Below are 114,019 nucleotides of genomic sequence, written 5' to 3' on the forward strand. Positions count from 1 at the left end.
AACGGCTCGGCTACCTCAGCCCGATCGAGTACGAGGAGAAGCACTACGCCAGCCGGGCAGCGGCCGAACAAGTGAACCTGAAACCACGTCAATCCGCCCTGACCTGCTAGTCAGCCACTCCCGCGCAGCGGGGGAACCTCAAACACCAGCCAGCCGCGTCACCAACCTGCCCGGACAGCACATCTAGACCCTCGGCTGGACCGCCCCGAAGATCCGCCACGCGGACACCGCCGACCTGTGGACCTGGCTCGTCATCGCCGCCCACACCCAGCTCCGCCTTGCCCGGCCCCTGACGGAGGACCTGCGCCGGCCCTGGGAACGCCGCACCGAACCCCGCCGCCTCACACCCCCGCCCGGGTGAGGCGAGGGTTTCGCAACGTCCGCGCGGCGGCTTCCCGTCCGGCAGCCGCACCAAAACCGTCCCGACCCGACCCAGGGCGCCCACCCGGCTCCCGCAACAAGCAGCGAGCCAGACACCACGACGTCGGCAAGATGACCGTCAAACGCGCCGAATCGATCAAAGAACACCGAGGTCATCAGCGTTGAACGCCAAGCTGAGGTTCCCATCGTCGAGGAGATCCGCCCCCTCGTCGCCCAGCGCGTCTTGTCCGCCGGCCCCTGTCCCGACACCCGCCTGTTCACCGGCCCGCGCGGCGGACGCATCTCCACCGCCGTCCTGCGCGACGCCACGCACTGGGACGACGTGGTCACCGAGCTCGGCTACGAACACCTGCGCCGCCACGACCTCACACCGGACTCACCTGGTTCGCCGGCGCCGGAGTCCAGGTGCACGTCCTCCGCAGGATCGCCGGCCACGGCTCCCTGACCACCACCCAGCGCTACCTGCACCCGGACGTCCACAAGATCACGGCCGCCGGGGCGGCGCTCTCCGCACACCTCAGCGTGTTGCGCGCACCGCGCTCGCTGCCGAGCCCGATTGTCGTGACCCGCTGACCCGGGTCAAGGACGCCGGTCCCCGACTGGTCCCCAAGAATGATCAAGGGCCGGTTCCGGATACCTCCGAAACCGGCCCTGATGTGCGACTCTGACGAGTCGGGACGACAGGATTTGAACCTGCGACCCCTTGACCCCCAGTCAAGTGCGCTACCAAGCTGCGCCACGTCCCGTCGCGCCCGGCACCGGGTGAACCGTGCGAACGCGCAGGTAAACACTACCGTAAGCGCACGGGACCGCGTACCGCGCGGTGCCTCGGGCCTGCGGCACGGCAGCCGCCGCGCACACGGGGCGAGCGGGGCGAGCGGGGCGGGAGGGACGGTCCGGGGGGAGGCCGGCGTCCGCCGCACCGGACCTCCGTCACCCGCCGGCCTCCCCCGCTCCCCCGTTCCAGGGTCGCCGCCCTGGAGACCGTTTCCCCCTATGCGGCGGTCTCCGGCAGGGCGACGCCCAGCTTCCCGGCGCGCTCCGTCAGGTCGCGCCACACCTTCGGTGCCACCGGGATGCCCTTCTCCCCGCGACCGGCGGCCACCGCGGCACTGCGCTCGCCGGGGTAGAACACGCCCTCCGCGCCGTCCGCCGCCGGCAGGCCCTTCAGGGTGCCCAGGGTGGAGTCGACGGCCTCGGTGAAGGCGTCCGCTCCGCCGAAGGCGGCCGGGTCGACGGCGATGAGCAGGGCGTTCTGGCGGTGCTTGCGTCCGGCCGGGTCGTCCGAGTGGAACGACGCGAAGATCGGCGCGCCGACCAGCACACTGGTCAGCAGCTCGAACGCCAGCGACATGCCGGAGCCCTTCGCCCCGCCCAGCGGCAGCGGCATGACCGCCTGCTCCGGGTCGGTGGTCGGGGTGCCGTCCTCGGTGGCGGCCGCGCCCTCGGGCAGCGGGGTGCCGCTCGCCTTCGCCTGCCGGATCTTGCCCAGGGCGATGGTGGCGGTGGCCATGTCGAGCAGGAGCGGCGCGTGCTGCTCGGCCGGCACGGCGACGGCGAGCGGGCTGGTGGCGACCGCCGCGCCCTTGACGCCGGTGTAGCCCATGTTGGGCATGCCGGCGACGAAGCCGATCCCGACGAGTCCCTGCTCGGCGATCTTGGACACGTAGTAGCCGATGGCGCCGGTGTGCACGGTGCGGCGTACGCCCACCGCGGCGACACCGTTCGTCCTGGCCCGGCTGACCGCCTCCGCGGCGGCGGCGGACAGGGCGACCGGTCCGGGGGCGCGGTCGGCGTCCAGGACGGCCGCGGCCGGGGTGGAGGACTCGACCGTGATGTCGGCGTCGGCGTTGGCGACGCCCTTCTCCAGCAGGTCCAGGTAGGCGGGGACCCGGGCGATGCCGTGCGAGTCGACCCCGCGCAGCGCCGCCCAGACGAACACGTCGGCGGTGGTGCGGGCGTGCTCGGCGCTCAGGCCGCCCTTCTCGAGGAGGGCGGCGGAGAAGGTGCGCAGTTCCTCGGCGGGGACCAGGACCTTCTTGGGTGTGTCGGACATGGTGGCGGGTGCCTCCTGGTTCAGCGGGTGACGAGGACGTCGACGACGGCGGTGGTGCCCTCCGCCACGGCCTTGAGGGCGCGCTCCAGAGCGGGCGCCAGTGCCTCGGTCGTGTCGACGGTCTCGGTGTGCATCCCGAACGGCTCGGCGAACTGGGCCAGTCGGGGCAGTCGGTGCAGGTCGGTGCCGAGCCACTCGCCGGTCTCGGCGGCCGCGCCCTCGGGGTAGAACCTGCGGTGGTTGAGGTTCATCGACTTGTAGACGCGGTTGTTGAACACCACGATCAGCACCGGCAGGTCGTACGCCTTGCTGGCGTCGTACGACTGGATGACCGGGTTGTAGGCGAAGGCTCCGTCGCCGACGGTGAAGACCACCGGGCGGTCGGGGGCGGCGAGCTTGACGCCGAGCGCGACCGCGATGCCCTGGCCGAGGCCGCCCTGCACGTAGAAGTACGAGTCGGGGGCGTCGGTGCGCAGATGGCGCTTGACGATCCGGCTGTGGGTGATCGTCTCGTCGACGACGATGCCGTCCTTGCCGTCGAGCAGCCTGCGCAGCGTGGCGGCGACCAGCACCGGGTCGACGCCCTCGGCGTCCCCGGCCCGCTCCCCGGCCTTCGTCTCGGCCTGCGCGACGGCGGCCTGCTCGGCCGCGAACCGGGTCTCCTGCGCGGCGAGGCGCTCGGCGACGGCCGTCTCGTCCAGCTCCTTGGCGCGCTTGGTGAGCTGGCGCAGGGTGTTGGCGACGTTGCCCTCCAGGTACGTGTCCGCGAACAGGACCTGGTAGACGACGTGCGGGCGCTGCGGGACCTCGTCGATGACGACGATCTTCGCCTGGGAGGGCTTGCGGCTCGGCGGGTAGAACGGGACGCGGCAGTTGACCAGGAGGATCAGGTCCGCCGTGTCCATCCACGGGCCGATGTCGGTGCCGGCGTGCAGCCGGTGGGTGCGCGGGAAGTTGCCGCACACCGCCGAGTCGGGCTCGACGACCGGGATGTTCCAGGCCTCGGCGAAGGCCGTCAGGGCTTCGAAGCCGCCCGCCTCCCGGCCGGCCGTCTCCGTCACGATCACCGGGTTGCGGGCCTCCCGGATCAGCTGCGCGACCGGGTCGACCTCCTCCGGCGAGCTGTGCGTGGAGCCCGGGGTGACGATCGGCTTGGCCTCGCGGCCGTCCCACTCCTGAAGGAGGATCTCCAGCGGGATGTTCAGGTACGCCGGTCCGGCCGGGGCGCGCCAGGACAGTTCCGCCGCCCGCGTGATCATGGTGGGCAGCGTGTGCACGCTGGCCGCCTCGTTCGACCACTTGGTGAACGGCTGGGCGATGCCGTGCGGGCCGCCCACGATCGACAGGTTGCGGTACCACTGGCCGCCCGGGTCGTGGCCGGGGGCGTCGCCGTACGTGGTGGACTCCGAGGAGGTGACCACCATGGGCACGCCCGCGAGGAGCGCGCCGTGCACCGCCATCGACCCCTGGAGCAGGCCGGGGGCCGCGTGCAGCAGCACCCCCTGGGGGCGGCGCTTGACGAGCCCGTAGCCGGTGGCCATGCCGACGGCGACGGTCTCGTGGGTCAGGTCCAGGTACTGCGGGGCCGGCTCGCCGTCGCGGTGGCGGCGGGCCAGCGACTCCCACACCGGGGCCCACTCGGACCCCGATGAGCAGAAGAGGTAGTCGGCGCCGACGGCGTTGAAGGCGGAGACGACGGCGTCACCGCCGTCGGCGCCTGGCGTGTTGTTGCTGTCCGTCATCTCTGGTGGTTCCTCAGCCCTCGATCGGCCAGTTCAGGACCTCGGAGATACCGCGGCCCATGATCCACTCCAGCTCCTCGGGCGTGAAGTCCCAGTGCTTGGTGAACTGCTCGATCGTGTCGGTGTACGTGATCCCGTGGCCCAGGAGCCGCGTGATGTCGGTGCCGTAGAAGCAGCGCTGCGGGCCCAGCTTGTCGACCATCTCGCGCACGTACTTCTGGATGTTGTTGTTCGGGAACGGCTGCGTCGAGTAGCCCGGCAGCGCCGAGACCTTGACGTAGATGTTCGGGTGGGCGGCCAGGTCGGCGGTCTCCGACACCCAGTATCCGATCGCGTCGTCGACGCAGCGGGCCATGATGCCCATGTGGTCGATGATGATCTTCAGTTCGGGGTGCTTGGCGGCGATCTCGCCGAGCTCCTTCTTCCAGATCGGGGCGTGCACCATCGTCGGGATGCGCAGCTCCTCGGCGATCGGCCAGTACCAGTCGTTGGTGCCGTCGATCATCCAGTTGCGGTCGATCGGCCGGTGGAAGGTCAGGCGCGTGCCCTTGACGTGCGGGTTCTGCGCGAAGTCCTTCAGCATGGCCTTGCCCTCTTCGGGCTTGTTCTGCGGGATGCGGGCCATGATGCCGAACCGGTCGGGGTGCGCCTCGCAGGCCTCGAGGGCGTAGTCGATGCGGTCGCCCTCCCAGGACGGCGGGAGGATCAGCGCGCGGTTGACGCCGGCCTCGTCCATCAGCTCCAGGGCCTCCTCGTAGGAGAAGGGGTCCTCTCGGTGGCCGTTGAGCCGGATGCGCTCCCTGGCGCCCGGGACCCAGGGGCGGTCCGGGGTCTCTTCCTTCCAGATGTGGATCTGGGTGTCGACGACGAACATGTCCCGTACTTCTTTCTCTTGGTGGAGCTGGATACGTGGAGCTGGATTCGTGCGGCCGGTCGGTGGAGCCGATCGGCGGAGCCCGGTGGTGCTCGGTGGTGCTCGGTGGTGGAGCGTTGCGGAGGGAACGCTAGGCGGGTGGTGAGGCCTTGCGGAGCCCCTGGGAGCGCAAGCTGTTGTTGCGTGAAAGTGCGCTGCACGCAGGGCACTTTCAGGTTGCGGAAGCGTCCTTGAACACCGCGTCGACGATGTGCTCGGCGATCGCCATGGAGGCCGTCGCGGCCGGCGAGGGCGCGTTGCGCACGGCGGTGATACGGCCCACCTGATGGATGCGGAAGTCGTCCACGAGGGTGCCGTCCCGGTCCAGGGCCTGGGCGCGCACGCCCGCACCGCCGCGTACCACGTCCTGCACGCCGACGCCGGGGACGTACAGCCTGGCGTCCTTCATGAAGGCCGCCATGGAGAAGGAGCCGCGGTACTCCTTGATGCCGGTGCGCCAGTGCTGGGCGGCCATCTTCCAGGCGCCGGGGTAGCGGGCGAGTCCGAGCAGGTCCCGCGGGGAGACCCGGGTCCGGGTGTAGCCCTCCCTGGCCAGGGCCAGGACGGCGTTGGGGCCGACCTCCACCGAGCCGTCCACGCGGGGCGTGAAGTGGACGCCCAGGAACGGGTAGCGCGGGTCGGGCACCGGGTAGATCAGGCCCCGCACCAGGCCCGTCCGGTCCGGCTTGAGCAGCATGTACTCGCCCCGGAACGGGATGATCTTCGGTTCCTGCTTGTCCTGCGCGAGGTGCGCGACGGTGTCGGAGTGCAGGCCGGCGCAGAGGATCAGCCGGTCCACGCGCACGCGCTGCTGCCCGGAGGCCACCTCGATGCCGCCCGGCACGTTGGTGATGCCGGTGACCGGGAAGCCGAGCCGCACCTCGCCGCCGGAGGCGGTGATGTCCTGGGCGAAGGCGCGGGCGATCGCCGGGTAGTCGGTGATCGCGGTGCGCGGCGAGTGCAGGGCGGCGACACCGCCGGCGTTCGGTTCGAGATCCCGGATCTCCTCCTTGGAGATCCTCCTCAGGTCGGGCACGTGGTTGTTGCGGGCCCGCTCGTAGAGCGCGTCCATCCGGCCCAGCTCGTCCTCGCGGACCGCGACGACCAGCTTGCCGATCTCCTGGTACGGCAGCTGCCGGTCCTGGCAGTACTCGCGCAGCAGGGACACTCCGCGCACGCACAGGTCGGCCTTGAGGCTGCCGGGCGTGTAGTAGATGCCGGCGTGCACCACGCCCGAGTTGTGGCCGGTCTGGTGGAGCGAGACCTCCCGCTCCTTCTCGAAGACCACGACCCGGGTGCCGGGCCGGCTCAGGGCGATCTCGCGGGCCGTGGCCAGACCCACGATGCCGGCGCCGACGACGCCGATCGTCTCGTCAGCCATCGGCATCCTCCTCTCTCTTCTCGCTGCTCCCGATCGTCAGGCGCCGAAGTGGACGGCGACCGTCTTGACGCGCGTGGAGAAGCGCAGGACTTCCTCGCCCTGCTCCTTGTAGGCCGTGCCGGAGTCGCGGAACCCGCCGAAGGGCAGGTGGACGTCCCAGCCGGTGGTGGTGGTGTTGACGGCGACCTGGCCGCACTCGGCCTCGTCGGCGAAGCGGTGGGCGGAGGTGAGGTCGCGGGTGAAGACGGCGGCGGCGAGCCCGAAGTCGGAGTCGTTGACGGCCTCGACGGCGGCGTCGAAGCCGTCCACCTCGCGCAGGGCGAGGACCGGCCCGAAGACCTCCTCGCGCCAGATCGCCGTCTCGGGGGTGACGCCGGCCAGCACGGTCGGCTGCACGTAGCAGCCGTGCGCCCGGTCGCCCTCGGTGTCCGCCCGGCCGCCGGTGAGCACGGTCGCGCCCTGCTCGACGGCCCTGGCCAGGTCGGCGAGGACGCTGTCGCGCTGCTTGGGGCTCGACAGCGGGCACAGGGTGGTCCGCGGGTCGCTGCCCGGGCCGACCTTCAGCGCCTCGACCTCGGCGACGAGGAGCCGGGTGAACTCCTCGTACACCGGCTGCTCGACGATGACGCGGCTGGTGGCGGTGCAGCGCTGCCCGGCCTGGCCGAAGGAGGCCGCGACGACGGCCTTGGCGGCAGCCGGCAGATCGGCGTCCCGCAGCACGACCGTGGCGTTCTTGCCGCCGAGCTCGCCCTGGAAGCGGACGTTGCGGTCGGCGAGGCGGCGGCGGATGCGGTTGCCGATCGCGTTGGAGCCGGTGAAGGTGATGCCGACGATCCGCGGGTCGTCCAGGAGCGCCTCCTCGATCTCGGCGGTGCGGCCGGTGACCACGTTGAGGACTCCGGCGGGCAGGCCGGCGTCGTGCAGGGCACGCGCGAAGTGCAGTCCGGACAACGGTGTCTCGGTGGCCGGCTTGAACACGGCCGCGTTGCCGGCCGCGAGCAGCGGGGCGAGCTTGCGGGCCGGGGTGATCAGCGGGTCGTTCCACGGGCTGATCACCAGGATCACGCCGATCGGCTCACGCTGGGTGTGGGTGCGGTGGTTCGGCCGTACGTCGTGCAGGAGGGTGCCGTAGCCCTGGCGGGCGAGGCCCGCGTAGTAGTCGAGGAAGTCGGCGGCCTTGAGGGTCTCGCCGGTGGCCTCGGCCAGGGTCTTGCCGTTCTCCGCGGTGACGTCGGCGGCGATCTCCCCGACCCGGTCGCGGATCAGCCGGGCCGCGTCGGTGAAGACGCGGGCCCGCTCGAAGGGGCTGGTGCGCTTCCAGACGGCGAAGCCGCGCTCGGCGTGGTCGAAGGCCCGGGTCACGTCCTTGGCGCTGAGGGCCGGGATGCGGGCGATCGGGGTGCGGACGTCGGCGGGGTCGAGGACGTCGATCCATTCGGCGGTCGCCACCCACTCCCCGCCGGAGAGGGTTTCCACGGTACGCATGTCGGGTCACTTCCTTCGTCGGCCGCGGTGCGGGGCCGTGCGGTCTGAGCTGGGGCCGGAAGTGACAACACACCATGTCGGGGCGGTGCCGCCAGCCCCGCGGCGGCAGTCATTGATTGCGCCGCGCGCGGGTGGGCGGACGCGTGTTCCGTGCTGGAATCGGCAGGCCGGAGGCCTGCGAAGGGTCTCCGGGGAAGCACTTGGTGAGGAGATACGGACATGTCCTACGCAGTCGTCGCCCACTACCGCTGCGCACCCGAGAACGAGGCGAGCGTGCGCGCCGCGCTGCTGAAGGTGCGCGAGCAGACCCGGGCGGAGCCGGCGAACGAGACGTACGAGGTGCACGCCGTCGAGGGGCAGCCGGGTGGCTTCCTGCTGTACGAGCGGTACGCCGACCGGGCCGGCTTCGAGGCGCACAAGGCGGCCGGCCACTTCGAGGAGCTGATCGTGGAGACGGTGTGGCCGCTGCTGACGGACCGGACGGTGACGTTCGCCGAGGTGCTGTGAGGCACGCCGCGGCCACGGCGGAAGGGCCGGGCGACTCCCCCGAAAGTCGCCCGGCCCTTCCCCGCTGCTCAGAACTCGTTGCCCCAGCAGTAGCGGGCGATGGTCTCCACCAGCACGATCTTCCTGCGCTGGCCCTCGGCGTCCAGCAGCGGCCGGCTCGCCACGTCGGCGAAGCCGCGGGAGGGGGAGACGGCGGCGTCCTCCAGGTCCTTGAACTCGCCGACCGCGTCGATACGGCTCATCACCGTGTCGATGTCCTCCAGCTCCGGCACGGTGGCGTCGACCACGCCCAGGCAGACGTCCCGGTCCTCCGGCAGGGCCCGGACCAGCTCGAGCTCGGCCGGGGTGCCCTGGTCGAACGGCAGGATCCAGCGGTCGGCGGCGACCTCGCCGTACAGCTTCTCGGCGCGGGCCCGGTCCACCTCGGCGGGGGCCGCCCAGCCGGGGGCGACACCGATGCGGACGCCCTCGGGCCGCTCGTCCAGCCGGACCGCCAGCGCCTCGACGGCGAGGGCGTCCTCGAAGGACAGCGCGCCCGGGGCGGCCGGGTCGGTGGCCAACTGGCCGAGCAGCAGCGGGTTGTTGAGCTGGATGAGCCGTACCCCCCGGGAGACCAGCAGGGCGATCTCCGCCTGCACGATCTCCGCGAGGGCCTCGCCGAGTTCGCGGGCGGAGGCCACGCCGAGGCCGGGCCGGAAGGTGGTGGCCGCGAGGTAGGCGGGGGACGGCAGGGACGCCTTGGGGGCGATCACCGTCTGCTCGGCGAGCCGGGCGGCCCAGTCGGCGAGCAGCGGGCCGTTGGCCTTGGGCAGGGACTCGGCGACCCAGCGGACCATACCGTCGGCGTCCACCTCGTCCGTGCGGCGGAAGCCGGAGACGGAGTCGAGGACGGCGCTGCGGAAGTCCTCGCGCGGGTAGTCGCCGTCGGTGACGACGGTGGAGCGCAGCTTGCGCTGGAGGACGACCGCCTCCTCGACCGCCTTGAGTTCGGCCGCCCTGAGCGCCTCGGGGTCGCCGGCCGCGCGGGCGGCGGTGAGCTCGGCCGGGCGGACCAGGCTGCCGTGGTGGTCGATGCGGTAGTTGAACGTGTCCGCCATGGTGGTCAGTCCTTTCCGGCCGGCTTGCCCGCGACGCCCCAGGCGGCGAACTCCAGCTCGTAGCCCAGGGAGGCGAGGACCTCCTCGGCGATCTGCTGGTCCTCGTCCGCGGTGCCGCCGGCGATGCCGAGGCCGCCGATGATCTCGCCGTCCTTCTTGATGGTGACGCTGCCCTCGGCGGCCATGATCGGCAGGGCCGCGCCCGGGAGCTGGGAGAGCTGGGAGAAGAAGACCGGCTGGCTCTCCTGCCACTTCTTCAGCATCGTGCCCGGACGCTGCATGATCGCGGCGGTGTAGGCCTTGGCGCGGGCGATGTCCGGGGTGAGGGGGCGGGCCCCGTCCGGGCGGCGGATGGCGACGGGGAAACCGCCGGCGTCCACGACGGCCACGCTCACCGCCTTCCCGACGGCTCGGGCCCGCTGGTGGGCGGCTTCGATGATCTCCTCGGCGGCGGCCAGGGTCAGGCTGGTCATGCGACTTCCTTGGGTGCGGTGAGGGTGCGGCGCAGACGGGCGACGGCCTCGTTGTAGGGGCCGGGCGTCTCCCAGTACATGGAGTGCGGGGCGCCGGGGACGATCTCCAGGTGCGAGCCGGTCAGGAGCTCGTGGGCGCGGGTGACCGTCTTGACGCCGAGGACCGCGTCCTTCTCGCCCGCGAGGAAGGCGACCTTGACGCCGGAGGCCTCGATCTCCTCCAGGGAGGGGCCGTTGGTGTCGAGGTTGCGCAGGTCCTGCATCCGGGCGACGTTGAACGTGCCCATCTGCTGGAACAGGAAGGTGAGGTCGGCGCGGTCCTGCTGGAACGGCTTGGTCAGCAGGCGGTCGATGACGGGGAGCTTGACGGCCTCGGCGCGGTCGGCGGCGGCCAGCTCCTTCAGCTCGGCGTGGCTGATGCCGCCGAGGGAGTGGCCGAGGACGACGGAGGAGACGCGTTCGGGGCGCAGCAGGGCGGCCCGGAGCGCGGCGACGGAGCCGATGGACTGGCCGACGAGCATGACGTCGGTGAGGTCCTCGTGGTCGAGGACGGCGACGACGTCACCGGGGAAGTCCTGGCCGTCGAACTCTGCCATGGACGAGTCCGACTTGCCGAAGCCGCGCAGGTCGAAGGTGATGACCGTGAACTCGTCGCGCAGCGCGGCGACCTGCTGCCACCAGGCGGCGTGGTGGCCGCCGCTGCCGTGCACGAACATGATCGCCGGACCGCTGCCGTGGCGCTCGTAGTAGATGGAGGTGCCGTCGGAGTCGACGTAGGGCATGGAAGGGAGCTCCTCAGCGGGCCGGTCAGTTGGGGCGCTTGGCGTGGTAGACCAGCTCGATCATGGTGTGGTCGGGGTCGTGGATGTAGCAGAACTTCGACTGGTTCTCGGGGCGCTGGATCGGGCGGGTGTGCCGGATGCCCAGCTCCTTGAGGTGGGCGAGGAACTCGTCCCAGTCGTCGACCTCGACGGCGAAGTGGTAGGGCGCCATGCGCTCCATCTCCTCGACCGGCGTGAAGTGCAGGTCGAAGTTGCCCCGGGTCATCAGCACCACGCGGGTGTTGGACTTGGGCTGGATCCGCTTCATGCCGAAGACCTTGGAGTACCACTCGGCGGTGCGGTCGGGGTCGGTGGTGGGGAAGTTGACGTGGTGGATGTAGCGGGGTTCTGCAGTCATGGCCGTTTCCCTTGTTCCTCTTCCAGTTGAACGGGGTTGGACAGCACGCCGATGCCGCTGATCTCGACCGACACCGTGTCCCCCGGTTCGATCCGGCAGGTCGACTCGGCGCCCATCCACAGCACGTCACCGGGGTGCATGGTGATGTACCGGGTGATCTCGACGATGTGGTCGTAGGGGTCGAAGACCATGTCGCCGGTGGGGAACGAGGCCTTCTCCTCACCGTTGACGCGCAGCGTGGTCGTCTGGGCCAGGGCGTCGACGTCGGTCTCGATCCAGGGGCCCATGGGCTTGAAGGTGTCGCTGTTCTTGCTGCGCCAGAAGCTGCGGTCCTGGTGCTGCCAGGTGCGGGCGCTGATGTCGTTGCCGATGGTCCAGCCGAAGACGGCCGTGCGGGCCTCCTCGTGGGTGGCGTGCCGCAGGGTGCGGCCGATGACGGCGACGAGTTCGGGCTCGGCCTCGAACCGCCCCTCCACCTCCGCCGGCTTGACGATCGGCGCGAGGTGGCCGGTGAGCGCGTTGTTGGCCCGGTAGCCCGCCTCGGGGCGCTCCGGCATGACGGCGGCGGCGTTGCCGAGCTTCGCCGCGTGCTCGATGTGCCGGGGGTAGTTCATGCCGACGGCGTAGAAGACGGGCGGGACGACGGGGGGCAGCCAGACGGCCGTGTCCCGCCGCACCGTGCCGGTGACGTGGGTCTCGCCCTCCAGCGGGGAGCCGGACAGCAGCTCGACGTCGTCCTCCCCCACCCGGCCCCACACGGCGCGGCCGCCGACCGAGAGTCGCGCGTACCTCATGGCGCCAGCAGGTGGGAGACGCGCTTGGTGACCAGGTAGGCGTCGAGCGCCTCGGGGCCGCCCTCGCGGCCGTAGCCGCTGTCCTTGACGCCGCCGGAGGGCGCCTCGTGGACGGAGCCGCCGCAGTGGTTGATCGACAGGATGCCGGCCTCCAGCTCGCCGGACAGCTTCTCGACGGTCGCGGCGGAGTCGGTGAAGCCGTAGGCGGCCAGCCCGTACGGCAGCGAATTCGCGATCGCAAGCGCGTCGTCGAGGTCGGTGAACGGCAGGATCGGCGCGATCGGCCCGAACGGCTCCTCGCGCAGCAGCTCGGCGTCCTCGGGTACGTCGGTCAGGACGGTCGGCGCGAAGAAGTAGCCGGCGCGGTCCGGGCGGTCGCCTCCGGTGAGGACCTTGGCTCCGCGGGCGACGGCGTCGGCGGTGAGCCGCTCCAGCGCCTTCAGCCGGCGCTCGTTGGCGAGCGGGCCCATGGTGGTGCCCTCGGCCAGCCCGTCCCCGACGACGACGGCCTCGGCCGCCTTCACGAACTCGGCGGTGAACTCCTCGACGATGCTCTCGTGGACGAGGAAGCGGCTGGGCGAGGTGCAGACCTGGCCGGCGTTGGCGAACTTCGCCTGGGCGGCCTTGCGGGCGGCCTTCACCGGGTCGGCGTCCGCGCAGACGATCACGGGGGCGTGGCCGCCGAGCTCCATCAACGACGGCTTCATCACCTCGCCGGCCCGGGCGGCGAGGAGCTTGCCGACGGGGACGGAGCCGGTGAAGGCGATCAGGCGGATCACCGGGGAGGCGATCAGGTGGGCGGAGACCTCGGCGGGCTCCCCGAAGACCAGGTTCAGCACACCGGCCGGCAGCCCGGCGTCGGCGAAGCAGCGCACCAGCTCCATGGCGGTGGCCGGGGTCTCCTCCGAGGCCTTGATGACAATGGAGCAGCCGGCCGCCAGCGCGGAGGAGATCTTGCGCATGGGGCCGCCGGCGGGGAAGTTCCACGGCACGAAGGCGGCGACGGGGCCGATCGGCTCGCGGCGCACGGTGAGCACGGTGCCGGGGGCGGAGGGGACGATGCGGCCGTAGGCGCGGCGGGCGTCGTCGGCGTGCCAGCGCAGGGTGCCGGCGACCCGGCGGGCCTCGCCGGTGGCCTCCGCGAGGGGCTTGCCCTGCTCCAAGGTCATGATCCGCCCGACCTCGGCGGCGCGCTCGGTGAGCAGGTCGGCGGCGGCGTGCAGGATCGCGGTGCGCTCGGCCACGGGCGTGGCGCGCCAGATCTCGAAGCCCTCCGCGGCGGCGTCGAGCGCGCGGTCCAGGTCGGCGGGGGTGGCCAGGGGTACTTCTCCGATCACCTCCTCGGTGGCCGGGTTCACGATCGGGGCGGTACCTCCGGTACCGCCCTGGCACCACTCGCCGGCGATGTACAGGCGGACGGCGGGGTAGCCGTGGTCGGTGGTCATGGGTGGGTGCCCTCTCAGGCTGGGGGTGAGTCGGGGTGCCGTGGGGACTCAGGCGCCGGTGGCGGCGTCCTGGTCGCGGTTGGTGCGCAGGGCCCAGATGTGGTGGGGCGGGGTCGTCTCGTGGACGCGGGTCTCGTAGGTGTCGTCGACGCGGTCCATGTCGGCGGCGTACTCCACGCGGCCTCCGCACGGGGCGTGCAGGAAGCGGAAGACGTTGGAGCCGATGGTGTGCCGGCCGAGCTTGCGCGCCTCCCGCCAGCCCCGTTCGATCATGTGGTTGCCGCCCTCGATCACGTCGTCGAAGCCGGGCACCTCGTAGGCGATGTGGTTGACGCCCACGCGGTCGGGGCGGTGGCACAGCAGCATGGTGTGCTGGTCGTCGTCGCCGGGGGCCTGCATGAAGACGCCCATGGGCTCGACGACGTCGGTGGGGCGGAAGCCGAGGAGGCCGGTGTAGAAGGCGACCGCTTCCTCCCTGCCCTCCTTCGCGATGTTCAGCGCCACGTGGCACATCCGCAGCGGGTACGCGCGGGTGAGCGGCTCCAGGGCGGTGTTCCAGCGGTTGACGCCGCCCAGGGTGTTGGCGGGCCGGGCCTCGACGGCCGTCTTCTTCGGCCGGGCGAGGGTGAGGCCGACGCCGAAGCCGCTGCGGTCGACGGTGTGGAAGACCCCGTCGGCGCTCTCGCGCACCACGTGGTCGCGGCCGACGGCGTCCACCAGCCGGCGCAGTTCCTCGCGGGTGTCGACGCCCCACACGACCTCGCGCAGGGTGGGCCCGTCCTCCACCGGCGGGGGCAGCAGCGGATGGGGGTCGGTGTCGAGGTGGAGCGTCTGCCCGGTGAGCGTCTCGAACACCGCGTGTTCCTCGGTCCGCTCCACCAGGAACAGACCGAAGTCGTCGAAGAACCGGACGCACTCGTCGAGGTCGGCGATGCTGTAGGTGACCGATTCGATTCTCTGGATTCCCATGATTCCTCGTTTCCGGGTCGCCAGGTGAGCGTAGGTTTGGGGTCGCCGGGGCCTCAATGGCCCGAGCTCTACGGAACGCGCAATCGTTAGTTGCGCCCGCGTCCCGTCACCGACGCCGGTTACCGGATCGCCGGAATGGGGTTCTGCGAGAACCACTCGGAGAGGAAGTCCAGGAACACGCTGATCTTGCGCGGGGTGTCCTGGCCGGGGCCGTAGATGGCGTAGAGCGGGCGGTCGGGGACCGCGAGGTCCGGCAGCAGCACCTGAAGGGCGCCGGAGCCGAGGTCGTCGTAGGCCGGCCGCTGGGGCAGCAGGGCGATGCCGCGGCCGTGCACGGCGGCCTTCTGGAGGGCGAGGTAGGAGTTGGACGAGAAGGCGATGTTGCGGATCTTGTGCAGGGTGCTGGCGTGACCGTGGCCGATGCGCCAGACCGGGTCGTTGACGTGCACCAGACAGTCATGGTGGGCGACGTCGTTGGGGTGGGCGAGGGTGCCGCGCCGCTTGATGTAGTCCGCGGAGGCGCACAGCACGAACGGCAGGGAGGCGATCTTCTTCAGACGGACGCTGGAGTCGCGCAGGTCCCGCGTGTGGAAGGCGATGTCGAATCCGCTGTCCAGGAAGTCGTAGGTGCGGTCGGACATTCCGCCGAGTTCGAAACGGACCTGGATTTTCGGGTGGGCCGAGGAAAACGCGGCTATCGCGTCGCCGAGGTCCAGGCTGCCTATCCACTTCGGGCAGATGATGCTGAGCGTGCCCTCCGCACGGTCGTGGGAGTCGGCGATCGCCGCGTCCTGCGCCTCGATCTCGTCCAGGATGCGGGCGGCGAATTCGGCGTACCGCTGTCCCGGTTCGGTGAGGCTCACCGAGCGGGCGGTGCGGTTGACCAGGCGGACCCCCACCTGTCGTTCCAGTTCGGCGACGTGCCGTGACACCAGGGAGCCCGATGAGCCGAGTTTCTTGGCGGCCCCGTTGAAACTCCCGGCCTGGGCGACGGTGACGAAACTGTGCATGAGGAGCAAGCGATCCATGTTTTTCCTCCGACGGCACTCCCCGCCCGACCGGCGACGGATGGCGGGAAGCGAGGGGTCCGCCACAAGGCCACGCTGTCTCGGCATCGGCTACGGGACAGGTGGCCTTGTGACGGAAATGATGCGGCTCGGACGCGGTGCGGGGGCGCCGGTTCCCGGTGGGGGCCCTACTTCGGGCAGTACTGGGGAGCCTCGCTCACGTTGTCCTTCGTGACCAACACAAGAGGAATGTCGGATATTTTGTCAACACCCTCCTTCTTGTCGAGCAGGCCGACCGTGCTCTTCACGGCGGTCTGTCCGATGGTCATCGCAGAGTTCGCGACGGTCGCGGACAGCCGGCCGTCCTTGACCGCCGCGACGCCGTCCTCGGTTCCGTTCACGGACACGATCTTGACATCCTTCGCGCCGGCCGCGTCAAAGGCCTTTCGGACCGCAAACGCCATCTCCTCGTTGGCCACGAAGGCGTAGTCGAGGTCGGGGTTGGCCTGGATCATGTTCTCGGCGACGTCCTGCGCCTTGGCCGGGTTGAACATGCCGGGCTGGTTGGCGACCACCTTGGCGGTGGCCGGCAGCGCGTCCTTGAACCCGCCCACCAGCAGGTCGGAGGCGGCACCCGGGGCGCCGGCGACGATGCCGACCTTCACGTCCTTGCCCGCGGCGTCCTTCTCGATCCAGTCCGCGTCCATGCCACCGACCTTCTTCAGGTCGACCACGGCCGCGCCGAGCACGTCGTCCATGTCCGAGGTGGCCACCGAGGTGAGGTAGATCGGCACGCCCGCCGCCTTGGCCTTGGCGATGTCGCCCTCCAGGGCGTCCACGTTCACGGTCTGGACGATCAGGGCGTCCACGTTCCGGGCGATCATGTCCTCGATGTTGGACAGCTCGGTGCCGGCGTCCTGCTTGGAGTTGGCCGAGTAGACCTTGGCGTCCTGGGCCTCGGCCTCCTGCTCGACCGCCTTCAGCAGACAGCTGTGGAAGTGCGTGGTGGAGCCGTTGACGAACCCGAGGGACACGGATCCGCCCGAGGCGCCGCTGCCGCCCTCGTCCTGGGAGCCGCATCCCGAGAGCACCAGGGCGGCGACGCCGACGAGCGAGGCCGCGGTGACACGGCGGGATCTGGCGATGGGCTTCATGGGGTAGGCCTTTCCTGCATCGTTGAAGAGAAGGTGCGGTGCTGGTGGGGGGCGGCGCGCACGGGTGGGGCGGGCGCGAAGCGGGGGTGCGGGCCGGGCCGGCGGGGTGACGGCCGCGGGCCGGCGGGCCGCGGGTCACCGGCGGGGCCGGCGGCTGCGGGCCGGCGGCTGCGGGTCAGTGGCCGCGCGCAGTGACCGCGGGTCGGCGGCCGCTTGCCAGGTGCAGCGGGTCGGCGGGTCGGCGGGTCGGCGGGTCGACGGCGGGTCAGTGGCCGCCGGGTGCGGACTTCCGCTGGAACTCGTTGATGACCGCCGCGACCAGCAGGACGCCGCCGGTGACGACGTACTGGTAGTTGCTGTTGACCTGGAGCAGGTTGAGCGCGTTGGCGACGACGCCCAGGAGGACCACCCCGAGGACCGTGCCGAGGACGGTGCCGTGGCCGCCCGCGAGCGAGGTGCCGCCGATCACCACGGCGGCGACGGCGGTCAGCTGGGTCATCAGGCCCGCCGTGTTGGGCGCCGCGGCACCGAGCCGCGACAGCAGCATCAGGCCCGCCAGGCCCGCCAGCACACCGGCGAGCGCGTACAGCGCCAGCTTGCGGGCCGGGACGTTGATGCCGCTCAGCCGGGCGACGTGCTCGTTGCCGCCCATGGCGAAGGCGTCCCGGCCGAAGGTCGTGAACTTCATCGTCACGCCGATCAGCGCCAGGACGAGCACGGCGACGACGGTGAGGTACGGGATGCCGGCGAGCTTGTCGTTGCCCAGGCCGGTCATCTTGTCGCCGATGGTGACGCTCATGCCGTCCAGGACCAGCAGGGCGACACCGTCCAGCAGCATCGCGGAGGCGAGCGTGGCGACGAACGGGGCGACCCGGGTGAAGGTCACCACCAGGCCGTTGACCAGGCCGATCGCCGTGGCGAGCGCCAGGCTGACGACGACCACCGCCGGGGTGGACCAGCCGCTGTGCAGCAGCTGCGCGGCGACCGAGAGCGTCACGGCCGCGTTGCTGCCCATGGAGAAGTCCATGCCGCCCGAGGTCATCAGCAGGGTCAGCCCGGCCGCGATGACGGCGTTGACACTGACCTGCCGCAGCACGTTGAGCAGGTTCTGCGAGGTGGTGAAGGAATCCGCCTGCACCGCGGTGAAGACCGCCACGAGCACGAGGACGAGGACCAGACCGCCGTGAGGTATGCGCAGCAGCTTGCCGGAGGTGAGGCCCGAGGGCTTGCCCGACGGTGCGTCGGCCGCGACGTCCGGGGAGGCGGAGGGGGTCTTGAGGCTCACTGCGGTTGACCTCCGAGAGCGGTCGCGACGAGTTCGTCGCGCGTGATGGCGGTGATGTCGTGTTCGGCGACCGTGCGGCCGGCGCTCACCACGACGACCCGGTCGGCCAGGCGCATGACCTCCTCGGCGGAGGAGGAGGCGAGCAGTACGGCCACGCCGCGGGCGGCGAGGTCGTCGACGAGGGTGTGGATGTCGGCCATGGCGGCCACGTCCACCCCGTTGGTGGGGTCCTCCAGGAAGCAGGCGACCGGCTCGGTCTCCAGCCACTTGCCGAGCAGCACCTTCTGCTGGTTGCCGCCGGACAGGGACCCGACCGGCGGGTTGCCGGTGAGGGCGACCACGCCGTAGTCGTCGCGCAGCGGGGCGGCCCGGCGGGCGAGTTCGCCGCGGCGGTGCAGCCGCCGCCGCGCGAACCGGTCGCCCGCCATCATCAGGTTCTCGTCCAGGGACAGCCCCGCCACCAGGCCCAGGGCCCGGCGGTCGCCCGTGACACAGCGCAGACCGCCGGCGAGGGAGGCCCGGATCCGGCCGAGGGGGATCCGGCGGCCGTCGACGTGGATCTCACCGCTCTCCGGGCGCTGCCGGCCGGACAGCAGGTCGAACAGGCGGGACTGGGCGTCGCCGGCCGGCCCGAGGACGGCGACGATCTCGCCCTTGCGCACCTCGACCGCGAAGTCCCGGATGGCCCGCCCGTGGGACAGACCGCGGACGGTGAGGCCGCTCTCTTCCTTCGGCGCGGGGCGCTCGGGGCGGGTGGAGACCACGTCCCGCCCGACCATGCTGCGCACCAGGCCCGCGGCGTCCATCTCCGTCGCGGGCGCGCTGCGCACCAGCCGGCCGTCCCGCAGGACCGTGACCCGGTCCGCGACCGCCATCACCTCGTCGATGTAGTGCGAGATGTAGACGATGGCCACGCCCTCGTCCCGCAGCCTGCGCACCAGGGCGCGGATCTGGTGGGCGTCCTTGGCGCTCAGACACGCGGTCGGCTCGTCCAGGATCAGCACCCGGCCGCCCCGGCGGACCTCGCGCGCCACCTCCACCATGGTCTGCTCGGCCACCGTCAGGGTGCCCGCGACGCGGTCGACGGCGATGTCGATGCCGAGCCCGGCCAGGGCGGCCCCCGCCTCGGCGCGGACCGTCCGCCAGCTCACCGCGCGTCCCCGGGTCGGCAGGTCGCCCAGCAGGACGTTCTCCGCGACGGTCAGTCCCATGGCGAGTTCCCGGCGCTGCGGCACGAAGGAGATGCCGAGCTTGCGGGCCTTGCGCACGCTCAGGCCGGACTGCGGCGCGCCGTCGACCTCCACGGTGCCGCCGTCGGCCTGGTGGACGCCCGCGAGGACCTGCACCAGGGTCGACTTGCCGGCCCCGTTCATGCCCATCAGCGCGTGCACCTCGCCCGGGTACAGGTCGAGGTCGACGCCCTTGAGGGCGAGGGCGCCGCCGAAGCGCTTGGTCACACCGCGCACCCGCAGCACGGCGCGCGGCTCCGCGCCGGTGCCGTCGGCCACCACGGCGGGGGCCGGGGTCGTCGGGGTCACGGCGGCTCCTTCCGGTGCGTCCGGGTCGGTCAGCGGACTCACGGCTGGGAGGAGTCCGTGGCGGGGGCGACCCGGCCGTAGCCGCGGACGTCCGGGAACGGGGGCTCCTTGTCGGCCTGGAGGTCCACCTGGAAGGTGTTCAGGCACATGCCGAGCATGGTGAAGTTGCCGAGCGCGCCGATGGTGTCCACCAGGCCCTTGGAGCCGAAGTGCTCGTGGGCGCGGGCGAAGGTCTCGTCGGTGACGAAGTGCTCCTCCAGGATCTCCCGGCAGAACTGGTAGAAGGCCTGGTCGGCCTCGTTGTCGAAGACCGCCTCCCGCTTCTCGGCGATCGCCTTGACGGCGGCCTCCGGGATGCCGGCCTCGATCGCCTGGTGGACGTGGGCGTTCCAGGAGTACTGCGCGTCCCAGTTGCGGGCGGCCATCAGCAGGGTCAGCTCCCGCAGGTGCTTGGGGAGGCTGCAGTCGAAGCGGGCGAAGGCGCCGAGGGACTCGGCCCGCTCGCACATCTCCGGGCTGTGCAGCCAGACCCGGAAGGGACCGCGGACGGCACCCCGGCGGCCGGCGATGCGGGCGGCCAGCTCCTGCTGCCGCGCGTCCATGTGATTCTCGTCGAGTACGGGGAGCCTCATCTGGCCGATACCTGCCTTTTCTTTCCAGCGCATTACGGGCACGGGTCCGAAAGCCGTGCGGTGCCAGGTGAAGGTACAGCCGTGTCCGAGCGGCACACCCATCTCGGAGCGCAAGGTAAAGCTGCACGGCGGAGGCCCCCCATTCGCGGGACGGCGACCTAACGTCGTTCGACGCAATGCCTTGCGAAGTGGAGAGGAACGAGGAACTCCGGATGACCACCATCATCAAGGTCGCGTCGGTGCCGCTGCTCGACCGCGGCGGCGCCGTGGTGACGACGCCGCTGATCACCACCCCGTCGGCGAACGGGGAGAACCGGATCACCAGCGGGATGAGCGTCTACCCGGTCGGCTCCGGGGCGCCCCTGCACTCCCACAACTGCGACGAGCACGTCACGATCCTCGACGGCGAGGCGGAGGTGTGGGTCGACGGCGAGGTGACCAAGCTGGAGCAGTACGACACGACCTACATTCCCTCCCCCATCCCCCACCTCTTCCGCAACATCGGCGACCGCCCGCTGCGCATCCTGTGGGTGTACTCCTCGGGGCACGTCACGCGCACGTTCACCGAGACGGGGAAGACGGTGGAGCACCTGTCGGCGGAGGACCAGATGGGGTCGGACGAGTAGGCGCACGGCCCGTCCGCGTCCGTCCGCGCGGCTCCCCCCTGCCGTCCCGCACCGGTCTCGCCGGCTGCCGCCGAGGGCGACCGCCGGCGCCCTGCGCCGTGCCGCCGGACGGCCCCGTCGAGCCGGCGGCGGCCCGCCGCGCACCCGGCCCGCGGGCCCACCGCGACCGCCGGCCCCGGGCCCCGCACCACCGCCGCCCGCCTCACCGCGGGCGGCTTCGGCATGCCCCGTTCCGGGCCCGCCCGGAACACGCCCGAACGACTGCGGCACGGCGGCGCGGGACGGCCTTACGAGCCCCCGAGGGCGGCAGGCGCGCGACGACGGCCCACGGCACGCTAGTGCCGCGGCAGGCAACGTTCGCCCCGTCGCGACGCCCGGCACGCTCCCCCACTGCCGCTCCTTGACGGGCAAACGTTGCCTGCCGCGGCACTAGGCCCCACCGGCACGCGGTACCGGCCGTACAGGCGCGCGGCGGCGAACGCGACGCGCACGGCTGTACGCCGGCGCGTGCCCGAGGCCGGTGGCCGGGGCCCGGTGGCGGGCGGCAGACGGAAGACGGAAGACGGCAGACCGTGGCCGGGCCCGGTGGCCGGGGCCCGGCGGCAGGCGGCAGACGGCAGACCGTGGCCGGGCCCGGTGGCCGGGGCCCGGCAGCGGGCGGCAGACGGCAGACGGCAGGCGGCAGACGGCAGACGGCAGGCGGCAGGCGGCAGGCGGCAGGCGGCAGGCGGCAGGCGGCAGGCGGCAGGCGGCAGGCGGCAGGCGGCAGGCGGCAGGCGGCAGGCGGCAGGCGGGGCAGCGTGCCCTGAGCAGGCTGCATGCGTCCCGCGGGTCCACGGGCCTACGGCGGCCGCGGTGACTCGCAGGCCCCTTGGGGCATGCGGTGTGCGCGACGCTCCCCGGGGTCCCTGGATCCTGGGACTCCTCGAGCCTCGGGGTCCTGGGATCCCCAGGTCCAGTGGGCCCTGGGGCGAGCTGTCCCCGGAGGGCCTGGAGCCGGGCACGAGGGCTGTGCCGGCCCCCAGTACGTCGCGCGGGCCCCTGACCCCGGCCCGTGGCCACCAAGTACCGGCCCCGTCCCGACCGGCCACCGACAGCCGCCCGCCTTCCGCCTCGCCCCGCCGGCCACCGGTCACGGGCCCGGGCGGCACCGGCCACCGCCCACCGGTCACGGGCCCGGGCTCACCGGTCACCGGACCGGGCTCCGCCGGACACCGGTCACCGCCCGGAGACCGCGGCCCCCGTCACCGGCCCGGAGACCGCGCCCCCCTTCACCGGCGACGGAAACGCCGAACGCCGGCCTCCGCACCTCGCTCGTGCGGTGGCCGGCGTTCGTCCGTTCCCCCGGTGGCCGGGCAGCCCCTGACCGCTGCCCGGTCGCTCAGTGCGCGGCCACCAGCTCCTCCTTGCGGTCGTCCTCGCCGGTCGGCTTGGAGCTGCGCAGGGCGGCGATGCCGATGAACACCATGGAGGAGAGACCGGCGATCGCGAACGCGGTGAAGCCCCATTCGCCCTGGCCGGAGGCGAGCAGCTGGCCGCCGAGCCACGGGCCGAAGACGGCGCCGAAGCGGCCCATGCCGGAGGTCCAGCCGACGGCGGTGGCGCGGGTGCCGGCGTTGGAGCGGATGGAGACCGTCGCGTAGATCATCGTCTGGGCGCTGTTGAGGAAGAGGCCCGCGAAGAAGACGACGATCATGGTCACGGTCATCGGCATGTGAACGCTGAGCAGGAAGACGCCGGCGGCGGTCAGCGCGAACCACAGGGCCGAGATGCGCGGGGCGCCGAAGCGGTCGGCGGCGCGGCCGGCGACCAGCATGCCCACGATGCCGCCGAGGTTGAAGACGACCACGAAGGACAGCGCGGAGCCGAGCTCGTAGCCCTCGGCGCGCATCAGGGTGGGCAGCCAGGTGGCGACGCCGTAGACGAGGAGCAGGCCGCCGAAGGAGGCCAGCCAGTACAGCAGGGTCTGGACCCACTCGCCGCCGCGGAAGAGGTTGGCCAGGTTGGTCCAGCGGTCACCCGCGCCGGCCTTGCCGGACTTGGCGGCCGGCAGCTCGACGTCGTAGCGGGTGGCCAGCTCCTGGGCCTCCTCGGTGCGGCCCTTGGCGACGAGGAAGCTCAGCGACTCGGGCAGGAACTTGGCGAGCACCGGGGCGAACAGCAGCGGCAGCACGCACACCCAGAACGCGGCACGCCAGCCGACGGGGTCGATGAGCCACTTGGCGACGTAGGCGGAGAGGATGCCACCGACGTGGTGGGCGGTCATCAGCAGGCCGATGATGATCGCGCCGCGTCCTCGCGGGGCGTAGTCGGAGACCATGCTGATCGCGGTCGGCAGCAGACCGCCGAGACCGATGCCCGCCAGGGTCCGGCCGAGGCCGAAGACGGCGACGCTGTCCGCGATGGCGCACACGGCGGAGGCCAGCGAGAAGACGATCACGCAGACGACCATCAGCTTCTTGCGGCCGATCCGGTCGGCGACGGTGCCCGCGGTCAGCGCGCCGACGAGCATGCCGAAGGTGGCGTAGCTGCCGAGGTCGCCGGCCTGGTCCGGGGTGATGCCGAAGGTCTTCGTCTCCAGCAGGTGCGGGAGCACAGAGCCGTAGATGAACATGTCCAGACCGTCGAAGAGGACGGCCAGCCAGCACAGACCGACGACCAGAAAGGCCAGTCTGCTGCCGCGGGCGGACAGAGCGGGGGAGGAGGACATCGTCGTTTTCCTCTCGTCCAGGAGGCGTTCCCTGGAGGGGGACTCATGTGGCGGGGTTCCCCCGCTCGATGCGAGGTCGAGGGGCGGGGGAGGGGCGACGCGGCTCGTGCGGCTTACCCCGTGTGCGCTAGACGCTAAGGATCCGTTCCCCTGAGTGTCAACGCTTTTGTCAACAATCTTTCCAACGATATGGAACGGAAAGGGGGTGGACCCGCACCGCAGTGCGCGCCCACCCCCCGTGGTGCCGGTCCTAGGCGACCGGCGGGGTGCCGTGGGTGTGGAAGGACTCGATGGTCTTCAGGCCCCAGGCCTGGCCCTTCTTCCGCTCCTCCTCGGTCCACGTGATCAGCGGCCAGTCGGGCGCGAGCACGAGCCGGGTGAGCGGGTTGCACAGCTCGATCCGGTTGCCGCCGGGCTCGTAGACGTACAGGAAGAACGTCTGCTGGATGGCGTGCTTGTGCGGGCCCGTCTCGATGAACACACCGCTGTCGATGGCGAGGTCGGCGGCGCGCAGGATGTCCTCGCGGGTGTCGGCCGCGAAGGCGATGTGGTGCAGCCGCCCGGCGGAACCGGTCCAGTCGGAGGTGTAGACGACGTCGTACGACTTGTTCGTGAACGTCAGCCAGCGGGCCGCGATCTTGCCGCTGTCGAGCTGGATCTGCTCCGTCGGCCGGGCACCGAGGACGTTCTGCTGGAACTCGGCGTTGGCGAGGACGTCGGCGGCGAGGAAGTTGATGTGGTCCAGGCGCCGTACGCCCACGCCCCGGTTGGGCTTGGCCTGCGGCTGGTTCTTCAGCGCGGGCCTGAGCCCGTCGGGGGCCTGGTAGTGCTCGCTCTCCCAGTACAGGGCGTGCTCGTGGCCGTCCGGGTCGGTGGTGACGTAGAGCTTGCCGAGGCCGGGTTCGTCCTCGACCCAGTGGCCGGTGCCGCCGGCCTCCTCGACGGCCTTGACCCGGCGCTGGAGCGCCTCCTCGCTGGAGGTGCGCAGCGCGAGCCGGCCGAGGCCGGGCTGCTCGCGGGCGGTGAGGACCAGGCTGTGGTGCTCGTAGTCGTCGAAGGTGCGCAGGTAGACCGTGTCGCCGTCCTGCCCGCAGACGGTGAGCCCCAGGTAGTCGGTGAAGAAGCCGACGCTGGCGTCCAGGTCCGGGGTGAAGAGCTGGGCGTGGCCGATGTGGGCGATGTCGCCGAGCGGCGGAGTCATCGTTGACCTCCTTGGGGGTGCGGGGTGAGCGGCGCCGTTCCGGCGGAGCGGGGGAACACGGTGCCGTCGAAGATCTTGCGGGCCGTGCGGACCACGGCGGTGCGGCGGGCCGAGGGAAGGCCGTCGGCGGTGGCTCCGAGACTACTTTCGATGTCCAGGAATCCGGTGGGATGTTCTATGCGAATTCGGTCACTACCGGGCGCGAGTCGTGCCAGGTCCGCACCGACGCCGCCTTCGATCTGAAGGCCAGCGGCGACACTTGCCGCGCCGAGCACTCCGATCGAGGTGTGGCAGCGCACCGGAATGAAGGTGCGGGTGGTGACCGCGCCGCCCGCGCGGGGCGCGGCGAGCAGTGTGAGCTTGGGCACGGTGGCGTCCGAGACGTCCCCGAGCCCCATCAGACGGCCCGCCTGGAGCCGGATCGAGCGGAGCCGGTCGGCGAGCGCGAGGTCCTCCTCCAGGTCCCGGGGCGACTCGTAGCCGGTGACCTTCAGGGAGGTGGCCGCCATGAGCACGGTCGGCATGCCGTTGTCCACGCAGGTCACCTGGACGCCGTCGATCTCGTCCCGGACGTTGCCGGTCGGCAGCAGCGGGTTCGCGCTCGGCGGGAACTCGATGACCACGGGGGCCGCGGTGCCCGGTACGCCGGAGATCTCGGCGTCCCCGGTGTAGTCCACGCGTCCGCCGGGGGTCGGGAAGGTCGCCGTCGCGAGGTCACCGCTGTTGACCATGCGGATCCGGACGGACGTCTCCTCCTCCCCCGCCGTGACCAGTCCGCGCTCGACGGCGAACGGGCCGACGCCGGCGAGGATGTTGCCGCAGTTCTGCCGGTCGCTCACCTCGGGCCGGTCGACGACCACCTGGAGGAACAGGTAGTCGACGTCGGCGTCCGGGTCGGCCGAGGGCGAGACCACGGCGACCTTGCTGGTGAGCGGGTGGGCGCCGCCGAGGCCGTCGATCTGGCGGTCGTCGGGGCTGCCCATGATCCGCAGCAGCAGGCCGTCCCGCTCGGCCGGATCGGCGGGCAGGTCGTCGGCGAGGAAGAAGGCGCCCTTGGACGTGCCGCCCCGCATCAGCAGGCAGGGCACCTCCTCGGGCAGGCGGCTCACGACCGCTCTCCCTCGTACTCCTCGTGGGTCTTGTACTCGACGCCGAGCCGCTTGAGGGTGTCGCGCAGGCCGTAGCGGTCCAGGCCGAGTTCGCCGTCGATGAACGCGGCGCGGGCCTTGGCCTCCTTGACCTCGCGGGCCTCGGACGCCTCGACGGTGGCGCGGACGCGCTCGCGCGGGACGACCACGACGCCGTCGTCGTCGGCGAGGATCACGTCACCGGCGCGGATCACCTGGCCGTCGATCGCGACCGGCACGTTCACCGAGCCGCCGGTGGCCTTCACCGTGCCCTGCGCGGAGACCGCCCGCGACCAGGCCGGGAAGTCCATCTCGCGCAGTTCCTGCGTGTCACGGATGCCCGCGTTGATGATCAGTCCGCGGACGCCCCGCTGCTGGAGCGCGGTGGCGAACAGCTCGCCGAACATGCCGTCGGTGGACGGGGAGGTGGTGGTGACGACCAGGATGTCGCCCTCGCCGCACTGCTCGACGGCCGCGTGGATCATGAGGTTGTCGCCGGGCCAGCTGAGCACGGTGACGGCGGTGCCGGCGACCCGTACGCCCTGCTGGATCGGACGGACGTCCGGGCCCAGCAGGCCGGTGCGGCCCATCGCCTCGCTGACGGTGGCCACGCCGTAGCCGGCCAGCGCGTCGACGTCCTTCAGGTCCGCCTTCGGCGGGTTGGTGACGATCACGCCGCTCATGCCGGCTCCTTAACGATCTGCGAATGGGGGCGCGGGTGCGCCTCGGCCATGGTCTGGTGCGCCGGGCCCCGGTGGGGGCCGGCGTGGTGCTCGAACCGGACGCCGCGGCGGACGGCCAGGTCGGTGGGGTGGCCCCACGGGTGCCGCTGGGCGCGGGCGCCGAAGGGGGCGGCGGCGGCACGCTCGGCCTCGTCCCGGCGGATCACCTCGATGCCGTCGGGCTTCCCGCCCTCGCGCCACGCCTCGGCGGGCTCGCCGCGCTCACCGGAGGCCGGACACGCGAGGGTGACCTTCTCCCCCCGGGCGGCCGCCAGGGCGATGGCGCCGCCCGCACGCCCCACGACGTCCCCGGCGGGCGCGGCGGTGACGACGAGGGTCGACCGTGGGGGGGCGGGCCCGTTGGCCTGGGTCATTGCTGAAATCTCCTTGGTGACAGGTGGGCGCCCGCCTCGGACGGCTCGAGGGCTGCTGCGCACGTCGGCCTGCTCGGCCGGCCGGTGGCGGCTCCGCCGGCTGCGGTTCCGCGATCACGGCTCCGCCCGCCGCCGCGGCTGCGCGGCCCGGCGGCTCCGTGACGGCAGCCGTGACGGCCGCGGCTCCATGACGGCAGTTGTGCCGGCTGCGGCCGCACCGACCGCGGCTCTCAGTTGAGCAGCGCCTCGATCACGCTGGTGAGGTGGGCACGGACGGCCGTCTCGGCCGCCTGCGGGTCCCTGGCCCGGATCGCTTCGATCATGGTCAGGTGCTCGTTCAGGGATTGCTGCGGGCGTCCCGGCCTCAGTGCCAGCTGGAAGCGGTGCCGCACCAGTTGGGCGTTGAGCCGCTCCAGCAGTTCCTGCGCGGTCCGCTGGTCGGAGAACTCCCGGATGCGGACGTGCAGCTCGTGGTTGAGGTCGGAGTAGGTGACCGGTTCGCCGTCGGCGACCGCCTTGGTCATGGCGGTGCCGAGATCGGTGAGTTCGATCAGCTGGTCGTCGCTGGCCGCGACGGCCGCCTTCGCCGCGCACAGCCCTTCGAGGACCATGCGGCACTCGGTGATGGCGACCGCTTCCTCCACGGTCACCACCCGCACGCGCGAACCGCGGTTGCGGATCCGCTCGACGAGCCCCTGGGACTCCAGGTCGATGAGTGCCGCGCGGATGCTGGCCCGCGTCACACCGAACTGCTCGGCGAGCTCGTTCTCCACCAGCCGCTGCGCCGGTGCCATGTCGCCGTGCAGGATCGCCTGCCTCAGCTGCGCGAACGCATGCTGTTTGGCTTGCTCCCCGGTGCTCGGACGGGCTTCTTTCGGCATCGTGCCCTCCCTGAGTGAGTGCCTGTCGAACCTAAATCTAGCCAAACAAGATTGTCAACAATTTTGTCTGCCGTATTGCGTGCAGGAGGTTGGCGGAAAAGGGGCGTCGTGCGGAGCGCGACGATGTGTCGCGCGCGCCGGGGCGATACCCCACACTCTGTCTCCACCGGCAGCGCGGACGTGCTGGCTAGGGTCGGCGCATGACGCACAGCTTCGCTCTCCGCATCGCCGACGCCGACCTCGGACCCGAGCCGCTCGACCCCGGGCAGATCGTCTCCGGGACGCCCGAGGTGACCGGCAGGGTGGTGTGGGAGTCGGAGGACGGCCGGCAGATCCGCGGCGTCTGGCAGATCACGCCCGGGGTCGTCACCGACACCGAGGCGGACGAGGTGTTCGTCGTCGTCAGCGGCTCGGCGACGATCGAGGTCGAGGACGGGCCCACCCTGACGGTCGGCCCCGGGGACATGGCGGTGCTGCGCGCGGGCGACCGGACGACGTGGACCGTGCACGAGACGCTGCGCAAGGCGTACGCCATCACCCTCTGACCGACGACCGACGACCGACGACTGACGACTGACGACTGACGCCGCCGGGCCGTCCCCGGGGGGCGTGGGGCGTGGTTGACAGGGGTGAAGAGGGACCACAGGGTGGCTTCGAGGATGGGCCCGGAACGGCTGTGGACCGGTCCGGCACCGGCTGAGAGGGGCCGTCATGGTGCGGGCGCTGGGGGTCGCGGTCGTCGGGTTCGGCTGGATGGGCCGGGTGCACACGCAGGCGTACGCGCGCGTGCACCACCACTTCCCGCGGCTGACCGTGCGGCCGGAGCTGGTCACGGTCGCCGAGGAGGTGCCGGGGAGGGCCGAGGAGGCCGCCGCCCGGTACGGCTTCGCCGCCACGACGCGCGACTGGCGCGAGGTCGCCGCCGACCCCCGTGTGGAGGCGGTCAGCGTCACCGCGCCGAACTTCCTGCACCGCGAGATCGGCGTCGCGATGGCCCGGGCGGGCAAGCACCTGTGGATCGAGAAGCCGGTGGGCCTCACCGCCGACGACGCCCGCGCGGTCGCGGACGCGGTCGCCGGGGCGGGCGTGCAGGGCACGGTCGGCTTCAACTACCGCGGCGCGCCCGCCGTGGAGTCGGCCCGCGAGCTGATCGGCTCCGGGGAGATCGGCACGGTCACGCATGTCCGCATCCGTCTGTTCAGCGACTACGCGGCCCATCCCGACGGTGCTCTGACCTGGCGCTACGAGCGGGAACGCGGCGGCAGCGGAGTGCTCGGCGACCTCGCCTCGCACGGCGCCGACCTGGCCCGTTTCCTGCTCGGCGACATCACCTCGCTCACCGCCGACACCGCGGTCTTCCTCCCCCGGCGCGCCCGGCCCGCCGGCGCGACCGCCGGCCACACCCTGGCCACCGGCGGCGACCTCGGGCCCGTCGAGAACGAGGACTACGTCAACTGCCTGCTCCGCTTCGCCTCCGGTGCCCGCGGCGTCCTGGAGGCATGCCGGGTGTCGGTCGGCGAGCAGAACAACTACGGCTTCGAGGTGCACGGCACCCGGGGCGCCGTCTTCTGGGACTTCCGCCGGATGAACGAGCTGGCCGTCAGCCGCGGCACGACCTACCAGGACCAGCCGGTCAGCACCGTGTACGTCGGCCCGGGCGCCGGCGAGTTCGGCGCGTTCCAGCCCGGCGCGGCCAACGCCATGGGCTACGACGACCTGAAGGTGATCGAGGCCTACCGGTTCCTGCGCTCGGTCGCCGAGGGCAGGCCGTACGGCGCGACACTCGCGGACGCGGTGCGCAGCGCGGCCGTCCTGGACGCGATGTCCCGCTCGGCGGCGAGCGGAACATGGGTCGGCGTCGCCCCGCCGACATGACACCCGCCCGGTCGCATGCCCTGCCGGAGACTGCCTGGAGGTTCTCCCGCCGGAGGCACCCCACCGGCAGACCCACCGGGCCCCCGGGTGAGCCCCACCGCCCCCCGCCGGAAGCCCCGCCGACCCCCCGCCGGAAGCCCCGGGGCCCCGCCGAGGGGCCCCGCTCGCCCGCCGCTCAGACGGTCGCCGCCTGTGGCGGCATGTTGTACGGCGTCACCACCTGGATCGCCGACGGCAGGACCCGCCCGGCGGGCGGCAGGGCGCCGTGGGCGCGCATCACGGCGTGGCAGGCCTCGCGCACGTCCTGGCGCAGGTCGTGGTGGAGGACGGCGGACAGGCGGTGCTCGCGCAGCAGCCGGGTGTTGTCGTGGTCGAGGTCGTGCGCGACGAACACCGCGCACTCACGGCCGACGTCGGCGAAGGCGCGCAGGGTGGCGATGTTGCCGCCGCCGATGGAGTAGACGGCGCGGATGCCGGGGTCGCGGGCGAGGGCGGTGCGGACGAGGTCGTACTGGGTGGCGTCCAGTCCCTGGCCCTCGGCGATCTCGACGAGGGTCCGCTCGGGGTGGCGGGCGCGCATGGCGCCGCGGAACCCCATCTCGCGCTCCTCCTCGTTGCGGAAGAAGCCGCTGCTGAGGCTGGTCAGCACATTGCCGGGCCGGTCGCCGAGCCACTGGCCCATGAGGTAGGCGGCGGTGGCGCCGGCGGCCCGGTCGTCGATGCCGACGTAGGCGAGGCGGGCGCTGGCGGGCAGGTCGGTGACGAGGGTGACGACCGGGATGCCGGCCGCGACGAGCCGCCCGACCGCCGCCGTGACCTCGGGGACGTCCGGCGCCTTGAGGAGCACCCCCTGCGAGCCGCGCCGGGCGATCCGCTCCAGCGTCGCGACCAGTTCCGCCACGGGGCCGGTCTCACGGAAGTGGAAGCGGGAGCGCAGGACGGCCGGGTGCAGGGACGGCAGCTCCGCCTCCAGGGCGGCGCGTACGGCGGTGGTGAACCGTTCGGGCGCCTGCGCCACGACGTCGACCATGAAGGTGCGGCCGACGAGCCGGACCTGGGTGCGCTGCCGGTCGAGGTCGGCGACGGCCCGGTGCACCTCCTGCGCGGTGGACGCGCGCACGCCTCCGCGACCGTTGAGGACCCGGTCCACGGTGGCCTCGCTCAGGCCCGCCTGACGTGCGATCTCCCGGATCGGGAAGGGATGGCCCACAGCTGGCTCCTGGGACGGTCGGGACGGTGGCCGAGGCGGGCTCTGAGGGGTTTTTGATGGCTCGCCGCCGGTTGTTCGAGGGGTTTGTACTGACAAGAATGACAGGGCCGCCCGGCTCCCCGGACCGTGCCCGGCCCCGTACCGCCCGGCCTCCCGTACCGAAGGGACGACGATGTCCTCGATGTCCTCCGCACCGCCCTCCGCCCGGCTGAGCGAGCGGGACTGCGACCTCGACGCCTTCCGTACGCTCGTCGAGCGCGCCACGGACCTGGCCGACCATCCGCACGCCGCGTCCGTGGAGGGCAACGCCCTGGTCTACGACGGTGACCGGTTGCGGGCCGCCGACGCACCGGCGGTGCGGGAGGAACTGGTCCGCGCGCTCGCCGACGGCCCCGGCGTCGTCGTCCTGCGCGGTGCCTTCCCCGACCCGGCGGTCGTCGACCGGCTCACCGCCGTGTTCGACGCCCTGATCGCCGCGCAGCGCGCCTCGGGCGCCACCGCGGGCGACCACTTCGCCAGGCCGGGCGCCAACGACCGCGTCTGGAACGCCCTGGAGAAGGCCGCCCGGCACGACCCCGAGGCGTTCGCCGACTACTACGCCAACGACCTCCTCGCCCTGGTCTCCACCGCCTGGCTCGGCCCCGGCTACCAGGTCACCTCGCAGGTCAACGTGGTCAACCCGGGCGGCGCCGCCCAGAGCCCGCACCGCGACTACCACCTGGGGTTCCTCTCGAACGAGGCCGCGGCCGCCTACCCGGCGCACGTCCACCGCCTCTCCCCCGTGCTCACCCTCCAGGGCGCGGTCGCGCACTGCGACATGCCCGTCGAGTCCGGCCCCACCATGTACCTGCCGCACTCGCAGCAGTTCGAGCCGGGCTATCTGGCGTGGCGGCTGCCGGAGTTCCGGGAGTACTTCGACGCCCACCACGTCCAGCTCCCGCTGGCGAAGGGCGACGCCGTGTTCTTCAACCCGGCCCTCTTCCACGCCGCCGGGACCAACCGCTCCGCCGGCATCCGCCGCACGGCCAACCTCCTCCAGGTGTCCTCCGCGTTCGGGCGGGCCATGGAGACCGTCGACCGCGAGGCCGTGGTGAACGCGGTCTATCCGGTGCTGCTGGAGCGGGCGGCCGACGGCGCCGACCCGGCCGGGCTGGAGCGGGTGATCGCCGCGAGCGCCGAGGGCTATCCCTTTCCCACCAACCTGGACAGCGACCCGCCGGTCGGCGGCCTGGCGCCGCCCTCGCAGGCGGACACGGTACGGCGGGCGCTGCGGGAGGCGTGGACACCGCGGGCGCTGCGGGACGAGCTGCGGGCCGGCGCCGCGCGGCGCGCGAGCTGACGGACGTACGGGCGACCGGTGACCGGGTGACCGGGCGCCGGAGCGGAAAGGACTCCCCGGTCATGGGACTTCTCGACGACAAGGTCGTCCTCGTCAACGGCGGCAGCCAGGGCGTGGGCGCCGCCGTCGCGCGGGCCGCCGTCCGCGAGGGCGCGGTGGTGGCGGTCACCGGGCGGCGCCCGGAACCGGGCGAGGCCCTGGTGGCCGAGCTGGCCGGGGCGGGCGGCGAGGCGCGGTTCGTGCGGGCCGACCTGGCGGACGCCGAGCAGGCGAAGGCCTCCGTCACCCGGGTGGTGGAGGCGTACGGCCGGATCGACTGCCTGGTGAACTCCGCCGGCCTGACCGCGCGGGGCACGTTGCTGGACACCACGCCCGACCTGTTCGACCAGCACATCGCGATCAACCTCAGGGCGCCGTTCTTCGCCCTGCAGGCGGCGGTCGCGGACATGGTGGGCCGCGGGGCGCCCGGCACGGTCGTCAACGTCATCACGTCCTCGGCGCACGGCGGACAGCCCTTCCTCGCCCCGTACGTCGCCGCCAAGGCGGGGCTGGTGGGCCTGACCCGGAACGCGGCGCACGCCCACCGCTCCGACCGGATCCGCATCAACGGCCTGAACATCGGCTGGACGGCGACCGAGGGCGAGGACGCGACCCAGCGGGCGTTCCACGGGGCCGGGGACGACTGGCGCGAGCGGGCGGCGGAGCGGCTGCCGATGGGCAGGCTCGGGCAGCCGGACGAGATCGCCGACTTCGTGGTGTTCCTGCTGTCCGAGCGGTCCGGCGTGGTCACCGGTTCGGTGATCGACTGGGACCAGAACGTGCTCGGCGGTCTGGACTAGTCCCCTTTCCGCCGGGTGATTCCCTTCCCCCTGCTGGTTCCCTTCCCTCTGGTGGTTCCCTTCCCCCCTGCTGGTTCCCTTCCCTCTGGTGGCGCTGGACCTTCCCTCAAGGAGCTGCAACCCATGCGTATCGCGATCCTCGGCCTCGGCCGCATCGGCGCCTTCCACGCCGAGACCCTCTTCGGCCTCGACGCCGTCGAGTCGCTCGTCGTCGCCGACCCGTTCGCGGAGGCTGCCAAGGCCGCCGCGGAGCGGTTCGGCGCCGAGGTGGCGGACTCGCCGGAGGCGGTGCTGGCCTCGGGCGTGGACGGGGTGGTGATCGCCGCGGCGACGGACGCCCATCCGGGTCTCGTCCTGGCGGCCGTCGAGGCCGGCGTCCCCGTCTTCTGCGAGAAGCCCGTCGCCAGGACCATGCGGGAGGGCGTCGCGGTCCTCGAGGCCGTCGAGGGCACGGGCGTGCCCGTCCAGATCGGCTACAACCGTCGTTTCGACGCGGGCTTCGCCGCCGCCCGGGCCGCCGTACGGGCGGGTGAGCTGGGCGCGCTGCACACCGTGCGCTCGACCACCCTGGACCCGGCACCGCCGCCCGCCGCGTACGTCGCGGCCTCCGGGGGCATCTTCCGGGACTGCTCGGTGCACGACTTCGACATCATCCGCTGGGTGACGGGCCGTGAGGTGGCCGAGGTGTACGCGGCCGGCGGGAACCGGGGCGCCGACCACATCGCGGCGGCGGGCGACGCCGACACCACGGGTGCGCTCCTCACCCTCGACGACGGCACTCTCGCGGTGGTCTCCAACTCCCGTCACAACGCGCGCGGTTACGACGTCCGCATGGAGCTGCACGGCTTCCGGGACTCCATCGCGGTCGGCCTGGAGGACAAGCTGCCGCTGCGGTCGGTGGAGCCCGGCGCCACCTTCCCGTCCGGCACGCCCCACGACTTCTTCATGGACCGCTTCGCGGCCGCCTACCGCGCCGAACTCACCGCGTTCACCGAGGTGGTGGCGGGCACCCGGCCGTCCCCCTGCACGATCGGGGACGCCCTGGAGGCCGGCTGGATCGCGGAGGCGTGCACGCTGTCGCTGCGGGAGCACCGTCCGGTGACCCTCGCGGAGGTGCGCGCCGGGTGACGGTGGCGGCCGCGGAGCGCGCCCGTGGCCGCGGGCGGGCGGACGGCCGTCATCTCGCCGCGGGCTGGGCCGGCAGGTCGAAGACGTGGTCCGGGGAGATGATCGTCGTGATGGCGTCGCCGAACAGGGTGCTGGGCTCCTCGCCGGCGTGGTTGATGTCGGTGTTCAGCACCACGACGAGGGTCGTGTCGGCCGACGGCAGGTAGACGGTCAGGGACTCGTAGCCCGGCAGGGAGCCGTTGTGGCCGATCCAGCCCTGCACGTCGAAGATGCCGAGCCCGTATCCGGCGCCGGGGATGGTGGTCGGCGGGGTGATCAGCCGCTCCTTCTGCGTGGCGGGGCTGATCATCCGCTGCCCGTCGGGCAGTCGGCCCGTGGCCACCGTGCGCGCCCACACCCGCAGGTCCTCCAGGGTGGAGATCATGGCCCCGGCGGCCCAGCCCCAGGACGGGTTCCAGTCGGTGGCGTTCTCGACCTCGCCGGTCGCGGTCTGGTCGGTGTAGCCCTGGGCGTGCGGCTCGGGGAACTCGTCGCCCTGGGGGAAGAGCGTGTCGTCCAGGCCGGCCGGTGTGAGGACGTGCTCCTGGACGTAGTCCGCGAGCGCCCGGCCGCTGACCTTCTCGACGACCAGGCCGAGCAGGATCAGGTTGGTGTTGCAGTAGGAGAACTCCTTGCCCGGTGCGAAGAGCACGGGGTGCTGGAAGGAGTAGTCGAGCAGTTGCCGCGGGGTGAACGGGCGCTGCGGGTCGGACGTCAGCGCCTTGGTGAAGGCGTCGTCCTCCGAGTAGTTGAACAGCCCGCTGCGCATGCCGGCCAGTTGGCGCAGGGTGATCTCGTCGCCGCCGGGCACGCCGTCGACGTACGTGCCGATGGTGTCGTCGAGGCCGATCTCGCCCTCGTCGACCAGTTCGAGGACCGCGGTGACGGTGAACGTCTTGGTCTCGCTGCCGATCCGCGTGTACAGGTCCGGCCGCATGTCCTCGCCGGTGCTCTTGTCGGCGACGCCGAAGGACTTCACGTACCGGCCCTTGTCGGGCGTCCAGATGCCGACGCTCACGCCGGGTACGGCCGCGTCCTCCATGACGCGTCGGACGGCCCGGTCGATCTGCCGCTGCACGGCGGGGGTGAGTTCGCGGACGTCGTCCCCCGACGGCGAGGGTGCCTGGGCGGCGGCCGGGGGCGGCGGCGCCGCGGTGCCGGCGGCGGCCGGTGCCACCAGCGCGCCGACCGCCGCGGCGACGACGGCCCCGCTGCGCAGTCGACGACGCGGACGGGTCATGGGCTCACTCCTCCACGAGGAGACGTTCGCCGCAGGCCACAGCCGCACCAGGGGCACGGGCCGCATGCGGCCCCTCAGCACCAGGATAGGAGCGGCCCGGGACCGCTGCCTGTCGGCACCTCCGCCGACGCGCACGCCCCGGGCCCGCGGGCGACGCCCCGGAGAGCCCGGCCGCCGACGCGGGTGTCCCGTCCCTGCCGGGGACCGGCGCGCACCCCGCGCACTCTTCATCTCCCGTCCCGCACCCACGGGTTCTCCCCGGCCGGCCGGCCGCCCGCCCGGCTCGTCAGCTCTCGCGCTCGCGTACGTGCACATGGCCGTCGAGCGGGAACTCGGGCGGTGCGGCGAGCAGCAGGCCGTCGAGCCCGTAGCCGGTCTTCTGTGCCACCCGGCAGGACGCGGTGTTGTCCGCCTGGTGGAGCAGGGTGAGGCGGGTGAGCCCGGCGAAGGCGGTGAACGCCCAGTCCGTCAGGGCGCCCAGCGCCCGGGGTGCCACGCCCCGGCCGCGGGCGTGGGCGGCGGTCCAGTAGCCGACCTCCGGGGCGGCTCCGTGAGGGTCCTTGAGGACGACGTGCCCGGCCGGCCGGCCGTCGTCGTCGCCGGGGCGGACCTCCAGGACGGCGAAGGCGAGGCGGCGCCCCGTCCGCCAGCCCTGCCGCTGCTCCTCCACCCAGCGCGCCGCGTCCGCCGCGTCCGCCACGGTCGCGCCGGACCAGCGGCGCATGGCCGGATCCGCGTACACCCCGGCCAGTGGGGCCGCGTCCTGCGGGCGCCAGGGGCGCAGCAGCAGGGCGGAGGCCGACGCGGTGGCGCCTGCGGCCAGACGTACCGGTTCGTCGTCCATGCGGCCGAGCGTACGTGACGGGCGTTCGGGCCCTCCGTTTCCATGACGGGGGGCGGTCGGGTCAGGGCGTCCCGTCACCGGGTTCCGCGACGGGCGCGGTGAGGTCCTCCGCCTCCGGGAGCTCCTCGACGTCCACGCCCCGTACCTGCGCCAGTTCGTGCTTGAGCGCGGCGAGTTCGGCACCGCCGGCCATGTGGTGGGTGAGTTCCTCCAGGCCGACCTCGCTGCGGTCGGCGGAGAGTTCCAGGGTGCCCAGGCGCAGCACGCTGAAGTGGTCGCCGACCATGTAGGCGTGGTGGGGGTTGTGGGTGATGAAGATGACGCCGAGGCCGCGGTCGCGGGCGGCGGCGATGTACTTCAGGACCACGCCGGACTGCTTGACGCCGAGGGCGGCGGTCGGCTCGTCCAGGATCAGCACGCGGGCGCCGAAGTGGACGGCGCGGGCGATGGCGACGCACTGGCGCTGGCCGCCGGAGAGGGTGCCGATGGGCTGTTCCAGGTCGTCGAGGACGATGCCCATGGTGCGCAGTTCCTCGTCCGCGATCCTCTTCATGCGGCCGATGTCGAGGCGGCGGACCGGCCAGGGCCCCTTGGTGATCTCCGAGCCGAGGAAGAAGTTGCGCCAGACCGGCATGAGGGGGACGGTGGCGAGGTCCTGGTAGACGGTGGCGATACCGCGGGCGAGGGCGTCACGGGGGGTGGTGAAGCGGACCTTTTCGCCGTCGACGAGGAACTCGCCCTCGGTGTGCTGGTGCAGCCCCGAGACGATCTTGATGAGGGTGGACTTGCCGGCGCCGTTGTCGCCCAGGACGCAGGTGACCTGCCCGGGACGGACGACGAGGTTCACCCCGTGCAGGGCGCGGATGTTGCCGTAGGACTTGCCGGCGCCCCGCAGTTCGACCAGCGGGCGCTCGCCGCCCGGGGGCGGGGGGTCCGCGAGGACGGCGCCGTGCGGGCCGGTGTTGTCGGTCGTCATGGGGGTCACCTCCGGGTCGCCGTGCGCTGCACCCACAGATTGATGAGGACGGCGCCGAGGAGCATCACGCCGAGGAAGGCCTTGAACCAGTCGGGGTTCCAGCCGGCGTAGACGATGCCCTGCTGCACCATGCCGAACATGAACGCGCCGAAGACCGGCCCGATCGCCGAGCCGTAGCCGCCGGTCAGCAGACAGCCTCCGATCACGGCCGCGGCGATGTAGATCAGCTCCTGGCCGACGCCCTCGCCGGACTGCACGGTGTTGAAGGAGAACAGCTGGTGCATGCCGACGAACCAGGCGCCGAAGCCGACCAGCATGAACAGCGAGATCTTGGTGAAGGTGACCGGGACGCCGACGGCGCGGGCGCTCTCCCGGTCGCCGCCGACGGCGTAGATCCAGTTTCCGTACCGGGTGCGCAGCAGCACCCAGGTGGCGAGCGCGGCGAAGAGGAGCCACCAGACGACGGTGATCTTCACCTGGACGCCGCCGACGTCGAACGACGAGGCGAAGACCGCCCTGGCCCGGTCGAAGCCGTCCATGTCGCTGATGTCGTCGGTGGCGACGTCTCCGGTGACCAGCCGGGTCACGGCGAGGTTCACGCCCTGGAGGATCAGGAAGGTGCCGAGGGTCACCAGGAAGCTCGGCAGCCCGGTTCTGATCAGCAGCCAGCCGTTGAACAGGCCGACGGCGAGCGAGAGGACCAGGGCGAGGACGACGCCCGTCCAGACGTTCAGGGTCAGCTGGTAGCTGAGCATGGCCGCGGTGAGCGCCGAGCTGATCACGGCGACACCGGCCGACAGGTCGAACTCGCCGCCGATCATCAGCAGGGCGACCGGCAGGGCCATGATCCCGATGGTCGACGACTGGTAGAGGATGTTCGCCAGCGAGCTGCCGTCGCGCACGGGCGGGGCGGTGGCGAGGAAGAACAGGTACACCGCGACCGCGCCGAGGAAGACGCCGACCTCGGGGCGGGCCAGCAGCCTGCGGACCAGGGGGCGGCGCGCGGTCCGCCCGTCGGTCCCCTTCGGGCCGGGAGCCGGCGGTGTGCCCACCGCCGGTTCGGCCTGCGGGGCCCCGCCCATCACCGGGTGCCCTTCTCCGCGAACCCGGCGACGGCCTCGACGTTGGACTTGTCGACGAAGGCCGGGCCGGTCAGCACCGGCTGCTCGCCGCCGCCCAGGTAGTTGCCGTTGTTCTTGTAGAGCCACAGCGAGTCGACCGCCAGGTAGCCCTGGAGGTAGGGCTGCTGGTCGACGGCGAACTCGATGGTGCCCTCGCTGATGGCGCCGGTCAGTTCCTTGTTCAGGTCGAAGGTGGCGATCTTCGCCTTGCTGCCCGTCTCGGACACCGACTGCGCGGCCGTCATCGCGATCGGCGCGCCGAGGGTGACGACATGGTCGATGGAGGCGTCCTGCTTGAGCTTGGCGGTGATCGTGGACTTCACGGACGGCATGTCGGTGCCGTTGACGAAGAGGTTCTCGACGGAGCCGGAGAACGTCTTCTGCACGCCGTCGCAGCGCTGGGTGAGGCCGACGTTGCCCTGCTCCTGGATGACGCAGACGGCGTTCTTCGCGCCGAGCGAGTTCAGCTTGTCGCCGAGGGCCTCGCCGGCCACCGTCTCGTCCTGGCCGAAGAACTCCAGCAGGCCGAGCCGCTGCCAGTCGCTCACCCCCGAGTTCAGTCCGACGACGGGGATCCTCGCGGCCGTCGCCTTGGCGATGACGGCCTTGAGGGCGTCGGGCTTGGCGAGGGTGACGGCGATGCCGTCGACCTTCTGGTCGATGGCGTTCTGGATCAGGTTGGCCTGGTTGCCGGCGTTGGGGTCGCGGGAGTAGACCAGCTTGACGTTGTCCTTCGCGGCGGCGGCCTCGGCGCCCTTGCGGACGATGTCCCAGAAGGTGTCGCCGGGCGCCTGGTGGGTGATCAGGGCGACCGTCATCCGCGGTGTGCCGGCCTTGCCCGCGGCGGCGCCGTTCCCCCCTTCCTCGGCCTTCTTGCCACCGGAACTGCTGGAGCAGCCCGCGAGGGTCAGGGCCACCGCCGCGGCCATGGCCACGACCGGGGCGAGTCTGCGGGAGCGGGAGCGGGAGCGGGAGGGAGCAGAGCTGTCCATCTTTCCAGCACCTCACTGTGCGACGGGGACGACGGGAACGAGGAACCGATCGCGGCCGGGAGCCCCACACCCGACGACGACGCGCCCGACGGTGACGCACCCGACGGTCACGATCTACCCCGTGCGCACCACCGTCACCCTCCACCCCGGGAGACGGCGTCCCCGGCGGACGGCGACCCCGGGCGGGCGACGTCCCCGGCGGACGGCGACCCCGGGCGGGCGACGTCCCCGGCGGACGGCGCCCCCAGCGGACGGCGACCCCAGCGGACGGCGACCCCGGGCGGGCGACGTCCCCGGCGGACGGCGACCCCGGGCGGGCGACGTCCCCGGCGGACGGCGACCCCGGCGGACGGCGCCCCCGGGCGGGCGGCCGCGGGCTCAGCGGGGCGCCATGCGCAGTGCGCCGTCCATGCGGATCGTCTCGCCGTTGAGGTAGTCGTGGTCGACGATCGCCAGGGCGAGCCGGGCGTACTCCTCCGGCCGGGCCAGACGGTGCGGGAAGGGCACACCGGCGGCGAGCGAGGTGCGGATCTCCTTCGACACCGTGGCCAGCATCGGTGTCTCCACGACGCCGGGGGCGATGGTGCACACCCGGATGCCGTACTGCGCCAGGTCGCGGGCGGCGGGCAGGGTCAGGCCGACGACACCGCCCTTGGAGGAGGAGTAGGCGGCCTGGCCGATCTGGCCGTCGTAGGCGGCGATGGAGGCGGTGTTGACGATCACGCCCCGCTGTCCGTCGCCGTCGGCCTCGGTGCCGGCGATGGCCTCCGAGGCGAGCGCGAGCACGTTGAAGGTGCCGATCAGGTTGATCTGGATCACCTTGGCGTACAGGGCGAGGTCGTGGACGCCCTTCCTGCCGAGGATCCGCATCGACGGGCCGATGCCGGCGCAGTTGACGACCGTGCGCAGCGGGACGCCGGCGCCCGCGGCGCCGGCGACGGCGGCGCGCACCTGCTCCGGGTCGGTGACGTCGGCGGCGACGTAGGTGACGCCGGCGACGTCCGGGGCCCGGTCGATGCCGTCCTTCAGGTCGAGGGCGAAGACCGTGGCGCCGCGCTCGGCGAGCGCCCTCGCGGTGGCCGCGCCGAGGCCGGACGCACCGCCGGTGACGAGGGCGGCGGTGTTCTCGAGCTGCATCATCACTCCTTGCCGAGGACGGTGAGCACACCGCCCTCGCTCCGGTCCAGCGCACGGGAGATGATCATGCGCTGGATCTGGTTGGTTCCTTCGAAGATCTGCATGACCTTCGCCTCGCGCATGTAGCGCTCGACGGGGAAGTCGCGGGTGTATCCGTACCCGCCCAGGACCTGCACCGCGTCCGTGGTCACCTTCATGGCGTTGTCGGTGGCCACGAGCTTGGCGATGGACGCCTCCCGGGTGAAGGGCAGGCCGAGGTCCTTCAGCCGGGCGGCGGCCAGGGCGGTGGCGCGCGCCGACTCGATCGCGGCGCCCATGTCGGCGAGGACGAACGCCAGCCCCTGGTGCTCGATGATCGGCTTGCCGAACGTCTCCCGCTCCCGCGCGTAGCGCACGGCGTGGTCGAGGGCGCCCTGGGCGAGGCCGGTGGCGACGGCGGCGATGCCGAGGCGGCCGCAGTCCAGGGAGGCCAGCGCGATCCTCAGCCCCGCCCCCTCCTCACCGATCCGGCGGGCGACCGGCACCCGCACGCCGTCGAGCCGCATGGTGGCGGTCGCCGACCCGGTCAGCCCCATCTTCCGCTCCGGCGGGTCGGCGCTCAGCCCCGGGGTGTCCGCCGGGACCAGGAAGCAGGAGATCCCGTGGGTGCGGTCGTCGGAGGTGCGGGCCATGACCGTGTAGAAGTCGGCGTACCCCCCGTGCGTGGTCCACGCCTTGGCTCCGTCGAGGACGTACGTGTCGCCGTCGCGGACCGCGCGCGTGAGCATGGCCGCCGGGTCGGAGCCGGCGTGCGGCTCGGACAGGCAGTAGGCGCCGAGGAGCTCCCCGCCCAGCATGTCCGGCAGCCAGGTGCGCCGCTGCGCCTCGGTGCCGAACCGGGCCAGCGGGAAGCAGGAGAGCGCGTGCACGGAGAGTCCCACGGCGACGCTCGACCAGACCGCGGCGATCTCCTCCAGCACCTGGAGGTACACCTCGTACGGCTGGCCCGCCCCACCGTCCTCCTCGGCGAACGGCAGCCCGAGCAGCCCGCTGCGGCCCAGGGTGCGGAAGACGCCCCGGGGGAACGCCCCGTCCGCCTCCGCGTCGGCGACCCGGGGTGCGAGTTCCTTGGCGGCGAGGGTGCGGGTGAGCTGGATGAGCTCTACGGCTTCCGCGGTCGGCAGGGCGCGGGTGGCAGGCATGGTGACCTCCACGGGTAGCGGGTAGTACTCCGAGTGATACTGGAGTGCGTACGAACGTATCAATCACAGTACGGCACGGGAGGGTGGGAGGGCACCCGTTCGCGCGGGGAGAGCGCCGCCGGAGGCACGGCGACGGGAAGCGGGCGGCGGAGCGGCCGCGGCGGGGAAGCGGGCGTCAGGGGGCGACGGCGTGCACGATCAGCGACGCGAGCTGCTCGTAGGCCTCCGCGTCGGTCAGCCCGGTGCGCGCCTGGAGCTCGCCCTGCTGGATCTGCCGCATGGTCGCGGCGGCGACCTCGCCGACGAACGCGGCGTGCACGTCGCGGAACGCGCCGTCGGAGACGCCCTCCGCGATCAGCCGGCGGACCCGTTCCGCGGCCATCCGCGTGTTCGCCTCGTAGACCTCCCGGGCGGGCGGGAAGTCGGCCACGTCGTCGAGGAAGCGGCGGGAGAGCGGACGCAGCTGCTCGGCGACGGCCGTCAGGTACGCACGGACCCGGTCCGACGGGTCCACGGTCTGCGCCACCCGCTTCTCGACGACCTCGGTCGCCCCCCGGAAGTAGTGCTTGACCGCCTCCACGACCAGCCCCTGCTTGCTGCGGGCCAGCTGGTACAGCGTCGTCTTCGAACAGCGCAGCCGCACGGCGAGGTCGTCGAGGGTGAGGTCCGAGAACCCCTCCGCCGTCAGCAGCGCGACGAGTCGTTCCAGCAGGTCGGCCTGTCGGGCGGTACGGCGGGGGGACGGCATGATCCCAGCGTAACCGCGCCGCGCCCGGCCGCCGCCGCCCGGCCGCACGAGCCCCGGCTCCGCCCGCGTTGGTCCTCTCCCCACCCCGTCTGGCACTCTGTCACCTCAGGACCACGGCGCTTCCTGTCCGCGCCGGCGAGGGGGACACCATGCCCGAGGAGCTGGAACTGACGGCCGCGGTACGGCTGGTGCGCGACGCGTTGCTGAGCGCCGCCGCCGACACGCATGACGACCTGCGCTTCGAGGTGGGCCCGGTCGGCATGGAGTTCACGGTCGAACTGCGGCGGGACGTCGCCGCGAAGACCGGCTTCCGGGCCTGGGTCCTGTCCGGCGACGCGGAGGCGAGGGCCGGCCGGACCCGTACCCACAAGGTCTCGCTGACCCTCACGCCGAAGCGGGCCGACGGCCGGGCGGTGGAGATCTCCCGGAACCTGGCGGACGGGCACCCGGCGGACGGGGGCCTGCCGGGCGACGACGACGGGGCCGACAACGGGGCCGACGACGGCTCCGCCCTCTTCCTGGCGCCCGACGCCTCCTGACCGCCGGTCCCGCGCGAAGGGGCACGGACGCCATGAACAGAAGCCGGCTGGTCGCCGTGCGTGCCGACGGGGAGAGCAGCGGCGGCCGGGTCGGTTCGGGGTGCGTGATCGCGCCCCGCCTGGTGCTGACGGCGGGCCACGCGCTGCCCCCTCGGGAGACCGCCGGGCCGGCCGCCGGTGCGCGGGTGCGGGTGCAGCTGTTCACCGCCCGGCGGCTCGTACCCGCCGCGGTCGTCTGGGACGGCCGGCCGGCGGGCCTCGACGCGGCCCTGCTGGAGGTGGCGCCGGAGGACTGGCCGTCCGACGTCGCGGACTCCCCGGTGCGGTTCGGGCGGTTCGTGACGCTCGCGGGCGGGGCAGCCCGCCGACGCCCTGGGGTTCGCCCGGGTCCAGGCCTCCTCCCCCGCCGGTCTGGAGACCGCCCAGGTCTCCGGCACGGTGAGCCCCGGGGACCGGATGATCGCCGACCGCTGGGAACTCGGTGTCGACCGGGCCCCCGCCGGCCTCGGCCACCTCCGGGCGGACCGGCCGGCGGACGGCCGTGCGGACACGCCCGGGGGCACCCGTGCGGACACCCGCGGCCCGGCCGGGCCGGGACCGTCCGGGCCACGGGTCCCCCGACCGGGCCGGGAGCCGGACGTCCGGGCGCAGCTCCTCGGGCACGAACGGCGGTACTGGAAGCGGACCGCCGGCGCCTGGTCCGAGCTCGACGGCCTCGGCCACGACGTGCTGGCCGACGCGGTGGCGGCGGCGACGCTGACCAGGACCGCCGATCCGCACCGCGCCACCGGACTGCTGGGGCTGCTCCCGGGGCTGGCCGGCGAGGAGGAACGGACCAGGGCCGCGGCGGAATGGCTCCACCGGCTGTATCCGCCGACCGAGGCGTCGTACTGGGGCGCCCTGGAGCCCGATCTGCTGGGCGAGTACCACGTGGCCCTGCGCTGCCGCGGGAACAGGGCCCTGCTGGGTTCGCTGCTGCCCCGGCTGGACGGCCGCGAGGCCGAACGGGCGCTGACCGTGCTGGCCCGGGCCGAGGCCCAGCCCGGCTGCCCCTGCCCGGATCTGGCGGAGCAGGTGGCGGACCTGATCGTCGGCCACCCCGACGCGCTGGCCGTCCCGGCGGTGGTGGTCGCCGGGCGGTCGGAGAACCCGGGCTTCCTGCTGCACGCGCTGCACCGGCTGGTGGAGCGGCCGGACCTGCCGCTCGACCTGCTGGAGGTGCTGCACGCGGCGGTGCCGGACCGCAGCCGGCTGCTGGGCGAGCAGGCCCTGGGCATCGCCCGGCGACTCGTCCACGCGCACCGCCGCCGGGCCCGCCTCGCGGGCGGCGTCCTCGCCCCGGCCCCGGTGCGGGCCGACCTGGCGGGGGCGGAGCACAACCTCGCGGTCCGGCTGAGCTCCGTACGGCGCTGGACGGACGCCGTGGAGCGCAGCGGCCGTGCGGTACGGCTGTACCGCGGGCTGGCCCGCAGCGACCCGGGCGCGTACCTCCCGCTGCTCGCCGAGTCGATCGGGGTGCGCTGGGGCGCGCTGTTCGAACTGGGCCGGTACCGCGAGGCGCTGGCGGACTGCACGGAGGCGGTGCGGGTCGGCCGGCGGCTGGTGGCGGGCGGGTCCGGGGCGCGGACGGCGGCCGCCTCGATGCCGCACCGGGCCCGGCTGGCGCAGGCGCTGAGCAACCTCTCCGTGGTGCTGGCCTCGCGGAACCTGCGCGCGGAGGCGCTCAGCGCCGGTGAGGAGGCCGTGGAGATCCTGGAGGAACTGGTCCGCGACCGGCCCACCCGCCAGCACCTCGCCCTGCTCGCCGGCGCGCTGCACAACCTCGCCAACCGGCGCTCACCGGGCCAGGACGCCCTGGAGACGGTGACCCACGCCGTCCTGATCCGGCGCCGGCTCGCCCAGGTCCATCCGGACGCCTACCTGCCCGCCCTGGTGGAGTCCCTGCACAACCAGGCGCTGGAGCTGACCGCGCTGAACCGCTACTCGGCGGCGGTGCGGGTCATCGACGAATGCCTGCGGGTGACGCTGCACCTGGTGGAGGACCAGCCCACCATCCACCGTCCCACGCTGGCCCGGGTGCTCGGGACCCGGGCCGGGGCGCTCAGCGGGGCCGGCTCGCACACCCAGGCGGTCCGTACGGCGGTGCGGGCGCTGCTGCTCCTCCAGGACCTCTCGCGCGAGCGGCCCGCCGAGTACGAGCAGGCCATCGAGGCCATGACACGGCACACGGCGAACGTGGCCTGGGACGCGTACGCCGGCTGGGACGAGGCGGCCGGGGCCGCGTGGTGGCTGCGGCTGCACCAGGAGGCCAACCGCCGGGCCGCGGTGCGCCGTGAGCGGGAGCGGCGGGAGCGGTGGCGCGCGACCCGGTGGCGCCGGGTCCCGGAATGGCTGGGCCGGTGGGCCGGGATCCGGCTGACGGTGTCACGCCGGCCCGATCCGGCGCGGCCCGCGGCGCGGATCCCCCGTTTCGGGGTGGGCCTCACCGTGCCGCCCGTCCCCGGCACCCCGGACGGCGACGAGAGGATCCGTGACCAGCGGGAGTTCCGCAAGCTGCTGGACCGGGGAGGCCTGATCCGGGTGGACACCCCGAAGCCGGACACGATGCGCGGGCTGTCCGAGCTCGAACGGGCGCTGGCGCGCGCCTACGAGATGGAGGTGGCCCTGGAGTCGTACCTGCCGGACCGGGCGCCGTAGCGCTCGGGGGCGGGGCGACCGCCCTGACCGCGGGCGCCCGCCGCACGCGGTGGGTCGTGGCTTTTCGAACTCGGCAGGGTCACCGTCACCGCGGCCCTCACGCGTCGGCTGCTCCGCCCCGTCCGCACGACGTGTCCCGGAGGCGGAGCGCCAGCTCGGCGTCGAACCGGAAGTTCGCGTCGCCGAGGCGGTCCCCGAAGAGTTCCCTCAGCTGGCGCAGCCGGTTGCGGGCCGTCTGGGGATGGATGCCCAGCGCCGTGGCGACCTCCGGCGCGGACCGGCTCCAGGAGGAGAGCAGGGCGCGCAGCGTCTCCTCGAGGCGTTTGGCCTTGCCCAGTGACAGTCCTTCCAGGGGATCGACCAGCCGCTCGACCACCAGGGCACTGACGGGCTCGCCCGCCAGCAGAACGAGGTCGGTCAGATGTGTCTCGGCCCTCACCAGCGCCGTGTCGCCCGGGAGGCGGCCCCGGCGGATGTGGTGCACCGTCAGGCGAGCGCAGTGCAGCGACAGCCACGCCTCCGCCAGGGGGACCGCCGGCCCCACGACCAGGCGCCGGCCGGGAAACGCCGCCCGCAGGCGGTGCTCCCGATCGAGTCCGCCCCTGACCGGGAGGACCGCCCGCAGCTCGGTGCCGCGAGGGACGAACAGAACGTCAGGGAGGTGTCCGAGCGGTGGTGTGGTCTGGTTCTCGACGACGAGACACGCGACCTGGTCGGGCAGCGGCCACCGCGCTTTGTCGGCCAGGACCTCCAGTGCGGCGCCTCCGTCGAGGTCACGTTGCAGCAGACGCTCGGCCAGCGCGCGGCGGTGGTCGGCGATCTCGTCGGTGCTCACCGCTTTGGCCTCGGCATAGCCTTTGGTCGACTCGTTGGCCAGGGCGTTGATGTGGACCAGCACGGCCTCGCCCAGGCGCAGCACCGCCGAGAGCGGCAGATCGGCCTGACGGGCGGATTCGACGTAGCAGCGGCAGGCGACCTGCGCCCCGATGCGGTACGCCTCCTGCAAGTGGTCGAGGTCGCGACCGGCGAAGAACTCGGTGCGGCCCAGTCTGCGGAAATAGGCGGTGACCTGGTCCTGCGGCCGGCCAGGGTCCTCGATGAGTTCCACGAACTGGTAGACGGCGCGCCGGACCGCGCCGACCAGGTCGCGCCCGACGGGGGACTCCAGCGATCCGCGGTAGCTGGCCACGCTGCGCTGGATGACCTGGATCATCTCGGTGGCGATGGTGTCCGCTCGGGGCCGCAGCACGTGGGCCATCTCGACCGGCAACTCGAACCAAGGGCCGTAGATCGGGGCCGTGACGTTGTTCCTTCCCACTCCGAGCACCTCCAGCCGGCACGGTGTGAACTGTTGCTGACAACTTGTCTCACATGCCGAGCCCTTGGGCAAGAGTGGGCCAGGACCGGTGCAGCGCGCGTTCCCAGTAAGGCCAGTCGTGCGTGCCGTTTCCGTAGAAATCGCTGGTCACCGGCAGTCCGTTGGCCTGGAGCTTCGCGACGAACTGCTGCGAGGTGCCCAGCGCGGCGGGTTCGAGGGCGTCCGCGCCCTCGTCCGGCGCGAGATCACCGGGCAGGCCGTTTCCGGACGATACGTAGAGCGCCTTTCCGCGGAGCGACTCGACGTTGTCGTACGGATTGTGGGACCGCCACAACGCGTTGGTCAGGAGCTCTCCGCCCCACAGGGCCGTCCAGTTCCAGACCCCTTCCCGGACGAGGATGCCTTTTATCAGCCCGGGAACACCGAAGGACAGCGTGTTGAGCATTCCGCTGTAGGAGGCGGCGGCCCCGAACAGCTCCGGGTGCCGGAACGCGTAGTGCATGGCGCCGAATCCCCCGATGGACAGGCCGGCCACGGACCGCTGGGTGCCCGCCCGGTAATTGCGTTCGAGGATCTGCCGCACCTCGGTGACGTGGAAGGTCTCCCAGTCCGGCTGGGAACTGAGGCCGAAATTCCACCATGCCGAGTACATTCCGGCCGCCCCGTCGGAGGGCATGACGACCATCACGTCCTTGTCGGCGGTGAACTCCTCGACGTCGGTGAACTTGGTCCACGCGCGGTAGTCGGCCGCGTCGCAGCAGCCGTGCAGCAGCCACAGGGTCGGCCAGGCCTGGTCGGGCCGGCTGTCCCAGTTCTCGGGGAGGAGGACCCGGACCATCGCCCGCCGGCCGAGTGCCGGGGAATCGATCTCCAGATCGACGGTGCGGTCGTCGATGCGGGTCTCGCTCACGACGCTCGCGCCGTCATCGGCGGGCACGGACGCGGACGCGGCCACGGCGGGCGTGTCCGTGGGAATGAGGGGGCTCACGGTCAGCGCGGCGGCCAGCAGGGCCACGACGGCCGCACGATACCTGCGGGGAATTCTCATGCGCTTCCTTTCCTGACACGGGTCGACGAGAGGCGGAACTCACAGCGGGATGTTCCCGTGTTTGCGCGCGGGGAGTTGTTTGCGTTTCGAGCGGAGCGATCGGAATGCCCGCGCCACCTCGATACGCGTCGCCGCGGGGCGTATGACGCGATCGACGTAGCCTCGCTCGGCGGCCGGATACGGTGATGCCGTTCTCGCCCGGTAGTCGTCCACCAGGGCCTGCCTGATCCGGTCGCGGTCGGCCGCGTCGGTCTCCCGCAGGGTGCGCCGGTGCAGGACGGCGACCGCGCCCTCGGCGCCCATGACCGCGATCTCCGCCGAGGGCCAGGCGAGGTTGACGTCGGCTCCGAGGTGTTTGGAGCCCATGACCGCGTAGCCACCGCCGTAGGCCTTGCGGACCACGACGGTCACCTTGGGGACGGTCGCCTCCGCGTACGCGTAGAGGAGCTTCGCTCCGCGCCGGATGATGCCCGCCCGTTCCTGAGCCACTCCCGGCAGATATCCGGGGACGTCGGCCAGGGTGAGCAGCGGGATGCCGAAGGCATCGCAGAACCGGACGAAACGAGCCGCCTTCTCGGAGGCGTCGATGTCGATGACTCCGGCGAGGTGGCGGGGCTGGTTCGCCACCACGCCGACCGTGCCGCCCTCGATGCGGGCGAACGCGCAGAGCATGTTGGGCGCGAACCCGTCGTGCACCTCCAGGAACTCGTGGTCGTCGGCGAGAGCGGCGACGAGTTCCCGCATGTCGTACGACTGGTCGGGGCCGCCGGGGACGAGGGAGTCCAGCGCCCGGTCGGTGGGGGTGATCTCGTCACCGGAGGTGGACGGGTAGACGGGAACGGGGTCCATGTTGTTGGCCGGGAGGTATCCCAGGAGGGTCCGGACCCAGTCGACGGCGTCGTGCTCGTCGCCGGCCCGGTAATGGGCGTTGCCGGACACCGCGCTGTTGACGGCGGCGCCGCCGAGGTCGGCGGCGCTGACGCGTTCGCCGGTGACGGCGGCGACGACGTCCGGTCCGGTGACGAACATGTGCGCCGTCCCGTCGACCATCACGGTGAAGTCGGTGAGGGCCGGGGTGTAGACCGCACCGCCCGCGCAGGGCCCGAGGACCAGGGAGATCTGCGGCACCACCCCGGAGGCGGCGACGTTGCGCATGGCGATCTCGGCGTAGTACGCCAGGGACGTCACGCCCTCCTGGATGCGGGCCCCGCCGGAGTCGTTGATGCCCACGATCGGGCACCCGATGTCGAGGGCCCGGTCCATGACCTTGAGGACCTTCTCGCCGAAGACCTCTCCGAGACTGCCGCCCAGGACGCTGAAGTCCTGGGAGAACACGCAGAGGGGGCGTCCGTCCACGGTGGCCTGGCCGGTCACCACGCCGTCACCGTAGGGGCGGTTGTCCGACATGCCGAAGTCGGTGCAGCGGTGCCGGGCGAACCGGTCGAACTCGGTGAAGGAGCCGGGGTCGACGAGCAGGTCGATCCGCTCACGGGCGGTCAGCTTGCCCTTGGCGTGCTGGCGTTCGCCCGCGCTCTTCTCGTTGACCCGCAGGACTTCGTCGTCGCGTGCGAGCAGGTCGGCGATGTCCACGGCGGTGCCGTCGGAGTGGCGGTCAGCCACGGTGGCCTCCTGGGACGTGTGTCAGCGACTCCAGTTCCTTGAGCAGCCGGTGCGCCACGACGTCGATGTGGGGCGGATCGATCACGGAGATGTGGTCTCCGGGGACGGGTACGACGTCGAGGGCGGGGCACAGGGCGTCCCAGCCCAGGGCGGTGTCGGTGCGCAGGTAACGGGGGTCCAGCGATGTGGTGAGGGGGTGCGGCTCGGCGGCGCGGAAGAGCAGGACCGGCCCGCCGTACGGCTGCGGCCGGTAGGCCTCGGCGATGCGCGCGTCGAGGTACGAGGTGTACTGGTGGTGCAGGGCGGCCCGTCCCAGCTGCGGGACCCGCTCGCGGATGCGTGCGATGACCTGGTCGAACAGGTCGAGGTCGGTTCCCCTGCCATTTCCCTTGCCGAGATGCGGGACGTCCAGGCCGAGCGGCACGCCGTAGGTGTGCTCGATGTGCTCGGCGAACCGCGCGACGCGGGTGAGCCGGGCCCTGCCGACGTCGTCGGTGGGCAGGGGAAGGATGGCGTCGATCAGGAAGAGCAGGTCGACCTCGGCACCGGCGGCGGTCAACTGCCGCGCGACCTCGTACGCCAGGCAGCCGCCGAAGGACCAGCCCCCGAGCCGGTAGGGCCCGTGGGGGCGCAGGCGGCGGATCTCGGCGACGTAGACGGCGGCCTTGGCCTCCACGGTGTCGACGGCGTCGAGCCGTTCCAGCCCGTAGCAGTTCGCCGCCCCGCCGATCCGGTCGGCGAGCGGCCGGTAGACCGCGGTGGGGCCGCCCGCGGGGTGGAACAGGAAGAGCGCCGGTTCCCGTCCGTGGTCGGCGAGCACCCGCACCGGGCCGTCGGCGCCGCCCTCGATCCGGTGGCGCAGGAGATCGGCGACGGTGGCGATCGTGTCCGTGCCGGTGAGCCGGACGGGGTCGTCCCCGGGCAGGGCGGCGTTCATCTCGTGCGCCAGGCGGACCAGGTCCGAGTCCGTGGCACCCGCGGTGTCCAGCGTGACGTCGACGGCATGGCCGTGGGCGCCGAGCACCCCGCGCCAGTGCCGGGCGACCCAGCGCTCGGCGGTGTCGCGCGGTTCCGGTCCCGGGGCTCCGTCGGCGCCCGTCCGCTGCCGGGGCACCGCCGTCGTCCCGGTGGCGAGCCGTTCGGCCAGCGCGGCGGCGAGTTCGTTGGTCGACGCGCCACGCAACAGCAACGGGAGCGGCAGGGGCACCCCGATGTCGCGTTCGACGGTGGAGCGGGCCCGCATGGCGGTGAGCGAGTCCAGGCCCAGTGACGTCAGCGGCGCGTCGGGGTCGAGTGAGGACGCGTCGGCACGGAGCAGTTCGCCGAACACGACGAGCAGATGGCCGGTGATCGCCTCCGGCGTGGTGTCGACGGCCGTCCGCGTCGAGGCCGGCGCCGGTGCCGCGGACTCCGTGAAGTAGGCCCGGCCCATGGCGTCGGGGAACATGTCCCGCACGGAGCTCATGTCCAGCCGGAACACACCGACCTGGGACAGTCCCGAGGCCAGGAGCTCTCCCAGGGCGGCGAACCCTTCGACGGGTCCCAGGCGTGCGGCCGCGGACTCCGCCGTCGCGACGGCGGCGCCGATCCCGGACCAGGCACCCCAGTGGACGGTGACCACCGGGACACCCCGCGCGCGCCGGTGGGCGCCGAAGGCGTCGAGCCAGGCGTTCGCGGTGGCGTAGGCGGCCTGCCCCGGGGAACCGAGCAGGGCCGCGGCCGAGGAGTAGTCCACCCACCAGTCCAGATCGAGCGCCGCCGTCGCCTCGTGCAGCCGCAGGGCGCCGTCGGCCTTGGCCCGCCAGACGGTGTCGAGCTGGCCGTCGGTCATGGCCACCACGGCCGCGTCGTCGAGGACGCCCGCGGCGTGGATCACGCCGCGGACCGGGATGCCGTCCGCACCGCCTTCCACGACCATGCGGTCCGCGGTGCCGGAGTCGGCGATGTCACCGGTGACCAGGGCCACCTCGATGCCCGTCGAGCGCATCCGGTCGATGCTCTCGGCGGCGGCGGGCGCGGGCGGCCGGCGGCCGGCGAGCACCAGCCGGGTCGCACCCCGCTCGGCGAGCCACTCGGCGGTGGCCAGACCGAGGCCGGTGAGACCGCCGGTGATCAGGTAGGAGCCCGGCCGTACGACCGGGGTGCGCGGGGTGCCCGGCGGTGGCGCGCCGACCCGCAGTCTGCGCACGTACCGGACGCCGCCGCGCCACGCGACCTCGTCGTCCGGCGGGGACGCGAGGATCTCGGCGGCCGCCTCCGCCACGGACCGCTCGTCGGGCGCCGGGTCGAGGTCCACGAGGGTGGCGCGCAGCTCCGGGTGTTCGAAGGCGAGGACGCGGACCAGCGCGCGCAGTGCCGCCCGACCCGGGTGTCCGGGCCGGTCCTCGGTGATCGGGACGGCGCCCCGGGTCACCAGCCACAGCCGTGGCGGGGCGTCGAGTTCGGCCAGGGCGCGGACGGTGTCCGCGACGGAGGCGACGAGCCGGCGGGCCGCTCGCGGATCGAGCGGTGCGGAAGGGCCGCCGATGGCCAGGACCACGCTGTCGCGGCCGGCTGCGTGGGCGGCGGCCCGGTGCGCCGGGGCCAGGTGTACCTGTCCCCCGTGTGCGGTGATCTCCTCGGCGAGCTCGGCCGTCCAGGTGGCTCCGTGGTCGAGCAGCACCTGGGTGCCATGAGGTCCCGTGGGCCGGGGCGGCCCGTCGAGCGGCAGGGGTGTCCAGACGGCGTGATGGCCGAGCCGGTCGAGGCCCAGGGGAAGGTCTCCCCCGCTCAGGGGGGCGCACTCGACGGATGCGAACGTCGCCACCACCTGGTCGCGGGCATCGAGGACCTGGACGTCCCCGCGGCGGACAGCCCCCTCCCCCGCCGGCGCGAGCCTGGCCCGGACCCGCACGCCCGCGGCGGCGTCGCCGCTCACCTGGACGCTGCCGAAGCGGACCGGCAGCCAGGCCGTGCGTGCGGCCTCGTCGGCGTCGACCGCCGCGGCCAGCGCGTGCAGGCAGGCGTCGGCAAGGGCGGGGTGCAGGTGGAAGCGGCGCAGGCGCAGGTGTCCGGGCACGGCGAGGTCGGCCCGGGCGGTGCCCGCCGACGCCGTGACCGACCGCAGCCCCCGGAACGCCGGGCCGTAGCGCTGGCCGACACCGTCGAGACGCCGGTAGAGGTCGACCGGGTCTCCGTCGGGCACGGCGAAGGCGTCGACCGGGTCTCCGTCGGACGCGGCGAAGGCACCGGCCGTGGGACGGCGGGTCGGGACGGCGGTGGCGTCGGCCAGCAGGACGTGCCGGTCCCCCACGGGTCCGTACACGCGTACGGCCAGTCCGGTGCCGGTCCGGCGTCCGCGCAGGCAGACCCGTGTCCGCTCGGCCAGCGGGAGCATGCGGTGCAGCACCAGGTCGCGCACCGCGACCGGCCCGAGCACCGACTGCCCGGCGGCGAGCACCAGCTCCAGGTGCGCGGTGGCCGGCAGGACCGGTACGCCGTCGACGGTGTGATCGGCCAGCCAGGGGTGGTCGGCGACCCCGACGTCGCCGAACCACACGTGCCCGTCGCCCTCGGGCAGTTCGTCTCCCTCCCCCAGCAGGGGATGGCCCCCGGCGGGCCGGCTCCCGGAGGACCGGCCCGCCGGGGCGGACGGGACCCAGTACTCGCGGTGCTCCCAGCCCGGCGCGGGCAGGTCGAGCACCACTCGGTCGGGGTGCCGGGCGAGCAGGACATCCGGGTGCCCGAGGACGTGGGCGCGCGCCACCGCGGCGGCGAATCCCCCGGTCGAGCGGTCCGGGTCACGGCGTACGGTCGCCAGCACCTGTGCGGCCGGCTCCCGGCCGGCCGCGGTCTGCTCGACGGCGATCGTCGCGACGGGGTGCGCGGACACCTCGACGAAGCCGTGGTGGCCGTCGTCGAGGGCGGCCGCCACGGCCTGGGTGAACCGGACCGGACGGCGCAGGTTGGCCGCCCAGTAAGCGGCGTCGAAGGCGGCCTCTCCCCGGGGGTCGTCGGTGACGGTGGAGTACAGGGGGATGGTGGGCGTGGCGGGACGGACCGGTCCCAGGTCGGCGCGGAACCGGCCCAGCAGTGGGTCCACCGCGGCCGAGTGGCCGGCGCCGCCCACCTTCAGCATCCGTGCCAGGCCGCCGCCCGCGCCGACGTGGGCGACCAGCGCGGCGACCTGTTCGCGCGGACCGCTGACGGTGCACTGGGTCGGGGACGCGTGGACGGCGACGGTGACCGAGGGGAACGCCTCGCGCAGGTCGGCGAGTTCGTCCGCCGACAGTTCGACCGCGGCCATCGCCCCCGCGCCCGCACCGTCGACATCGGCCAGCAGGGCGGAGCGGGCGAGCACCACGCGAAGGCCGTCCCGAGCGGTCAGCGCTCCCGCCACGACGGCGGCGGCGACCTCGCCGATCGAGTGGCCGATCACCGCGCCGGGTGTCACGCCGTGGGCGCGCCACAGCTCGGCCAGTGCGAGCTGCATGCCGAACAGTGCGGGCTGGTGGACCCGGAAGCCCTGGGCCCCCGCGTTCTCACCCAGGGCTTGTGAGAGCGGGAATCCCGCCAGGTCGGCGTAGTGGCCGTCCAGTGCGGACACCGCTCGGGCGAACGCCGGTTCCTCCTGGAGGAGCCTGGCGCCCATCGCCGGCCACTGCGACCCGTAGCCGGAGAACACGAAGACCGGTGCCGCGTCGAGCGCCGGGGACGGCCGCGCGGTGTCCAGCAGTTCGTGGGGGCGGCCGGCGGCGAGGGCGCTCAGCGCGGCGAGGACGCCGGACCGGTCGGTGGCGACGATCGCCGCGCGGCAGACGCCGTGGTCGCGGCCGTGGGCCAGGGCGGCGGCCAGCCGGTGCGGCGGCACGTCCCGCTCGGTCAGCCAGTCGGCGAGTGCCCGCGCGTCGCGCGCCAGCCGCTCGGCGGTCGGGGCTCCGAGGCCGATCACCGCCGGGCGCCGTTGCGGCTGTCCCGGCGGTGGTGCGGAGCGCGGCCACTCTTCGAGGACGAGGTGGGCGTTCGTGCCGCCGAACCCGAACGCGGACACTCCCGCGCGGGCCTGACCGGAGTGGCGGGGCCATACGGCGCTCTCGGTGACGACCCGCAGCCGGGACATGTCGATGTGGGGGTTGGGTTCCGTGTGGTTGCGGCTGGCCGGGATGCGGCCGTGGTGCAGGGCCAGCACGGTCTTGATCAGGCCGGCGATGCCCGCGGCGCCCTCCAGGTGGCCGATGTTGCTCTTGACCGAGCCGATGAGCAGCGGGCGGTCGTCGGGCCGGTCGGCGGCGAGGGCCTCCGACAGGGCGGCCGCCTCGATGGGGTCGCCCAGCAGAGTGCCGGTCCCGTGCGCCTCCACATAGTCGACGGTGGACGGCGCGACCCCGGCCGAGGCGTACGCCTGACGCAGCAGTCGCCGCTGGGCCAGCGGATTGGGGGCCAGCAGACCGTTGGAGCGGCCGTCGGAGTTCACGGCCCCGCCGCGGATCACGGCGAGTACCCGGTCCCCCGCCCGGCGGGCGTCGGCGAGCCGCCTGAGGACGACCACACCGCAGCCCTCGCCGCGGACGATGCCGTCCGCGGCCGCGTCGAACGGTTTGCACCGCCCGTCGGGGGCCAACGCGCCGGCGGCGGCGAACGACGCGCTCACCCCTGGCGTGGTGAGCAGATTGACTCCGCAGGCCAGGGCGGTGTCCGCCTCGCGGAGCGCCAGCGCGCGCACCGCCTGGTGCACAGCCACCAGTGACGACGAGCACGCGGTGTCGATGGTCATGCTGGGGCCGTGGACACCCAGGGCGTAGGACAGCCGGTTGGCCGCGATCGAGCCCGCCGCGCCCTGGCTCGACCACGCGTCGGCCCTGTCCGTGTCGGCGAGGGTGAGCAGCGAGTACTCGGTGGCCGACAGCCCGACCCAGACGCCCGTGTCCGTGCCGCGCAGTCGCCCCGGCGCAATCCCCGCGTGGGCCAGTGCCTCCCAGGTGACCTCCAGCAGCTGCCGCTGCTGCGGGTCCATCAGAACGGCCTCTTCGGGAGAGATGCCGAAGAACTCGGCGTCGAAGGAGGCGATGCCGGGGAGCACGCCTGCCTGCCGCGGCACGTCGTCGCCTGCCTGTGGCCAGCGCTGTGCGGGGACCTCTCCGACCGCGTCCCGGCTCTCCAGCAGGAGGGACCAGTACGCCTCGGCCGTGGCGGCGCCGGGAACTCGGCACGCGAGGCCCACCACCGCGACCGGCGGGAAGGCGGCCGCGCGCGCCTCGACCGCTTCTTCCGGGCCGGCGGCTTCGGCGAGCACCTTCGCCAGGTCGGTGACCGTGGGCGCGCTCCACAGCAGCGTGGGAGGCAGGTCGCGGCCGGCCCGGCGGGCGACGGCCGCGGCGACGGCGACCGTCTGCCGCGAGGACAGCCCGCACTCGCGCAGCGGGCGGGACAGGTCGGCGTCGGTGAGTTCGTGCCCCAGCTCGGTGCCCACCAGGGTGCGTAACCAGAGCAGCCATGCGCGCTCGTCGCGCGGTGTGGCCGTCACGACGCGTTCCGCAGGAAGCGGGCCCGGGCGCCGGACCGGCTGATCTTTCCGCTGGAGGTGCGCGGGACCTCTCCCGGCCCCAGCAGCACCATCGCGTGCAGTCCGATGCCGTGCACGTCGGTCAGTGCCGCCCGCACCGTGGCGATGATCTCGCTGTCGGGGACGGCGTCCGGGTCGACGCCCTTGGCCCGCTCGGCCAGCACGACCAGCCGTTCGCCGTCGTCGGTCGGGACACCGAAAGCGGCCACCGCGTGCCTGCGTACGCCGGGGTGCGCCCGCTCGGCGGTGATCTCTATGTCCTGCGGGTAGTGGTTGCGCCCGTCCAGGATCACCAGGTCCTTGATGCGCCCGGTGATGCAGAGATGGCCGTCGACGATCACACCGAGGTCGCCGGTGCGCAGCCAGCGGCCCTCCCCGTCCTCGACGAAGACGGCCGCCGTCTCCTGCGGTCTGCCCCAGTAGCCCAGGCCCACGTTGTCGCCGCTGACCCAGATCTCTCCCACCCGGGACCCGGCCAGCGGCGCGGCCGTGACCGGGTCGGTGATCCGTATCCGCTGGCCGGCGGGGAGACCGCAACCGACCAGCGTGGCCACTCCCACCGGCCCCGCCGCTCCTTCCGCTCCCACCGGCCCCGCTGCTCCTTCCGCTCCCACCGGCCCCGCCGCTCCTTCCGCTCCCACCGGCCCCGCTGCTCCTTCCGCTCCCGCCGCTCCCCCCGCTCCCACCACTCCTTCCGCTCCCACCACTCCTTCCGCCTCGACGGCGTGTCCGGCCGCGAGGGAGTCCCGGTCCAGGCGGATCACCCGCGGTCCCTCCCCGGCGGGGGAGGCCGATACCAGTACGGTCGCCTCGGCCAGCCCATAGGCGGGGCGGTGGGCCTGGGGCGGCAGGCCGCAGTCGGTGAACGCCTCCCGGAACAGTTCGATGTTCGCGGGCAGGATCGGTTCGCTGCCGTCGATCAGTGCGACGACGTGGTCGAGGTTCAGCAGTGCGCGATCGGCCTCGGTGACACGCGTCGCGGCATAGGCGTAGGCGAAACTCGGTGCGGCGGTGATCGCGCCCGGGTTGGCCGACATCGCGCGCAGCCATCGGGTCGGGTCGGCGAGGAACGCCTCGGGGTCCATCAACACCGACCGGGTCGCCGACACCACGGGGGCGGCGAGTCCGATCACCAGTCCCATGTCGTGGAACAGCGGCAGCCAGGACACGTTGACGGTGTGCCCGGGCCGCATGCCGAAGGTGTCGAGAACCTGGCGGCAGTTCACGAGGACGTTGCGGTGGCTCACCATGACGCCGGCCGGGGCCCTGGTGGACCCGGAGGTGTATTGCAGGTAGGCGATGTCGTCGGGGTCGGTCCGTACCGGTTCGGCGATGCGCTCGCCGGCGGCGGGCAGAGCGTCGACCGCCACCACTTGGCCCTCGGCGAAGCCCCCGGCGCCCGCGAACTCCTGCACGGCGTGGACCTCACGCCAGGTGGTGAGCAGCAGGGCCGGCGCACAGTCGGCGAGCACGCCGGACAGCCGCTGCCACTGCCGGGCGTCGCCCGGCGGGAACAGGGGCACCGCGATCAGCCCTGCGCGGATCACCCCGAGGAACGACGCGAGATAGTCGATCGACTGGGCGCACATCACCGCGGCCCGGTCACCCGCGGATGCCCGGGGCCGGATCCAGGCGGCCACGGCGTCGGCTCGTTCGTCGAGTTCTCTCCAGGTGACGGTGGTGGCCACGCCGTCACGGACCCGGGAGTGGTCGAGGTAGGTGACGGCGGGTTCGTCGCCGCGGCGGTCGGCCCATCGGCGCAGCAGGCCGGACAGCGTCCGCGTGGACGGCGCTGCGGAGGTGGGGGTGGCGGGTTCGGCTCGTTGCACACGCATGGGATTCTCGGCAATCGTGGAGGGAACGGGACGGGGAACGTGAGGGGGAGAGGTCACGGGGGCGCCTGCTCAGGCGGGCGCAGCAGCGTCAGCGCGGCGGTCGCGGCGACGGCTTGGAGCGCGGCCGCCACCACCAGCGCCGTGGCGTAGCCGTGCGCGAGGTCCGCCACCGCGTTCCGGGCCAGCACCAGGCCGAGCAGGGCGACGCCCAGTGCGGCGGCCGTTTCGCGTGCCGCGGTCAGCAGTGCCGCGACCGTGCCGGAGTCCCGGCCGGCGACCGTGTCCAGTGGGTGGGCCGTCAGAGGCGCGGTGCACGCCGCCCCGAGGCCGAGCAGCACCAGACCGGGGACCCGCGACAGCAGGTCGGGCGCATGAGCCGTGCCCGCCAGCGCCAGGAACCCGCCGCCGCCCACCAGGCAGCCGGCCGCGACGGTCGCACGCACCCCGAACCACCTCGTGATGCGCACCACGGCAGGTGTGGCGACCACCACCGCGATCGCGATGACGACGAGCGGCAGACTCGCCGCCACGGGTCCCTGCGCGAAAGCGTCCTGATGCACCATCGGGGTGAAGTAGACGGCTCCGCTGACCCCGATCCCCCAGGGCAGCAGCACCCCGACCGAACCGAGCACGGCGGAATTCCGTACGACCTCGCGGGGGAACAGCGGTGTCGCGCTGCGCAGTTCGTGGCGTACCAGCGTCGTCAGCGCGGCCGCGCCGACGGCCACGGGCAGCCAGGCCCAGTCCTGGCCCCACCCCACGATGGCTGCCGTCAACGCCGTGCTCGCGGCGACCGCCAGCAGTGCGGGGCCGACGGGGATCGCGGTGCGTACCGGCTCGGCCCCGTCGTGCGCCGGCCTGCCGAGCAGGATCGCGGCGGCGGCCAGTGGCGGCAGGTGGGCCAGGAAGATCCATGACCAGTGGCCGTGCTGGGTGAGCACACCGCCCAGCCACGGTCCCAGCGCGAGCGCGGCGGCCAGGGCCGCGGTCCAGACCGCGGCCCCCAGGGGCCGGTGACGGGCCGGCAGCCCGGTGCGCAACAGCCGCAGGGTGCCGGGAACCACGATCGCGGCCCCCGCGCCCTGCCCCGCCCGGGCGGCCACGAGAACGACGGCGTCGGACGCCGTCGCGGCGGCCAGCGACGTCGAGGCGAAGAGCGCCAGCCCTGCCCGCAGCCCCGCCGGACCCCAGCGGTCGAGCAGCGGTCCCGTGGCCGGAAGCAGCCCGGCGAAGGCCAGCATGTAGGCGATGCCGAGCCACTGGGCGCCCGCCATCCCCAGACCGAGTTCGGACTGAATGGACGTCAGGGCTGCCACGAGGACCGCATTGTCCGCGGTGCTCACGAACGCGACCAGTGCGATGACGGTCAGCAGCCGGCCGGAGGACGGTCGAGGGCCGGGCGGCCGTGCGGCCGCGACACCGGAACGGCCGGCGTGCCCGGTGAGTCCGCGGGAAGGGCGACCGAACCGGACCGGTCGTCCAGGTCGGCGTACCGCAAGCAGGAACAGCCGCCACATCTGCCTTCGCCACCACTTCCGATAACGCGCGCGGTTGATCGTCGGCCGGGCGTATGCGGCGCCCCGCACGACGGCTCCGGTCAGACCAGGCAGGTGCTGCGGTGTTCCGAACTGCCGAGGTCCCGGCACCTCGGTGCCGGCGTCGCGGCGCTCACCGCCGCGTCAGCGGCGAAGACCACCGTCCTCGGAACGAATGCACGGCACACGTCGGACTCCTCGATTCACGGCGGAAAAGCGGAGTGCAAAAACTAGGTGCGCCGTCACGGCAACGAGAACGGGCCCGGGAAAAGATCGCCGCCCCATGCCAGGGCCACCCGAGCGGACTGTCATGTTCATGAGCGTCTTGGCTCGCCGGAGCCACCGTGGCCTCGACGCGCTCCGCCCACCGGGCCCGCCGCCGGTCCGGTCGTCGTCACCCGCTGACGCCGATCAAGGACACCCGTCCCCACCGGTCCCCGAAAATGATCGAGGGCCGTTTTCGGATGCCTCCGAAAACGGCCCTGACCTGCGACTCCTATGAGTCGGGACGACAGGATTTGAACCTGCGACCCCTTGACCCCCAGTCAAGTGCGCTACCAAGCTGCGCCACGTCCCGGTGCGCTTCCCGCGGAGTTCCGCGTGATCGCGCGAACAGCACTTTACCCCACACCGGGCGCTGCGCCGAAGGGGGCACCGGCGCGGGACAATCGCCCCATGGGCAGCAGCACAGGAGACAACGACGACGGCCGGCCCGCCGGCGTACGCGACCGGGACGCGGAGGGGCGGGCGCGCAACGCCCGGCCCCGGGACGGGCTGGGGCGGCCGCTGCCGTACGGCGCGCCCGGGGTGGCACGGCAGCCCGAGGGGGTGGTGCGCACACCGCAGGAGACGGTCGCGGAGGCGCAGGCCCTGCTGGACGCGGGCAAGCCGTTCCACGCGCACGAGGTGTTCGAGGACGCCTGGAAGTCGGGCCCCGAGGCGGAGCGCGCCCTGTGGCGGGGGCTGGCGCAGCTCGCGGTGGGGCTCACGCACGCGGCGCGCGGAAACGTCACGGGCGGCGCCCGGCTGCTGCGGCGTGGCGCCGGGGCACTGGAGGAGTGGGCCCGGGGCGCGGGGCAGTGGCGGCCGCACGGCATCGACGTCGCCGGGCTGGCCGGCTGGGCGCGGGGGCTCGCCGGGGCCGTGGAGGGCGCACGCCCCGTGGTGGACGCCCGGGAGGCGGCGCCCCGGCTGCGATGACGGGCGGTCGGAGACGGCGCCCGGGCCGTGATGACGGGCGGTCGGAGACGGCGCCCGGGCCTCGGTGACGGTGATCGGAGGCGGCGCCCGGGCCGTGATGCCCGTGACCGAAGGCGGCACCCCGGCCGCGGTGACGGCCGGTGGGATGCGGTGCTGTCACTGTCCCGGTGCCGTCACTGTCAGTGGCGTACGGCAGACTCGTGGTCGTGCGAGAGATTCATGTCATCGGTATCGGCGCGGGCGACCCCGACCAGCTCACCCTCCAGGCGGTCAGGGCGCTGCGGAGCACGGACGTGTTCTTCGTCCTGGACAAGGGCGAGGTGAAGAGCGACCTCACGCGGCTGCGCCGGGACATGCTGGACACGCACGTGCCGGAGGGGACGTACCGGATCGTGAAGGCGCGCGATCCGGAGCGGGACCGCCGGGCGGGCGGCACGGCCTACTCCCCGGCCGTCGGGGACTGGCGCACCGCCCGCGCCGACATCTACGAGCGGCTGATCGCCGAGGAGCTGGGCGAGGACGACCGGGGCGCGTTCCTGGTGTGGGGGGACCCGGCGCTCTACGACAGCACGCTGGGCATCCTGGAGGAGGTGCTGGCCCGGGGCTCGGTGGCGTTCACGTACGACGTGGTGCCGGGGATCAGCAGTGTCTCGGCGCTCGTCGCCCGGCACCGGACGGGGCTGAACCGGGTGGCGCGGCCGGTGCAGATCACCACGGGGCGGCGGCTGGCCGAGGGCTTCCCGGAGGGGGTGGACGACGTGGTGGTGATGCTCGACGCCCACCAGACCTTCCGGCAGTACGCGCGGGAGGACATCGACATCTACTGGGGCGCCTACATCGGCACCCCGGACGAGATCCTCGTCTCCGGCCCCCTCGCCGAAGCCGGTCCCCGCATCGAGCGGCTGCGGGCCGAGGCGCGCGAGCGCAAGGGCTGGATCATGGACACGTACCTGCTGCGCCGCAACCCCGGGGACGCCTGAGGAAGGCGCGCGGTGCGGCGGCGCCCCGCTCGCGTCCGTCCGTCACACCGGTCGGTCCGGGAGGCGCCCGCACGGTTTACCGCAGCAGCAGTTGGAGACCGCCGACCACGGTGGCCGCGATGACGAGCCGTTCGAACAGCTTCTGGTCGATGCGGTGCACGGCCCACTTGCCGAGCAGCGCCCCGGGCACGACGAACACGGCGAGCGCCGCGTCCAGGAGCAGGGAACGGCCGTCTATCAGGCCGAGGCCCACGCTGAACGGCACCTTCGAGACGTTCACGATGAGGAAGAAGAACGCGGAGGTGCCGAGGAAGCCGAGTTTGCGGAAGCCCGCCGACAGCAGGTACATCGACATCACGGGGCCGCCCGCGTTGGCGACCATCGTGGTGAAGCCGCCGAGGACGCCGTAGGAGCGGGCCTTGACCCGGCCCGCCCGGGTGACCACGGCGTCGGGGTCGTCGGCCGCCTCGGCCGTACGCCGCCGCCAGACCGTGACCCCCGCCATGAACAGCAGGATCGCGCCGATCGACGTCCGGACGATCGCGTCGTCGGCCCACACCAGGAAGAGGGTGCCGACGACGACACCGGCCGCGACCGCGGGGAACAGCCGCCAGAGCGTGGGCCAGTGGGCGTGCCGCCGGTAGGTGAGGACGGCCAGGACGTCGCCGGCGATCAGGATCGGCAGCAGGACACCGGTGGAGGCGCGGGCGGGCAGGACCGCGGCGAAGATCGCCAGGCTCACCGTGTTGGCCCCGCTCACGGCCGTCTTGGAGAAGCCGACCAGCAGGGCGGCGAGGGCGAGGGCGGCGAACTCCCAGCCGGTGAGGTGCCACAAGGTCATCATGTTCATTGCGAGAACCGATGCTATGCGCACCTAACGGGCGGCGGTAAGCGGTGTCCCGCCTGACGGCGCATCCCCGCGGAGATCCGACAGAAGCGCCCCTGGCCTCGGGCTTTCACGAGCCGGCCGCTCCGGGACTTGATCCCTGACAGCCCGCACCCGCGACCGGCGCTCTCACAACGGGCAGAGGGGCATGCCCGACTGCACTTCCACACCTGGGGAGTGTGGTGCAGCGGATCCTGCGGCGGCGCAGGCAGGCGCCGGGTCTTACGGGGAGACGGACGCCGATCACCCGCTCCTTCCTGTGGTCGTGGGGATGTCCGTGCCTTCACCGGCAGTCGGCGATCCGCCCGTGGTGTGCGGATTCCGATGCAGACCGTCGAGCAGGATGCGGATCAGGGCGCCGGGGAAGTCCGGGCCGTTGTCGATGCCGGCGAGCGCGACGAGGCCGTCGAGGATCTGTCCGAGAGAGACGTCGTCGCGTACTTCTCCGCTGCGTTGCGCGGCACGGAAAAGGGGTTCGCCGGCCGCGATCGTGCGGGAGCGGCTGGCGCGGAGGATGGGGGTGCCATGGGCGGATTCGGAGAGGAGGACGGAGGCGAGAGGTCCTTTGCGGGCGCCGATGGCGTGGAAGCGCATGAGCCAGGCGAAGAAGGCCTCGCCAGGCGTGTCGCCACCGACGGATTCGGCGGCTCGGCACATGTCGTCGACGGTGTGACGGAAGAGTTCCTCAACCAGTTCGAGTCTGCCGGGGAAGTTGCGGTAGAGCGTGGCCATGCCGACGCCGGCGCGTCGGGCGATCTCGGCCATCGACGGTGCGGCACCGGGTTCGGCGAAGGCCTCGCGGGCGACCGCGATGATCTTCGACCGGTTGCGCTCGGCGTCGGCACGTCGGGCAGGGGCGGACTCAGCGCTCACGGCGGATGCTTCCTTCCTTCGGCGTCCGGAACCTCAGCGTACCGGACACCCTTCTCACTTCCTCTTGTAAACGGACAGCCTGTCCGTTACGTTAAGTGGACAGGCAATCCGTTTAGGACGGATCTGCTGATCAGGACACCAGGAGAGGAACAACCATGACGGCAACTGTGAGCATCCCGCCCGTCGCCGACACCGCCCGCCGTGACGTCCCCGCGTTCGTACGGGCCAGGGAGCGGATGATGTGGATCGGAGGCCGACAGGTCGCCGCAGTCTCCGGACGAACGCTGCCGAACACCGACCCGGCCACCGAGGAGGCGCTGGCCAGTGTGCCCCGCGGCGAGGCAGCCGACGTCGACGCCGCGGTCCACGCCGCGCGCGCGGCGTTCGCCGATCCCGCCTGGGCGGAAATGAGCCCCGACCGGCGCGGCCGGATCCTGAACCAGATCGCCGACGTCATCGAGGAGCACGCCGACGAACTGGCCGCCATCGACTCGGTCAACATGGGCGCACCCCGCATGCTGACCGCACACATGCTGGCCGAGGCGAGTGAGGTCTTCCGCTACTACGCGGGCTGGCCCACCAAGCTGTCCGGCGTGAGTGTTCCCGCAGGCAAGGACCGCATGGCCTACACCCGCAAGGAGCCCCTCGGTGTCGTCGGCATCATCTGGGGCTGGAACGGTCCGATGGGCCAACTGCCCGGCAAGCTCGCCCCGGCCCTGGCCGCCGGTAACACCGTCGTGCTCAAGCCGGCCGAGACCGCCTCGCTGAGCACGCTGCGCCTGGCCGGGCTGCTGGCCGGCACCGACCTGCCGACCGGCGTCGTGAACGTCGTCACCGGCCTGGGCGCCGAGGCGGGCCAGGCGCTGGTCGCGCACCCCGGTGTCGCGAAGATCGCCTTCACCGGGTCGACCGCGACCGGCAAGCTGGTCCAGCGCCAGGCCACCGACACGCTCAAGCGCGTAACGCTCGAACTGGGCGGCAAGTCGCCGTCGGTCGTCTTCGCCGACGCCGACCTTGACGTCGCGGTCCGCGGCGTGGCGGCCGGCTTCCTGGGTAACGCGGGACAGGTCTGCGTCGCCGGATCACGGGTGTTCGTCGAGGAGAGCATCCGCGAGGAGTTCGTCGAGAAGTTGCTGAAGACGATGGAGGCATTCACCCCGGGCGACCCGCTGGCCCAGGGCACGCTGGTGGGACCGCTCTCCACCAAGGCGCAGTTCGACCGCGTCAGCTCCTACCTCGACATCGCCCGCGAGGAGGGCGCGAACGTGGTGACCGGCGGCGGGCGCTTCGGTGACCACGGATACTTCTTCGCCCCCACCCTCCTCGACGACGTCCGCCCCGACATGCGCGTCGTCCGCGAGGAGATCTTCGGCCCCGTCGGCGTGATCACCACCTTCACCGACATCGACGACGCCATCGCCCAGGCCAACGACACCGCCTACGGACTGGCCGCCTCCGTGTGGACCACCGACCTCACCACCGCACACCGCATGGCCGCAGCCATCGAGGCCGGCACCGTCTGGATCAACACCTGGGCCGAGATGAGCACCGGCAACCTCCCCTTCGGCGGTTACAAGCAGTCCGGCCTGGGCCGCGAAGGCGGCCTGGAAGGACTCGACACCTACACCCAGGTCAAGACCGTCCGCATCGCGCTCTGACCACGCCACCTCACGCCTGAGCGGCCTGACTCGACCCACGGCACGGAAACGGGCCACCGACTCCGTCGGCGGCCCGTCACACACCTTCGAGGCTAGTGCCGCTCCACCAGCACCGCGCTCCCCTGTCCCACGCCCACGCACATCGTCGCCAGCCCCCGCGCGGCACCCGTGCGCCGCATCCGGTGGAGCAGCGTGGTGAGGATGCGGGCCCCCGAGCAGCCGAGCGGATGGCCCAGGGCGATGGCGCCGCCGCTGGGGTTGACCAGGCCGGGGTCGATGCCCAACTGGTCGACGCACGCCAGCGCCTGGGCGGCGAACGCCTCGTTGAACTCGGCCTCCTGCACGTCGTCGACGCTCCAGCCGGCACGGGCGAGCGCCTTGCGGGTGGCGGGCACCGGGCCGATGCCCATCACGTCGGGGTGCACTCCCGCGGAGGCGCCGGCGACGTAGCGGCCCAGGGACTCCAGCCCCAGGTCGTTCAGGGCCTCCTCGCTGACCAGGAGGAGGCCCGCGGCGCCGTCGTTCATCGGTGAGGCGTTGCCCGCGGTGACCGTGCCTCCGGGCCGGAAGACCGGCCGGAGCCCGGCGAGCCTCTCGTACGAGGTGTCCTCGCGGATGCCCTCGTCGGCGTCGACGACCACGCCGTCCGGCCGCCGGACCGGCAGGAGTTCGTCGTCGAAGTGGCCGTTCTTGCGCGCCTCGGCGGCCCGCCGGTGGCTGCGCAGGGCGAACTCGTCCTGGCGCTCGCGCGGGACGCCGTACCGCGTGGCGACCTCTTCGGCCGTCTCGCCCATGGCCAGCAGGCCGTGCAGGTCCTTCATCGCGGGGTTGACCAGACGCCAGCCGAGCCGCGTGTCGACGGTCTCGACGCGGTGCGGGAGGGCCTCGTCGGGACGGGCCAGGACGAAGGGGGCGCGGCTCATCGACTCGGAGCCGCCCGCTAGCACGATGTCGGCCTCGCCGGCGGCGATCGTGCGGGCGGCGGCGGTGACGGCCTCCATTCCGGAGGCGCACAGCCGGTTGACCGTGGCGCCGGGCACGGTCTCGGGGAGACCGGCGAGCAGCGCGGCCATGCGGGCCACGTTGCGGTTGTCCTCGCCGGACTGGTTGGCGGCGCCCCAGTACACGTCGTCGATGCGGGCCGGGTCGAGTGCGGGCACCTCGGCGACCAGCGCCCGGATCACCCCGGCGGCGAGGTCGTCGGGACGCACGGTGGACAGGGCGCCGCGCAGCTTTCCGATGGGGGTGCGGCGGGCGGCCGCGAAATGGACGGGACGCACGACTGGACTCCTGACCGACGGCGCCGCGGACGACGACGCCGGGTGATCGGCACGGCACCGACGCCGTGGCACGGCACATTTAATTAGCACTGCTAGTTTAGGACTATAGACCGGTGCCCCGCCCCCTGGGAAGATCCTCGGGAACCCGCACCCGCCCAGCCGGAGGAGACATGGCCGAGCACGTCCTCACGGGCACCCGGGGCCCGCTCACCGCCTACGAGTGGCCGCATCCCCGGCCCCGCTACGTCGCCCTGCTGGTGCACGGCTACGGCGAGCACGCCGGGCGCTACGAGGGCCCGGCCCGCGCCCTGGCCGGACACGGCGCCGCCGTGTTCGCCGTCGACCACGTCGGCCACGGCCGGTCGGCCGGCGAACGTGTGGTGATCGAGGACTTCGAGGACGTGGTCGCCGACGTGCACACCGCGGCCCGGCTCGCGCGGGCCGCCCACCCGGAGCTGCCGGTGGTCGTGATCGGCCACTCGATGGGCGGGCTGGTCGCCGCCCGCTACGCCCAGCGGCACGGCGACGGGCTCGCCGCACTCGTGCTGTCCGGCCCGGTCATCGGCGCCTGGGAGCTCCCCGGACGCCTGCTCGCCCTCCCCGAGCTCCCGGACACCCCGGTCAGCCCGGCCGCGCTCTCCCGCGACCCCGCGGTGGGCGCCGCGTACGCGGACGATCCGCTGGTGTGGCACGGGCCGATGAGACGGCCGACGCTGAAGGCGTTCGTACGGGCTCTGGAGGCCGTCGCCCGGGGCGGCGACGTCGGCACGCTCCCCGTGCTGTGGCTGCACGGCGAGGACGACCGGCTGGTCCCGCTCGACGGCAGCCGTGTCGGCGTCGAGCGGCTCGACGGGGGCTGTCTGACCGAACGGATCTACCCCGGGGCCCGGCACGAGGTGTTCCACGAGACGAACCGGGCCGAGGTGTTCGCCGACCTGACCCACTTCCTCGACGGCGCGCTCGCCCGGGAGGCCGGCCTGCTCGCCCCATGAGGGCAGACCGCCGCCCGACCGAGGAGGAAGCCCGACCGCGCACCCCGCGAGCCGTCCGGACGCCGAGCGCCCGCCCGCCCCCTCCCCCCTCACCGCACGCCGTGTTTGCGGGGTCTCGCCCTGGGCACCCGCGCCCCCATGGAGTGGTGCCGCAGCGCCGTCGGCGGGCGCGAGGACGCCGGCCCGCCGTTCCCCGCGGGCACGTCCTGACCGGTCCCGCGCGGTGTCGCGGACGCCCGGAGCGCCCGCGCCCGCCGCCCCGTAGCCGCCCGGCCGTCCGGCCCATGCCCTCGGGCGTCGGACGGACACCGGGCGTACGGGGGCGGGGCGTGAGGGCGGAACGCGCCGCACCGCTCCGTCCGCACGGAACGACGCGACTAGGAGAAACCTCGGTATGACTGTCGTGAACAGCCCGCTTCCCGAACCGGCCCGTCAGGTCACCTTCGACGCGTTGCAGAGCACCCTCGTCGATCTGCTGGGGCTCTCCCTGATCGGGAAGCAGGCCCACTGGAACATCGTGGGCCCCCGCTTCCGCTCGATCCACCTCCAGCTGGACGAGGTCGTCTCGGCGGCCCGCTCCCACGCGGACACCGTCGCCGAACGGGCCGCCGCCCTCGGTCTGCCCCCGGACGGCCGCCCGGAGACGATCGCCTCGGCGTTCACGCTGCCGTCCCCGAAGGACGGCTGGCTGCGCGACGACGAAGTCGTCCGGGTGATCGCGGAGAGCCTGGGGGCCGCCATCGGGCGGCTGCGGGAGCGGATCGAGGCCACGGAGAAGCCGGACCCCGTCACCCAGGACCTGCTCATCGGCATCACCGCCGAGCTGGAGAAGCAACGGTGGATGTTCGAGGCGGAGAACTGGCCGCGCGACCACTGACCCACCCGGCCCGGGACACCCGTCCGGGGCCCCACCCGACGAAGGGGCACACCATGACCGACGCCCTCGAACTCGACGCGCTGTGGGAGGAGTTCCACCGCGTGGTGAACATGACCTCGCAGGAGCTGGCCGCCTGGCTGCGGGTGCGGGACGCCGGCGAGAACACGGAGTCCCTGCCCGACGAGGCGGGCACTCCGACCGGGCAGCACGTGCTGGCCATCCTGCAGAAGCGGCGCACCGACCTGACCGACGACGACATCCGCGTGATGCACCGGGTCGTGGACACGGTGACCGCGCAGACCGATCCGGAGAGCGAGCCCGAGACCGAGTCGGCGGACGACACCCACCGGCGTCACCGTCTGATGACGATCGGCCATGACCCGCTCAAGCCGTGAAACCACGGACGGACCGCCGGCCCTCGCCTGACCGGCGGCCCGCAGCCGGGGCCGTCGAACCGCGACCGCTGCCTTCTCAGTACCGCCCGCGGCCTCCGCAGTACCGCCCGCGGCCGGCGAACCGCGCCCGCGGCCACCTCGGCGCCGCCCGCGGGGGTCAGCCCCACCGTCCCCTGGGCCCCGCCGTCCCCTGGGCCCCGCCGTCACCCCAGGCGGCTCAGCGCGGCCGAGACCAGCGTCTGCACGCCGGGGACGACCACGGAGAGGTCCGGGGCGAACAACGGGCTGTGGTTGCCGGGCACGGCGGCCAGCTTCTCCGCCGGCTCCTCGCCCGGCGCCGCCTCCCACACCGCGGCCGGCGTCGACGTGACGTACCAGTAGTCGTACGGCACGCCGTCCGGCGCGAGCAGGGAGAAGTCCTCGCTGCCCATCGCCCGGCCGAAGTCGAACACGGTGTGCGCGCCGAAGAGTTCCCGGTGGACGGCGGCGACCTCCTCGTCCAGGGCCGCGTCGTTGACCGTGACCGGATGTCCGGGAATCAGATCGATCTCGGGCGGCACCGGGCAGCCGGCCGCCCGGCACTCCCCCTCCACGACGCGCCGGACCGCGCCGAGGACCCGCTCGCGCACCCGGGTGTCCTGGGTGCGCACGTTCAGCGAGAGCCGCGCCTCGGCGGGGATGATGTTGGGCTTGGTCCCGGCGTGGAAGCGGCCCACCGTCAGCACCACGGACTCGGCGGCGGACACCTCGCGCGAGACCACGGTCTGCAGCCGGGTGACGACGTGCGCGGCCGTCACCACCGGGTCCACCGTGGACTCCGGGCGTGAGCCGTGCCCCCCGACACCGTGGACGACGACCTCCAGGTCGTCGGAGGCCGACAGGGTCAGCCCCGGGGTGTGCGGGTAGCAGCCGGCGGGCCCGGGCGTGACGTGCTGGCCGAGGAGCACGTCGGGGCGCGGGAAGCGCCGGTGCACCCCGTCCGCGAGCATCGCCGCCGCCCCGCCCTCCGCCTCCTCCGCGGGCTGCCCGACCACCACGAGCGTGCCGGACCAGACCTCGCGGGCCCCGGCGAGCGCCTCGGCGGCACCGGCCAGCCAGGTGACGTGCAGATCGTGGCCGCAGGCGTGCATCACGCCGTCGACGGCGGAAGCGTGGGCCAGGCCGGTCGCCTCCCGCACGGGCAGCGCGTCCATGTCGGCGCGCAGCCACACCACCGGCCCGTCCCCGTTGGCCAGCACCCCCACCACCCCGGTACGGGCGACGCCCTCGGTCACCTCGAACCCGGCCGCGCGCAGCCGTGCCGCGAGGCGTGCGGCCGTGCGGTGCTCCTGGAAGGACAGCTCGGGATGGCGGTGCAGGTCCCGGTAGAACTCCTCCAGGTCTGCCGCCTTCAGCCCCGAGGTCACCTCTCGGGCGCGACGCGCGACGACGGCCGGCTCACTCATACCGTTCCCTCCCCTTCGAGGTACCGATGCCCTGCGTGCCGATGCCCTGCGTGCCGATGTCCCGCCTACCGATGTCCTGCGTACCGGGGCGGTGCGAGGCCCGGAGCGGTCAGAGGCCGCTCACCGGCAGGTCGAGCAAGCGTACGACCGTCTTGAGGACACCGTTGTCGTTGTTGGAGGGGGCCAGGTGGCGGGCCCGGCGGACGACCTCGGGGTGGGCGTTGGCCATGGCGAAGGACCAGTCGGCGGCGTCCAGCATCTCCAGGTCGTTGAGGTAGTCGCCGAACACCATGGTCTGCGCGGGCGTGACGCCCAGGTCGCGCTGGAGGCGGCGCAGGGCCGCGCCCTTGTTGGCGGTGCGGTTCATGACGTCGACCCAGTGCTCGCCGGAGACCACGACCTGGTGGCTGTCGGCGAAGCGCGCGAGGGCGGGTGCGGTGGTCCGCTCGGCCGGCCCGAAGTCGAACAGCGCGACCTTGATGACGTCGTCGTCGACGGCGGTGACGTCCTCGACGACCTCGTGCCGGACGTAGTAGCGCGCCACCTCGGCCAGGAAGGCCTCGTCGGCCCGCTCGACGTAGGCCGACCGCTTCCCGCACACGACCGCCCCGACGTCGACGCCGTCGGCCGCGAGGCGCCGTACGGCCGCCACGACGTCCTCGACCACACCCGGCGCCATCGGGTCGGAACTCACCTCCGCGCCGTCCCGGACGACGTAGGTGCCGTTCTCCGCGATGAAGACCATCCCGTCGGCGACCTCGGCGAACTCCCGCGCCAGCGTCGCGTACTGCCGTCCGCTCGCCGGGCTGAACAGCACGCCGCGCTCGCGCAGCCGGGCCAGCACCTCCCACAGCCCCCGCGGCACGCGCTTGTCGTCGTCGAGGAGGGTTCCGTCCATGTCGGTCACGATCAGACGGATGTCGGCGGCGGCGGCCGACGGCTCGGGGACGGACAGTTGGGGGGCGTGAGAGTAGGGCATGTCCTGCTTCCTGTACGGGGGCGACCGGAATGTCACCCTACCGGGGGACCCCGCGTGCCCCTCGGGAGCGGACCCCGCCGCACCGGTTCCCGGGACAGCGTCGATCACCCGGCGGCACAATGGCGTACGGGCCGGCTCGACGCGGGAAGGAGCGGTGACGTGAGCGAGGCGGACACGCCGGCGGGCGGGTCGGCGCGGCCGGCGGACACCGCGGTGACGCACCACGTGCTGGTGTCCTGCTGGCGGTGGCGGGCCGGGCTCCGCCGCCGTGGTGCCGCGGTACGGCACGGGGGCCGTGACACCCTGACCGGCGACCGCCCGTGCGGGCCATGACCGTGGAGGCCGTATGACCACCCTTGCCGACCCGCTGCCCGGCGGACGCCCCGGTGACGTGGACCGGGCCAGAGCCCTGAGCGGGGAGCTGTCGGGGCGCGGCGTGCACGGGATCGTCCTGTCGTACGTCGACACCGCGGGCGTCGGCCGGGTCAAGACGGTCCCGGTCGCCGGTCTGGCGTCGGCGACGGCCTGGGGCGTCGGCATGTCCCCCGTCTTCGACACCTTCCTGGCGGACGACAGCGTCGTCACCACCGACGTGCTGGGCTCCCCGGACGGCGACCTGCGCCTCTTCCCCGACCTCGACCGGCTGGTGGTGCTGGCCGGGCAGCCCGGCTGGGCCTGGGCACCGGTCGACCGGATCACCCAGGACGGCGACCGGCATCCGGGCTGCTCCCGTACGTTCCTGCGCCGGATCGTCGCCGACGCGGCCCGCGCGCACGGCGTGTCCTTCCGGGCGGGCATCGAGATCGAGTGGGTGATCGGCCTGGACTCCGCGCCCGCCGGCGCGTTCGTCCCGGCGGCCACGGGACCGGCGTACGGCGCGATCCGGCAGGTGGAGATGAGCGACTGCACCGCGGACCTGCTGGCGGCGTGCGCGGCGCAGGGCGTGGACGTCGAACAGGTCCATCCCGAGTACGCGCCCGGCCAGTTCGAGATCTCCGTCGGCGCCCTCGACCCGGTGGCGGCGGCCGACCGCAGCGTGCTCGTGCGCCAGACGATCCGCGCGGTGGCCCGGCGGCACGGCCTGCGGGTCTCCTTCTCGCCCGCCGTCGAGGCGCGCGGGGTCGGCAACGGCGGCCACGTCCACCTCTCCGCCTGGCGCGACGGCGTGAACCTGTACGCCGGCGGCGACCGCCGCCACGGCATGACGGCCGACGCGGAGGCCTTCACGGCCGGTGTGCTGGACCGTCTGCCGGCCCTCACGGCGGTGACCGCGCCGAGCCCGGCCAGCTATCTGCGGCTCAGGCCGTCCCAGTGGGCGGGGGTGTTCACCGCCTGGGGCCTGGAGACCCGGGAGGCGGCGCTGCGGCTGGTGCGGGGCACCGCGGGCCGGCGCGCGGAACAGGCGAACCTGGAGGTCAAGCCCGTGGACCTGGCCGCCAACCCCTATCTCGCCCTCGGCTGTCTGATCGCCGCGGGCCTCGCCGGGCTCGCGTCGGGCGCCCCCCTGCCCGAGGAGACCTCCGGCGACCCGGTGGGGCTCGACGCCGACCGGGCCGCGGCCCGCGGTGTGCGCCGGCTGCCGGTCTCGCTGGACGAGGCGGTGGCGGAGTTCTGTGCGGACGACGTGCTGCGGGCCGCGCTGGGCCCGGTCCTCGCCGACGCCGTGACCGCCGTACGGCGGGGCGAGATCGCGGCGGTGGAGGGGCTGGACGACGAACGGGTGGCCGCCGCCTACCGCTGGAGGTACTGACATGGGCGCCCGCGGGCCGGTCCACGAGGCGCTCGACGAGCTGGAGCTGGTGGACCACCACTGCCACGGCGTGGTCACCGGCCCCCTGGACCGGGCGGGTTTCGAGACGCTGCTGACCGAGGGCGACCGCCGGCCGGGCCTCTCGCCCTTCGACACCCCGGCCGGTGTGGCGGTACGGCGCCACTGCGCGCCCGTCCTCGGCCTGGAACGGCACGCCCCCGCCGACGCGTACCTGGCCCGGCGGGCCGAGCTGGGCCCGGGGGAGGTCAACCGGCGCTTCCTGCGGGCCGCCCGTACCGGCGTGCTCTGCGTGGACACCGGGTTCGACGCGCACCGGCTCACCACCCCCGCCGAACTCGCCGGGGCGGCGGGCGCGGTCGCCCACGAGGTCGTACGGCTGGAGCCGGTCGCCGAGGAGGTGGCCGCGCGGGGCGTCGGGGCGGGCGGTTACGCCGACGCGTTCCGGGCGGCCGCGCTGGACGCGGTGCGCCGCCCGGGGGTGGTCGCGGTGAAGTCGGTGGCCGCCTACCGCACCGGTTTCGTGCTGGACCCGGCCCGCCCCTCGGACGCCGAGGTGACGCGGGCGGCCCGGCGCTGGCTGGCGCGCGGCGGCCGGCTGGACGAGCCCGTCCTCGTCCGCCACCTGCTGTGGACCGCCGTCGATCTGGGTCTGCCGCTCCAGCTGCACACGGGCTTCGGCGACCGCGACATCCGCCTGCACGACGTCGATCCCAGCCATCTCACGGAGTGGCTGCGCCTGACCGCGGGCACGATCCCGGTACTGCTCCTGCACTGCTGGCCCTACCAGCGGCAGGCCGCCTACCTGGCCGCCGTGTACGAGCAGGTGTACCTGGACGTGGGGCTCACCCTGCACCACGTCGGTCCGGCCCGGGCCCGGGCGGTCCTGGAGGAGGCACTGGAGATCACACCGTTCCGCAAACTGCTGTACAGCTCCGACGCCTACGGTGTCGCCGAGTTCTACGGGCTCGGCGCGCTGGCGTTCCGCCGGGGGCTGGGCGACCTCCTCCAGGACCGGGTGGACGCGGACGAACTGGACCTGGCCGACGCGCTGCGGCTGGCCCGGTGGGCCGGAGCGGACAACGCCCGCCGGGTGTACCGGCTCCCCGACGCACACTGAAAGTATGATCAAGCAATGTCTGACATGACCGAGACCACACCCGGATGGCTGAGCGCCGACGAGCTCGAGCTGGCGCGCGCCCGCATGCCGATCCTGTACGTCGAGGCCGTGCCCGTGCGCGTCGACGACAGCGGTGAAGTGACGAGCATCGGCCTGCTGCTGCGGATCGGACCGGACGGCAATGTCAGCCGCACCCTGGTCTCCGGCCGGGTCCTGCACCACGAGCGGGTCCGTGACGCCCTGCTGCGGCACCTGGAGAAGGACCTCGGCCCGGTGGCCCTGCCCCGCGTCCCGGTCTCGCTCCAGCCCTTCACCGTCGCCGAGTACTTCCCGACGCAGGGCATCACCCCGTACCACGACCCGCGTCAGCACGCGGTGTCGCTCGCCTACATCGTGCCGGTGACCGGTGACTGCCGTCCGCGGCAGGACGCCCTGGACCTGGTGTGGTTCGACCCGCAGGAGGCGGCCTCCCCCGCGGTGCAGAGCGAGATGCCGGGCGGGCACGGCTTCCTGCTGCGGCAGGCGCTGGCCCACGTCGGCCTGTCGGCCTCCTGACCGGCGTGGGACCGGACTCCGCCCTGCCGGGCCGGCGCGCGGTGGCGATCGGTGCCGCCGCGCGCCGCCCCTGCACGCTCGTCGTGTGCCGGGGCTGCTGCTGCGGTGACGGCCGCAAGCACCCCGGCTACGACCACGTCTGGCAGCTGGACCGGCTGCGTGCGGCGGCCGAAGCGTCGGACGGCGCCTTCCAGGTCCGTACGACGGACTGCCTCGGGCCGTGCGACCAGGCCAACGTCATCGTCGTGCAGCCCTCCGCCGCCGGTCGCCGGGCCGGCGGCCGGGCCGCCTGGGTCGGGTTCGCGATGGACGACGACTGCACGGAGGAGATCCTGGACTGGGCGGCGGCGGGCGGACCGGGCGTCACCGAGCCGCCGGTCACGCTGGAGCTCCAGTTCATCAGCCCGCCCCGGGAGAAGCGGACGCGCGGCCGCCGGTGAGGATCCCTCCAGCGCGCATCCGTGCAGCCCTGCCCCCGGTGACGTGCCGCGCCCGGCCGGAGCCGGCGGTCGCGTGGGCGCCACGGGCCGGGACCGGTGGCACCGGACGGGTCCGCCGCTGGTGGTGAGCCGGAAGGAGGCAGACCACTCGGCGGCGCCACTTCTAACATAATTATCATCGAAATTGTTAACAATCCTTGGCGGCGCTTCCCTACAGTCTGGGACTCGGATGATCCGCGCAGCCCGGCCCGGCCCTACGCAGGTGCGGAACGCGAGCACGGCTGTGCCCATGAAACCCGCTGTACAAGGAGGTCCACGGGTGGAAGTCAACCGCAGAACCGTCATTCGGGGCGCCGCGGCCGTAGCCGCGGTCGGAATCGCCGAGGGGACGGCAGGAGTGGCCTTCGCCGGCACCTCGTCTTCATCCGGCTCGTCGAGCACGTCGTCGGCGTACTCGCTGGAGTTCGATTCCACCGCGTGGTCGTACGACTCGACCAACGACGTGTACTACCAGCTCGGCAAGGTGTACGTCGCCGCCCCGGCCGCGACGGACATCGAACACCTGTCGATCTACGTGCCGGGCGCCTATCTGAAGGCCACCGCGAACAGCGACGGGACCACCTACACCGCGACGCCCGACCCGAAGGGAACCGTCGGCGCGTACTCGGGACGCACGGCTCCCATCGTGATCCCGGTCAACACCCCCGGTTACGCCGGGCAGTCGCCGGCCACGTCCTACAACTACAGCAGCGTGTCGCAGTACCTCGAGGCCGGGCTCGTCTACGTGTGGCCGGGACTGCGCGGCCGGAACACCTCGACCAGCACCCGCTCCGACGCGGCCCCCTGGGGTGTCACCGACCTGAAGGCCGCGGTGCGCTTCCTGCGCTACAACCGGAGCGTCCTGCCCGGCAGCACGGACGACGTCTTCCTGTTCGGCATGAGCGGCGGCGGCGCGCAGGACACCGTGGCGGGCGCCTCCGGTGACAGCCCCCTCTACGACCCCTACCTACGCACGATCGGCGCGGCGATGAACGACGCGGGCGGGCGCGCCCTCAGCGACGCGGTCGCCGGTGTCATGGCCTGGTGCCCGATCACCAGCCTGCACGAGGCCAACCTGTCCTACGAGTGGAACATGGGCCAGTTCGCCTCGACCGGCACACGCGCCTCGGGCACCTGGACCAGCGCCTACTCCACAGACCTCGCGAAGGCCTGGCCCGCGTACCTGAACCGCCTGGGACTGCGCGACGAGAGCGGCAGGAACCTGACGCTGACCGAGTCCGACAGCGGCATACACCTGGCGGGGAGTTACTACGACCACCTGATCGAGGTGATCACCACCTCGCTGAACAACTTCCTCTCCGACACCACCTTCCCGTACACCGTCACCACGATGGGAGGCCCTCCCGGATCGGGTTCCACCGGCTCCTCCACCACGTACGAGACGGTCGCCGACTACATCGCCTATCTCAACACCGACAGCACCTGGGTCACCTACGACGCCGCGACGAACACCGCCACGGTGTCCGGCCTGGCGGGCTTCGCCAAGAGCCAGAAGAGCGCGAGCAAGCCGGTCGGCGCGTTCGACGGATACTCGCGTGGGCAGACCGAGAACAGTGTGTTCGCCATGGGACTCGACGCCCCGGCGCACTTCGCGCCGCTCACCCGCGACGTCGTCAAGGCGAACGAAGCGACCTACGCCACGTACTCCGACTGGAACTCCGAGTACGGATCCGCCGCCTACGACAGCGACTTCGCCAAGAAGGACAGCGTCGGCAAGGACATGGCATGGCGGGCCGACGCCTACAACCCGCTCTACTACCTCTCGCCCGCCTTCGCCGGCTACCGCCGGTCGCAGCCGGCGCGCCACTGGCGCATCCGCACCGGCATCATGCAGGGCGACACCGCCAACACCACCGAGATCAACATCGCGCTGGCGCTGCGGAACTACGGTATCGGCGACGTCGACTTCGCCACCGTGTGGGCCCAGGGACACACCCAGGCCGAACGCACCGGCACCGCGACCGCGAACTTCATCGACTGGGTGGAGTCCAGCGTCACGAGGTGACGCGGAATCGGACGCCCCGGGTACCCGACCGCCGCTTCGCGGCCGGGTGCCCGGCCGCGCCGAGCAGGACCGGCCACGGTGACAGCCGCCGAGCGGCAGCCGGCTGGTGTCGGCGATGCCGGTCGCGTCGAACCCGGCCGCGATCGTGGGCAGGTCGATGGGGGTGCCCGCCGGGGCCGACGGTGAACTGGTCCCGGGAACGATCAAGGGCCGGTTTCGGATCGCTCCGAAACCGGCCCTGACATGCGACTCTCACGAGTCGGGACGACAGGATTTGAACCTGCGACCCCTTGACCCCCAGTCAAGTGCGCTACCAAGCTGCGCCACGTCCCGTTGCCCGTCTGACCTGGGGTTTCCCCTGGCCGAACGTGCAGGAAAACCATACCGCACTCAGGTCGGTGGTCGTGCACGCCTTTTCGGCGGCCCGCCCCCGGCCGGCTCACCCGTCCTCGGGCACGCCCAGCCGCGGATGGGCCTCCAGCAGGCGCGGCGGGGCCGCCTGGCGCCAGGAGTCGGCCAGGATGTCCCGCAGCTCGTCCTCGTCCTCCAGGGCGGCCAGCCGGACCCGCACCCAGGCGAACTGGGCCTCGTGGGAGGCGATCCAGAACTTCCCGGGTTCGGCGAGGACCAGTTCGTCGCGCTCCTCCTTGGGGCAGCGCACGGCGAGGGAGGTCTCGTCTTCGGGCAGCGTGGCGAACATCTTCCCGGCGACCCGGAACGTGGGCATGCTCCAGGCGGTCTTCTCCGTCGCGTCCGGCAGACGGAGGGCGATTCGGCGTGCGTCGTCGGCGTCCGGCATGTCTCGCACCGTAGCGTCCGGCACTGACAGTGCGGCCGGCCGCGGCACCGACGGTCACCCGGCGGCGACCCGCTTGTAGTAGAGGCTGGTCGGGCGCAGGACGCCCGCCGGGCCGGCCGCGTAGTCGGGGATCACCCCGGCCCGCGTCCACCCGGCGGTGCGGTAGAGGCGTTCGGCGGGGCTGTCGGTCTCGGTGTCGAGGTGGAGCAGGGTGACGCCGGCCGCCGCGGCGGCCTCCTCGGCGGTGGCCAGGAGGGCGCGGCCGAGGCCACGCCCGCGGGCGTCCCGGTGGACCATCAGCTTGACGATCTCGGCGCGGTGGCGGCTGTTGGGCTTGTCGGGCAGGGCGAGGCTCACGGTACCGACGACGCGGCCGGCGTCCTGGGCGGTCCAGACCGCGAGGCGCCCGGCGGCCACCCCCGCCGCCCGTGCCGCCCACCAGGCCACGGCCTCGGCGCGGTCGAGCGGGGCGAGGAAGCCCACCGAGGCACCGCCGTCCACGGTGTCCACCAGCAGGTCGGCCAGGTCCTCGGTACGGTCGAGCAGCCGGGCGGCGTCGAGACGGGTCGGCGTCACGGCAGCACCACCGCCAGCACGTAGCGCGCCTCCGTGTCCCCGGCGCACCGGAAGCGCGTAGGCCCCCACACCCGCATCCGCAGGCAGTCACCGGCGTCGAGCCGGTGCGCGGCTTCCCGCACGGTCACGTCGAGGGCGCCCGCCAGGACCCAGATGTGCTGTTCGAGTCCGGGCACGGGTGGCCGGTCGTAGGCGATGTCGGCGCCCGGGGCGAGCCGGCCCTCGACCAGCTCGCCGCGGAGTCCGGGGTGTGGCGGCGAGACGGAGCGGCGGACGAAGCCGGAGTCCCGGTCCTCCCACACGGGCTGTTCGGCGGCCCGCAGCAGGGGCACGGGCTCGTCCTCGACCTCGCTGAGCAGGCGTGACATGGTCCGTCCGTAGACGTGGCACAGGCGGTTCAGCAGCGCGGCGGTCGGGCTGATCTCCGCGCGCTCGGCGCGGGACAGGGTGGAGCGGCTCACCCCGCTGCGCTCGGCCAGCTCCCCCAGCGACCAGCCGCGTTCGGCGCGCAGCTGGGCGAGGCGGGCGGCGAGGCGGGCATCGACCGCCTCCGCGACCTCGAAAGGCTGTTTCATATCCGGGACTGTATCCCATATTCGGGAAGCAGGGGGTGTGCGTCCGCGTCGGTGGGGTCCACCTGTCCTGGGGTCCACCCGTCCTGCCCGGGGCGGGCACACGCACCGGTCCGGGGCGGGCTACGGCAATCCGTCGGCCGTCGGCCGTTCCAGGCGTACGACGAGGTCGGCGGCGGCCGCCTTGATGGTCTCCAGGCCTGCCTTCCCCCAGGGCCGGGGCGCGAGGTCGGCGACGCACACCGTGCCGAGCACCATGCCGGTCGTGTCGATGAGCGGGGCTCCGAGATAGGAGCGGATGCCGTACTCGTCGACGGCCGGGTTGCCCGCGAAGCGCGGGTAGTCGCGGACGTCCTCCAGGACCAGCGCCTTGCGCCGCACGACGACGTGCGGGCAGTACCCGTACTCGCGGGGCAGCCGGCGGCCCAGCGCGGGCTTGCCGCCGCGGGCGGCCGCGCCGCCGTCCGGAGTGTGCAGTCCGGCGAAGAACTGCCGTTCCTCGCCGATGAAGTTGACCATGGCGTACGGTACGCCGGCCAGTTCGGCGAGACGGTCCGCGAAGGCGTCGAGGGCGGGCTCCGGCCGCTCACCGAGGCCGAGTCGGCGCAGCCGTCGGGTGCGGGCGGGGGCTTCCTCGTCCTCGGGAGTGAGCAGCAGTCGACCGGCCGGGCGCGGCGGGTCGTAGCTCATGGCCGGGCTCCGTCGCTGTGGGCGTGGGACATGGGGGGCTCCGGTGCGTCGGTTGCGGGGATCACCTGTGGGCGCCACGGCTCGGCTGGGGTGCCGCCGGTGCGTGCGCGATGAGGTGCCTGACGAGGGTGAGCAGCGTCTGGACGCCGGACGCGGAGATGCGGGCGTCGCAGCGCACGACGGGGATCCGCGGGTGGAGGTCGAGGGCGGCGCGCACCTCCTCGCAGGCGTAGCGGTGGGCGCCGTCGAACTCGTTGACGGCGACGATGAACCCGAGGCCGCGTTCCTCGAAGAAGTCGACGGCCGCGAAGCACTCCTGGAGTCGGCGGGTGTCGGCGAGGATCACCGCGCCGAGGGCGCCCTCGGACAGTTCGTCCCACATGAACCAGAAGCGTTCCTGTCCGGGGGTGCCGAACAGGTACAGCACGTGGTGGGGGTCGAGGGTGATGCGGCCGAAGTCCATCGCGACGGTCGTCTCGACCTTGTTCTCGATGCCGTCGAGGTTGTCGGTCGCGGCGCTGACGGTGGTGAGCAGTTCCTCCGTGCTGAGCGGCGCGATCTCGCTGACCGCGCCGACGAACGTCGTCTTGCCGACCCCGAACCCGCCCGCCACGAGGATCTTCAGCGCGGTGGGGAAGGGCTCGGGGCCGTCGTCGAGCGCGGCGGGCGCGCTGTGTGCGCCCTGCGCGGTGGGCGCGCTGTGTGCGGCGGGCGCGCTGTGTGCACTGTGTGCGCCGTGTGCATCGAGCGCGTTGTGCTCGCCGTGCTCGTCGTGCTCAGAGCTGTCGTCGTAGTCCATCGAGCACTGCCTCCAGTAGGGCCCGGTCGGTGGGGTGGTGGTGGAACTCGGGGGGCTTGGTGGTCAGCGCCCCGCAGTCGACGAGGTCCGACAGCAGCACCTTGGTGACCGCGGCCGGCAGCTTCAGGTGGGCGGCGACCTCGGCGACCGGGACGGGTGCGCGGCACAGTTCCAGGGCCTGCGCGTGCTCGGGGCCGAGGTAGCCCAGGGGGGTCACCCCGGTGGCTCTCACCTGCGACATGAGGTCGAGGGCGACGGTGGGTCTGGTGCGCCCGTTGCTGACCGTGAACGGGCGCACCAGCCGTCCGGCCGCGTCATCGAGCCAGGGCCCGTCGCCGGCCGCCGCCACGCTCAAGGCCCCATCACCGACGGTTCGACGGCGTGCTGCCGGGGCGCCGTCACCAGGTAGGGGCGGACGCTCTTGACCAGCATCGCCATCTCGTACCCGAGGACCGCGGCGTCGGCCTCGCGGCCTGCGAGCACGGCGAGACAGGTGCCGGAGCCGGCCGTGGTGACGAACAGCAGCGTCGAGTCGAGTTCGACGACGACCTGGCGCACGTCCCCGCCGTCGCCGAACCGTACGCCCGCGCTGCGCCCGAGGGAGTACAGGCCGGAGGCGAGGGCCGCCATGTGGTCGGCGCTGTCGGGGTCGAGGCCGTGGACGGACTTCACGAGGCCGTCGCAGGAGAGGAGGACCGCACTGGTCGTGTGCGGTACGCGCTGCACGAGGCCGCTCATCAGCCAGTCGAGATCGGAGACATGGCCGGTCGGCGCGTCGCTCGCCATGGTGGATCGACTCCTAGGGGTACGAAGGTCCGCGGGAGCGGTGGGGGTCGGGGTGGGGGTCGGGGTGGGGGTGGGGGTGGGGGTGGGGGTGGTCAGGGGGGTGCTCATCCGGCCGGTGTGCTCCCGTCGTGCCGGGTGGTGGGGTGGGGGGCGTGACCGTCGGCGCGGTACGCCTCACCGGGTGCGGGTGCGGGTGCGGGTGCGGGCGTGGTGTGGCCTTCGGCCAGGGGTGGCGGGGGCGCGAGGGACTCCGCCGGTCCGGTGGCGGCCGCTCCCGAGACCTCCGCCTCCAGGCTCTGCTGGGCCTCGGCGAGGCCGATGCCGCGCTGGAAGGCCGCCATCAGGCCGGGATCGTGGCCGACGGGCCGGTCGGTGTCCTGCCGGGGGACCGGGCCGCCGCGCAACTGGGGCGCGATGTGCTCCTGGGCGCGGCGGCGGGGCAGTCGGGGCTTGCCCATGGTGCCGCGGACCGCGCCGCCCGCGCGCGGGAGCGGCGCCTGGCCCGCGTGCCCCTCCACGACGGGCCGGTCGCCGGACCGGATGCCGGGCACCGCCTCCGCCGGGTTGGGCCGCTCCCCGTGCGCGCCGCGGACGGGCAGGGGGGCCGGACCGCGTCCGTCCACCCGTGGGACGTCGTGCCGGGCCCGGCCCTCCGGGCCCGCTGCCCCGGCGGGGGCGCGGATCGCGGGGTCGGCCCCGGGTTCCGCGGACGTCGCGGGCGGCGTCAGCGGCGCCCACGCCCGGCCGGACACCTGGTGCGGCCCCGCCGAGGACGGCGTCGTGCCCGCGGCCGACGTGTCCGGTGCTGACACGGCTTCGGTCCGGTGACGGCTGCCGGTCGTGACCGACGCCGCGGACGCGGCCGGGTCGGCCGGGTGCGGGGTGACTGTGCCGGGGGTACGGGGCTGGGGGGTCGGGGCCTGGGGGCCGTCGAGGGCGTCGGGCCGAGGCCGGCCCTGGAGTTGTGGCTGGGGCTCGGGCTGCGCTTGAAGCCGGCGCGGGGATTGAAGCCGGGGCTCGGGCCGACCGAGGTGGTCGGACCGGGCCGGGAGCCAGGGCTGGGGTCGACCGGCGCCCTGGGAACCGAGGGCGCCGACCGCGCGGGGAGCGGTCTCCGTTCCGGCCTGGGGCTCGACTTGCGGCCCGGCTTGGGGCCCGGCTTGGGGCCCGGCCTGGAGCCCCGCCAGGGACCCCGCCTGGAGCCCGGCCGCGAGTCCCGCCTGGAGCCCGGCCTGAGACCCCGCCTGGAGCCCGGCCGCGAGTCCCGCCTGGAGCCCGGCCTGGGACCCCGCCTGGAGCCCGGCCGCGAGTCCCGCCTGGGGCCCGGCCTCAAGTCCCGCCTGGGGTCGGTGCTGCGGCTCGGCCTCGGCCCGGCCGCTCCGCCGTGATGCGGTCGCGCTCGGGGTTCCGGCTCCGATCTGCGGCTGAGCAGCAGCCCGTGTCTCGACCGGGGCTTGGGCTGGGGCCTGTGCCTGGGCCGGGGTTTGAACCGGGGCCGCTGCCTGGGCCGGGGCTCGAACCGGAACCTGCGCCTGAGCCAGGGCTTGCGCCGAGACCGGGGCTCGAACCGGAACCTGCGCCTGAGTGTGGGCTTGCATCGGGACTGGGCCTTGAACCGGAGACAAGGCTTGAGCCGGAGCGGGCGCCGGAGCCGGAGCGGGCGCCGGAGCCGGAGCCGGAGCGGGTGCGGAAGCGGGAGCCTGCGCCTGGGCTTGGGCTCGGGCCGAAGTTTGGCTTCGAGACCCGGCCGAAGCCAGGCCAGGATCCGGTGCCTGCGCCGAGTGCCGCCCGGGGCCCTCCAGCCGAACCGGGGCCGAGGGCTGCCCCGGGGCCGAGGGCCGCCCCGGACCCTCCGGCCGGACGGGGGCCGAGGGCTGCCCCGGGCCCTCCGGCCGGACCGGGGCCGAGGGCCGCCCCGGGCCCTCCGGCCGGACCGGGGCCGAGGGCTGCCCCGGGGCCGAGGGCCGCCCCGGGCCCTCCGGCCGGACCGGGGCCGAGGGCAGGACCCGCCCCACGGGCGGGGACGGAGCCGAGGCCTGGATCGCCCGGGCTCCCCGCGCCCGGGCACCTCGCGCCCGCTCGCCGTCCGCCTCCGCTGCCCCTCCCCCGCCGCGTTCCTCCGTCTGCGGCACGGGGGCGCCCGGCGCCGGCGCCGAGCCCAGCACGGCCTGCGGTACGACGAGTACGGCCTGGACGCCGCCGTAGATGTTGGTCTGGAGGCGGACCCGGATGCCGTGCCGACGGGCGAGTTGGGAGACGACGTAGAGGCCGATGCGGCCGTCGGCCAGCAGGCGGCCGACGTTGACCTGGTCGGGGTCGGCGAGCAGGGCGTTCATCCGGTTCTGTTCCTCGACGTGCATGCCGAGCCCGCGGTCCTCCACCTCGACGGCGAGACCGGAGGTGACGAGGTTGGCGCGCAGCAGCACCTGGGTGTGCGGGGCGGAGAACACGGTGGCGTTCTCGACGAGTTCGGCGAGCAGGTGGACGACGTCGGCGACGGCGTGGCCACGCAGCTCGCCGTCGATCGGCGGCACCAGCTTGACCCGCGAGTACTGCTCGACCTCGGCGATGGCGGAGCGCAGCACCTCGGTCATGCAGACCGGGTTGCTCCATTGCCGCCGGGAGACCGCCCCGCCGAGCACGGCGAGGTTCTCGGCGTGGCGGCGGATGCGGGTGGCGAGGTGGTCGACGTGGAAGAGGCCCTTGAGGAGGTCGGGGTCCTCGATCTCGTTCTCCAGCTCGTCGAGGATCGAGATCTCGCGGTGCACGAGCGACTGAAGGCGCCGCGCGAGGTTGACGAAGACCTCGAGTTTCTGTTCGCTGCCGGTCTGGCTGGAGAGCTGGGCCGCCCGGACGACGGCGTCGACGGCCGTGTCGTGGGCGCGGGACAGGTCGGCCGCGAGCAGTTCGAACTCGTCGGCGTCGGCGGGCGGCCGTCCGCGCGTGGTGCGCCGGGGCGGGACCTCGCCGCGGCGCAGCGCGTCGAGCAGGGCGCGCAGGTCGGCCGTGTCCCGTGCGCTGTCCTGACGCAGGGCGTCGATGCGGTCGGTGACGGAGCGGGCGGCGCGGTCGGCGGCCACGGCGGCGATCAGGATGCCGGCGGCGGTCACCCCGAGGGCGCCGGCCAGCACGGCCCACAGGGTCGGGCCGGGCCGGGTGCCGGTGGAGCGGACGGCGAACAACACGGCCGCGCAGGCGCTGAGGGCGACGGCGGTCGGGGGGAGCACGGCGAGCCGGAGGAGCTGAGGCCGTATGTGTGTCTCGGCCGGTGTGGGAGCGGTGCGGGCGACCGGTCGTCCGTGCCGTCCGCCCTCACGGCGGTCTGCGCGTGCGGCCGGTGCGCGGAGGTGAGACATCGGGGTCCTCGTACTGTGTCCGTCGGGCGTGGTGGTGCGCGCGGGTGCGCGACTCGGGCGTGCGCCATCGCGGTGTCGGTCGAGAGAGCCGGAGATTCGGCCGCACGTCGCCCGACGGACACTCACAGTAGTCGCCAAGGCATCATGTGCGGTGGGCAGTTGACAAAGTCACCCGGGCAGGATCCCGCTCTGGTATGAGGTCTCGCACGCAGGACCGATAACACGTCGACTCACGTCGACTCCGTCGGTACCGGAGTCGACAAAAGACGTTCAGACCTGGTCACAGCCGGTCTTGAACAGAACGGGAGGCCCGGGGAGTTCCTCATCCCCCCGGGCCCTCCGCGCCGTGCCGACCCCCGGCATGCCGTCATGCACCCGTCCCCTCAAGGGTGGTTGCGAGCCGTCGGCTCGTCTGCGGCCCACCCGGAACATCACGCTGCGTATCAGCCTTGGCTCGGGGTGATGCGCCGTGGGGCCGGCTTCCCGGGAGGGTCACCCCTCGTCGCACGGGTCGAGCTCGCCCCGCGGCCGGCCGCCGTCCAAGCCGTGCGGCGCGTCGGCCGTGCGCCCGCACGGAAGGTCGTCGCCCCCGGGCGCACCGGACGCATCCACCCCCGGCTCACCCGCACCGCCTCCGTCCGGCGCCCCTTCGGGCGTGCCGCTGCCCCGGCGCGGGCCGGACAGCACCTTCACGATCGCCGCCCCGGCGGCGAGGCCGAAACTCCCCGCGTCCACCGCCGAGGCCCCCAGCCAGGTCATCGCCAGACCGGCCCCCGCCCCTCCGAGGGCACCGAGAACCACCACCTGATTTCCATAAGCCGTCCGGGACGGTGACGCGTCCTCGCCCACGAGTGCGGACCGCACCAGGTGCAGCACCATTTCGACCCGGGACCAGAGCCTGGAGGTCCTGCTCACCGATTCCCCTCCTTGCACGCCGACGGGAGTTCCCTCGCTTCATGGGAACAGGCCACGGGGTGTCCCACCATCTGTCACGCCAAAGCCAGATGAAACCCGGCTCCGAAACGACTCGCAGTGGGACGGCGCATCACCAGGTTGGGACAACCACTGTCCCGGCTTGGCTTGGGACACCTATCCTGGTGGACGTTTCGGGACGCTGCCGGACAGCGTCCCCGAAGTCGGGGGAGCCGATGAATGACGAGGCAGAGGGTCGTATCGATCCCTCTCCGGCCAACAGCACAGAGGATCTTGCGCGATTTCTGCGCATGCTCCGCGCCAGGGCCGACAGCCCTTCGTACCGAGATCTCGAGAAATCCGCCGCCACCCTGGGAAGGGGACGGGCACTGCCCCGCACCACGCTCGGCGAGGTTCTGCGCGGACGCAGGTTTCCCAGCAAGGCCTTTCTGCTGACCTTCGTCGAGTTGTGCGGAATCCAGCCGGGCGAGATGCAGGCGTGGGAAAACACCTGGAATCGGCTGGCGGTGCAATACAAGGTCACCGAGCCGACGGAGGGACGTGAGGCGCACCCTCCGCAACTCGTGGTCCACACCAGGAAGCGGATCAGCGAGCTGGAAGAACAGACATCACAACTGCGCACCCGCCTGCGACAGCAGGGCCAGGTCCTCGAACAGGCCGCCAGGGCACTGACGGCCGTGGGCGCGGCCCTGCAGCGCCAGGGTCACTGGGCGGAGGCGGAGGCGGTCTACGCCACCGTGGTCGAGTTGCAGCGCGTCCCGCCCGCCTCCGACGTCCAGACCCTCGTCCGCGCGCAGCGCGGCATCGTCGAGGTCCTGATCGCGCAGGGCCGGTACGGCGACGCGGAGACGGCGGCGGAGCTGCTGGCCGGCGAGTGCGTGAAGGAGCTGGGCGTCGACCACACCGAGACGCTCGGCGCCCAGCAGCTGCTCGCCGCTCTGCGCTCCGCGCCGCCCCCGCCCCCGCCCCCGTCGCCGGGCGCCGCGCGGCCGGAGCCGGCGGACGGCTCCGAGCCCCTGGTCCTCGTGGGGACCGACGTCACGGAGCAGCGGCCCGACCGGACCGCGTCCCGGGGCCGGGTGGCGGGCGCGCTGCCCGCGATCTGGAACCTGGAGCCGCGCAATCCCGAGTTCACCGGCAGGGACGGCATCCTGCGCGCGCTCCGGCAGCGGTTCGGGCAGGGCGGTCCCTCCATGGTCCAGACGTTACGGGGACCGGGAGGGGTCGGTAAGACCCAGATCGCCGTCGAGTACGCACACCGGCACTCCGACGCCTACGACCTCGTCTGGTGGGTCGCGGCCGAGGACCCCTCGCTCGTCGGCGAGCAGATCGCCGCGCTCGCCGTCGAGCTGGGCCTCGTCGAGCAGGGCACCGACACGGCGACGGCGGCCGCCGTCGTGAAGTCGCAGCTGCGCGGCCGGGACCGCTGGCTGATCATCTTCGACAACGCCGAGGAGCGGGCCGCCGTCTCCGAGTGGTTGCCCGGCGGACCGGGGCACGTACTGATCACGTCACGGGCCGGTGGCTGGGAACGCGTCGCCGCGACGGTGCCGGTGGACGTCATGGGGGAGTCCGAATCCGTCGCCCTGCTCCAGGCCCATTGCCCCGAACTCAGCCGGAGCGAGGCGGAGTCGCTGGCCGAGGAACTGGACTACCTCCCCCTCGCCCTGTGCCAGGCCGGCGGTTTCCTGGCCGAGACGGCCACCGAGGTCGGCGACTACGTCCAGCTGCTGCACACCCACCCCGCCGCCCTGCTGAGCGAGGGCGAGGCCGGGGACTACCCGCGGTCCCTGGCCGCGGTGATCGGGCTCAGCCTCGACCAGCTCACCGGGGCCGACCCCATCGGGCTGACCACCGTGCGGGTGTGCGCCCTGCTCGCCCCCGAGTCCATTCCGGTGCGCTGGCTCATGGCGGTGGACGACATCACCACCGGCGACGACGAGGCCCTGGCGCCCCTCGCGGAGGTCGCGGGTGACGAGATGCTCCTGCGCCGCGCCATCGGCACGGCCGTCCGCTTCGGCCTGGCGAAGAGCAACCGCGACGGCGTCCGGCTCCACCGGCTCGTCCAGGGGGTGATCCGCGATCTGCTGCCCGCCAGCTCACGGGAGCGCGTCCGGCGCCACGCGCGCGCCCTGCTGGTCGCCAACCGTCCGGGCGACCCCGAGGACCCGGCGACCTGGCCGGAATGGGCCCGCATCGTGCCCCACCTCCTCGCCGTGGAGCCGACCACCCCGACCGACCCGCACCTGCGCACGCTCTCCTGCGACACGTCGTGGTACCTGATCGAGCGGGGCGACGCGGACGCCGGGGACCGGCTCGCGCGCTCCCTGCGCGAGGCCTGGCTGCGCGACCTGGGCCCCGACGACGTGCACGTCCTGTGGGTGACCCGGTGCCTCGCCCGCGCCCTGCGCGAACAGGGCCGCTACGAGGAGGCGCGGGTCCTGTACGACGACACGCTGCCGCGGTACCGGCGCGTCCTGGGCCGGAAGCACACCGACTCCCTCCGGCTGGCCCACGGCTCGGCGATCAACCTCAGGCTCCTCGGACGGTATGAGGAGGCCAGGGCCCTCCAGGCGGCGACGCTCGAGTCGTACCGCCAGGTGCTCGGCGAGGACCATCCGCACTCCCTGCACTCCGCCAACCACCTGGCGGTCGACCTCGGCACACTGGGCCACCACGACGAGGCCAGACGGCTCCACGAGGACACGCTGGCCCGCTACCGGCGGGTCCTCGGCGACGACCACCCCGACACCCTGCGGTCGGCGAACCACCTCGCGGCCGACCTCATCGCCCTCGGCGAGTACGCCGAGGCGCGGGCCCTGGACGAGGACACGCTGGAACGCTGCCGGCGCACCTTCGGCGAGGAGCACCCCTACACGCTCCGCGCGGCCGTCTCCTACGCGACCATCCTGCGCAAGCTGGGGCGTCTGCAACCGGCCCTGGCCCTCCAGGAGACGACGCTCGTCCGCTCCCGGCAGATCCTGGGCGCCGACCACCCGCAGAGTCTGCGCGCCGGGCACGCCCTGTGCGAGATCCTGCTGCACCTGCACCGGCTCGACCGCGCGGCGGATCTCCAGGAGGAGACCGTACGGCGCTATCGGCGCGTACTCGGCGACGACCATCCGGAGACGAAAAACGCGGTGGATCTCCTGGAAAAGATCAGCGAACGTCGCACACCCGGGCGGAAAAAATGACCATGCCCCAGCGCCGAAAAGAGGCTGGATTCCGCCAATAATGGTCATGCCGATAGCCAGACAGCGGGCAGGACACTTACGATTGTCGGGGCGTCAACTTCCGATCATTCCGTGAGAGTGAAATGGGTGAGCACCGGAAACCTCGGTATCCGGCGTCACGGATAGCACAGAGTGGATTCCGGTTCGGGAAGGTTCAGTGCACTTCCATGCTCGCGAGTAGCGTGCCTCCCGTCATGTCGTCCCGAGTAAGGAATGAGTCATGCCGGATGTCAAGATCGCGTTGGCGACCACCAGGCCGCGTCCGGAGATCAACGTCGATCACGACATGCCGCTGCTTCTGGCGGCCCTGAACGAGGAAGGCGTCAAGGCCGTTTCCGTCGACTGGGACGACCCGGAAGCCGCCTGGGAGGAATTCGACCTCGTGGTGATCCGGTCCACCTGGGACTACACCTGGCGGTCGGTGGAATTCATGGAATGGGTGGAGCGGGTCAGTTCCCTGACCACTCTCCTCAACCCGCCGTCCGTGGTGCGCTGGAGCGCGGACAAGTACTACCTCTCCCGCCTCGCGGAGGCGGACGTCCCGGTGGTGAGGACCCACTACATCGCCCCGGGCACGGAGCCCACCCTCCCGGCCTCGCACGAGTTCGTCGTGAAACCCGCGGTCGGAGCGGGCGCGCGCTACGCGGCCCGGTACCAGCCGGCCGACCGCGACACGGCCCTTCAGCAGATCCGCCGCATGCACGACGAGGGCTTCACCGCGATGGTCCAGCCCTACATGACGGCGATCGACTCGAGCGGCGAACGCGCCCTGGTCTTCTTCGACGGAACCCTGCTGCACGCCATCCGGAAGAACGCCGTACTGGCGCCGAACGTCCCGTTCGACCAGCGCAAGGTCGCCCACCCGGGCCTGGAGCCGTGGACCCCCACGCAGCACGAGGTCGAGGTCGCCCGGAACGCCCTGTCGGTGGTACCGGACGGACAGCGCCTGTTCTACGCACGCGTCGACATGGTGGACGACGAGAACGGCCGGCCCACCGTGATGGAGCTGGAACTCGTCGAGCCCAACCTCTTCCTCGCGGTGCAGCCGGATTCCCTGCCCACCGTGACCCGCGCCATCGTCGACACGGCCGTACGCGCCGGAGAGCTGAAAGACCGTCAAGTAGCGGAATCACGCTGAGAGACCGCGCTGAGAGATCGCGCTGAGAGATCGCGCCACAACGGGGAGGGCAGCGGTGGTCACGGCCGACGAGTCGCACGACGGGGCTGCTCTCCCCTATCGCTGTCCGGCGAACCTGGGAGAGCCCCCACAGTTCCCGGTCCTGCGCCAGGGGCCGGGCATCGACCGCCTGCCCACCTCCACCGGGGACAGCGCGTGGCTGGTGACCAGCCACGACGGCGTGAGGACCATGTGCGGTGACCCGCGCGTGGGCAAGTCCCACGCGGACCCCCCGCGGGCGCCCCGCCTGTGGGACGCCGCGCTCATGGAACCGCAGAGCGGTCACGCGGACGAGTTCGCGGTCCACTCCCGCTGGCGGCACACGCTGTCACGGCACTTCAGCAGCCGGCGCGTCGCGCAGCTCAGACCGCACATGGAAGAGGTGCTGGGGCGCATCGTGACGGACCGGCTCGCCGAAGGGCCGCCGATGGACGTCCGCACGGGGCTGGCGCAGCCCTTCGCCGCCACGGTCGTCTGCGACCTCCTGGGACTTCCGCACGCCCTCCGGCCCGCTCTGGTCGCGTGGTCCGACACGGCGCGCGCCCACGGCATGGCCCGCGAGGCGGCCGCCCGTCGCGGCGCCCTCCGGCGGCGGATCGACCGGGTGCTCGACGACGTCCGGGCCGAGGCCCGCGGCTCCGCGGCGGACGACACCCTCGTCAGGGACCTGGCGCTCGCCCGGCCCGGAGCCCACCGGCTCGCTCGCGAGGAGTGGGCGGACGCCGTCCTGGACGTGTTCCTCGCCGGCTACGACACCATCTCCACCCGCATCGTCCACGGCACCGCCTACCTCCTCGACCACCCCGAGCAGCTGCGGGCCCTCACGGGAGACCCGGCGCTGATACCGGGGGCGGTGGAGGAGATCTTCCGCCTCGCGGTACCGGGCGGCAGCTGGATACCCCGCTACGCGCGCTCCGACATCCCCCTGCCGCACGCCACGGTCGCGGCGGGCGACCTGATCGTCCTGTCCTTCCAGTCCGCCAACCGGGACGAACGCGTCTTCCCCGAGGCCGAGCGCTTCGACATACGCCGGCACCCCAATCCGCACATCGCCTTCGGACACGGCACCTTCTACTGCCTGGGCGCCGCGCTCGCCCGACTCGAACTGAGCCTCTACCTCGCCGCGCTCGCCCGCTTCCCGGGACTCGGCACGGCGTCTCCGGGCCAGGAACACGTTCTCGCCGAGGCGACCGTGACGGGCGGACTCGAGCACCTCCTGACCACCTGGGACACCGACGGCTCCGTCTAGGACCCGACCGGAAGGGATCACCGGAGCCCCGCCGCCCTCCGCCGCGCCCTTCGAACCGTCACCGTCTCCGGGTGCCGGCGGGGTCGGCCTGCCATGGACACGTCTTGCACGTCAACCTCCTGGTGGGCCATACTCCGCTTCCCCCCACAACTTGATCACGACCGTCCGTGAGCCCGCCTCGCACCGGCCGCGATCAGCCGCGGCACCCGTGTCGCCGCACCCGATGCCGTCCACCTGACATCCCGTGGAGCCCTGCCCGATGGGCGCAACCTTGCGCGCGCTGCGCGCTCTCCTGCTGCTCGCCGGCTTCTATCTGCTCGGCGTCCTGCTGCTGGCGGTGCTCGCCGGCCTTGACTGCCTGCTGTATCTGCACGCCCCGTCGGGCGTCGCGGCGAAGCTGTACGTCGTCTCCGTGCTGCTGGCGATTCCGCTGGTCCGCGGCCTGTTCATGCTGCGCACACCGAAGGCGGAGGGGGCTCCCGGCCTGCCCGTCACGGAGGCCGACGAGCCTGTGCTGTGGCGCACCGTACGGGAACTGGCCGACCGCGTCGGCACTCGCGCCCCGTCCCGCATCCTGCTGGTGCCGGACGTCAACGCGGCCGTCGCCGAGGACGCCCGCCTGCTCGGCCTGTTGCCCGGTCCGCGCCGCCTCCACCTGGGCGTGCCTCTCCTCCAAGGGCTGACGGAGGCCCAGCTGAGGTCGGTCCTCGCGCACGAACTGGGCCACTACTCCCACGCCGACACCCGCCTCGCCGCTCTCACCGGGCGCGGCCGCGCCCAGATCCTGCGCACCATCGGGCACTTCGAGGAACGCGCCGGGAAGACCGCGGCCCGCGAACAGGCCCGGCAGGAGAAGAAGAACGCCAAGGCCGCGGCCAAGGGCAAGGAGACGAGCGAGGTCGACACCCGGCACCAGGGCGTCACGTACCGCGCGATGGCCCGGGTCTACACCGCGTACGCCAAGCTGTACTTCCGCGCCACGCTGGCCGGCGCCCGCGGTCAGGAATACGCCGCCGACGCCGCAGCCGCCCGCATCGCCGGCCGGGACGCCACCGCCTCGGCCCTGCGCGAGATCCCGGTGCTGGACGCCGCGTTCGGCTTCTACATGCATCACTACGTCAGCCTGGGCGAGGACGCCGAGCTGCTGCCGCCGCGCGGTGAGGTGTTCGGCGGTTTCGGCCGGATGCTGAGCGCTCGCCAGCTGGAACTGGCCGGGCTGCGCGCCGAGCTGCCCACCGAGCCCGCCTCGCCGTACGACTCCCACCCGCCGATCGCCGATCGCGTCCTCCGCATCGAGGCGCTGCCCGCCGACGACCGCACCGACGAGGGCGGGGGCGCCGCCCTCGGTCTGCTGTCCGACCCCGAACGGACCCTGGCGGCCCTGGAGGACGCGGTCCTGGCGGAGGAAGTGCGGCGCTTCCGGCGTACGGCCGACTGGCCGGAGCTGCTCGACGGCTCGATGACCAACCGGTTCGCGAGCCTCGACACCCCCCTGCACCGGGCCCTGGCCATGTACACCAAGACGCGCCCGACCCTGCCCGCCCTGCTCGGCCTGATCGACGACGGCCGGTTGTGGCAGCTGGCGCGGCGGCTGCCGCTGTCCGACGAGGCGGTGGCTGCGAAGGGGCGCGTCTTCCGGGAGTTCGTGCGGCCGGCCCTGACCGAGTCGCTGCACCGCATGGTGCTGGCCGAGTTCAGCGCCCGCGCCCGACTGCGCTGGGAGTTCTCCTGGGAGCGGGCGGCGACCACGCGGCTGCTGCCCGCGCCGGGGGAACCGGCGCCGCCGTCCGACACGGCGTCGCCTGACGACCTGATCGGTCCCGCCGTGGCCGCCGCGGTCGCCGACCACCCGGACACCGGCCCGCTGCGCGCCTTGCTGCCCTCTGCTCCGACCGACCCCGCGAACCGAGAAACGGACCGTCCCCGATGACCGTAGTGCTGTGGATCCTGGCGATCCTGGCCGTACCCACGCTGATCGTCTTCGGGTGGCTGGCCTGGGTGTTCCTCAAGGAGTTCTTCTCCCCGAGCCATGACGAGGACGCCGCCGCCGAGGCGGCCGAGAAGCTCGGCCTGCTGCCCGCCGACCGGCAGGCCACCGAGCACGCCGGCCCGCTGCCCGCGGGCTGGGAGACGGCGCTGGGCCGCGTGGGCGGCGGCGACTGGCAGGCGGCGGCCGAGCTGTTGCGGGGCATCGGACGCGACTGGGACCGGCGGTCGATGGCCGTCGCGTCGCTGAGCGGGCTGGCCGCGGAGGACGACGCCTGGCTGCTCTCCTGGGAGACCGCCCACCCCGACGACCCGGACGCCGCCGTGGTCCGGGCCACCAGCACGGTCTTCCTCGCCGGGCGGATCCGCGGGGGCAAGCGGGCCCAGTACACGACGGAGGAGCAGTTCGCCGGCTTCCACCGGATGCTGCACCGCTCCCGCGACGAGATAGCCCGGGCGGCGGCACTCGCTCCTGACGACCCCACGCCGTACGTCACGGAGATCACGGTGGCGCTCGGCCTGGGCTACCCGCACTCCGAGATGGACAAGCTGTGGGCGGAGATCACCGCACGCGCCCCGCACCACTACGAGGGGCACTGGCGGGCGCTCCAGTACTGGTGCAAGAAGTGGCGCGGCTCGGAGCGACTGGCCATGGAGTTCGCCGAGCAGGCCGCGGCGAAGGCACCGCTGGGCAGCCTGCTGACCGTGCTCCCTCTGATCGCCCACTTCGAGCACGACGAGTCCGACGACGCCGAGGGCGACCGCACGCCCGAGATGGTGGCGCGGGTCGACGCGGGCCTGGCGGACGCCGCCGCGGCCGACCCGACCCATCCGCGGCTGCCGGAACTGCGCCACCTGCTGGCGTACTACCTCTCGCTCCAGGACCGGGACGAGATGGCGATAGAGCAGTTCCGGCTCGTGGACGGTCATGTGAACGCGCTGCCCTGGCGCTACCGGGGCAGCGGCGCCGACATGACGGCGTACTACTGCAAGATCCGCAACTCGTCGGCGCAGGTGGTCGCCACGGGCTGACGACGGCCGGCATGGGGGGGCGGCACTCGATCGTTCACCGAGTACCGTCCCCCGTACGGGAAGAACGCTCAGCTCTCGCCCACGAGGTCCAGATCGTCACGAGACGCCCCCGGCGTGATCTCCGGAACGGGCCACGTGCGGTTCAGCGGCAGGGACACATCCCGCCACCAGGGGTGCGTGGGAAGGACTCCGGCAGGCTCGAAGGGCCGGCCCGGAACCGGGACGGCGACCGCCTGCCCGACCGCGTCGGCCGCGGCCACGGTCCACTCCCCCGGCTCGGCCCAGGGATGCAACGAGAGATTGAACGTTCCCCAGTGGATCGGCAGCATGACCCCGCTCGGCCGGCCCTGCTGGAGGTCGAGATGGCTCTGGACCCCTTGCGAGGGGCTCATGTGAATGTCCGGCCACGCGCCGGGCAGCGGCGTGGAACCCGTGTGGCCCTTGGGCCAGAACTCGGAGTACGCGCCGATCTGGATCATCGTCGCGTCGAACGGGCCGTGCTCGGCGCCGATGTCCCGGAAGCCCTCGAAGTAACCGGTGTCACCGCTGTGGTAGATCCGGTGCCCGTCACCGGCGACCACCCAGGAGGCCCACAGGGTGTGCTGGGTGTTGCGCAGGCCGCGCCCGCAGAAGTGGCGCGCCGGGGTGGCGGTGAGGGTGAGTCCGCCGACCTTGGTCGCCTCGTGCCAGTCCAGCTCGCGCAGCCGGTCCGCGGACACGCCCCAGTGCTCCAGGTGGGCGCCGACCCCGAGCGGGACGGCGAACAGGGTGTCCGTGCCGGCCAACGCCTTGATCGTGGGCATGTCCAAGTGGTCGTAGTGGTCGTGCGAGATGACCACGACGTCGACCGGGCCCAGGGCGGCGAGCGGGAGCGGGACGGGGTGCAGCCGCTTGGGGCCCGCGAAGGGGAAGGGGGAGCAGCGCTCGCCCCAGACCGGGTCGAACAGCACGCGCTGCCCGTCGATCTCCGCGAGCACACTGGAGTGGCCCAGCCACGTCAGACGCAGGTCTGTGGCGGGCGGCTCGGCGAGGTCGGCGACGGTGGTGGCGTGCACCGGGACCGTGCCCGCGGGGGCGCGGCGGGTGCGGGAGTCCTTGTCGAAGTACACCTTGGCGAAGTCGAGGGTCGAGCCCGAGGGGCGGATGCGCGCCGGGCCGCCGGGGTTCTGGAAGACCCCGTCCTTGAAATGGGGCGATCTGCGGATGCGCGCCAGGCGCTCACCGCTCGGGTCCGCGCCGAAGGCCTCGGGCTGCAGCGCGCGGAGCCCGGAGCTCAGGGTACGGAAACCGGCCACGGTACCTCCAGGTGGAGTCGCTGAGGATTCCCATTATGGTCGGCCCGGGCGGTGACGCCGGACCGCCCCTGTCCCGGGCCCCCGGCGCCCCGCCCCGACGCGGCGGCCCGGCCGCGCGGACGCAACGGCCCGCGCCGTGGCACCGACCCGTCGTTCGGTGCCGCCCGGGCGACCGCGAACTCGTGGGTGAGTCCCGGCTGTCCGTGGGCGCGAGGCGCTCCGACCGCTCCCTCCGACGACGTCGGCGCAGGTCGCGGGCCCTGTGTAGGGTGACGGCGTGGCGAGAGTCCGGTTGAGTGTGGCCGAGCGGCGCGAGGAGTTGCTGAAGGCCGCCATCGAGCAGATCGAGGCGCGGGGCGTGGCGGCGGTCAGGATCGCCGACGTGGCCGCGGCGCTCGGCGTGAGCAACGCGCTGGTGCTCTACCACTTCTCGACCAAGGAGAGGCTCGTCGCCGCCGCGTACGCGTACGCCGCCGAGGACGACCTGACCCGCCTGCGCAAGCTGCTCGGCCGCCGCACCACCGCCCTGCGCCGGCTGCGGTCGGCCGTGCGCTGGTACGCGCCCACCGGCCAGGCCAAGGGCTGGCGGCTGTGGATAGAGGGCTGGGCGGTGTCCCTGCGCGAGCCCGCCCTGCGCGACGTCGCCCGCCACCTCGACCGGCAGTGGAAGGCCGCGCTCACCGAGGTCATCGCCCAGGGGGTGGCGGCGGGCGAGTTCCGCTGCCCCGACCCTTGCGGCACCGCCCTGCGCCTGACGGCCCTGCTCGACGGTCTCGCCGTGCAGCTGACGTCCTACAAGGGCGCGGTCTCCCGGGCCCGCGCCCGGGAGTGGGTCGACGAGGCGCTGGCCCGCGAACTCGGGCTGGAGGCGCGGACGGTGAGCCTCCAGGGACGCTGAGGCCGGCCGCGGACGGTGAGCGTCCAGGGGCGCTGAGGCCGGCCGCGGACGGGACGCAGGACCGTCCGCCGGGAGGCCGCCGGCCCGCCGTCCGCCGGGAGGTTGTCGGCCCGTCCGCCGGGAGGCCGTCGGCCCGGACGCGCTGTGGCCCGGACACGCTTCGGTCCGGGCCCGCTGTGGCCCGCGGGCGCTGTGGCCCGGACGCGCTTCGGTCCGGACCGCTGTGGCCCGCGGGCGCTGTGGCCCGGACGCGCTTCCCCCCGGCCGTCGGCGGAACCCGAGGCCGTCGGCGGTACCCGAGGCCGTCGGCGGTACCCAAGGACCGGTGCGGGACGCCGAGTTCGAAGAGGGAGACGCCACGGACCGAGGACGCCCGCCCGCCCCACGGGTCGAGCGCGGCCGGCCGTCGGCACGGGGCGGACGGCCGCGCTCCACAGGGGCTCACGCCACCGAGGCGATCCGTGTCCTGATGTCGGCCGGCGACAGCGCCCCCTTGGCGGTCACGTGGTCGCCCGAGGACTGCCCGCGCAGCCGGCGCCCGATCCACGGCACCAGGAACTCGCGCGCCCAGTGCACGTCGTCGCGCCGTACCTCGAGGGTGCCGCGCGGCGGGAGCGGCGGCCAGGGCTGCTCGGGGTCGGCCGGCACCTCCAGTCCGAGGACCTGTCCGGCGCGCAGCGCGACGCGCGTGTGCCCCTCCGGGGAGAGGTGGAGCCGGTCGTGGTCCCAGGCCCGGCGGTCCTGGATCGACTTCAGGGACCACAGGTCGAGCACCGGACAGCCGTACCGGTCGGCGACGGCGCGCACATGCCCGTTGTAGGTGGCGATCTTGCCGCGCAGGTGCTTGAGCACCGGGATCCCGCGCGTGTCGAAGCCGGTCGTCACCATGACCGTCCCGGCCACCGCGGTCAGTGCGGCGATCGCCCGCTCGAAGCGCTCGGCGACCTCGTCCGGGTCGGTGCCGGGACGGAGGATGTCGTTGCCGCCGGCGCAGAAGGAGACCAGGTCGGGTGCGAGTCCGACGGCCTGGGGAAGCTGGCCCGCCATGATCTGGTCGAGCAGCTTCCCGCGCACCGCCAGATTGGTGTACCGGAAGTCGCCCTCGGGCCGCCGGTCCGCGAGCAGCACCGCGAACCGGTCGGCCCAGCCGACGAACGCCCCGTCGGGGCCGGGGTCGCCGACGCCTTCGGTGAAGCTGTCCCCCACCGCCACGTACGACCCGATCACTGATCTGCTGTCACTCTTCGAATCGTCTGCCACAACAGTGCATGATTCACCTTCGAATGTGACTTACGCGACCGTAGGAAGGGGTTGACGGGCGGTGAGATAAGCCACTCCTAAAGAATTCACCAATGTGGGAATAAGGGCTGCGGTCAGCCGTGTCGACGCAGTGACCACACCCGGAAGTCACTGATCCGGAAATGGCTCCACGTGGTGCGGAAGGCGAAGTGCCCGGCGGTGTACGGCTCCGGGTCGGTGTAGTCGAAGACGAGCCGCCCGTTGTTCCACCACCGGACGGTGGAACCGTCGGAGACGATGCGGACGTGGTTCGGCTCGTTCGCCACCAGCAGCGGCTCGGTGTAGTCGTAGACCAGCGGCCGGACCCCCGCCTGGCCGACGTAGCGGCGCAGCCGGGTGGTGGTGTTGGTGTTGGCGCCGTAGCCGACGTAGTACGTCTTGAGGTGGTCGTACTCGGCGAGGGCGCCGCCGCGCGGGGTGGCGAAGAGGTCGTCCGGGGAGCGGGCGTCGAGGGCGTTCCAGAAGTTGTTGAGATCCGAGACGCGGTCGTTGGCGCCGCCCGCGGAGACCGGGGTGGCGGTGTACTCCAGGACGTACGGTCCTTCGAGCCGCTGCTTGAACCAGATGGTCGCGCCGGCGGGAACGTCGACCTCCAGGATGCCCCGGGAGGCGGTGACGGTGCCGCCCTTCTCCAGTTCGACGGCCCACTGGCGCAGACCGTGGCGGAAGTCGTCGTGGGCGATCAGGCGGCGGTGGCGGGGGGCGGCGCTCGCCTGCGCCGCGGGGGCGAGGGCGGCCAGGGCCGTGCCGGCGGCCAGGGCGCCGAAGGCTCTGCGGGAAGTGGTCACGGGAGACGGCTCCTTCAGGGGGTCGTGACGCGGGGTGCGGGGACGCGGCGGGTCTCGGTGCCGAGGTAGTAGTCGGTGTACGTCGACTGGAGGTAGCCGCGGACGGTCCAGCCGAGGCGGTACCCGGGGTTCTGGGCGAGCGTGTAGAGGCGCGTCCCGGTCGGTTCGGTGGTGGTGTACAGGCGCAGGGCGGTGTGGTCGGCGGTCTCGGCGAGGATCTCCTCGCGCCAGTCGCCGAGGATGTCGCCGTAGAACGGGGTGGCGTTGCGGGCGCCGGAGACGACTCCGGAGGGCTCGAAGATCTTCGTGCTGGTCTGGGTCGCCGGGTCCCACTTCTCGACGTAGGTGTAGTCCAGGTTCTCTGACGCCTTGTCGCCGTCCCACCAGATGCGGAAGTTGACGCTGGGCGTGGTCGTGGAGACCTTGCCGTCCTGGACGTTGTAGACGCCCGCGCCCGGCGCGGTGACGTCGGCGGTGGACGTCCAGTACTCGTAGCCGGGGTGGTCGGGGTCGATGTCGCCGGTGCTGCCGCGGCCGACGTCGATGTCGGTGTCGTTCACCCAGTCCGCCGGGTGCTGGCCGGTGACCAGGCGCTCGCCGGTGTCGGCGTCGTAGTAGTACCAGGGGAAGTTCGGGATGACGCCCAGCTCCGCCTGCTGGATGGCGAAGCCCTCCAGGCCGGGGCGGTCGGGGTCGAGATCGGCGATGTGGAAGCGGTCGCCGTGCCCGGCGCCGTCGACGACGTAGCGCAGGGTGCCGTCGCTGTTGACGACGTAGTTGCCGTCGGCGATCTCGTCCTTGCCGTCCCCGTCGACGTCGACGGTGCGGATCTGGTGGAAGCTGGTCGCGCCGCTGTCGGAGGGCACGACGTACTTCCAGCGGCGGGTCAGGTCCGTGCCGTCGAAGTCCCAGGTCTGGAAGAGGATCCGGAAGGTGCCGCGCTTGGCGCCGACGCGGGTGACCAGCTTGGTGACCAGGCTCGGGTGGACGCCGTCCAGGTAGGCGATGCCGAAGTGGCCGCCGGAGGGCCCGTCGGCGACGAAGTCGTCGGGGACGGGCTGCCGGGTGCGCTCGGTGCCGGTCGCGCCGTCGATCACCGAGACGAACTGGTTCGCGGGCGAGGCGGCGGTGACCTGCGCGCCGTCCGCGAAGGTGGTGCCGTCGGCCGTGTGCACCAGCACCTCGGCCCTGCCGTCGCTGTCGAGGTCGTACACGGTGACGTTGTCGTCGTTGCGGTAGCCGCCGATCGCGGTGGATCCGCTGACGGCGGCGGGCGCCGGGTCGTTGGCGCCGTTCCCGCCGACCTGGGTGTAGGAGCCGGGGCCGAGGTCGACCCGCCACAGCCGCTCGCCGGAGAGGGTGTAGGCCTCCAGCAGGTCGGACCTGTCCCGGGTCTGGGAGAGCCGGCTGACGACGAGTTCGTAGCGTCCGTCGCCGTCGAGGTCGCCGGGCCAGGCGTGCTGGACGGTGTAGCCGTCGGCCGCGGCGAGCGGGATCTCGGCGTACCCGTCGGCGAAGTCGAGGGCGGCGGAACTCGGCCGCTGCTCGTGTCCGTCGACCACCGCGCGCACGGTGTAGGTCCCCGTGCCCCGGGAGTCGTCCTGGTAGGTCGTCGACTTCCTGATCGGCTCGCGGTTCAGCCGGCGGCCGTTCTTGTACACGTTGAAGGCGATCGCGTCGCCGTACCGGGCGTACTCGGTGCCGAGCAGGCGCCAGCTGAGGAAGGTGCCCTCGCCGGACGGTACGGCGACCAGGCCGCGGTCGAGGTTCTCGACGATCCGGCGCGGCTGCTCGGCGGCCTGGCCGGCGGGTGCGGAGAAGAGCCCGGCCAGCAGGGCGGCGGCGGTGACGGCGACGGTTCTTCGGCGTCGGGTGGGGTTCACGTGTGGTCCTTCACGATGAGCGTGGTCGTGTGGTCGGCCACCTCGCGATGGCCCGGTCGCCGTCCACGGAACCGAACGGCGTTCGAGGAATCGGACATACGAGAGGGCGGGGAAAGCGGTTGCCCCCTTGCTGGAGATCACTGTGTCCCCCCTCCGCCCCCGCTGTCGACGGTCCGGCGGGACCTGCCATACGACCGCAACACAGTGATCATGAACGCGCAAAGCCACCGAAGGCCGGACCCCGGGAACGGGTCCGGCCTTCGGTGGCGTGTCGGACGGGTGGTCGTGCGAGGGGTCAGCCGACGGAGACCCCGTGCGAGCGGAGGTAGGCGACCGGGTCGATGTCCGAGCCGTAGTTCGGCGTGGTGCGGATCTCGAAGTGCAGGTGCGGGCCGGTCACGTTGCCGGTCGCGCCGGAGAGGCCGATCTGCTGCCCCGCGGAGACGGTCTGGCCGGCCGAGACGGAGAGCGAGGACAGGTGGGCGTACTGGGCGTAGTAGCCGTCGGCGAGCTTGATGACGACCTGGTTGCCGTAGGCGCCGCCCCAGCCGGCGGAGACGACCGTGCCCGCACCGACCGCCTTGAGGGAGGTGCCGGTCGAGACGACGAAGTCGACGCCGGTGTGGTAGCCGCTGGACCACATGCTGCCGGACATCCGGTACGGGGTGCCGATGGCGGCGCTCGCCACGGGGAGGACGAAGCCGCTGGAGGCGGTGGTGTTCTCGGCGCTCTGCGTGGTCGACCCGGCGGAGGAGCCGGAGGACTTCACCGACGTCGAGGACTGCGTGGACTTCGACGACTGCGTCTTCGAGGACTGCGTCTTCGAGGACTGCGACGACTTCGACGAGGAGGAGGAACCGGACGACGTGGACGGCGACTTGGTGGTGCCGGTCGTGGCCGCCTGCTCGCCGATCGACAGCTTGAGGCCCGGGTGGATCAGCGACGGGTTCGCGCCGACGGCCTGACGGTTGTCCTCGTACAGTTCCTGCCAGCCGCCGCTGACGCTCTGCTCGTCCGCGATCTTCGAGAGGTAGTCGCCGGCCACCACCGTGTAGGTCCGGGTCTCGGTGGCGGACTTCGCGTCGGCGGCGGCCTGCTGCGCCACCGGAGCGGCCTGGACCGACTTCTCCGCGACGGAGGAGACCGACCGGGCCGCCGACTGGGCCGGTGCGGCATGGGCGCCGGCGGCACCCATGAGCGGAAGGGCGAGCGCGGCGCCGCCCGTTCCGGCGACGGCTATGGAGCGGGTGAAGCGCGGGGTCTTCGGGCGGCGGTGCTTACCCTTCGCGGGCATGGCGGATTCCTCTCCGGCGCCTGCGAGGTGAGCTGTCGGGTGCGGGCTGGAGATGCCCGGCCGCGCCGAGGCACGGCTTTACCCCTAGCCGTTCCGGAGACCGGAACAGGCGGTTCTACCTGTGGGTCCCCCGCTCCTGCCACATACGGGTGAGTGTGTGCGGGCTCCGGGCGGCGGCAGGATTGGGCGTCCGTCCGGATTGGTGTGGAACGTAAGCGACCAGGACGCACAGGAACAAGCAGCGGTTGCGCTGTTCACGCCTTTCTCTTGATCCTCTGTGAGAATTCCCCGTCACTTTCCGTGCACCACCGGGCCCGCACTTCCCGGAACGCCCATAAAAACGCCTTGATTACGTGAGCATGACGGGCGACGCACGGTCACGGATATGACGCTCCTCACGTGACACGTCTCCAGGGTCCTTTATTCCGGGGCGAGTTGTGATGAACGAATGCAATCCGGACAGAACTCTCAGATGCGACGCAGCCGGATGACCGCCGCATCGAGGTCGCCGCGCAGCCCGGTACGCAGTCCGTGGTTCAACAGCACCGCGCCTCGGTGCACTTCGCCCGTTTCCATGCATTCGTACGACTCTGCCGGGTTCAGACCGCGCAGCCGCAGCACCGGTGCCGGCTCGCCGTAGCGCTGCGCCTGGAGCCAGGCGAGGACGACGCTCTCGTCGCCTCGCACGTACTGCACGGCGCTCAGGCCGCCCTCCGGGGGCCGCAGCCGGTACAGGTCGCCGTGCTGCACGAGGGGCCGGATCTCCTTGTAGAGCTCGACCCAGCCGCGCGCCTCGGCGAGCTCCTCCTCGGTCCACTCGGAGAGGTCTCCGCCGACCCCGAGCACACCGGCCATGGCGCTGACGAACCGGAAGCGCAGTGAGCTGACCCGGCCGTTGAGCTGGGTGTTGGGGCTGTCGGTGACCCAGGCGGCCATGATCCGCGCCGGGTGCACCTGACTGAAGCCGTGCTGGATGGCGAGCCGGTCCAGCGGGTCGGTGTTGTCGGACGTCCACACCTGGTCGGTCCGGCCCGCGATACCGAGGTCGATCCGCCCGCCGCCACCGGAGCAGGACTCGAAGGCGACGCCCGGGTGGGCCGCCCGCAACCGGTCGAACAGGGCGTACAGGGCGCGCACATGGTCGACCCAGAGCCGCTGCGGGTAGGGGTCGTCCGGCCAGCCGGCGTCGGTGAAGCAGCGGTTGAAGTCCCACTTGACGTAGTCGATGGGCGCGCTGGACAGGAGGGTGTCGAGCTGCTGCCAGAGGTACTCCTGGACGTCCTCGCGGGCGAGGTTGAGGACGAGCTGGTTGCGGAATTCCGTCCGCTTCCGTCCGGGCTGGAACTGGACCCAGTCGGGGTGCGCCCGGTAGAGGTCGCTGTCCGGATTGACCATTTCGGGCTCGACCCAGATGCCGAACTGCATCCCGAGCGCGTGCACCTGGTCCGCGAGCGGCTTGAGGCCGGCGGGGAAGCGGTCGGGGTTGGGGCGCCAGTCGCCGAGTCCCGCGTGGTCGCCGGTGCGGGCGCCGAACCAGCCGTCGTCGACCACGAACAGCTCGACGCCGATGGCCGCGGCGCGGCGCGCGAGGGTCGCCTGCTGCTCCTGCGAGATGTCGAAGAAGGTGGCCTCCCAGGAGTTGAACAGCACGGGCCGGTCCCGCTCGGCGTCCGGGATCACGTACCCGCGCTGGTAGGCGTGCCAGGCGCGGCTCGCGCCGCCGAAACCGCCGTCGCTCCACAGACCGGCGAAGAGCGGCGTGGTGAAGGACTCCCCCGCCGCCAGCTGCAGCAGGCCCGAGTCGTCGTACCCGGCGCCGCCCGTGACCTGCACGCGCGCGTCGGGCAGCTGGGCCACGGCGATCCGCCAGGAGCCGGACCAGCCGAGGGCGCAGCCGTAGACCTCGCCGCGCTCCTCGGTCGCGTCGGTGTCCAGGGCCACCCAGGGCAGGTGCTGGTGGCCGGTGTGGCCGCGGCGGCTGCCGATGACCTTCTCGCCGTAGGTGAGGGGGGCGCGGGTGAGACGGGACTCGGCGGCCCAGCGGCCGTGCAGCTGGGACAGGCGCCAGCCGTCGCGGTCGGGCAGGGTCCAGGTGGCGGAGTCGGCGCGCAGCAGCTCCAGGGGCTCGTCGCCGTCGTTGCGCAGGGTCGTCCAGCGCTCCACGACGTCGTCGCGCATCCGGTAGTGGAGGGTCACGGCCAGCCCCGCGTCCCGGAAGCACAGCCGCAGTTCGTCGCCCTCGGTCTCGTGTCCGGTGAAGGTCCACTCGGTTCCGCGCCGGCCGGCGGTGCGCACGGACAGGGCGGGGCGGACGAAGCGGGCGCCGCCCTCGACCGGATACTCCTCCCGGCCGTCGAGCGGGGACTCGAAGGCCCAGTAGTCCGGCAGCGGGCGCACGGCGAGCGCCTCGGCGTCGGCGAGGGCGAGCCGCGGGCCCCAGTGCAGGTGCACGAGCTCGTCGGCCTCGGTGACATGGACGGCGTAGCTGCTGTGGGGCCCCGAAAGGAGCCAGGTACGGCCGTCGGCGGCGGACTCGGGCATCAGAAACTCCCACTGATTCGAACAGGTGCGATCAAGCACCGACATCATCAGGGGCCGGTGTCCCGTGGAGCAACGCCTGTGGAAAACCATTCGGGACCGCGGGGGACGCCCGCCTGTGGACAACCCGTTGCCCCGGGAGTCCTTACCGTATGGTCGGGGAAGCGTTCCGTCGGCCACCCGAGCCGCGCCGAGCGGGACCGACGAGCCGGAGGAGCACCTGTGACGCAGCAGATCCCGTCGACCGAGCCCGAGCTGGCCGGTGTGCGCAACTTCCGAGACGTGGGCGGCCTGCCGACCGTCGACGGACGGCGGGTGCGTCACGGCGTGCTGTTCCGCAGCGGCCACCTTGCGCACGCCAGCGACGAGGACACCGTGTTCCTGTCCTCGCTGGGTCTGCACACCGTCTTCGACTTCCGCAACGCGGCGGACCAGAAGCTGGAGGGCCCCGACGTCGAGCTGCCGGGCGTGCGCAACGTGAACCTGCCGCTGTCGGACCCCGCGGACGGCGCCGAGTTCTGGAGGATGGTCCGCGACGGCGACATCGAGCAGCTGCGCGCCATCCTCGCGGACGGCCGGGCCGCGGACCGGATGATCGTCTCCTACCGCACGATCATCAAGGAGCGCACCGCCGAGCACTCGCAGGTGGTGCACGCGCTCGCCGAGGACAGCGTCCCCGCCCTGATGCACTGCGCGGCCGGCAAGGACCGCGCGGGCCTGTCCATCGCGGTGACGCTGCTCGCCGTGGGGGTCGGGCGGGAGGCGATCCTCGACGACTACCTGAAGTCGAACGCCACCCACCGCCGCTACAAGGTGCGCCGCAGCAGCACCTCCCCCTCGGCCTACTCCCCCGAGGTCATGGAACTGCTCAGCCCCCTCTTCGACGCCCGCGCGGAGTACCTCACGGCGGCGTTCGACACCGTCGAGGAGACGTGGGGCGGTGTGGACGCCTATCTGGAGCAGGGCCTCGGGCTCACCCCGGCGACCCGGGAGCGGCTGCGCGAGCGCCTCCTCGACTGAGCCCCGCCGCCGGGGGCTGCTGCCCCGCCGCCGGGGCCTACTGGTTGGCCCCCACCTCGAAGAGCAGCCAGATGAACGCCGCGACGACGTGTCCCACCGCGATGTAGATGATCAGCCGGATCCAGAGGCTGCGCGGGAAGCGCTCCTCGATGTCGCTCATGGCGTTCCTCCAGAGGTCGGGCCCAGGCACAGCGTGGCCGTCGGGCTCTGCAACAAGCTGTGGACGAAGAGCAGCTCGACCCCGTCGGGGTCCTCCGCCGCGATGCGGTGCGGGGTCAGCGAGTCGAAGTGCGCGCTGTCGCCCGCGCCGAGCAGGTGCGTGGTGTCGCCGAGGCGCAGCCGCAGCCGCCCGGAGAGGACGTACAGCCACTCCTCGCCGGGGTGGACGCGCACGATGTCGCCCTGTGAGCCGTGGGGCACCCGCACCCGCAGGGCCTGCATCCCGCGCCCGGACGCCCCGGCCTGCCAGTACGTCCAGCCGCCCGCCGCCGTCGGTTCCATGTCGGCGGCACGCAGGACGGCGTCCCGGTCGGCGGCCGTCTCGCCGAGCAGCTCCGAGACGGTCGTACCGTAGATACGGGCGAGGGCCAGCAGCATCGGCAGCGAGGGCTGTCGCCGCCCGGTCTCCAGGCGGGAGAGGTGGGCGGGCGACAGGCCCGCGGAGCGGGCGGCGGCCTCCAGCGTGAGGGAGGCGCGGCGGCGCAGGGCGCGCAGCTGGGGCGCCACGACGGGCAGGCCGTCGGCGGGCGACCCGGCGACGGGCGACCCGGCGACGGGCGATCCGTCGGCGGGCGGTCCCTCGGCCGGGTCGGCTCCGGGCTCGGAGGCGGGAGTGCTCATGACTCCATTCAGCCGCGCTTTTGCCTCAGCGGCAAATTCTTTGCCTCTGAGGCAAAGCTCCGGAGGGCCGCCGGGCCGGCCGTCGCGCCTCGCGCCTCACCGCGCCCGGAGCCACGCTACCGGTGGGCCACCGCCTGCTTGATCAGCGTCTTGCCGAAGTCCCACACCAGCCCGCCCCCGGCGTGCGCGTCGTCCATCACCTCGGTGAAGGCGTCGACGAACCGGTCCACCTCCTTCTCCCCCACGATCAGGGGCGGAATCAGCTTGATGACCTCGAGCTCGTCGCCGGAGACCTGCGTGAGGATCCGGTGCCGTCGCAACAGCGGCACCACCACCATCTGCGCGAACAGGCCCTTGCGGGCGGTCTGGAGCATGGTCCAGCGGCCGCGCAGCTTCAGCGACCTCGGCCGGCCGAACTCGATGCCGATCATCAGGCCGCGGCCCCGGACGTCGGCGAGCAGTTCGTACGTGTCGACCAGCGCCGTGAGCCGGGACTTCAGCAGCTCGCCCGTGGCGCGGGCACCGGCCACGATCCGCTCGTTCTCCATCACGGACAGCACCGCGAGGCCCGCCGCCATGGCCTGGGCGTTGGCACCGAAGCTCGCCGAGTGGACCAGCACCCGGTCCATGGACGAGTAGACCTTCTTGAAGATCCAGTCCTTGCCGAGGGTGGCGCCCACCGGCACATAGCCGCCGGAGAGCGCCTTGGCCACGCACACCAGGTCGGGCTCGACGCCCTCCTCGTGCTGGTGGGCGTAGAAGTCGCCGGTCCGGCCGAGGCCGGTCTGCACCTCGTCGGCGATGAGCAGCGCCTTGTGCCGGTGCAGCAGCTCCTGGGCGGCGCGCAGATAGCCGGGCGGGGCCTCGTGGACGCCCTTGCCCTGGATCGGCTCGACGATCAGGGCAGCCACGTCGCCCTTCTTCAGCTCCCGCGCCAGGGCGTCGAGATCGCCGAGCGGCACGGCGGTGTCGGGCAGCAGCGGCGCGAATCCGTCCCGGAAGCCGGACTCGCCGTTGACGGACAGGGAGCCGGTGGTCAGCCCGTGGAAGGCGTGGTCGCAGTACAGGACACGCGGCCTGCCGGTCGCGTACCGGGCGAACTTCAGCGCGGTCTCGACGGCCTCCGTCCCGCTGTTGCCGAAGAACACCCGGTCCAGGTGCGGGCTGTGCGCGAGGAGTCTCTCGGCGAGCAGTCCGGGCAGGGGCGGGCAGTCGAAGCGGGTGAGGTCGGCGAGCTGCGCGTCCAGGACGTCGTGCAGCGCCTTGCGGACGACGGGGTGGTGGCGGCCCAGGCCCATCACCCCGAACCCGGCGAGCATGTCCAGGTAGTCGTTGCCGTCTGCGTCCCAGAAGTAGGCGCCCTCGGCCCGCTCGTAGACCTTGTCGAAGCCGATGGTGTGCAGGACCCGCGGCAGTTGGTGGTTGAGGTACCGGGAGTGCAGCTCGTAGCGTTCGGCTCCGCGCTCGGCCAGCAGGTCACCGAGGTCGAACTCCTTGGTCATACGTCGTTCTCCTTGCCAGGGCCGGCGGTGTGCCGGACGGGATCCTCGGCGTCTTCGACAGTCCCGACGGCCCCGACGGCCCCGACAGCCCCGACGGCCCCGACGGCCAGGCTCGCGCCGATCCGTCCGGCGATCTCGACGGGTGTCAGACCGATGTCGGCGAGCACCTCGGCGCGCTTGGCGTGGGCGAGGAACTGCTCCGGGATGCCGAACCGCCGTACGGGGACGTCGACCTCGGCGTCGCCCAGGGCCAGCGCCACCGCCGAACCGACGCCGGCGGCGCGGCTGTTGTCCTCGACGACGGCCACCAGCCGGTGTGCGGCGGCGAGGCCGGGCAGGGCCGGGTCGACGGGCTTGACCCAGCGGGGGTCCACGACCGTGCAGCCGATGCCGCGGGACTCCAGCAGCCCGGCGGCCGTCAGACACACCGGCGCCATCACGCCGACGGCCACCAGCAGCACCTCGGCCCGTGCGGCGCGGTGCAGGACGTCCATGCCGCCCACGCGGTCGACGGCCGGGATCTCCGGTCCGGCCGACTCCTTCGGGAAACGGACCAGGGTCGGCGCGTCGTCCACCGCCACGGCCTCCCGCAGCTGTGCGCGCAGCTGGCCGGGGTCGCGCGGGGCGGCGATCCTCAGCCCCGGGACGACCTGGAGGACGGACATGTCCCACATGCCGTTGTGGGACGCGCCGTCGACGCCGGTCACACCGGCCCGGTCGAGCACGAAGGTCACCCCGCAGCGGTGCAGGGCCACGTCCATCAGCACCTGGTCGAAGGCGCGGTTGAGGAAGGTGGCGTAGACGGCGACGACGGGGTGCAGGCCACCGGTCGCCAGGCCCGCCGCGCTGACCGCCGCGTGCTGCTCGGCGATGCCGACGTCCCACACCCGGTCCGGGAACCGCTCGGCGAACCGTCCTAGGCCCACCGGGTGCAGCATGGCCGCGGTGATCGCCACGACGTCGTCGCGTTCCTCACCGATGCGGACGATCTCGTCGCCGAACACGGACGTCCAGGACGGGCCTCCGGTGGGCGTGAGCGGGGCGCAGGTCAGCGGGTCCATCGCGCCGACGGTGTGGAAGTGGTCCTCTTCGTGGGCGAGGGCCGGTCCGTAGCCGCGGCCCTTCTCGGTGAGGCAGTGCACCAGGACCGGCCCGTGGAAGCGCCTGGCCCGGCGCAGCGCCGACTCGACGGCCCTGACGTCGTGTCCGTCGATCGGACCGACGTACTTCAGGCCGAGGTCCTCGAACATGCCCTGCGGGGCGAAGGCGTCCTTGAAGCCCTTCTTCGCGCCGTGCAGCGACTCGTAGACGGTGTGCCCGACGACGGGTGTGCGCAGCAGCACGTCCTTGCCCCAGGCCAGGACCTTCTCGTAACCGTCGGTGGTGCGCAGGGTCGCGAGGTGGTCGGCGAGCCCGCCGATGGTCGGCGCGTAGGAGCGTTCGTTGTCGTTGACGACGACGATCAGCGGCCGGTCCTTGGCGGCCGCGATGTTGTTCAGCGCCTCCCAGGCCATGCCGCCGGTGAGCGCACCGTCCCCGATCACCGCGACGACATGGCCCTTCTCCCCGCGCACCTGGCGGGCCTTGGCGAGGCCGTCGGCCCAGCCGAGGGCGGTGGAGGCGTGGCTGTTCTCGATGACGTCGTGCGCGGACTCCTCGCGGGAGGGGTAGCCGGACAGGCCGCCCTTGCCCCGCAGCTTGGAGAAGTCCTGACGACCCGTCAGAATCTTGTGGACGTAGCTCTGGTGTCCGGTGTCCCACAGGATGCGGTCGGCCGGCGACTCGAAGACCCGGTGGAGCGCGACGGTCAGCTCCACCACGCCCAGGTTGGGCCCGAGGTGCCCACCGGTCCTGGCGACCGCGTGCACCAGGAACTCCCTGATCTCGTCGGACAGTTCACCGAGTTCCGCCTCGGACAGCGCCTTCAGGTCGCGTGGTTGCCGAATGGTCTCCAGGATCGTCACGCTCGGGCCCCCTTCGGTCCGTGCTGGTCAACTCACGGTGACGGCCGGCTCCCCTGCCGCTGCGCCGTCCCGTTCCATCTGTTCGGCGATCTTCATGGCCTCCTCGATGAGGGTCTCGACGATCTTGGACTCGGGGACGGTCTTGATGACCTCGCCCTTGACGAAGATCTGGCCCTTGCCGTTGCCGGAGGCGACGCCGAGGTCGGCCTCGCGGGCCTCGCCCGGACCGTTCACCACACAGCCCATGACGGCCACCCGCAGCGGGACCTCCATGCCGGTCAGGCCCGCGGTGACCTCCTCGGCCAGCTTGTAGACATCGACCTGGGCGCGGCCGCAGGACGGGCAGGAGACGATCTCCAGGCCGCGCTGCTTGAGGTTGAGGGACTCCAGGATCTGGAGGCCGACCTTGACCTCCTCCGCGGGCGGCGCGGACAGCGAGACCCGGATGGTGTCGCCGATGCCCTGGGAGAGGAGCGCGCCGAAGGCGACCGCGGACTTGATGGTGCCCTGGAACGCGGGGCCCGCCTCGGTCACCCCGAGGTGGAGGGGGTAGTCGCAGGCCGCGGCGAGCTGCCGGTAGGCCTCGATCATCACGACCGGGTCGTTGTGCTTGACGGAGATCTTGATGTCCCGGAAGTCGTGCTCCTCGAAGAGGGAGGCCTCCCACAGGGCGGACTCCACCAGCGCCTCCGGGGTCGCCTTGCCGTACTTCTGGAGCAGACGGCGGTCCAGCGAACCGGCGTTGACGCCGATGCGGACCGGGGTGCCGTGCTCCTTCGCCGCCTTCGCGATCTCCTTGACCTTGTCGTCGAACTGCTTGATGTTGCCGGGGTTGACCCGCACCGCCGCACAGCCGGCCTCGATCGCCGCGAAGACGTACTTCGGCTGGAAGTGGATGTCGGCGATGACCGGGATCTGCGACTTGCGGGCGATCGTCGACAGCGCGTCCGCGTCGTCCTGCGTGGGGCACGCCACCCGCACGATCTGGCAGCCCGACGCGGTCAGCTCCGCGATCTGCTGGAGCGTGGCACCGATGTCCGAGGTACGGGTCGTCGTCATCGACTGCACGGACACCGGGGCGTCCCCGCCGACCGCCACCGAGCCGACCTGGATCCGGCGCGACACACGCCGCTCGGCGACCGGCCGGACCGGCACCTCGGGAACGCCCAGGGAGACGGCGGTCACGGGGTCACTCCCGGTTCCCGGAGACCGTCTCGCGCATCGCGCGCAGCGACTCCTTGAGCGAGCCCATGGTGGCGAGGACGGCGGTGGGCTCGTAGCCGCAGTGCGCCATGCAGTTGGCGCACCGCGGGTCCTTGCCCCGGCCGTACCGGTCCCAGTCGGTCTTCTCGATGAGTTCGCGGTACGTCGGCACGTACCCGTCGCTCATCAGGTAGCAGGGGCGCTGCCAGCCGAAGAGGGAGTAGTTCGGGATGGCCCAGGCGGTGCAGGGGAAGTCGACCCGGCCCTCCAGGAAGTCGAGGAAGAGCGGCGAGTGGTTGAGCCGCCAGCGGCGGCGGTTGCCGCCCGCGAAGGCCTTCCTGAACAGCTCGCGGGTCTGCTCCACACCCAGGAAGTGCTCCTGGTCGGGCGCCTTCTCGTAGGCGTAGGCGGGCGAGATCATCATCTCGTCGACCTTGAGGTCGTCGTTGAGGAAGTTGAGCACCTCGACGATGGTCTGCGGGGTGTCGGTGTTGAAGAAGGTCGAGTTGGTGGTGACCCGGAAGCCGCGCCGCTTGGCCTCCTTGATCGCCTCGACGGCCTCGTCGAACACGCCCTCCTTCGCCACCGACTCGTCGTGCCGTTCCCGCAGCCCGTCGATGTGCACGGCGAAGGCGAAGTAGGGGGAGGGCGTGAACCGGTCCATCTTCTTGCGCAGCAGCATCGCGTTGGTGCAGAGGAACACGTACTTCCGCTTGGCCACCAACTGCCGGACGATTTCGTCGATCTGGGGGTGCATCAGCGGCTCGCCGCCGGCGATCGAGACCATGGGCGCGCCGGATTCGAGCACCGCCCCCACGGCCTGGGCGACGGGCATGCGCTGCTTGAGCACCCCCGCCGGGTGCTGGATCTTGCCGCAGCCCTCGCACTTGAGGTTGCAGGCGAAGAGCGGTTCCAGTTCGACGATGAGCGGGAACTTGTCCCGCTTGCGGAGCTTCTGTTCAGCCAAGTACGTAGCGACCTTGATGGACTGGCGCAGCGGCATGGCCATCTGGCTCACCTCCGGGGGAGCAGCACACTACGGTGCCATTCGAAGAATGCAGGCAGGACGGAGCGAAGGACACGGAAAGCCGATATTCCACCGCGCACCGTGCCGATCCGGACGAGTTCATGTTCAGGAGCGTCCACGACCACCCGGACAGCCGCAACCGGGCGCGTGCCCGCCCGGACGGCGCTCAGGAGCGTGGCCGCCGACTCCATGTCGACCGCGATCGCACCGGTGGCGAGCAGATCGGACCGCTCGGGACCGCGGACGACGTGGTCGGAGCCGGTGACGGGCCCGGTGTGGACGGTGCGCCCGGGCAGGGTGCGCGCGAGTTCCTTGACGAGCAGTTCGGTACCGACGCACGGCACGGTGCCGCACGGGTCGCGGGTCTCCTCGGCGACGACCAGGTCCCCGGGGTGCATGCCGGGGGCGAGCCCCGCGCAGAAGCCGGTGGCCAGCACGGCCGCTCCGCCGAGCACCGGGTCGCTGAGGATCCGGGTGACCGACCGCTCGGCCGCCCTCGGCCCCATTCCCGTCCGCAGGACGGTGACCGGCCCGCCCGCCCCCGACCGGTCGCCCATGCGCAGGGCGAGGTGCTCGATGCCGAGCGCGCAGGCGATCAGCAGCGGGGCGGGGGCGGGCTGCACGCTCATCAGCCCCCCTCGGCCTCGACGGCGCCCGGGGCCTTCGGGGCGAAGGGGTCGCCGTGGACGTACCGGCCGAGTGCGGTGAGCGGGAACACCTGCCGGTAGAGGTGGTAGTTGATGGAGAAGTCCCAGGGGAAGCCGGTGCCGGTGAACTGGGGCTCGTCCCAGGAGCCGTCCTCCCGCTGGCTGTCGGTGAGCCAGGCGACGCCCCGCTGGACCGCCGGGGAGTCCCGCTCCCCCGCCGCCAGTAACGCCATCAGCGCCCACGCCGTCTGGGAGGCGGTCGAGGGGCCCCGGCCGCTCCACCGGCCGGCGTCCCTGTAGGAGCGCAGGTCCTCGCCCCAGCCGCCGTCGTCGTTCTGCACCCGCTCCAGCCAGGCCACCGCTCTGCGGATCGCCGGATGCCGGGCGGGCAGCCCGGCGGCGGTCAGCGCGGGGACGACCGATCCGGTGCCGTAGACGTAGTTGACGCCCCAGCGTCCGAACCACGAGCCGTCCGGCTCCTGTTCGGCCAGCAGCCAGCGGATGCCCCGCCGGGTGCGCGGGTCGTGCGCCAGGCCCTCGACGGCGAGCATCTCCACGACGTGCGCGGTGACGTCCGCGGACGGCGGGTCGATGACCTCGCCGAAGTCGCAGAACGGCAGCCGGTTGGGGAACGGGCTGGTGTTGTCGACGTCGAACGCGCCCCACGCCCCGTTGCGCGACTGCATGCCGAGGTTCCAGCGCACTCCGCGCGCGATCGCCCTCTCCACCCGCTCCGGGTCGTGGTGGTCGACCCGGCGCAGCGCGAGGACGACCTCGGCGGTGTCGTCGATGTCGGGGTAGTTGTCGTTGTGGAACTCGAACGCCCATCCACCGGGGGGCAGTTCGGGCCGCCGTACGGACCAGTCGCCGGGGCGCACGATCTGCTCGCCGAGCATCCAGTCGGCCGCCTTGACCAGTTGGGGGTGGTCGGCGGGCACCCCCGCGTCGGCGAGCGCGATGGTCGCCAGGCAGGTGTCCCACACCGGCGACTGGCAGGCCTCGATCATCCGGGCCCCGTCCTCGCGCCAGACGGCGTACCGGTCCAGGGACTCCAGTCCCGCCCGCATCACGGGGTGCCGCAGGTCGTAGCCGAGCAGGTGCAGGGCGATGACCGAGTACACGGCCGGCGGCTGGATGCCGCCCCAGCAGCCGTCGTTCTCCTGGCGTTCGATGATCCAGCGGGCGGCGGAGTCCATCGCGGCCCGGCGCAGCCGGCGCACCGCGACCGTGCGGTAGCCGCGCACGACCTTGTCCAGCCGCTGGAACAGCCCGTTCCAGCTGTTGATCGGCGCGAGGGGCCCCGGCGGGTTGGGCCGGGCCGGGTCGGTGTGCAGTTCCTCGAGCGGGAAGGGCGCCGGGCGCACCGGGCGCTTGGCGGAGACGACGGTGAGCGGGACGAGCGTCTGCCGGGCCCAGCAGCCGAAGTGGTAGATGCTGAGCGGGAACCACTTGGGGAAGTAGAGCAGTTCCGGGGGGAGTTCGGGCAGGTCCTCCCACTTCCACCAGCCGAACAGCGCCAGCCAGATCCGGGTGAAGACACGGGCGGCGGCGATGCCGCCCCGGTCGCGGACCCAGGCGGAGGCGCGCGCCATGTGCGGCGCGTCGGGCGCGTCACCGGCCAGGCGCAGGGCGACGTAGG

General features: G+C 72.9%; 92 protein-coding genes, 3 tRNA genes, 3 pseudogenes and 1 riboswitch (1 of these 99 cut by a window edge). Of the genes and pseudogenes, 29 read left to right on the top strand and 69 right to left on the bottom strand.

From position 1 onward, the window contains the following. Positions 1 to 187: 187 nt before the first annotated feature. Together ACIP67_RS22730 and ACIP67_RS22735 are read left to right on the top strand one after the other, a co-directional pair. Positions 188 to 546: pseudogene (locus ACIP67_RS22730) on the top strand (transposase); the annotation flags it as partial. Next, positions 545 to 954, top strand: a pseudogene (locus tag ACIP67_RS22735) (tyrosine-type recombinase/integrase); the annotation flags it as partial. The pseudogenes ACIP67_RS22730 and ACIP67_RS22735, both read left to right, overlap by 2 nt. A 99-nt stretch (positions 955 to 1,053) precedes the next feature. Here the strand turns inward: ACIP67_RS22735 and ACIP67_RS22740 are convergent. The 6 genes from ACIP67_RS22740 to ACIP67_RS22765 form a co-directional block, all read right to left on the bottom strand. Next, positions 1,054 to 1,127 (bottom strand) — tRNA-Pro (locus ACIP67_RS22740). Between the two features lie 248 nt (positions 1,128 to 1,375). Further along, positions 1,376 to 2,437 carry an Ldh family oxidoreductase gene (locus tag ACIP67_RS22745; RefSeq protein ID WP_401694098.1) on the bottom strand — a complete coding sequence of 354 codons (1,062 nt, stop codon included), beginning with the start codon at positions 2,435 to 2,437 and terminating at the stop codon, positions 1,376 to 1,378. A gap of 20 nt (positions 2,438 to 2,457) precedes the next feature. Continuing rightward, a complete protein-coding gene (locus tag ACIP67_RS22750; RefSeq protein WP_401694100.1) occupies positions 2,458 to 4,179 on the bottom strand; it encodes a thiamine pyrophosphate-dependent enzyme in 1,722 nt (573 codons plus the stop codon). A gap of 13 nt (positions 4,180 to 4,192) precedes the next feature. Next, on the bottom strand, positions 4,193 to 5,053 hold the full coding sequence (locus ACIP67_RS22755; protein ID WP_401694101.1) for an amidohydrolase family protein: 861 nt from the start codon (positions 5,051 to 5,053) through the stop codon (positions 4,193 to 4,195). A 211-nt stretch (positions 5,054 to 5,264) separates the two neighbouring features. Then, positions 5,265 to 6,473 (bottom strand): L-2-hydroxyglutarate oxidase, encoded by a 1,209-nt coding sequence (lhgO, locus tag ACIP67_RS22760; RefSeq protein ID WP_401694103.1) that lies wholly within the window; start codon positions 6,471 to 6,473, stop codon positions 5,265 to 5,267. Between the two features lie 36 nt (positions 6,474 to 6,509). Further along, on the bottom strand, positions 6,510 to 7,958 hold the full coding sequence (locus ACIP67_RS22765; protein WP_401694104.1) for an aldehyde dehydrogenase family protein: 1,449 nt from the start codon (positions 7,956 to 7,958) through the stop codon (positions 6,510 to 6,512). A 219-nt stretch (positions 7,959 to 8,177) separates the two neighbouring features. On the opposite strand from ACIP67_RS22765, the gene ACIP67_RS22770 reads away from it, so the two are divergent. Further along, positions 8,178 to 8,465 (top strand): putative quinol monooxygenase, encoded by a 288-nt coding sequence (locus tag ACIP67_RS22770; RefSeq protein WP_401694106.1) that lies wholly within the window; start codon positions 8,178 to 8,180, stop codon positions 8,463 to 8,465. A 68-nt stretch (positions 8,466 to 8,533) separates the two neighbouring features. On the opposite strand, the gene ACIP67_RS22775 is transcribed toward ACIP67_RS22770, so the two are convergent. The 12 genes from ACIP67_RS22775 to ACIP67_RS22830 all read right to left on the bottom strand — a co-directional run bounded on the left by ACIP67_RS22775 (position 8,534) and on the right by ACIP67_RS22830 (position 20,008). Then, entirely contained in the window at positions 8,534 to 9,562 is a 1,029-nt protein-coding gene (locus tag ACIP67_RS22775; RefSeq protein WP_401694108.1) for a methionine synthase II (cobalamin-independent)-like protein, read from the bottom strand. A 5-nt stretch (positions 9,563 to 9,567) separates the two neighbouring features. Further along, positions 9,568 to 10,035, bottom strand: coding sequence for a heme-binding protein (locus ACIP67_RS22780; protein WP_389521953.1), 468 nt, complete (start codon positions 10,033 to 10,035; stop codon positions 9,568 to 9,570). After that, positions 10,032 to 10,817: an alpha/beta fold hydrolase gene (locus ACIP67_RS22785; RefSeq protein WP_401694110.1), complete on the bottom strand. Its 786-nt coding sequence runs from the start codon at positions 10,815 to 10,817 to the stop codon at positions 10,032 to 10,034. Before ACIP67_RS22785 ends, ACIP67_RS22780 begins: the two co-directional genes overlap by 4 nt. 25 nt (positions 10,818 to 10,842) lie before the next feature. Continuing rightward, positions 10,843 to 11,214: a VOC family protein gene (locus ACIP67_RS22790; RefSeq protein ID WP_401694112.1), complete on the bottom strand. Its 372-nt coding sequence runs from the start codon at positions 11,212 to 11,214 to the stop codon at positions 10,843 to 10,845. After that, complete coding sequence (locus ACIP67_RS22795; protein WP_401694113.1) at positions 11,211 to 12,008, bottom strand: fumarylacetoacetate hydrolase family protein; 798 nt, start codon at positions 12,006 to 12,008, stop codon at positions 11,211 to 11,213. The genes ACIP67_RS22790 and ACIP67_RS22795 overlap by 4 nt, the downstream gene beginning before the upstream one ends. Then, positions 12,005 to 13,453 (bottom strand): NAD-dependent succinate-semialdehyde dehydrogenase, encoded by a 1,449-nt coding sequence (locus tag ACIP67_RS22800; protein ID WP_401694114.1) that lies wholly within the window; start codon positions 13,451 to 13,453, stop codon positions 12,005 to 12,007. The genes ACIP67_RS22795 and ACIP67_RS22800 overlap by 4 nt, the downstream gene beginning before the upstream one ends. A 48-nt stretch (positions 13,454 to 13,501) precedes the next feature. Further along, a complete protein-coding gene (locus tag ACIP67_RS22805; RefSeq protein ID WP_401694115.1) occupies positions 13,502 to 14,422 on the bottom strand; it encodes a VOC family protein in 921 nt (306 codons plus the stop codon). Between the two features lie 119 nt (positions 14,423 to 14,541). After that, positions 14,542 to 15,450, bottom strand: coding sequence for a LysR family transcriptional regulator (locus ACIP67_RS22810; RefSeq protein WP_389521943.1), 909 nt, complete (start codon positions 15,448 to 15,450; stop codon positions 14,542 to 14,544). Between the two features lie 167 nt (positions 15,451 to 15,617). Beyond that, complete coding sequence (locus tag ACIP67_RS22815) at positions 15,618 to 16,583, bottom strand: sugar ABC transporter substrate-binding protein (protein WP_401694116.1); 966 nt, start codon at positions 16,581 to 16,583, stop codon at positions 15,618 to 15,620. A gap of 265 nt (positions 16,584 to 16,848) precedes the next feature. Beyond that, on the bottom strand, positions 16,849 to 17,868 hold the full coding sequence (locus tag ACIP67_RS22820; protein ID WP_401694117.1) for an ABC transporter permease: 1,020 nt from the start codon (positions 17,866 to 17,868) through the stop codon (positions 16,849 to 16,851). After that, positions 17,865 to 19,406 carry a sugar ABC transporter ATP-binding protein gene (locus ACIP67_RS22825; protein ID WP_401694118.1) on the bottom strand — a complete coding sequence of 514 codons (1,542 nt, stop codon included), beginning with the start codon at positions 19,404 to 19,406 and terminating at the stop codon, positions 17,865 to 17,867. The genes ACIP67_RS22820 and ACIP67_RS22825 overlap by 4 nt, the downstream gene beginning before the upstream one ends. Positions 19,407 to 19,444: 38 nt before the next feature. Further along, entirely contained in the window at positions 19,445 to 20,008 is a 564-nt protein-coding gene (locus ACIP67_RS22830) for a carboxymuconolactone decarboxylase family protein (RefSeq protein ID WP_401694377.1), read from the bottom strand. Positions 20,009 to 20,250: 242 nt separating this feature from the next. Here ACIP67_RS22830 and ACIP67_RS22835 point away from each other — a divergent pair, with 242 nt between their 5' ends. After that, entirely contained in the window at positions 20,251 to 20,664 is a 414-nt protein-coding gene (locus ACIP67_RS22835; protein ID WP_401694119.1) for a cupin domain-containing protein, read from the top strand. Between the two features lie 1,381 nt (positions 20,665 to 22,045). Here the strand turns inward: ACIP67_RS22835 and ACIP67_RS22840 are convergent. The 6 genes from ACIP67_RS22840 to ACIP67_RS22865 form a co-directional block, all read right to left on the bottom strand. Further along, the gene (locus ACIP67_RS22840; protein ID WP_401694120.1) at positions 22,046 to 23,374 is read right to left on the bottom strand and encodes an MFS transporter; all 1,329 of its coding nucleotides are present in this window, start codon (positions 23,372 to 23,374) and stop codon (positions 22,046 to 22,048) included. Positions 23,375 to 23,624: 250 nt separating this feature from the next. Further along, the gene (locus ACIP67_RS22845) at positions 23,625 to 24,575 is read right to left on the bottom strand and encodes a catechol 2,3-dioxygenase (protein ID WP_401694121.1); all 951 of its coding nucleotides are present in this window, start codon (positions 24,573 to 24,575) and stop codon (positions 23,625 to 23,627) included. Beyond that, a complete protein-coding gene (locus tag ACIP67_RS22850; RefSeq protein ID WP_401694123.1) occupies positions 24,572 to 25,684 on the bottom strand; it encodes a 4-oxalomesaconate tautomerase in 1,113 nt (370 codons plus the stop codon). Before ACIP67_RS22850 ends, ACIP67_RS22845 begins: the two co-directional genes overlap by 4 nt. Next, positions 25,681 to 26,385: a 4-carboxy-4-hydroxy-2-oxoadipate aldolase/oxaloacetate decarboxylase gene (locus tag ACIP67_RS22855; protein ID WP_401694125.1), complete on the bottom strand. Its 705-nt coding sequence runs from the start codon at positions 26,383 to 26,385 to the stop codon at positions 25,681 to 25,683. The genes ACIP67_RS22850 and ACIP67_RS22855 overlap by 4 nt, the downstream gene beginning before the upstream one ends. After that, the gene (locus ACIP67_RS22860) at positions 26,382 to 26,798 is read right to left on the bottom strand and encodes a hypothetical protein (RefSeq protein ID WP_401694126.1); all 417 of its coding nucleotides are present in this window, start codon (positions 26,796 to 26,798) and stop codon (positions 26,382 to 26,384) included. Before ACIP67_RS22860 ends, ACIP67_RS22855 begins: the two co-directional genes overlap by 4 nt. A gap of 230 nt (positions 26,799 to 27,028) precedes the next feature. Beyond that, positions 27,029 to 27,679 carry a GntR family transcriptional regulator gene (locus ACIP67_RS22865; protein ID WP_401694127.1) on the bottom strand — a complete coding sequence of 217 codons (651 nt, stop codon included), beginning with the start codon at positions 27,677 to 27,679 and terminating at the stop codon, positions 27,029 to 27,031. 200 nt (positions 27,680 to 27,879) lie between these two features. Here ACIP67_RS22865 and ACIP67_RS22870 point away from each other — a divergent pair, with 200 nt between their 5' ends. After that, a complete protein-coding gene (locus tag ACIP67_RS22870; protein WP_401694129.1) occupies positions 27,880 to 28,224 on the top strand; it encodes a cupin domain-containing protein in 345 nt (114 codons plus the stop codon). A gap of 166 nt (positions 28,225 to 28,390) precedes the next feature. Continuing rightward, the gene (locus tag ACIP67_RS22875; RefSeq protein WP_401694130.1) at positions 28,391 to 29,554 is read left to right on the top strand and encodes a Gfo/Idh/MocA family protein; all 1,164 of its coding nucleotides are present in this window, start codon (positions 28,391 to 28,393) and stop codon (positions 29,552 to 29,554) included. 175 nt (positions 29,555 to 29,729) lie between these two features. Here the strand turns inward: ACIP67_RS22875 and ACIP67_RS22880 are convergent, their stop codons facing one another. Next, on the bottom strand, positions 29,730 to 30,764 hold the full coding sequence (locus ACIP67_RS22880) for a LacI family DNA-binding transcriptional regulator (protein ID WP_401694131.1): 1,035 nt from the start codon (positions 30,762 to 30,764) through the stop codon (positions 29,730 to 29,732). 172 nt (positions 30,765 to 30,936) lie between these two features. Here ACIP67_RS22880 and ACIP67_RS22885 point away from each other — a divergent pair, with 172 nt between their 5' ends. The 3 genes from ACIP67_RS22885 to ACIP67_RS22895 all read left to right on the top strand — a co-directional run bounded on the left by ACIP67_RS22885 (position 30,937) and on the right by ACIP67_RS22895 (position 34,070). Next, positions 30,937 to 32,103 carry a phytanoyl-CoA dioxygenase family protein gene (locus ACIP67_RS22885; protein WP_401694132.1) on the top strand — a complete coding sequence of 389 codons (1,167 nt, stop codon included), beginning with the start codon at positions 30,937 to 30,939 and terminating at the stop codon, positions 32,101 to 32,103. Between the two features lie 62 nt (positions 32,104 to 32,165). Beyond that, positions 32,166 to 32,942, top strand: a complete 777-nt coding sequence (locus tag ACIP67_RS22890; RefSeq protein WP_401694133.1) for an SDR family oxidoreductase — start codon at positions 32,166 to 32,168, stop codon at positions 32,940 to 32,942. 123 nt (positions 32,943 to 33,065) lie between these two features. Next, positions 33,066 to 34,070, top strand: a complete 1,005-nt coding sequence (locus ACIP67_RS22895) for a Gfo/Idh/MocA family oxidoreductase (protein ID WP_401694134.1) — start codon at positions 33,066 to 33,068, stop codon at positions 34,068 to 34,070. A gap of 49 nt (positions 34,071 to 34,119) precedes the next feature. Here the strand turns inward: ACIP67_RS22895 and ACIP67_RS22900 are convergent, their stop codons facing one another. From ACIP67_RS22900 to ACIP67_RS22935, 8 genes are all read right to left on the bottom strand, one after another. Beyond that, complete coding sequence (locus ACIP67_RS22900; protein WP_401694135.1) at positions 34,120 to 35,349, bottom strand: serine hydrolase domain-containing protein; 1,230 nt, start codon at positions 35,347 to 35,349, stop codon at positions 34,120 to 34,122. 286 nt (positions 35,350 to 35,635) lie between these two features. Next, complete coding sequence (locus ACIP67_RS22905) at positions 35,636 to 36,193, bottom strand: GNAT family N-acetyltransferase (protein WP_401694136.1); 558 nt, start codon at positions 36,191 to 36,193, stop codon at positions 35,636 to 35,638. A gap of 61 nt (positions 36,194 to 36,254) precedes the next feature. Continuing rightward, a complete protein-coding gene (locus ACIP67_RS22910; RefSeq protein ID WP_401694137.1) occupies positions 36,255 to 37,169 on the bottom strand; it encodes an ATP-binding cassette domain-containing protein in 915 nt (304 codons plus the stop codon). Positions 37,170 to 37,174: 5 nt separating this feature from the next. Then, entirely contained in the window at positions 37,175 to 38,251 is a 1,077-nt protein-coding gene (locus tag ACIP67_RS22915; RefSeq protein WP_401694139.1) for an ABC transporter permease, read from the bottom strand. Further along, on the bottom strand, positions 38,251 to 39,282 hold the full coding sequence (locus ACIP67_RS22920; RefSeq protein ID WP_401694140.1) for a sugar ABC transporter substrate-binding protein: 1,032 nt from the start codon (positions 39,280 to 39,282) through the stop codon (positions 38,251 to 38,253). The genes ACIP67_RS22915 and ACIP67_RS22920 overlap by 1 nt, the downstream gene beginning before the upstream one ends. Positions 39,283 to 39,660: 378 nt before the next feature. Then, positions 39,661 to 40,419, bottom strand: a complete 759-nt coding sequence (locus tag ACIP67_RS22925; protein WP_401694378.1) for an SDR family NAD(P)-dependent oxidoreductase — start codon at positions 40,417 to 40,419, stop codon at positions 39,661 to 39,663. A 2-nt stretch (positions 40,420 to 40,421) separates the two neighbouring features. Continuing rightward, positions 40,422 to 41,600 carry an acyl-CoA dehydrogenase family protein gene (locus tag ACIP67_RS22930; RefSeq protein ID WP_401694141.1) on the bottom strand — a complete coding sequence of 393 codons (1,179 nt, stop codon included), beginning with the start codon at positions 41,598 to 41,600 and terminating at the stop codon, positions 40,422 to 40,424. Between the two features lie 175 nt (positions 41,601 to 41,775). Continuing rightward, complete coding sequence (locus ACIP67_RS22935) at positions 41,776 to 42,348, bottom strand: TetR/AcrR family transcriptional regulator (protein WP_401694143.1); 573 nt, start codon at positions 42,346 to 42,348, stop codon at positions 41,776 to 41,778. Between the two features lie 149 nt (positions 42,349 to 42,497). On the opposite strand from ACIP67_RS22935, the gene ACIP67_RS22940 reads away from it, so the two are divergent. Together ACIP67_RS22940 and ACIP67_RS22945 are read left to right on the top strand one after the other, a co-directional pair. Next, positions 42,498 to 42,887 carry a trypco2 family protein gene (locus tag ACIP67_RS22940; RefSeq protein WP_401694144.1) on the top strand — a complete coding sequence of 130 codons (390 nt, stop codon included), beginning with the start codon at positions 42,498 to 42,500 and terminating at the stop codon, positions 42,885 to 42,887. A 438-nt stretch (positions 42,888 to 43,325) separates the two neighbouring features. Then, positions 43,326 to 45,584, top strand: a complete 2,259-nt coding sequence (locus tag ACIP67_RS22945) for a tetratricopeptide repeat protein (protein WP_401694146.1) — start codon at positions 43,326 to 43,328, stop codon at positions 45,582 to 45,584. A 97-nt stretch (positions 45,585 to 45,681) separates the two neighbouring features. Here the strand turns inward: ACIP67_RS22945 and ACIP67_RS22950 are convergent, their stop codons facing one another. The 7 genes from ACIP67_RS22950 to ACIP67_RS22980 all read right to left on the bottom strand — a co-directional run bounded on the left by ACIP67_RS22950 (position 45,682) and on the right by ACIP67_RS22980 (position 60,058). Continuing rightward, on the bottom strand, positions 45,682 to 46,902 hold the full coding sequence (locus ACIP67_RS22950; protein WP_401694147.1) for a helix-turn-helix domain-containing protein: 1,221 nt from the start codon (positions 46,900 to 46,902) through the stop codon (positions 45,682 to 45,684). 49 nt (positions 46,903 to 46,951) lie between these two features. Then, positions 46,952 to 47,950, bottom strand: a complete 999-nt coding sequence (locus tag ACIP67_RS22955) for an alpha/beta hydrolase (RefSeq protein WP_401694149.1) — start codon at positions 47,948 to 47,950, stop codon at positions 46,952 to 46,954. A 39-nt stretch (positions 47,951 to 47,989) separates the two neighbouring features. Beyond that, positions 47,990 to 49,570: an acyl-CoA carboxylase subunit beta gene (locus ACIP67_RS22960; protein WP_401694151.1), complete on the bottom strand. Its 1,581-nt coding sequence runs from the start codon at positions 49,568 to 49,570 to the stop codon at positions 47,990 to 47,992. After that, positions 49,563 to 56,072 carry an SDR family NAD(P)-dependent oxidoreductase gene (locus ACIP67_RS22965; protein ID WP_401694152.1) on the bottom strand — a complete coding sequence of 2,170 codons (6,510 nt, stop codon included), beginning with the start codon at positions 56,070 to 56,072 and terminating at the stop codon, positions 49,563 to 49,565. Before ACIP67_RS22965 ends, ACIP67_RS22960 begins: the two co-directional genes overlap by 8 nt. Continuing rightward, entirely contained in the window at positions 56,069 to 57,946 is a 1,878-nt protein-coding gene (locus tag ACIP67_RS22970; protein WP_401694153.1) for a fatty acyl-AMP ligase, read from the bottom strand. Before ACIP67_RS22970 ends, ACIP67_RS22965 begins: the two co-directional genes overlap by 4 nt. A gap of 53 nt (positions 57,947 to 57,999) precedes the next feature. Next, a complete protein-coding gene (locus ACIP67_RS22975) occupies positions 58,000 to 59,463 on the bottom strand; it encodes an MFS transporter (protein ID WP_401694380.1) in 1,464 nt (487 codons plus the stop codon). A gap of 521 nt (positions 59,464 to 59,984) precedes the next feature. Further along, positions 59,985 to 60,058, bottom strand: a tRNA-Pro gene (locus ACIP67_RS22980). 98 nt (positions 60,059 to 60,156) lie between these two features. Here ACIP67_RS22980 and ACIP67_RS22985 point away from each other — a divergent pair. Both ACIP67_RS22985 and cobF read left to right on the top strand, forming a co-directional pair. Continuing rightward, positions 60,157 to 60,681, top strand: a complete 525-nt coding sequence (locus tag ACIP67_RS22985; RefSeq protein WP_401694154.1) for a DUF309 domain-containing protein — start codon at positions 60,157 to 60,159, stop codon at positions 60,679 to 60,681. 206 nt (positions 60,682 to 60,887) lie between these two features. Next, positions 60,888 to 61,661 carry a precorrin-6A synthase (deacetylating) gene (gene cobF / locus ACIP67_RS22990; RefSeq protein ID WP_401694155.1) on the top strand — a complete coding sequence of 258 codons (774 nt, stop codon included), beginning with the start codon at positions 60,888 to 60,890 and terminating at the stop codon, positions 61,659 to 61,661. A gap of 76 nt (positions 61,662 to 61,737) precedes the next feature. Here cobF and ACIP67_RS22995 read toward each other — a convergent pair whose 3' ends face one another. Both ACIP67_RS22995 and ACIP67_RS23000 read right to left on the bottom strand, forming a co-directional pair. Next, positions 61,738 to 62,511, bottom strand: coding sequence for a sulfite exporter TauE/SafE family protein (locus tag ACIP67_RS22995; RefSeq protein ID WP_401694157.1), 774 nt, complete (start codon positions 62,509 to 62,511; stop codon positions 61,738 to 61,740). A 279-nt stretch (positions 62,512 to 62,790) separates the two neighbouring features. After that, on the bottom strand, positions 62,791 to 63,420 hold the full coding sequence (locus ACIP67_RS23000; protein ID WP_401694158.1) for a TetR/AcrR family transcriptional regulator: 630 nt from the start codon (positions 63,418 to 63,420) through the stop codon (positions 62,791 to 62,793). Between the two features lie 155 nt (positions 63,421 to 63,575). On the opposite strand from ACIP67_RS23000, the gene ACIP67_RS23005 reads away from it, so the two are divergent. Next, on the top strand, positions 63,576 to 65,078 hold the full coding sequence (locus ACIP67_RS23005; protein WP_401694159.1) for an aldehyde dehydrogenase family protein: 1,503 nt from the start codon (positions 63,576 to 63,578) through the stop codon (positions 65,076 to 65,078). Between the two features lie 92 nt (positions 65,079 to 65,170). On the opposite strand, the gene ACIP67_RS23010 is transcribed toward ACIP67_RS23005, so the two are convergent. Next, complete coding sequence (locus ACIP67_RS23010) at positions 65,171 to 66,358, bottom strand: thiolase family protein (protein ID WP_401694160.1); 1,188 nt, start codon at positions 66,356 to 66,358, stop codon at positions 65,171 to 65,173. A 170-nt stretch (positions 66,359 to 66,528) separates the two neighbouring features. On the opposite strand from ACIP67_RS23010, the gene ACIP67_RS23015 reads away from it, so the two are divergent. The 3 genes from ACIP67_RS23015 to ACIP67_RS23025 all read left to right on the top strand — a co-directional run bounded on the left by ACIP67_RS23015 (position 66,529) and on the right by ACIP67_RS23025 (position 68,622). After that, positions 66,529 to 67,350, top strand: coding sequence for a lysophospholipase (locus ACIP67_RS23015; RefSeq protein WP_401694162.1), 822 nt, complete (start codon positions 66,529 to 66,531; stop codon positions 67,348 to 67,350). Between the two features lie 394 nt (positions 67,351 to 67,744). Next, positions 67,745 to 68,227: a Dps family protein gene (locus ACIP67_RS23020; protein ID WP_389521889.1), complete on the top strand. Its 483-nt coding sequence runs from the start codon at positions 67,745 to 67,747 to the stop codon at positions 68,225 to 68,227. 53 nt (positions 68,228 to 68,280) lie between these two features. Next, the gene (locus ACIP67_RS23025) at positions 68,281 to 68,622 is read left to right on the top strand and encodes a DUF3140 domain-containing protein (RefSeq protein WP_401694163.1); all 342 of its coding nucleotides are present in this window, start codon (positions 68,281 to 68,283) and stop codon (positions 68,620 to 68,622) included. Positions 68,623 to 68,825: 203 nt separating this feature from the next. Here ACIP67_RS23025 and ACIP67_RS23030 read toward each other — a convergent pair whose 3' ends face one another. Continuing rightward, positions 68,826 to 70,067, bottom strand: a complete 1,242-nt coding sequence (locus tag ACIP67_RS23030; protein ID WP_401694164.1) for an amidohydrolase — start codon at positions 70,065 to 70,067, stop codon at positions 68,826 to 68,828. 109 nt (positions 70,068 to 70,176) lie between these two features. After that, a complete protein-coding gene (locus ACIP67_RS23035; RefSeq protein ID WP_401694166.1) occupies positions 70,177 to 71,046 on the bottom strand; it encodes a Cof-type HAD-IIB family hydrolase in 870 nt (289 codons plus the stop codon). Between the two features lie 346 nt (positions 71,047 to 71,392). Between ACIP67_RS23035 and ACIP67_RS23040 the strand changes: the two genes are divergently transcribed. The 5 genes from ACIP67_RS23040 (at position 71,393) to ACIP67_RS23060 (ending at position 76,994) form a co-directional block, all read left to right on the top strand. Continuing rightward, entirely contained in the window at positions 71,393 to 72,796 is a 1,404-nt protein-coding gene (locus ACIP67_RS23040; protein ID WP_401694167.1) for a glutamine synthetase, read from the top strand. Position 72,797: 1 nt separating this feature from the next. After that, positions 72,798 to 73,934, top strand: coding sequence for an amidohydrolase family protein (locus tag ACIP67_RS23045; protein ID WP_401694168.1), 1,137 nt, complete (start codon positions 72,798 to 72,800; stop codon positions 73,932 to 73,934). A gap of 15 nt (positions 73,935 to 73,949) precedes the next feature. Then, on the top strand, positions 73,950 to 74,489 hold the full coding sequence (locus tag ACIP67_RS23050) for an NUDIX hydrolase family protein (protein ID WP_401694170.1): 540 nt from the start codon (positions 73,950 to 73,952) through the stop codon (positions 74,487 to 74,489). A gap of 47 nt (positions 74,490 to 74,536) precedes the next feature. After that, on the top strand, positions 74,537 to 74,929 hold the full coding sequence (locus tag ACIP67_RS23055) for a (2Fe-2S) ferredoxin domain-containing protein (protein WP_401694381.1): 393 nt from the start codon (positions 74,537 to 74,539) through the stop codon (positions 74,927 to 74,929). 319 nt (positions 74,930 to 75,248) lie between these two features. Continuing rightward, entirely contained in the window at positions 75,249 to 76,994 is a 1,746-nt protein-coding gene (locus ACIP67_RS23060; protein WP_401694172.1) for an esterase, read from the top strand. A gap of 259 nt (positions 76,995 to 77,253) precedes the next feature. Here ACIP67_RS23060 and ACIP67_RS23065 read toward each other — a convergent pair. From ACIP67_RS23065 to ACIP67_RS23110, 10 genes and pseudogenes are all read right to left on the bottom strand, one after another. After that, positions 77,254 to 77,327: transfer RNA gene (locus ACIP67_RS23065), tRNA-Pro, on the bottom strand. A 106-nt stretch (positions 77,328 to 77,433) separates the two neighbouring features. Continuing rightward, positions 77,434 to 77,793: an MmcQ/YjbR family DNA-binding protein gene (locus tag ACIP67_RS23070; protein ID WP_401694175.1), complete on the bottom strand. Its 360-nt coding sequence runs from the start codon at positions 77,791 to 77,793 to the stop codon at positions 77,434 to 77,436. A 54-nt stretch (positions 77,794 to 77,847) separates the two neighbouring features. Then, a complete protein-coding gene (locus tag ACIP67_RS23075; protein WP_401694177.1) occupies positions 77,848 to 78,369 on the bottom strand; it encodes a GNAT family N-acetyltransferase in 522 nt (173 codons plus the stop codon). Further along, on the bottom strand, positions 78,366 to 78,944 hold the full coding sequence (locus ACIP67_RS23080) for a helix-turn-helix domain-containing protein (RefSeq protein ID WP_401694178.1): 579 nt from the start codon (positions 78,942 to 78,944) through the stop codon (positions 78,366 to 78,368). The genes ACIP67_RS23075 and ACIP67_RS23080 overlap by 4 nt, the downstream gene beginning before the upstream one ends. Before the next feature lie 120 nt (positions 78,945 to 79,064). Beyond that, entirely contained in the window at positions 79,065 to 79,631 is a 567-nt protein-coding gene (locus tag ACIP67_RS23085) for a GAF domain-containing protein (RefSeq protein ID WP_401694179.1), read from the bottom strand. A 61-nt stretch (positions 79,632 to 79,692) separates the two neighbouring features. Further along, complete coding sequence (locus ACIP67_RS23090; protein WP_401694181.1) at positions 79,693 to 80,430, bottom strand: GTP-binding protein; 738 nt, start codon at positions 80,428 to 80,430, stop codon at positions 79,693 to 79,695. Next, positions 80,408 to 80,779 carry a DUF742 domain-containing protein gene (locus ACIP67_RS23095; RefSeq protein WP_365458594.1) on the bottom strand — a complete coding sequence of 124 codons (372 nt, stop codon included), beginning with the start codon at positions 80,777 to 80,779 and terminating at the stop codon, positions 80,408 to 80,410. The genes ACIP67_RS23090 and ACIP67_RS23095 overlap by 23 nt, the downstream gene beginning before the upstream one ends. Positions 80,780 to 80,781: 2 nt before the next feature. Beyond that, positions 80,782 to 81,216, bottom strand: coding sequence for a roadblock/LC7 domain-containing protein (locus ACIP67_RS23100; RefSeq protein WP_385068802.1), 435 nt, complete (start codon positions 81,214 to 81,216; stop codon positions 80,782 to 80,784). Positions 81,217 to 82,439: 1,223 nt separating this feature from the next. Next, positions 82,440 to 84,572, bottom strand: a pseudogene (locus tag ACIP67_RS23105) (ATP-binding protein); the annotation flags it as partial. A 492-nt stretch (positions 84,573 to 85,064) separates the two neighbouring features. Continuing rightward, the gene (locus ACIP67_RS23110; protein ID WP_401694182.1) at positions 85,065 to 85,487 is read right to left on the bottom strand and encodes a hypothetical protein; all 423 of its coding nucleotides are present in this window, start codon (positions 85,485 to 85,487) and stop codon (positions 85,065 to 85,067) included. 308 nt (positions 85,488 to 85,795) lie between these two features. Here ACIP67_RS23110 and fxsT point away from each other — a divergent pair, with 308 nt between their 5' ends. From fxsT to ACIP67_RS23135, 5 genes are all read left to right on the top strand, one after another. Further along, positions 85,796 to 88,699, top strand: coding sequence for an FxSxx-COOH system tetratricopeptide repeat protein (fxsT, locus tag ACIP67_RS23115; RefSeq protein WP_401694183.1), 2,904 nt, complete (start codon positions 85,796 to 85,798; stop codon positions 88,697 to 88,699). Positions 88,700 to 88,958: 259 nt separating this feature from the next. Continuing rightward, the gene (locus ACIP67_RS23120; RefSeq protein ID WP_401694184.1) at positions 88,959 to 89,876 is read left to right on the top strand and encodes a RimK family alpha-L-glutamate ligase; all 918 of its coding nucleotides are present in this window, start codon (positions 88,959 to 88,961) and stop codon (positions 89,874 to 89,876) included. A 55-nt stretch (positions 89,877 to 89,931) separates the two neighbouring features. Then, complete coding sequence (locus ACIP67_RS23125; protein WP_401694186.1) at positions 89,932 to 91,164, top strand: cytochrome P450; 1,233 nt, start codon at positions 89,932 to 89,934, stop codon at positions 91,162 to 91,164. A 259-nt stretch (positions 91,165 to 91,423) separates the two neighbouring features. Further along, positions 91,424 to 93,094 (top strand): M48 family metallopeptidase, encoded by a 1,671-nt coding sequence (locus tag ACIP67_RS23130; RefSeq protein ID WP_401694187.1) that lies wholly within the window; start codon positions 91,424 to 91,426, stop codon positions 93,092 to 93,094. Next, on the top strand, positions 93,091 to 94,182 hold the full coding sequence (locus tag ACIP67_RS23135) for a hypothetical protein (protein WP_401694188.1): 1,092 nt from the start codon (positions 93,091 to 93,093) through the stop codon (positions 94,180 to 94,182). The genes ACIP67_RS23130 and ACIP67_RS23135 overlap by 4 nt, the downstream gene beginning before the upstream one ends. A gap of 68 nt (positions 94,183 to 94,250) precedes the next feature. Here the strand turns inward: ACIP67_RS23135 and ACIP67_RS23140 are convergent, their stop codons facing one another. Then, complete coding sequence (locus ACIP67_RS23140) at positions 94,251 to 95,477, bottom strand: MBL fold metallo-hydrolase (RefSeq protein ID WP_401694189.1); 1,227 nt, start codon at positions 95,475 to 95,477, stop codon at positions 94,251 to 94,253. A 277-nt stretch (positions 95,478 to 95,754) separates the two neighbouring features. Between ACIP67_RS23140 and ACIP67_RS23145 the strand changes: the two genes are divergently transcribed. Beyond that, on the top strand, positions 95,755 to 96,375 hold the full coding sequence (locus ACIP67_RS23145; protein ID WP_401694190.1) for a TetR/AcrR family transcriptional regulator: 621 nt from the start codon (positions 95,755 to 95,757) through the stop codon (positions 96,373 to 96,375). Positions 96,376 to 96,816: 441 nt separating this feature from the next. On the opposite strand, the gene ACIP67_RS23150 is transcribed toward ACIP67_RS23145, so the two are convergent. From ACIP67_RS23150 to ACIP67_RS23170, 5 genes are all read right to left on the bottom strand, one after another. Then, positions 96,817 to 97,602 (bottom strand): SGNH/GDSL hydrolase family protein, encoded by a 786-nt coding sequence (locus ACIP67_RS23150; protein ID WP_401694382.1) that lies wholly within the window; start codon positions 97,600 to 97,602, stop codon positions 96,817 to 96,819. A gap of 146 nt (positions 97,603 to 97,748) precedes the next feature. Further along, positions 97,749 to 98,462, bottom strand: a complete 714-nt coding sequence (locus ACIP67_RS23155) for a DUF6250 domain-containing protein (protein ID WP_401694191.1) — start codon at positions 98,460 to 98,462, stop codon at positions 97,749 to 97,751. 14 nt (positions 98,463 to 98,476) lie between these two features. Continuing rightward, complete coding sequence (locus ACIP67_RS23160) at positions 98,477 to 100,345, bottom strand: hypothetical protein (RefSeq protein WP_401694192.1); 1,869 nt, start codon at positions 100,343 to 100,345, stop codon at positions 98,477 to 98,479. 295 nt (positions 100,346 to 100,640) lie between these two features. Next, a complete protein-coding gene (locus ACIP67_RS23165; protein WP_401694193.1) occupies positions 100,641 to 101,639 on the bottom strand; it encodes a peptidoglycan DD-metalloendopeptidase family protein in 999 nt (332 codons plus the stop codon). A gap of 4 nt (positions 101,640 to 101,643) precedes the next feature. Further along, positions 101,644 to 101,805: riboswitch (cyclic di-AMP (ydaO/yuaA leader) on the bottom strand. Positions 101,806 to 102,107: 302 nt separating this feature from the next. Continuing rightward, complete coding sequence (locus ACIP67_RS23170) at positions 102,108 to 104,180, bottom strand: alpha-galactosidase (protein WP_401694194.1); 2,073 nt, start codon at positions 104,178 to 104,180, stop codon at positions 102,108 to 102,110. A gap of 219 nt (positions 104,181 to 104,399) precedes the next feature. Here ACIP67_RS23170 and ACIP67_RS23175 point away from each other — a divergent pair, with 219 nt between their 5' ends. After that, on the top strand, positions 104,400 to 105,197 hold the full coding sequence (locus ACIP67_RS23175; RefSeq protein ID WP_401694195.1) for a tyrosine-protein phosphatase: 798 nt from the start codon (positions 104,400 to 104,402) through the stop codon (positions 105,195 to 105,197). 37 nt (positions 105,198 to 105,234) lie between these two features. Here ACIP67_RS23175 and ACIP67_RS23180 read toward each other — a convergent pair whose 3' ends face one another. From ACIP67_RS23180 to shc, 8 genes are all read right to left on the bottom strand, one after another. After that, entirely contained in the window at positions 105,235 to 105,357 is a 123-nt protein-coding gene (locus ACIP67_RS23180; RefSeq protein WP_385068775.1) for a DUF6126 family protein, read from the bottom strand. Then, positions 105,354 to 106,037, bottom strand: coding sequence for a helix-turn-helix domain-containing protein (locus tag ACIP67_RS23185; protein WP_401694196.1), 684 nt, complete (start codon positions 106,035 to 106,037; stop codon positions 105,354 to 105,356). The genes ACIP67_RS23180 and ACIP67_RS23185 overlap by 4 nt, the downstream gene beginning before the upstream one ends. Before the next feature lie 116 nt (positions 106,038 to 106,153). Continuing rightward, entirely contained in the window at positions 106,154 to 107,539 is a 1,386-nt protein-coding gene (locus tag ACIP67_RS23190) for an aspartate aminotransferase family protein (protein ID WP_401694198.1), read from the bottom strand. After that, positions 107,536 to 109,503: a 1-deoxy-D-xylulose-5-phosphate synthase gene (gene dxs, locus ACIP67_RS23195; RefSeq protein WP_401694199.1), complete on the bottom strand. Its 1,968-nt coding sequence runs from the start codon at positions 109,501 to 109,503 to the stop codon at positions 107,536 to 107,538. Before dxs ends, ACIP67_RS23190 begins: the two co-directional genes overlap by 4 nt. Positions 109,504 to 109,530: 27 nt before the next feature. Then, a complete protein-coding gene (gene ispG, locus ACIP67_RS23200) occupies positions 109,531 to 110,688 on the bottom strand; it encodes a flavodoxin-dependent (E)-4-hydroxy-3-methylbut-2-enyl-diphosphate synthase (protein ID WP_401694200.1) in 1,158 nt (385 codons plus the stop codon). Positions 110,689 to 110,692: 4 nt separating this feature from the next. Then, on the bottom strand, positions 110,693 to 111,715 hold the full coding sequence (gene hpnH, locus ACIP67_RS23205) for an adenosyl-hopene transferase HpnH (RefSeq protein WP_401694201.1): 1,023 nt from the start codon (positions 111,713 to 111,715) through the stop codon (positions 110,693 to 110,695). A 5-nt stretch (positions 111,716 to 111,720) separates the two neighbouring features. Next, positions 111,721 to 112,362 (bottom strand): 1-hydroxy-2-methyl-2-butenyl 4-diphosphate reductase, encoded by a 642-nt coding sequence (locus tag ACIP67_RS23210; protein ID WP_401694202.1) that lies wholly within the window; start codon positions 112,360 to 112,362, stop codon positions 111,721 to 111,723. After that, a protein-coding gene (gene shc, locus ACIP67_RS23215) for a squalene--hopene cyclase (RefSeq protein ID WP_401694204.1) crosses the window boundary here: on the bottom strand, positions 112,362 to 114,019 show its 3' portion. The gene runs 355 nt beyond the window's last position; the window shows 1,658 of its 2,013 coding nt (coding positions 356-2,013); its start codon lies off the right edge, out of view; it ends in the stop codon at positions 112,362 to 112,364. Before shc ends, ACIP67_RS23210 begins: the two co-directional genes overlap by 1 nt.

The organism is Streptomyces sp. NPDC088812, assembly GCF_044750285.1.
GTDB lineage: Bacteria > Actinomycetota > Actinomycetes > Streptomycetales > Streptomycetaceae > Streptomyces.

What these genes read in the sequence shown, in the direction of transcription:
- ACIP67_RS22745 (WP_401694098.1), bottom strand. Translation starts at nt 2,437, where the DNA reads ATGTCCGACACACCCAAGAAGGTCCTGGTCCCCGCCGAGGAACTGCGC.
- ACIP67_RS22750 (WP_401694100.1), bottom strand. Translation starts at nt 4,179, where the DNA reads ATGACGGACAGCAACAACACGCCAGGCGCCGACGGCGGTGACGCCGTC.
- ACIP67_RS22755 (WP_401694101.1), bottom strand. Translation starts at nt 5,053, where the DNA reads ATGTTCGTCGTCGACACCCAGATCCACATCTGGAAGGAAGAGACCCCG.
- lhgO (WP_401694103.1), bottom strand. Translation starts at nt 6,473, where the DNA reads ATGGCTGACGAGACGATCGGCGTCGTCGGCGCCGGCATCGTGGGTCTG.
- ACIP67_RS22765 (WP_401694104.1), bottom strand. Translation starts at nt 7,958, where the DNA reads ATGCGTACCGTGGAAACCCTCTCCGGCGGGGAGTGGGTGGCGACCGCC.
- ACIP67_RS22770 (WP_401694106.1), top strand. Translation starts at nt 8,178, where the DNA reads ATGTCCTACGCAGTCGTCGCCCACTACCGCTGCGCACCCGAGAACGAG.
- ACIP67_RS22775 (WP_401694108.1), bottom strand. Translation starts at nt 9,562, where the DNA reads ATGGCGGACACGTTCAACTACCGCATCGACCACCACGGCAGCCTGGTC.
- ACIP67_RS22780 (WP_389521953.1), bottom strand. Translation starts at nt 10,035, where the DNA reads ATGACCAGCCTGACCCTGGCCGCCGCCGAGGAGATCATCGAAGCCGCC.
- ACIP67_RS22785 (WP_401694110.1), bottom strand. Translation starts at nt 10,817, where the DNA reads ATGCCCTACGTCGACTCCGACGGCACCTCCATCTACTACGAGCGCCAC.
- ACIP67_RS22790 (WP_401694112.1), bottom strand. Translation starts at nt 11,214, where the DNA reads ATGACTGCAGAACCCCGCTACATCCACCACGTCAACTTCCCCACCACC.
- ACIP67_RS22795 (WP_401694113.1), bottom strand. Translation starts at nt 12,008, where the DNA reads ATGAGGTACGCGCGACTCTCGGTCGGCGGCCGCGCCGTGTGGGGCCGG.
- ACIP67_RS22800 (WP_401694114.1), bottom strand. Translation starts at nt 13,453, where the DNA reads ATGACCACCGACCACGGCTACCCCGCCGTCCGCCTGTACATCGCCGGC.
- ACIP67_RS22805 (WP_401694115.1), bottom strand. Translation starts at nt 14,422, where the DNA reads ATGGGAATCCAGAGAATCGAATCGGTCACCTACAGCATCGCCGACCTC.
- ACIP67_RS22810 (WP_389521943.1), bottom strand. Translation starts at nt 15,450, where the DNA reads ATGGATCGCTTGCTCCTCATGCACAGTTTCGTCACCGTCGCCCAGGCC.
- ACIP67_RS22815 (WP_401694116.1), bottom strand. Translation starts at nt 16,583, where the DNA reads ATGAAGCCCATCGCCAGATCCCGCCGTGTCACCGCGGCCTCGCTCGTC.
- ACIP67_RS22830 (WP_401694377.1), bottom strand. Translation starts at nt 20,008, where the DNA reads ATGGACGCGCGGCAGCAGGAGCTGGCCGCCCGCATCGCCGGCCGCCGG.
- ACIP67_RS22835 (WP_401694119.1), top strand. Translation starts at nt 20,251, where the DNA reads ATGACCACCATCATCAAGGTCGCGTCGGTGCCGCTGCTCGACCGCGGC.
- ACIP67_RS22840 (WP_401694120.1), bottom strand. Translation starts at nt 23,374, where the DNA reads ATGTCCTCCTCCCCCGCTCTGTCCGCCCGCGGCAGCAGACTGGCCTTT.
- ACIP67_RS22845 (WP_401694121.1), bottom strand. Translation starts at nt 24,575, where the DNA reads ATGACTCCGCCGCTCGGCGACATCGCCCACATCGGCCACGCCCAGCTC.
- ACIP67_RS22855 (WP_401694125.1), bottom strand. Translation starts at nt 26,385, where the DNA reads ATGAGCGGCGTGATCGTCACCAACCCGCCGAAGGCGGACCTGAAGGAC.
- ACIP67_RS22860 (WP_401694126.1), bottom strand. Translation starts at nt 26,798, where the DNA reads ATGACCCAGGCCAACGGGCCCGCCCCCCCACGGTCGACCCTCGTCGTC.
- ACIP67_RS22865 (WP_401694127.1), bottom strand. Translation starts at nt 27,679, where the DNA reads ATGCCGAAAGAAGCCCGTCCGAGCACCGGGGAGCAAGCCAAACAGCAT.
- ACIP67_RS22870 (WP_401694129.1), top strand. Translation starts at nt 27,880, where the DNA reads ATGACGCACAGCTTCGCTCTCCGCATCGCCGACGCCGACCTCGGACCC.
- ACIP67_RS22875 (WP_401694130.1), top strand. Translation starts at nt 28,391, where the DNA reads ATGGTGCGGGCGCTGGGGGTCGCGGTCGTCGGGTTCGGCTGGATGGGC.
- ACIP67_RS22885 (WP_401694132.1), top strand. Translation starts at nt 30,937, where the DNA reads ATGTCCTCGATGTCCTCCGCACCGCCCTCCGCCCGGCTGAGCGAGCGG.
- ACIP67_RS22890 (WP_401694133.1), top strand. Translation starts at nt 32,166, where the DNA reads ATGGGACTTCTCGACGACAAGGTCGTCCTCGTCAACGGCGGCAGCCAG.
- ACIP67_RS22895 (WP_401694134.1), top strand. Translation starts at nt 33,066, where the DNA reads ATGCGTATCGCGATCCTCGGCCTCGGCCGCATCGGCGCCTTCCACGCC.
- ACIP67_RS22900 (WP_401694135.1), bottom strand. Translation starts at nt 35,349, where the DNA reads ATGACCCGTCCGCGTCGTCGACTGCGCAGCGGGGCCGTCGTCGCCGCG.
- ACIP67_RS22905 (WP_401694136.1), bottom strand. Translation starts at nt 36,193, where the DNA reads ATGGACGACGAACCGGTACGTCTGGCCGCAGGCGCCACCGCGTCGGCC.
- ACIP67_RS22910 (WP_401694137.1), bottom strand. Translation starts at nt 37,169, where the DNA reads ATGACGACCGACAACACCGGCCCGCACGGCGCCGTCCTCGCGGACCCC.
- ACIP67_RS22915 (WP_401694139.1), bottom strand. Translation starts at nt 38,251, where the DNA reads ATGGGCGGGGCCCCGCAGGCCGAACCGGCGGTGGGCACACCGCCGGCT.
- ACIP67_RS22920 (WP_401694140.1), bottom strand. Translation starts at nt 39,282, where the DNA reads ATGGACAGCTCTGCTCCCTCCCGCTCCCGCTCCCGCTCCCGCAGACTC.
- ACIP67_RS22925 (WP_401694378.1), bottom strand. Translation starts at nt 40,419, where the DNA reads ATGCAGCTCGAGAACACCGCCGCCCTCGTCACCGGCGGTGCGTCCGGC.
- ACIP67_RS22930 (WP_401694141.1), bottom strand. Translation starts at nt 41,600, where the DNA reads ATGCCTGCCACCCGCGCCCTGCCGACCGCGGAAGCCGTAGAGCTCATC.
- ACIP67_RS22935 (WP_401694143.1), bottom strand. Translation starts at nt 42,348, where the DNA reads ATGCCGTCCCCCCGCCGTACCGCCCGACAGGCCGACCTGCTGGAACGA.
- ACIP67_RS22940 (WP_401694144.1), top strand. Translation starts at nt 42,498, where the DNA reads ATGCCCGAGGAGCTGGAACTGACGGCCGCGGTACGGCTGGTGCGCGAC.
- ACIP67_RS22955 (WP_401694149.1), bottom strand. Translation starts at nt 47,950, where the DNA reads ATGAGAATTCCCCGCAGGTATCGTGCGGCCGTCGTGGCCCTGCTGGCC.
- ACIP67_RS22970 (WP_401694153.1), bottom strand. Translation starts at nt 57,946, where the DNA reads ATGCGTGTGCAACGAGCCGAACCCGCCACCCCCACCTCCGCAGCGCCG.
- ACIP67_RS22975 (WP_401694380.1), bottom strand. Translation starts at nt 59,463, where the DNA reads ATGTGGCGGCTGTTCCTGCTTGCGGTACGCCGACCTGGACGACCGGTC.
- ACIP67_RS22985 (WP_401694154.1), top strand. Translation starts at nt 60,157, where the DNA reads ATGGGCAGCAGCACAGGAGACAACGACGACGGCCGGCCCGCCGGCGTA.
- ACIP67_RS22995 (WP_401694157.1), bottom strand. Translation starts at nt 62,511, where the DNA reads ATGAACATGATGACCTTGTGGCACCTCACCGGCTGGGAGTTCGCCGCC.
- ACIP67_RS23005 (WP_401694159.1), top strand. Translation starts at nt 63,576, where the DNA reads ATGACGGCAACTGTGAGCATCCCGCCCGTCGCCGACACCGCCCGCCGT.
- ACIP67_RS23015 (WP_401694162.1), top strand. Translation starts at nt 66,529, where the DNA reads ATGGCCGAGCACGTCCTCACGGGCACCCGGGGCCCGCTCACCGCCTAC.
- ACIP67_RS23020 (WP_389521889.1), top strand. Translation starts at nt 67,745, where the DNA reads ATGACTGTCGTGAACAGCCCGCTTCCCGAACCGGCCCGTCAGGTCACC.
- ACIP67_RS23025 (WP_401694163.1), top strand. Translation starts at nt 68,281, where the DNA reads ATGACCGACGCCCTCGAACTCGACGCGCTGTGGGAGGAGTTCCACCGC.
- ACIP67_RS23030 (WP_401694164.1), bottom strand. Translation starts at nt 70,067, where the DNA reads ATGAGTGAGCCGGCCGTCGTCGCGCGTCGCGCCCGAGAGGTGACCTCG.
- ACIP67_RS23035 (WP_401694166.1), bottom strand. Translation starts at nt 71,046, where the DNA reads ATGCCCTACTCTCACGCCCCCCAACTGTCCGTCCCCGAGCCGTCGGCC.
- ACIP67_RS23040 (WP_401694167.1), top strand. Translation starts at nt 71,393, where the DNA reads ATGACCACCCTTGCCGACCCGCTGCCCGGCGGACGCCCCGGTGACGTG.
- ACIP67_RS23045 (WP_401694168.1), top strand. Translation starts at nt 72,798, where the DNA reads ATGGGCGCCCGCGGGCCGGTCCACGAGGCGCTCGACGAGCTGGAGCTG.
- ACIP67_RS23050 (WP_401694170.1), top strand. Translation starts at nt 73,950, where the DNA reads ATGTCTGACATGACCGAGACCACACCCGGATGGCTGAGCGCCGACGAG.
- ACIP67_RS23070 (WP_401694175.1), bottom strand. Translation starts at nt 77,793, where the DNA reads ATGCCGGACGCCGACGACGCACGCCGAATCGCCCTCCGTCTGCCGGAC.
- ACIP67_RS23080 (WP_401694178.1), bottom strand. Translation starts at nt 78,944, where the DNA reads ATGAAACAGCCTTTCGAGGTCGCGGAGGCGGTCGATGCCCGCCTCGCC.
- ACIP67_RS23085 (WP_401694179.1), bottom strand. Translation starts at nt 79,631, where the DNA reads ATGAGCTACGACCCGCCGCGCCCGGCCGGTCGACTGCTGCTCACTCCC.
- ACIP67_RS23090 (WP_401694181.1), bottom strand. Translation starts at nt 80,430, where the DNA reads ATGGACTACGACGACAGCTCTGAGCACGACGAGCACGGCGAGCACAAC.
- ACIP67_RS23100 (WP_385068802.1), bottom strand. Translation starts at nt 81,216, where the DNA reads ATGGCGAGCGACGCGCCGACCGGCCATGTCTCCGATCTCGACTGGCTG.
- fxsT (WP_401694183.1), top strand. Translation starts at nt 85,796, where the DNA reads ATGCTCCGCGCCAGGGCCGACAGCCCTTCGTACCGAGATCTCGAGAAA.
- ACIP67_RS23120 (WP_401694184.1), top strand. Translation starts at nt 88,959, where the DNA reads ATGCCGGATGTCAAGATCGCGTTGGCGACCACCAGGCCGCGTCCGGAG.
- ACIP67_RS23130 (WP_401694187.1), top strand. Translation starts at nt 91,424, where the DNA reads ATGGGCGCAACCTTGCGCGCGCTGCGCGCTCTCCTGCTGCTCGCCGGC.
- ACIP67_RS23135 (WP_401694188.1), top strand. Translation starts at nt 93,091, where the DNA reads ATGACCGTAGTGCTGTGGATCCTGGCGATCCTGGCCGTACCCACGCTG.
- ACIP67_RS23165 (WP_401694193.1), bottom strand. Translation starts at nt 101,639, where the DNA reads ATGCCCGCGAAGGGTAAGCACCGCCGCCCGAAGACCCCGCGCTTCACC.
- ACIP67_RS23170 (WP_401694194.1), bottom strand. Translation starts at nt 104,180, where the DNA reads ATGCCCGAGTCCGCCGCCGACGGCCGTACCTGGCTCCTTTCGGGGCCC.
- ACIP67_RS23180 (WP_385068775.1), bottom strand. Translation starts at nt 105,357, where the DNA reads ATGAGCGACATCGAGGAGCGCTTCCCGCGCAGCCTCTGGATCCGGCTG.
- ACIP67_RS23185 (WP_401694196.1), bottom strand. Translation starts at nt 106,037, where the DNA reads ATGAGCACTCCCGCCTCCGAGCCCGGAGCCGACCCGGCCGAGGGACCG.
- ACIP67_RS23190 (WP_401694198.1), bottom strand. Translation starts at nt 107,539, where the DNA reads ATGACCAAGGAGTTCGACCTCGGTGACCTGCTGGCCGAGCGCGGAGCC.
- hpnH (WP_401694201.1), bottom strand. Translation starts at nt 111,715, where the DNA reads ATGGCCATGCCGCTGCGCCAGTCCATCAAGGTCGCTACGTACTTGGCT.
- ACIP67_RS23210 (WP_401694202.1), bottom strand. Translation starts at nt 112,362, where the DNA reads ATGAGCGTGCAGCCCGCCCCCGCCCCGCTGCTGATCGCCTGCGCGCTC.